Annotated in this window: 94 protein-coding genes, 1 other RNA gene and 3 pseudogenes; 69 read left to right on the forward strand and 29 right to left on the reverse strand. The window is 63.0% G+C overall.

From position 1 onward, the window contains the following. From NKH90_RS18505 to NKH90_RS18525, 5 genes and pseudogenes are all read right to left on the reverse strand, one after another. Window positions 1–266, reverse strand: a pseudogene (locus NKH90_RS18505) (molybdate ABC transporter permease subunit); the annotation flags it as partial. An 18-nt stretch (window positions 267–284) separates the two neighbouring features. Continuing rightward, on the reverse strand, window positions 285–1,313 hold the full coding sequence (locus NKH90_RS18510) for a sulfate ABC transporter substrate-binding protein (protein ID WP_352473515.1): 1,029 nt from the start codon (window positions 1,311–1,313) through the stop codon (window positions 285–287). 218 nt (window positions 1,314–1,531) lie between these two features. Further along, window positions 1,532–2,218: a M15 family metallopeptidase gene (locus NKH90_RS18515; RefSeq protein ID WP_352820316.1), complete on the reverse strand. Its 687-nt coding sequence runs from the start codon at window positions 2,216–2,218 to the stop codon at window positions 1,532–1,534. 54 nt (window positions 2,219–2,272) lie between these two features. Beyond that, window positions 2,273–4,363 (reverse strand): penicillin-binding protein 1C, encoded by a 2,091-nt coding sequence (pbpC, locus tag NKH90_RS18520; RefSeq protein ID WP_352473518.1) that lies wholly within the window; start codon window positions 4,361–4,363, stop codon window positions 2,273–2,275. A gap of 201 nt (window positions 4,364–4,564) precedes the next feature. Next, on the reverse strand, window positions 4,565–10,045 hold the full coding sequence (locus NKH90_RS18525) for an alpha-2-macroglobulin family protein (protein ID WP_352820317.1): 5,481 nt from the start codon (window positions 10,043–10,045) through the stop codon (window positions 4,565–4,567). Between the two features lie 273 nt (window positions 10,046–10,318). Between NKH90_RS18525 and NKH90_RS18530 the strand changes: the two genes are divergently transcribed. The 6 genes from NKH90_RS18530 to NKH90_RS18555 all read left to right on the forward strand — a co-directional run bounded on the left by NKH90_RS18530 (window position 10,319) and on the right by NKH90_RS18555 (window position 25,123). After that, window positions 10,319–12,244 carry an autotransporter assembly complex protein TamA gene (locus NKH90_RS18530; RefSeq protein WP_352820318.1) on the forward strand — a complete coding sequence of 642 codons (1,926 nt, stop codon included), beginning with the start codon at window positions 10,319–10,321 and terminating at the stop codon, window positions 12,242–12,244. Then, a complete protein-coding gene (locus tag NKH90_RS18535) occupies window positions 12,244–18,297 on the forward strand; it encodes a translocation/assembly module TamB domain-containing protein (protein ID WP_352820320.1) in 6,054 nt (2,017 codons plus the stop codon). The genes NKH90_RS18530 and NKH90_RS18535 overlap by 1 nt, the downstream gene beginning before the upstream one ends. Before the next feature lie 260 nt (window positions 18,298–18,557). Further along, window positions 18,558–20,210 carry an ABC transporter substrate-binding protein gene (locus NKH90_RS18540; RefSeq protein ID WP_352473524.1) on the forward strand — a complete coding sequence of 551 codons (1,653 nt, stop codon included), beginning with the start codon at window positions 18,558–18,560 and terminating at the stop codon, window positions 20,208–20,210. Window positions 20,211–20,431: 221 nt separating this feature from the next. After that, window positions 20,432–21,466, forward strand: a complete 1,035-nt coding sequence (locus NKH90_RS18545) for an ABC transporter permease (protein ID WP_352453204.1) — start codon at window positions 20,432–20,434, stop codon at window positions 21,464–21,466. Between the two features lie 12 nt (window positions 21,467–21,478). Beyond that, on the forward strand, window positions 21,479–22,636 hold the full coding sequence (locus NKH90_RS18550; RefSeq protein ID WP_352503177.1) for an ABC transporter permease: 1,158 nt from the start codon (window positions 21,479–21,481) through the stop codon (window positions 22,634–22,636). Window positions 22,637–22,714: 78 nt separating this feature from the next. After that, entirely contained in the window at window positions 22,715–25,123 is a 2,409-nt protein-coding gene (locus NKH90_RS18555) for a dipeptide ABC transporter ATP-binding protein (RefSeq protein WP_352820323.1), read from the forward strand. A gap of 14 nt (window positions 25,124–25,137) precedes the next feature. Here NKH90_RS18555 and NKH90_RS18560 read toward each other — a convergent pair whose 3' ends face one another. Beyond that, window positions 25,138–25,728, reverse strand: coding sequence for a transglycosylase SLT domain-containing protein (locus tag NKH90_RS18560; RefSeq protein ID WP_352820325.1), 591 nt, complete (start codon window positions 25,726–25,728; stop codon window positions 25,138–25,140). A 218-nt stretch (window positions 25,729–25,946) separates the two neighbouring features. On the opposite strand from NKH90_RS18560, the gene NKH90_RS18565 reads away from it, so the two are divergent. The 3 genes from NKH90_RS18565 to NKH90_RS18575 all read left to right on the forward strand — a co-directional run bounded on the left by NKH90_RS18565 (window position 25,947) and on the right by NKH90_RS18575 (window position 30,968). Next, window positions 25,947–27,485, forward strand: a complete 1,539-nt coding sequence (locus NKH90_RS18565; RefSeq protein WP_352503179.1) for a trimethylamine methyltransferase family protein — start codon at window positions 25,947–25,949, stop codon at window positions 27,483–27,485. A gap of 83 nt (window positions 27,486–27,568) precedes the next feature. After that, window positions 27,569–30,010: a GcvT family protein gene (locus NKH90_RS18570; RefSeq protein ID WP_352820327.1), complete on the forward strand. Its 2,442-nt coding sequence runs from the start codon at window positions 27,569–27,571 to the stop codon at window positions 30,008–30,010. Between the two features lie 151 nt (window positions 30,011–30,161). Further along, window positions 30,162–30,968 (forward strand): class I SAM-dependent methyltransferase, encoded by an 807-nt coding sequence (locus tag NKH90_RS18575; RefSeq protein WP_352473532.1) that lies wholly within the window; start codon window positions 30,162–30,164, stop codon window positions 30,966–30,968. Window positions 30,969–30,988: 20 nt separating this feature from the next. Here NKH90_RS18575 and NKH90_RS18580 read toward each other — a convergent pair whose 3' ends face one another. After that, complete coding sequence (locus NKH90_RS18580; RefSeq protein WP_352473533.1) at window positions 30,989–31,381, reverse strand: DoxX family protein; 393 nt, start codon at window positions 31,379–31,381, stop codon at window positions 30,989–30,991. A gap of 155 nt (window positions 31,382–31,536) precedes the next feature. After that, window positions 31,537–32,313, reverse strand: a complete 777-nt coding sequence (locus tag NKH90_RS18585; RefSeq protein WP_352453197.1) for a VOC family protein — start codon at window positions 32,311–32,313, stop codon at window positions 31,537–31,539. Between the two features lie 173 nt (window positions 32,314–32,486). Here NKH90_RS18585 and NKH90_RS18590 point away from each other — a divergent pair. The 6 genes and pseudogenes from NKH90_RS18590 to NKH90_RS18615 all read left to right on the forward strand — a co-directional run. Beyond that, window positions 32,487–32,609 (forward strand): annotated as a pseudogene (locus tag NKH90_RS18590) (gamma-glutamylcyclotransferase); the annotation flags it as partial. A gap of 215 nt (window positions 32,610–32,824) precedes the next feature. Further along, complete coding sequence (locus NKH90_RS18595) at window positions 32,825–34,189, forward strand: NAD(P)-dependent oxidoreductase (protein WP_352820330.1); 1,365 nt, start codon at window positions 32,825–32,827, stop codon at window positions 34,187–34,189. 2 nt (window positions 34,190–34,191) lie between these two features. After that, window positions 34,192–35,505, forward strand: coding sequence for an NAD-dependent dihydropyrimidine dehydrogenase subunit PreA (preA, locus tag NKH90_RS18600; protein WP_352542429.1), 1,314 nt, complete (start codon window positions 34,192–34,194; stop codon window positions 35,503–35,505). 100 nt (window positions 35,506–35,605) lie between these two features. Next, window positions 35,606–36,124: an RrF2 family transcriptional regulator gene (locus NKH90_RS18605; RefSeq protein WP_352820332.1), complete on the forward strand. Its 519-nt coding sequence runs from the start codon at window positions 35,606–35,608 to the stop codon at window positions 36,122–36,124. 13 nt (window positions 36,125–36,137) lie between these two features. After that, on the forward strand, window positions 36,138–36,596 hold the full coding sequence (locus tag NKH90_RS18610) for a carboxymuconolactone decarboxylase family protein (protein ID WP_352683537.1): 459 nt from the start codon (window positions 36,138–36,140) through the stop codon (window positions 36,594–36,596). A 61-nt stretch (window positions 36,597–36,657) separates the two neighbouring features. Beyond that, window positions 36,658–37,035, forward strand: a complete 378-nt coding sequence (locus tag NKH90_RS18615) for a DoxX family protein (protein ID WP_352683535.1) — start codon at window positions 36,658–36,660, stop codon at window positions 37,033–37,035. A gap of 30 nt (window positions 37,036–37,065) precedes the next feature. Here the strand turns inward: NKH90_RS18615 and NKH90_RS18620 are convergent, their stop codons facing one another. Next, on the reverse strand, window positions 37,066–37,788 hold the full coding sequence (locus NKH90_RS18620; protein ID WP_352820335.1) for an SDR family oxidoreductase: 723 nt from the start codon (window positions 37,786–37,788) through the stop codon (window positions 37,066–37,068). Next, a complete protein-coding gene (locus tag NKH90_RS18625) occupies window positions 37,785–38,636 on the reverse strand; it encodes an SDR family NAD(P)-dependent oxidoreductase (protein WP_352820336.1) in 852 nt (283 codons plus the stop codon). The genes NKH90_RS18620 and NKH90_RS18625 overlap by 4 nt, the downstream gene beginning before the upstream one ends. 152 nt (window positions 38,637–38,788) lie before the next feature. Here NKH90_RS18625 and NKH90_RS18630 point away from each other — a divergent pair, with 152 nt between their 5' ends. Next, a complete protein-coding gene (locus NKH90_RS18630) occupies window positions 38,789–39,604 on the forward strand; it encodes a helix-turn-helix transcriptional regulator (RefSeq protein WP_352820382.1) in 816 nt (271 codons plus the stop codon). Window positions 39,605–39,705: 101 nt separating this feature from the next. Here the strand turns inward: NKH90_RS18630 and NKH90_RS18635 are convergent, their stop codons facing one another. Continuing rightward, window positions 39,706–40,347, reverse strand: a complete 642-nt coding sequence (locus NKH90_RS18635) for a TetR family transcriptional regulator C-terminal domain-containing protein (protein ID WP_352491100.1) — start codon at window positions 40,345–40,347, stop codon at window positions 39,706–39,708. Between the two features lie 243 nt (window positions 40,348–40,590). On the opposite strand from NKH90_RS18635, the gene aptA reads away from it, so the two are divergent. The 6 genes from aptA to NKH90_RS18665 all read left to right on the forward strand — a co-directional run bounded on the left by aptA (window position 40,591) and on the right by NKH90_RS18665 (window position 46,338). Next, window positions 40,591–41,919: an omega-aminotransferase AptA gene (gene aptA, locus NKH90_RS18640; RefSeq protein WP_352820337.1), complete on the forward strand. Its 1,329-nt coding sequence runs from the start codon at window positions 40,591–40,593 to the stop codon at window positions 41,917–41,919. Window positions 41,920–42,058: 139 nt separating this feature from the next. After that, the gene (locus NKH90_RS18645) at window positions 42,059–42,478 is read left to right on the forward strand and encodes an endonuclease domain-containing protein (protein WP_352503192.1); all 420 of its coding nucleotides are present in this window, start codon (window positions 42,059–42,061) and stop codon (window positions 42,476–42,478) included. A 3-nt stretch (window positions 42,479–42,481) separates the two neighbouring features. Next, window positions 42,482–43,732, forward strand: coding sequence for a Zn-dependent hydrolase (locus tag NKH90_RS18650; protein WP_352820338.1), 1,251 nt, complete (start codon window positions 42,482–42,484; stop codon window positions 43,730–43,732). A 316-nt stretch (window positions 43,733–44,048) separates the two neighbouring features. Continuing rightward, window positions 44,049–44,429 carry an endonuclease domain-containing protein gene (locus NKH90_RS18655; RefSeq protein WP_352820339.1) on the forward strand — a complete coding sequence of 127 codons (381 nt, stop codon included), beginning with the start codon at window positions 44,049–44,051 and terminating at the stop codon, window positions 44,427–44,429. Window positions 44,430–44,515: 86 nt separating this feature from the next. Continuing rightward, the gene (gene hydA / locus NKH90_RS18660) at window positions 44,516–45,967 is read left to right on the forward strand and encodes a dihydropyrimidinase (protein ID WP_352453398.1); all 1,452 of its coding nucleotides are present in this window, start codon (window positions 44,516–44,518) and stop codon (window positions 45,965–45,967) included. Between the two features lie 29 nt (window positions 45,968–45,996). Then, complete coding sequence (locus NKH90_RS18665; RefSeq protein ID WP_352820340.1) at window positions 45,997–46,338, forward strand: hypothetical protein; 342 nt, start codon at window positions 45,997–45,999, stop codon at window positions 46,336–46,338. Window positions 46,339–46,373: 35 nt separating this feature from the next. Here the strand turns inward: NKH90_RS18665 and NKH90_RS18670 are convergent. Then, window positions 46,374–46,777, reverse strand: a pseudogene (locus NKH90_RS18670) (cupin domain-containing protein). A 160-nt stretch (window positions 46,778–46,937) separates the two neighbouring features. Here NKH90_RS18670 and NKH90_RS18675 point away from each other — a divergent pair. The 5 genes from NKH90_RS18675 (at window position 46,938) to NKH90_RS18695 (ending at window position 51,792) form a co-directional block, all read left to right on the forward strand. After that, entirely contained in the window at window positions 46,938–47,729 is a 792-nt protein-coding gene (locus NKH90_RS18675) for an ABC transporter ATP-binding protein (RefSeq protein WP_352453396.1), read from the forward strand. A gap of 448 nt (window positions 47,730–48,177) precedes the next feature. After that, entirely contained in the window at window positions 48,178–49,056 is an 879-nt protein-coding gene (locus tag NKH90_RS18680; RefSeq protein WP_352501094.1) for an ABC transporter permease, read from the forward strand. Beyond that, complete coding sequence (locus NKH90_RS18685) at window positions 49,053–50,189, forward strand: ABC transporter permease (protein WP_352820341.1); 1,137 nt, start codon at window positions 49,053–49,055, stop codon at window positions 50,187–50,189. The genes NKH90_RS18680 and NKH90_RS18685 overlap by 4 nt, the downstream gene beginning before the upstream one ends. 40 nt (window positions 50,190–50,229) lie before the next feature. Next, window positions 50,230–51,201 carry an ABC transporter substrate-binding protein gene (locus tag NKH90_RS18690; RefSeq protein ID WP_352471510.1) on the forward strand — a complete coding sequence of 324 codons (972 nt, stop codon included), beginning with the start codon at window positions 50,230–50,232 and terminating at the stop codon, window positions 51,199–51,201. Between the two features lie 147 nt (window positions 51,202–51,348). Then, a complete protein-coding gene (locus NKH90_RS18695) occupies window positions 51,349–51,792 on the forward strand; it encodes a CHRD domain-containing protein (RefSeq protein WP_352471512.1) in 444 nt (147 codons plus the stop codon). Window positions 51,793–51,832: 40 nt separating this feature from the next. Here NKH90_RS18695 and NKH90_RS18700 read toward each other — a convergent pair whose 3' ends face one another. The 3 genes from NKH90_RS18700 to NKH90_RS18710 form a co-directional block, all read right to left on the reverse strand. Then, complete coding sequence (locus NKH90_RS18700) at window positions 51,833–53,482, reverse strand: thiamine pyrophosphate-binding protein (RefSeq protein ID WP_352820342.1); 1,650 nt, start codon at window positions 53,480–53,482, stop codon at window positions 51,833–51,835. Next, a complete protein-coding gene (locus NKH90_RS18705) occupies window positions 53,479–54,654 on the reverse strand; it encodes a CaiB/BaiF CoA transferase family protein (protein WP_352820344.1) in 1,176 nt (391 codons plus the stop codon). The genes NKH90_RS18700 and NKH90_RS18705 overlap by 4 nt, the downstream gene beginning before the upstream one ends. A gap of 78 nt (window positions 54,655–54,732) precedes the next feature. After that, on the reverse strand, window positions 54,733–55,668 hold the full coding sequence (locus NKH90_RS18710; RefSeq protein ID WP_352820346.1) for an alpha/beta fold hydrolase: 936 nt from the start codon (window positions 55,666–55,668) through the stop codon (window positions 54,733–54,735). 265 nt (window positions 55,669–55,933) lie between these two features. Between NKH90_RS18710 and NKH90_RS18715 the strand changes: the two genes are divergently transcribed. The 4 genes from NKH90_RS18715 to NKH90_RS18730 all read left to right on the forward strand — a co-directional run bounded on the left by NKH90_RS18715 (window position 55,934) and on the right by NKH90_RS18730 (window position 58,987). Further along, window positions 55,934–56,719 carry an alpha/beta fold hydrolase gene (locus tag NKH90_RS18715; protein WP_352820347.1) on the forward strand — a complete coding sequence of 262 codons (786 nt, stop codon included), beginning with the start codon at window positions 55,934–55,936 and terminating at the stop codon, window positions 56,717–56,719. Next, on the forward strand, window positions 56,716–57,165 hold the full coding sequence (locus NKH90_RS18720; protein WP_352681842.1) for a MarR family winged helix-turn-helix transcriptional regulator: 450 nt from the start codon (window positions 56,716–56,718) through the stop codon (window positions 57,163–57,165). The genes NKH90_RS18715 and NKH90_RS18720 overlap by 4 nt, the downstream gene beginning before the upstream one ends. Before the next feature lie 120 nt (window positions 57,166–57,285). Further along, on the forward strand, window positions 57,286–58,299 hold the full coding sequence (locus NKH90_RS18725) for a ribonuclease T2 family protein (RefSeq protein ID WP_352820349.1): 1,014 nt from the start codon (window positions 57,286–57,288) through the stop codon (window positions 58,297–58,299). Between the two features lie 73 nt (window positions 58,300–58,372). Further along, on the forward strand, window positions 58,373–58,987 hold the full coding sequence (locus NKH90_RS18730) for a hypothetical protein (RefSeq protein WP_352820350.1): 615 nt from the start codon (window positions 58,373–58,375) through the stop codon (window positions 58,985–58,987). Window positions 58,988–59,014: 27 nt separating this feature from the next. Here NKH90_RS18730 and NKH90_RS18735 read toward each other — a convergent pair whose 3' ends face one another. Beyond that, the gene (locus NKH90_RS18735; protein ID WP_352820352.1) at window positions 59,015–60,310 is read right to left on the reverse strand and encodes a GGDEF domain-containing protein; all 1,296 of its coding nucleotides are present in this window, start codon (window positions 60,308–60,310) and stop codon (window positions 59,015–59,017) included. A gap of 242 nt (window positions 60,311–60,552) precedes the next feature. Between NKH90_RS18735 and ettA the strand changes: the two genes are divergently transcribed. From ettA to NKH90_RS18760, 5 genes are all read left to right on the forward strand, one after another. After that, entirely contained in the window at window positions 60,553–62,202 is a 1,650-nt protein-coding gene (gene ettA, locus NKH90_RS18740; RefSeq protein WP_352767711.1) for an energy-dependent translational throttle protein EttA, read from the forward strand. A 58-nt stretch (window positions 62,203–62,260) separates the two neighbouring features. Continuing rightward, on the forward strand, window positions 62,261–62,494 hold the full coding sequence (gene relB, locus NKH90_RS18745; protein ID WP_352471524.1) for a type II toxin-antitoxin system RelB family antitoxin: 234 nt from the start codon (window positions 62,261–62,263) through the stop codon (window positions 62,492–62,494). 261 nt (window positions 62,495–62,755) lie between these two features. After that, entirely contained in the window at window positions 62,756–63,547 is a 792-nt protein-coding gene (tam, locus tag NKH90_RS18750) for a trans-aconitate 2-methyltransferase (RefSeq protein ID WP_352767713.1), read from the forward strand. A gap of 107 nt (window positions 63,548–63,654) precedes the next feature. Then, window positions 63,655–63,993 carry a hypothetical protein gene (locus tag NKH90_RS18755; protein ID WP_352767715.1) on the forward strand — a complete coding sequence of 113 codons (339 nt, stop codon included), beginning with the start codon at window positions 63,655–63,657 and terminating at the stop codon, window positions 63,991–63,993. Window positions 63,994–64,114: 121 nt separating this feature from the next. Next, complete coding sequence (locus tag NKH90_RS18760; protein ID WP_352492730.1) at window positions 64,115–65,236, forward strand: beta-ketoacyl-ACP synthase III; 1,122 nt, start codon at window positions 64,115–64,117, stop codon at window positions 65,234–65,236. A gap of 84 nt (window positions 65,237–65,320) precedes the next feature. On the opposite strand, the gene NKH90_RS18765 is transcribed toward NKH90_RS18760, so the two are convergent. Then, entirely contained in the window at window positions 65,321–65,887 is a 567-nt protein-coding gene (locus NKH90_RS18765; RefSeq protein WP_352471529.1) for a methyltransferase family protein, read from the reverse strand. Between the two features lie 207 nt (window positions 65,888–66,094). Between NKH90_RS18765 and NKH90_RS18770 the strand changes: the two genes are divergently transcribed. Further along, window positions 66,095–66,712: an MOSC domain-containing protein gene (locus NKH90_RS18770; protein WP_352820355.1), complete on the forward strand. Its 618-nt coding sequence runs from the start codon at window positions 66,095–66,097 to the stop codon at window positions 66,710–66,712. A gap of 291 nt (window positions 66,713–67,003) precedes the next feature. Here the strand turns inward: NKH90_RS18770 and NKH90_RS18775 are convergent, their stop codons facing one another. Together NKH90_RS18775 and tsaA are read right to left on the reverse strand one after the other, a co-directional pair. Then, window positions 67,004–67,315, reverse strand: a complete 312-nt coding sequence (locus NKH90_RS18775; RefSeq protein ID WP_352456194.1) for a DUF2293 domain-containing protein — start codon at window positions 67,313–67,315, stop codon at window positions 67,004–67,006. After that, window positions 67,315–67,833 carry a tRNA (N6-threonylcarbamoyladenosine(37)-N6)-methyltransferase TrmO gene (tsaA, locus tag NKH90_RS18780; RefSeq protein ID WP_352501079.1) on the reverse strand — a complete coding sequence of 173 codons (519 nt, stop codon included), beginning with the start codon at window positions 67,831–67,833 and terminating at the stop codon, window positions 67,315–67,317. Before tsaA ends, NKH90_RS18775 begins: the two co-directional genes overlap by 1 nt. Before the next feature lie 142 nt (window positions 67,834–67,975). Here tsaA and NKH90_RS18785 point away from each other — a divergent pair, with 142 nt between their 5' ends. The 4 genes from NKH90_RS18785 to NKH90_RS18800 all read left to right on the forward strand — a co-directional run bounded on the left by NKH90_RS18785 (window position 67,976) and on the right by NKH90_RS18800 (window position 71,649). Continuing rightward, on the forward strand, window positions 67,976–68,998 hold the full coding sequence (locus tag NKH90_RS18785; protein WP_352501078.1) for an ArsR/SmtB family transcription factor: 1,023 nt from the start codon (window positions 67,976–67,978) through the stop codon (window positions 68,996–68,998). Next, a complete protein-coding gene (gene metF / locus NKH90_RS18790) occupies window positions 68,998–69,915 on the forward strand; it encodes a methylenetetrahydrofolate reductase [NAD(P)H] (protein WP_023676795.1) in 918 nt (305 codons plus the stop codon). Before NKH90_RS18785 ends, metF begins: the two co-directional genes overlap by 1 nt. 606 nt (window positions 69,916–70,521) lie before the next feature. After that, a complete protein-coding gene (locus NKH90_RS18795) occupies window positions 70,522–70,959 on the forward strand; it encodes an antitoxin Xre/MbcA/ParS toxin-binding domain-containing protein (protein ID WP_352501077.1) in 438 nt (145 codons plus the stop codon). After that, window positions 70,960–71,649 carry an RES family NAD+ phosphorylase gene (locus NKH90_RS18800; protein WP_352471536.1) on the forward strand — a complete coding sequence of 230 codons (690 nt, stop codon included), beginning with the start codon at window positions 70,960–70,962 and terminating at the stop codon, window positions 71,647–71,649. Window positions 71,650–71,685: 36 nt separating this feature from the next. Here NKH90_RS18800 and NKH90_RS18805 read toward each other — a convergent pair whose 3' ends face one another. Then, window positions 71,686–72,603: a DMT family transporter gene (locus NKH90_RS18805; protein ID WP_352820357.1), complete on the reverse strand. Its 918-nt coding sequence runs from the start codon at window positions 72,601–72,603 to the stop codon at window positions 71,686–71,688. 227 nt (window positions 72,604–72,830) lie between these two features. On the opposite strand from NKH90_RS18805, the gene NKH90_RS18810 reads away from it, so the two are divergent. Next, the gene (locus NKH90_RS18810; RefSeq protein WP_352820359.1) at window positions 72,831–74,051 is read left to right on the forward strand and encodes an alanine racemase; all 1,221 of its coding nucleotides are present in this window, start codon (window positions 72,831–72,833) and stop codon (window positions 74,049–74,051) included. Between the two features lie 121 nt (window positions 74,052–74,172). On the opposite strand, the gene NKH90_RS18815 is transcribed toward NKH90_RS18810, so the two are convergent. After that, on the reverse strand, window positions 74,173–75,345 hold the full coding sequence (locus tag NKH90_RS18815) for a lytic murein transglycosylase (RefSeq protein WP_352501074.1): 1,173 nt from the start codon (window positions 75,343–75,345) through the stop codon (window positions 74,173–74,175). 80 nt (window positions 75,346–75,425) lie between these two features. Beyond that, on the reverse strand, window positions 75,426–76,223 hold the full coding sequence (locus NKH90_RS18820; RefSeq protein ID WP_502893719.1) for a glycoside hydrolase family 25 protein: 798 nt from the start codon (window positions 76,221–76,223) through the stop codon (window positions 75,426–75,428). Between the two features lie 405 nt (window positions 76,224–76,628). Here NKH90_RS18820 and NKH90_RS18825 point away from each other — a divergent pair, with 405 nt between their 5' ends. Then, window positions 76,629–78,008: a serine hydrolase domain-containing protein gene (locus NKH90_RS18825; protein ID WP_352820361.1), complete on the forward strand. Its 1,380-nt coding sequence runs from the start codon at window positions 76,629–76,631 to the stop codon at window positions 78,006–78,008. Window positions 78,009–78,032: 24 nt separating this feature from the next. On the opposite strand, the gene NKH90_RS18830 is transcribed toward NKH90_RS18825, so the two are convergent. From NKH90_RS18830 to NKH90_RS18855, 6 genes are all read right to left on the reverse strand, one after another. Further along, window positions 78,033–78,341: a HigA family addiction module antitoxin gene (locus NKH90_RS18830; RefSeq protein ID WP_352820363.1), complete on the reverse strand. Its 309-nt coding sequence runs from the start codon at window positions 78,339–78,341 to the stop codon at window positions 78,033–78,035. Window positions 78,342–78,353: 12 nt separating this feature from the next. Beyond that, on the reverse strand, window positions 78,354–78,650 hold the full coding sequence (locus NKH90_RS18835; RefSeq protein ID WP_352820365.1) for a type II toxin-antitoxin system RelE/ParE family toxin: 297 nt from the start codon (window positions 78,648–78,650) through the stop codon (window positions 78,354–78,356). 135 nt (window positions 78,651–78,785) lie between these two features. Continuing rightward, complete coding sequence (locus NKH90_RS18840; RefSeq protein WP_352820366.1) at window positions 78,786–79,451, reverse strand: class I SAM-dependent methyltransferase; 666 nt, start codon at window positions 79,449–79,451, stop codon at window positions 78,786–78,788. Then, window positions 79,448–80,695, reverse strand: a complete 1,248-nt coding sequence (locus NKH90_RS18845; RefSeq protein ID WP_352820367.1) for a BtaA family protein — start codon at window positions 80,693–80,695, stop codon at window positions 79,448–79,450. Before NKH90_RS18845 ends, NKH90_RS18840 begins: the two co-directional genes overlap by 4 nt. A 261-nt stretch (window positions 80,696–80,956) precedes the next feature. Further along, window positions 80,957–81,325, reverse strand: coding sequence for a hypothetical protein (locus tag NKH90_RS18850; protein WP_352820368.1), 369 nt, complete (start codon window positions 81,323–81,325; stop codon window positions 80,957–80,959). 368 nt (window positions 81,326–81,693) lie between these two features. Continuing rightward, a complete protein-coding gene (locus NKH90_RS18855) occupies window positions 81,694–85,647 on the reverse strand; it encodes a hydantoinase B/oxoprolinase family protein (protein WP_352820369.1) in 3,954 nt (1,317 codons plus the stop codon). 181 nt (window positions 85,648–85,828) lie between these two features. Here NKH90_RS18855 and NKH90_RS18860 point away from each other — a divergent pair, with 181 nt between their 5' ends. The 7 genes from NKH90_RS18860 to NKH90_RS18890 all read left to right on the forward strand — a co-directional run bounded on the left by NKH90_RS18860 (window position 85,829) and on the right by NKH90_RS18890 (window position 89,837). Continuing rightward, window positions 85,829–86,035 carry a hypothetical protein gene (locus tag NKH90_RS18860; RefSeq protein WP_023676780.1) on the forward strand — a complete coding sequence of 69 codons (207 nt, stop codon included), beginning with the start codon at window positions 85,829–85,831 and terminating at the stop codon, window positions 86,033–86,035. A gap of 197 nt (window positions 86,036–86,232) precedes the next feature. Further along, on the forward strand, window positions 86,233–86,952 hold the full coding sequence (locus NKH90_RS18865) for a TerB family tellurite resistance protein (RefSeq protein ID WP_352471547.1): 720 nt from the start codon (window positions 86,233–86,235) through the stop codon (window positions 86,950–86,952). Next, complete coding sequence (locus NKH90_RS18870; protein WP_352471548.1) at window positions 86,949–87,716, forward strand: N-acetylmuramoyl-L-alanine amidase; 768 nt, start codon at window positions 86,949–86,951, stop codon at window positions 87,714–87,716. Before NKH90_RS18865 ends, NKH90_RS18870 begins: the two co-directional genes overlap by 4 nt. A gap of 185 nt (window positions 87,717–87,901) precedes the next feature. Then, window positions 87,902–88,651 carry a lytic transglycosylase domain-containing protein gene (locus NKH90_RS18875; RefSeq protein ID WP_352471549.1) on the forward strand — a complete coding sequence of 250 codons (750 nt, stop codon included), beginning with the start codon at window positions 87,902–87,904 and terminating at the stop codon, window positions 88,649–88,651. Between the two features lie 59 nt (window positions 88,652–88,710). Then, window positions 88,711–89,109, forward strand: an RNA gene (rnpB, locus tag NKH90_RS18880) — RNase P RNA component class A. 153 nt (window positions 89,110–89,262) lie between these two features. After that, on the forward strand, window positions 89,263–89,547 hold the full coding sequence (locus NKH90_RS18885; RefSeq protein ID WP_352501068.1) for a type II toxin-antitoxin system ParD family antitoxin: 285 nt from the start codon (window positions 89,263–89,265) through the stop codon (window positions 89,545–89,547). Beyond that, window positions 89,544–89,837 (forward strand): type II toxin-antitoxin system RelE/ParE family toxin, encoded by a 294-nt coding sequence (locus tag NKH90_RS18890; protein WP_352501067.1) that lies wholly within the window; start codon window positions 89,544–89,546, stop codon window positions 89,835–89,837. The genes NKH90_RS18885 and NKH90_RS18890 overlap by 4 nt, the downstream gene beginning before the upstream one ends. Before the next feature lie 8 nt (window positions 89,838–89,845). On the opposite strand, the gene NKH90_RS18895 is transcribed toward NKH90_RS18890, so the two are convergent. Beyond that, window positions 89,846–90,961: a cystathionine gamma-lyase gene (locus NKH90_RS18895; protein ID WP_352501066.1), complete on the reverse strand. Its 1,116-nt coding sequence runs from the start codon at window positions 90,959–90,961 to the stop codon at window positions 89,846–89,848. 405 nt (window positions 90,962–91,366) lie between these two features. On the opposite strand from NKH90_RS18895, the gene mraZ reads away from it, so the two are divergent. The 19 genes from mraZ to recN all read left to right on the forward strand — a co-directional run bounded on the left by mraZ (window position 91,367) and on the right by recN (window position 114,273). Then, complete coding sequence (gene mraZ / locus NKH90_RS18900) at window positions 91,367–91,825, forward strand: division/cell wall cluster transcriptional repressor MraZ (protein WP_254818997.1); 459 nt, start codon at window positions 91,367–91,369, stop codon at window positions 91,823–91,825. After that, entirely contained in the window at window positions 91,822–92,853 is a 1,032-nt protein-coding gene (gene rsmH / locus NKH90_RS18905; protein WP_352767741.1) for a 16S rRNA (cytosine(1402)-N(4))-methyltransferase RsmH, read from the forward strand. The genes mraZ and rsmH overlap by 4 nt, the downstream gene beginning before the upstream one ends. 4 nt (window positions 92,854–92,857) lie before the next feature. Continuing rightward, window positions 92,858–93,235, forward strand: coding sequence for a cell division protein FtsL (gene ftsL, locus NKH90_RS18910; RefSeq protein ID WP_352501064.1), 378 nt, complete (start codon window positions 92,858–92,860; stop codon window positions 93,233–93,235). 14 nt (window positions 93,236–93,249) lie between these two features. Next, window positions 93,250–94,977, forward strand: a complete 1,728-nt coding sequence (locus tag NKH90_RS18915) for a peptidoglycan D,D-transpeptidase FtsI family protein (protein WP_352471555.1) — start codon at window positions 93,250–93,252, stop codon at window positions 94,975–94,977. A gap of 54 nt (window positions 94,978–95,031) precedes the next feature. Then, window positions 95,032–96,486 (forward strand): UDP-N-acetylmuramoyl-L-alanyl-D-glutamate--2,6-diaminopimelate ligase, encoded by a 1,455-nt coding sequence (locus NKH90_RS18920; protein WP_352820370.1) that lies wholly within the window; start codon window positions 95,032–95,034, stop codon window positions 96,484–96,486. Further along, complete coding sequence (locus NKH90_RS18925) at window positions 96,483–97,916, forward strand: UDP-N-acetylmuramoylalanyl-D-glutamyl-2,6-diaminopimelate--D-alanyl-D-alanine ligase (protein ID WP_352471557.1); 1,434 nt, start codon at window positions 96,483–96,485, stop codon at window positions 97,914–97,916. Before NKH90_RS18920 ends, NKH90_RS18925 begins: the two co-directional genes overlap by 4 nt. Before the next feature lie 24 nt (window positions 97,917–97,940). Beyond that, a complete protein-coding gene (gene mraY / locus NKH90_RS18930; RefSeq protein WP_023676767.1) occupies window positions 97,941–99,023 on the forward strand; it encodes a phospho-N-acetylmuramoyl-pentapeptide-transferase in 1,083 nt (360 codons plus the stop codon). A gap of 8 nt (window positions 99,024–99,031) precedes the next feature. Further along, entirely contained in the window at window positions 99,032–100,432 is a 1,401-nt protein-coding gene (gene murD / locus NKH90_RS18935; RefSeq protein ID WP_352820371.1) for a UDP-N-acetylmuramoyl-L-alanine--D-glutamate ligase, read from the forward strand. Next, entirely contained in the window at window positions 100,432–101,583 is a 1,152-nt protein-coding gene (gene ftsW / locus NKH90_RS18940) for a putative lipid II flippase FtsW (RefSeq protein ID WP_352456168.1), read from the forward strand. Before murD ends, ftsW begins: the two co-directional genes overlap by 1 nt. 1 nt (window position 101,584) lies before the next feature. Further along, window positions 101,585–102,712 (forward strand): undecaprenyldiphospho-muramoylpentapeptide beta-N-acetylglucosaminyltransferase, encoded by a 1,128-nt coding sequence (gene murG / locus NKH90_RS18945; protein WP_352453155.1) that lies wholly within the window; start codon window positions 101,585–101,587, stop codon window positions 102,710–102,712. Then, on the forward strand, window positions 102,709–104,115 hold the full coding sequence (gene murC / locus NKH90_RS18950) for a UDP-N-acetylmuramate--L-alanine ligase (RefSeq protein WP_352820372.1): 1,407 nt from the start codon (window positions 102,709–102,711) through the stop codon (window positions 104,113–104,115). The genes murG and murC overlap by 4 nt, the downstream gene beginning before the upstream one ends. Beyond that, window positions 104,112–105,077: a UDP-N-acetylmuramate dehydrogenase gene (murB, locus tag NKH90_RS18955; protein WP_031211769.1), complete on the forward strand. Its 966-nt coding sequence runs from the start codon at window positions 104,112–104,114 to the stop codon at window positions 105,075–105,077. Before murC ends, murB begins: the two co-directional genes overlap by 4 nt. A 313-nt stretch (window positions 105,078–105,390) precedes the next feature. Then, window positions 105,391–106,317 (forward strand): D-alanine--D-alanine ligase, encoded by a 927-nt coding sequence (locus tag NKH90_RS18960; RefSeq protein WP_352471563.1) that lies wholly within the window; start codon window positions 105,391–105,393, stop codon window positions 106,315–106,317. After that, window positions 106,305–107,246, forward strand: a complete 942-nt coding sequence (locus NKH90_RS18965) for a cell division protein FtsQ/DivIB (RefSeq protein WP_352820374.1) — start codon at window positions 106,305–106,307, stop codon at window positions 107,244–107,246. The genes NKH90_RS18960 and NKH90_RS18965 overlap by 13 nt, the downstream gene beginning before the upstream one ends. Continuing rightward, entirely contained in the window at window positions 107,243–108,550 is a 1,308-nt protein-coding gene (gene ftsA, locus NKH90_RS18970) for a cell division protein FtsA (protein ID WP_352820376.1), read from the forward strand. Before NKH90_RS18965 ends, ftsA begins: the two co-directional genes overlap by 4 nt. Window positions 108,551–108,618: 68 nt before the next feature. Next, on the forward strand, window positions 108,619–110,289 hold the full coding sequence (gene ftsZ / locus NKH90_RS18975) for a cell division protein FtsZ (RefSeq protein WP_254818983.1): 1,671 nt from the start codon (window positions 108,619–108,621) through the stop codon (window positions 110,287–110,289). Window positions 110,290–110,564: 275 nt separating this feature from the next. Then, the gene (gene lpxC, locus NKH90_RS18980; RefSeq protein WP_352501058.1) at window positions 110,565–111,512 is read left to right on the forward strand and encodes a UDP-3-O-acyl-N-acetylglucosamine deacetylase; all 948 of its coding nucleotides are present in this window, start codon (window positions 110,565–110,567) and stop codon (window positions 111,510–111,512) included. A gap of 204 nt (window positions 111,513–111,716) precedes the next feature. Next, window positions 111,717–112,586, forward strand: a complete 870-nt coding sequence (locus tag NKH90_RS18985) for an outer membrane protein assembly factor BamD (protein WP_352820378.1) — start codon at window positions 111,717–111,719, stop codon at window positions 112,584–112,586. Between the two features lie 13 nt (window positions 112,587–112,599). Continuing rightward, complete coding sequence (gene recN, locus NKH90_RS18990; RefSeq protein WP_352820380.1) at window positions 112,600–114,273, forward strand: DNA repair protein RecN; 1,674 nt, start codon at window positions 112,600–112,602, stop codon at window positions 114,271–114,273. Window positions 114,274–114,572 lie beyond the last annotated feature (299 nt).

Genomic DNA, 114,572 nt, shown 5'->3' on the forward strand with positions numbered 1-114,572 from the left:
ACGATCGTGCCGAAGACGACGTTGACGGCGGCGGCAATGAAGGCGGTGCCGAAGCTGATTTCAAGCGCGTTGATGGTGCGGCGGTCGGTGACGATCGCCCAGAAGTCGGTCCAGCCGAGCGCCGCCGAGCGCCAGATCAGCCCGGACAGGGGAATGAGGATGATGAGGGTGAGGTAGGCAAGCGAGAAGCCGAGCGTCAATCCGAAACCCGGAATGACGCTCGGCTGCCTGAATCGCCACCCCGCCTTGGCGGGTGCTGTGGTCATGTCGTCCTGATCTAAATGCTACTGGGCCGGCTTGTAGATCTGGTCGAATATACCACCATCGCCGAAATGATAAGGCTGTGCTTTCTTCCAGCCGCCAAAAAGCGGGTCGTCGATGGTGACCAGCTTGATCTCAGGCAGCTTGGCCAAGTCCTCCGCCGGCACCAGTTCGGGCTTCGAAGGGCGATAATGGTTTTTGGCGATGAGCGTCTGGCCTTCCTTGGAATAGAGGTAGCTCAGATAGGCTTCGGCAACTTTGCGCGTGCCTTTGGCGTCGACATTGGCGTCGACCACGGCTACCGGCGGCTCGGCCAGGATCGAGGTCGGCGGGTAGACGATATCGAAATTGTCGGCGCCGAACTCGTCGAGCGCCAGATAGGCCTCGTTTTCCCAGGCGAGCAGCACGTCGCCCAGCCCCTTTTGCGCGAAGGTCACGGTGGCGCCGCGCGCACCGGTGTCGAGAACCGGGACATGCGCATAGAGATTGCCGACGAATTCCTTGGTCTTGGCCTCGTCGCCGCCATCCTTGGCGCTGGCATAGGCCCAGGCGGCAAGATAGTTCCAGCGCGCGCCGCCGGAGGTTTTCGGATTGGGCGTGATCACCTGGACATCGTCCTTGACCAGATCGCCCCAATCATGAATGCCCTTGGGGTTTCCCTTGCGGACGAGGAAGATGATCGTCGAGGTGTAGGGCGCCGAATTGTTTTCGAATTTCGTCCGCCAGTCGGGATTGATCTTCTTCGTTTTCGAGACAATGGCGTTGATGTCGCCTTCGAGCGCCAGCGTCACCACGTCGGCGTCGAGCCCGTCGATCACGGCGCGCGCCTGGGCGCCGGATCCGCCATGCGACTGCTGGACGGTGACGGTCTCGCCTGTCTCGGCCTTCCAGTGGGCGACAAAGGCCTCATCGAATTGCTTGTAGAGCTCACGCGTCGGATCATAGGACACGTTGAGAATGGTGGTGTCGGCAAACGCGAAACCGAGCGTGCCGAACTGGACAGATGTGGCGACCAGTGCGCCGAGCAGTTTCCTGAAATGAGGTTTGGTCATTTCCGCCTCCGTTGAACTCGCGCCAATCTACCGAATTGATAGAATTTAGATGCATTCAATGTTGCCTTTTTTGGCCTATTGAAGCAATTTTTCGCCCAGTTTCGGCGATGCGAGAAACTATTTTCCCCGCATGGACCATGATTGCGATCCCGACGCGATTATCTAGAGACGGCTAGCTCTTCGGCAATGGCTGCGTCGCGCCCGAAGGTTGCGGCCGGCTATTCGGCGGTAACGGGAAAGTTGAAGCGCTCTTTTGGAAACGGCTCGTTCTCCAGCGTGAAGTGCCACCATTCGCGGGCGTAATTCTTGAAGCCGCGGGCACGCATCGCCTCGACAAGTCTTTTGCGGTTAGCCGCCGCTTCACTGGCTATCGGTCGGTGAGCCGTTTCGCTCGCTGGATCGAAACAGTCGAAACCCGTGCCGAAATCGAGCGTGTCGGCATCGGTCGCGCCACAGGCCGGTTTCGGAGCGCTCTTGCGGTCGGCTCGCGCGATCGCGACATCGACCGTCGATCCGCGCGAATGGGTGGACAGTTCGCCGATATAGCCCTTGGCGATGAGATCCTTGCGCTTGACCTTTGGGTACCATTGCGCGTCCGGTGGCCCACTCGTTTTTGTCCAGTCACCCATGTCGGAGACAGCCCGCGCAGGGCGATAGCAGTCGAACACGACCAGCGTCAGTCCTTCGGCGGCAATCGCTTTCTGCACTGCCGAAAGCGCTTGCGCCGCTTGCCTGGTGAGGATGCATACCGGCGCATCGTAGCCGCTTACCTTGCGATGCAGGAAATTCTCGAGGCCGGCATAGCGGATATCCTGCCGGATATTGGGATCGATGTCGGCTAGCCGAACAAAGCCGGCGGGGAGGGTGTCAGCAAAGGCCGAGGAAATACCGGCGCCCGAAAGCAAGACGTAAAACCCAATCCCCTGAATCGCCTGCCGGAAGTTATTCAAGGGAAACTTTCACTCGACGAAAACCTTCACACTGGCCGCGCGTCCCGCCGCGTCGATCACGGTCAGGGTCGAATAGCCGGCGCCGTCCGGCTGCCAGGTCGCGGTGCGCCGCCGGTCGATGCCGACCAGCGGCTTGCCGTTGGCCAGCCAGCGGAATGGTGCGCGGCCGCCTTGCAGCTTGAGCACCAGCGGCGAGGCGTCGGCCGAGGAAGTGCCGAGATCGACGCGAGCGCCGTCGGGCGGAAAGATGATGGTTGGCGCAGGTTCGGTCGGCGTCGCCTGCACCAGCCCATCGGTGCCGGCGCCGAAGCGCGTCAGCGTCACCGGCAGCTCCTCGCGTTTCGGACGCCGGACGCCGGACGGCTGGCTCGGCAGTGGTACGGCGGCCAGGCCGGAACGGACAAAACCTTCGAACAGGATGGGCGCAGCCGAGACATAGCCGGACAGGCCGGGCACCGCACCGGCGTCGGGGCGGCCGACCCAGACGCCGAGCACGTAGCGGCCGTCGAAGCCGACCGACCAGGCGTCGCGATAGCCGTAGGAGGTGCCGGTCTTGTAGGCGATGCCGCGTTGGGCGGCACCCTGGGGAGGCTTGACGCCTGACAGGATGTCGGTGATCTGCCAGGTCGCCTGCCCGTCGAGGATGGTGGTGGTCGAGCGTTCGGCATTCGCCGGCTCGGTGCCGTCATGCAGCGTGTGTGCCTTGCCGCCATTGGCAAGACCGGCATAGAGTTGGACCAGGTCGCGCAGGGTCACCCCGACGCCGCCGAGGCCGATCGCCAGGCCGGGCGCTTCGTTGACGGGCAGGATAGGGGTCACATCGGCCTGGCGAAAGCGTGCCATCAGCCGGGCCGGGCCGACCGCGTCGAGCACGCGGATCGCCGGCACGTTGAGCGACAATTGCAGCGCCTGCCTGATGCTGACATCGCCTTGATAGCCCATGTCGAAGTTCTTCGGCCGATACCCGGAGAAATCGGCTGGGCTGTCCTCGATCAGCATCTCCTGCGCCACCAAGCCTTGTTCGAAGGCGAGGCCGTAGATGAACGGCTTCAGCGTCGAGCCAGGCGAGCGAACGACCTTGGTCATGTCGATCCAGCCCGAACGGCTGGCATCGAAGAAATCGGCAGAGCCGACCTCACCAAGAATATCGCCGGTACGGGCATCGGCCAGTACCATGGCCACCGAGAGGCGAGGGCCGAGCCTGGCGGCCGCATCCTTGGCCACCTGCTCCAGCCCTTCCTGGACACTCTTGCGGATCGTCAGTTGCAGCTTCTGGCCGGGAATGGCCTTGGACAGCATCGTATAGGCCGCATGGGCAGCGAGCGCCGGCAAGGTCCGCCGCAGCCCCGACACATCGTCGAGCGCGGCACGCGCGGCCTCACGTTCGCCGAGCAGGCCTGCCGAGACCATGCGGGTCAGCACGCGGTCGCGGGCAGCATGGGCGACGTCGAGGTTGCGGTCAGGGCGCCGCTTTTCCGGCAATTGCGGCAAAGCGACGAGCAGGGCCGCCTCCGAGACCGTCAGCCGTTTCGGCTCCTTGCCGAAATAGGCAAGCGAAGCGGCGCGCACACCTTCGAGATTGCCGCCATAGGGCGCCAGCGTCAGATAGCGTTCGAGGATCTCGCGCTTGGAAAGCCGCCGTTCGATCTGGAGGGCGCGCAGCATCTGCTTGATCTTCGAGCCGAGGCTGCGGCTGTCGCGCGGTTCGATCAGCCGGGCGAGTTGCATCGGCAGCGTCGAACCACCGGAGACGATATGGCCGCTGGCCGCGAACTGGCCGGCGGCACGCGCCAGTGCCAGCACGTCGACGCCTTGATGATCCCAGAAACGCTTGTCCTCATAGGTGACCAGCATGTCGACGAACTGCTTGTCGACCTGGTCCAGGCTGGTAGCGAGCCGCCAGTAGCCATCCGGCGTAGCGAAGGCGCGCAGCAGCTGGCCGTCTCGGTCCTGCACCTCGGTCGAGACCGTCAAAGCAGCCGGCAGCGGCGGCGGAAATGCGCGGTCGAGCTGCCAGAGGCCGAAGGCGGTGATTGCCGCGAGACCGGCCAAGGAAATGCCCGTGATGGCCGCTCGGCGCAGGAATTTTCTGGAGAGCATGGCGCCGCCCCTCATCCGCCTGCCGGCACCTTCTCCCCGTTTAGTGACGGGGAGAAGGGGGCTGTCGCGACCCTTGGCGCCTTTTCTGCGACGTTAAAGTTCGGCGAAAACTTCGGCGCATGGCTCTTTCTCCCCGTCTCTATACGGGGAGAAATGCCCGGCAGGGCAATGAGGGGCAGCGCCACCGCCATATTCCTATCCTTACGGCGCCTTGACCTCCATCATGCCGGTGGCGGTGCGGGCCGAATATTGCGGCCGGTACATGTCCTCGATCGTTGCCGCCGGGTGGGCATAGGTGCCCGGCGTCACCGCGCGCACGACGTAGGCGAGCGTGATGTTGCGGTCGCCGTCGCCGTCGTTGGGATTGAAAGCCGCGACGAAACGGTCGTCGCGGAATTCGAGATGAGCGGCATCGGTCTGCGCCAGCCAGGAGAAGTTCGTCAATTGGGCGCTGGAGACCAGGCCCGGATTGTCGATCTCGAAGCCGGCCGGCAACAGGTCGGTGATCAGCAGTCGCGAAGGCCAGGTGTTCTGCTCGTAAACCTTGAGCACGACGACATAGCGTTCGTTCTGCTTGACCTCCGTCACGTTGGCCTCTGTGCCGTCTAGCTTGTAGTAGGTACGGCTGATGGTAAAGCCGTTGCCGCCGGCCGGCAGAGGCTGGATCGGCGAGGCCACGGTGGTGACGACCGCCTGCAGCGGATTTCTGCCGGTGTTGACGATGGTCAGCGGACTGTCGGCCAGGTCGCCACCGGCGATCTGGTCCGCATAGCCGCCGGCATGCGGTGCGCCGTTGACGGTCAGTGCGATCGAATCATTGCCGGCCTTCAGCGCGCGGGCCGCAAGCAGCATCCAGGACTCGTCCTGTGTGCTGGTCCACCTGGCGTCGGCGCGTTCCCTGGTCACTAGTTGGATCAGCGCCGGCACGATGGTCGGCACCGGCTTGCTTTCCGCGGCAAGCGCCAGGATCGCCGCGCCGTCGCGCAGCGGCGAGCCATAGTCGGACCGGTAATAGTCATATTCGGGCGTCGACTTGGCCAGTTGCAGCGCGGCCTGGAAGGTTGCCTCCGAGCGCTGGGTGTCACCGTAGAGCGCGAGAGACGCCGCCAATTGGGCGACGGCCATCGGGCTGGTAAAGGCTTCGAGCTGGGTGTCGGCATAATAACGCAGATCGCCGACCGAGGCCTTCTTGTTGCGGGCAAGCACATAGAGCGCATAGGCGATCTCGCTGCCGCGATCCTGGACGTCCTGATCGTAGCCGATCGCGTTCTGCAGATTGCTCAGCGCCTGGTTCATCGCCAAAGCCGGCACGTCGTATTTCTGCTCGCGCGCCCGGGTCAGGAAATCGGTGACATAGGCGTCGAGCCACAGATCGCCGGAACCCGGACCCCACAGGCCGAAGCTGCCGGCCGATGCCTGGTAGCTCAGCACCTTGTAGATAGCGTCCTGGACGCGGCCATGCAGATCGGGGTCGCTGGCCATGCCGATGCCGGAAGCCATCTCGTTGACGTAGAGAAGCGGCATGGCGCGGCTGGTGGTCTGTTCGGCGCAACCATAGGGATAGCGGTCGAGCGTCATCAGCAGCGACGGTACATCGAAGGCAGCCGCCTGCGAAACGCCGACGCTGACCGAAGCGCCATCGAGCAGGCTTGCCGCCAGCAGTTCCTTGTCGACGCGCAGCACGCCGCCATTGCCCTTGAGGTCGACGACCATGCGGGTGGTCACCGGCAGTTGCGCTGGGCGCACCGGCACATAGAGCGTCTGCTCGACAGCGGTGCCGTCGGCATGCGCAAGCTTGATGGTGATCGAGGCGTTGCCCGCGGTCCGCGCAATCAACGGCACGGTCAGCGTCTGCCGCTTGCCTTTGGCCAGCGTCAGCTTTTCAGGCAAGGCGGCACTGCCGGTAGACAGGTCGCCCGTCGTGTCGATGGTCAGCTTGTAGTCGCCAGCAGGGCCGTCGGTGTCGGCGACATCGAGCCGCATGACGGCGGAATCGCCGGGCGCCAGGAATCGCGGCAGGCCGGCGGTGATCACCACCGGATCGCGAACGATGACGTCGGACTGGGCATGGCCGACTGCTTCCTTTGTCCAGGCGACGGCCATGACGCGCACGGTGCCGTTGAACTGCGGTATGTCGAAGTCGATCCGCGCCTTGCCGTCGGAGTCGAGCTGGACCGGGCCGGAGAAGAAGGCGACCAGCTTTTCGGTCGGCGGACTGCCTTGCGATTGCATGTTGGCGCCGTCGCCGCCGGTGCGCAGCTTACCGGTTGTGCCCAGCGAGCCGTCGATCAGCCGGCCATAGATGTCGCGAACGTCGAGACCGAGCATGCGCTGGCCAAAGAACCAGTTCTCCGGATCCGGTACCTTGTAGTTGGTCAGGTTGAGGATGCCGACGTCGACGGCCGCGACCATGACATAGGCGTTGGTGCCGGGCTGCACGCCTGCTACGGCCACCGGGATCGACAGCTGCTGGCGCGGCATGGTCTTGTCCGGCGGCGCCAAGCTGACGGCAAGCTTCCGCGAGCCGGGATCGAGCTTCAGCCATTTGACGCCGATGGCGCGCGCCGGCATACGCGTCTCTTGCGCATCGCCCGGCCTGAACAGCGTTGCCGTGACGTAGGCGCCGGCACCCCAGTCGTCGCCGACCGGGATGTCGACGGTGCTGCCGCCGGCCGGCACGCTGGCGGTGACGGTCTTCAGGAGCTTGTCGGTGCCGATGGTGACGAGCAGCTCGCCGGCAAAGTGCGGCGACACTTTGAGCTTGGCCACTTCACCCGCCGCATAGGTATCCTTGTCGAGGGCGATCTCTAGGCCGTCGGGCGTTTCGGTGGTGGTGGAACTGACATACCAGCCGGCGTCGAACTCGTAGCTGGTGGCCGGGCCTTCCGGATCCGCTGTCTCGATCTCGAGCCGGTAGCGGCCCCAGTCGACCGGCAGCGACACCGTCGCCTCGCCATCGGCGCTCAGGTCGACCTGGCCGTTGGCCACCGCCTTGGTGAAGGTGACCGGCTCATAGTTCCAGGAGTTGCTCGAGCGGTACCACTGGTAGCTGCGCTCGACCTTGACCAGCGACCACTGCGCGCCCTTCACCGCCTCACGCTTGCCGTCTGGGTCGACAGCGATCAGGCTGAACTTGGCCGTGCCGCCTTGCGGCACCTCGTCGTCGTCGAAATCCGGGCGGATGCCGATCATGTGGCCCTGCGGGCGGATGCCGATATTCAGCGAGCGCTCGACGGCACGGCCGCCGGTTTCACGCATCCTGACAGTGACCTTTGCATCGACCAGCTTGGTGGTGGATGGCAATTGATCGACGGAGACCGGGAAAGTCGCCTTGCCGTCCTCGCCGACCACCGGCAGGCCGGTGAAGGGCGTCACCGTCGGTTCAGCCGACTGTTCGTCGGCCAGACCGAAGGAATAGCCTTTGAAGCGGTCCCAATCGCGGGCGGTCGACAGCGTCAATTCGCCTTCGAGCGCGAGGCCCGCGGCCGGCGCGCCGTAGAGAAAGCGGCCGTCGACGGTAATGTTGGCGGTCTCGCCCTGGGCGATCTCCTGCTTGTCGGAGGACAGGTCGAACTCGATGCGGTCCGGCACGAAGTCCTCGACCAGGAACATCTGGCTGGCGACCGCCGCCTGCTTGGGATCGGTATGGATCGCCACCGTCCAGGTGCCGCGCATGGCGTTGGGTTCCAGCGGCAGGTCGACAGCGTGACCGCCGGCCGATGCGCCGTCGCTGACGATGCGGCGGTCCTCGACGCCGTCGGGCCGCGAGAAGATGAAGGTCAGCGGCAGGTTCTCGACCGCCTTGGCGGCACTGTCGCGGGCAAGGGCCGCGACATGGACATCTTCGCCGGCGCGGTAGATGCCGCGCTCGGTCCAGGCATAGACGTCGAGCGCGCCAGGTGCCGGCCGTCCGGCGACGCCACGGTCGGACAGGTCGAAGCCGGCGCGGCCCATATCGAGGAAGACGAAATCGTCGTCGCCCTGTTTGGCCATCAGCACGGCCGGCGCCATGCCGCTGTCGCCGCGCGTCAGGCCGGGATTGAACATCGCCCGCCCTTCCGCGTCGGTGGTCGCGGTGCCGAGGATTTCATTGTTCCTGGCCAGCAGCGTCAGCTCGGCGCCGGCGATCGGCTTGGCGGTTGCGAGCGAACGGGCAAAGACGTTCAGCCCATCCTGTCCGGTATAGGTCGACAGGCCGATATCGGAGACGACGAACCATTGCGTGGCGTGCGAATCATAGTCGTCGCTGCGATCGTTGACGGCTTGTGCGGTCAGCACATAGACGCCGGGCTTGCGCTTCGGCAAAGCCTCGTCGATTGGGAAGGAGGTGGTGACTTCCTTGTTGAGGTCGTTGGCGATGTCGAGCTGGCCTTGCCAGACCGGCTCGCCCATCTGTTCGGAGATGTTCGAAATGTCGTAGCCGTCAAGCTGGCGCAGGAACTGATATCCCGACAGAAGCTGGGCCAGCGAGCGGTCGCCGATGCGGAAGAGCTTCATTTGGGCGGCATTCATGTTGACGGTGACGACCGGTATACCGCGGCGTGCGCCGGCGGGCAGCACGAAGCTATCGCCGGTGAAGCGGGCCGAAGGCGCGCGGTCCTGCACGTAGATCGACAGAACCACCGGTGCCGCGGTGACCTCGCCAATGGCGGCCGGCAAGCCGGCGCGGAAGGTCACGTCATAATGTTGGCCGTGCTCGAGTCCTTCGACGCAGATCTGCTTGTCCTTGGCTTCGACGCCCTTGGGAGCGGCGTTGTCGACAGTAACGAACTGCGAGTAGTCGACGCCGGTCTTGACCAGTTCCTCGGAGAACTGCGCGCAGATGCGTGGCGCGCTGGTGTCGGCATCGACGGTATGATCGATGACGCGGAAGCCCTTGCGGGCCTTGAGATCCTGATAGGCGGCCCTGACTGCCGGCGAATTGACGAGAGCGAGGCTCGCCTCGTAGGCCTGCAGAGCCGGCCTGTAGAGATCGCGGCGATCAAGGCCGTCCCCGAGCAGCGCCAGCACGTCGGCGCGCGTCTTGGTGGTGCGCAGCAATTTGTAGGCGTTGAAGGCGGCGGAAGTGGCGTTCGCCGGCAGGGTCGACGGCTCCGAGCTGTTGGCGGTCGGATGGACGGCAAGCGTTTCGCGCGCCAGCTCGAGCCAGAGCTGGCCATCATAAGGCAACACCGAAACCGCCGCTTCGTATTTGTGCATGGCCGAGCGATGGTCGCCCGTCAGCGCCGACTGTTCGGCGGCGGCCCTCAGCGCGGTCAGCCCTTCTGTCGGCTTGGTGTAGGTCGGGCCAGTGAGCTTGTTGCGGTATTGCTGGGCCTGGTCGGCCATCCAGTTGGGGAAGAAGGCGAGTTCGGGTGGCGCGCCGATGTCGGGATCGCCATCGATGTTGACGACCTTGCCGGCGACGGCGCCACCGAAGGGTTTCAACGAATTGTAATCGGATTTAAGGAAGCACCATTTGGCCTTGAGGTTGTAGGTGAAGGCGCGGCAGGCCGGGTCGCCGAGGCAGGTGGTCTTGCACTGGTCGAGGCTGACATTCTGGTCGGATCTGAGATCGAAACCGAAATAGTCGGAATTGTCCGATGTCACCACCCGCCGGGCTTCGGCCGCTTGCGCGACACCGCTCCAGGCAAAAAAGAGAAGGAAAAGAATCGATAGACCACGAGCCGCGCGCATTGCCATAAACCCCTCCAGACAAGTGCTTACGTCCAGAAATCTTCAAGCTTCAGTCGCGCTTGTCAACATCGGGACGCGGCAGGATCCGCCTGCCAACCGTTTGCTTTCCGGCCGGTGACCGGTAGTAGCTCCATAGGACAGGGGATCACGCTTTCTTGCGGCGACGCAGAAGGTGTGAGTTCCAAGCCCTGTCTATTTCAGCAATTGGATTGTGGCCCCTTTACGAGTGCTTCAGAACTTCATTCCAATTTTAGGTTTGCGAGCTAGGCTAGGAGCGTAATGCCGGCGTATGAAAGGCAGATGTCGGGAGGAACCGCGCCACGGCGCGCGCTTTCGCGCGCCCTGCTTTTCGCATTGTTGTGCTCTACGGCACTTGTTGCCGAAACCGGAAGTGCGGCAGCCTTCGAGATTTTCGGCATCAAGCTGTGGGGATCCAAAGACGAAGATGCCGATATCGTCGACCCGCTGCGCTATGCGGTGACGATCGAGGCGCCGGACGCCGACAAGGATCTCGCCGAGAAGCTCGAAAACGCCTCGGCGCTGAAGGCCGACGAGGAACATCCGGTATCCGGTTCTCTCGGCCTACTGGCCAAGGCGCGCAGTGACCGTGAGCAACTTGTTGCCGCACTCTACACTGACGCCCGCTACGAGGGTGTCGTCACCATCACTATTCAGGGCAAGCCGCTCGACGATCTGCCGCCCGATGCCGAGTTTTCGGGTCCGCAGCCGATACCGGTGGTGATACGCATAGCAGCCGGGCCGAAATTCACGCTTGGCAACATCAGACTGGAAGGCGATGCGGCGGGGCTGGCAAGTGCCGATTTCGGTCTGATCGCCGGCGGTGACGCCAGTTCGGGCGCCGTGCTCAAGGCCGAGGCGGCGATCGTGCGGGCACTCAAGCAAGAAGGCAGGCCGCTGGCCAAGGTGACGGGCCGCGAGATCGTCGCCGAGCACGCCGGTTCGACGCTCGACGTGACGCTTGCCGTCGCGGCCGGCCCGGTCGCCGGCTATGGCGACACCACTGTCGAGGGCACGGAAAAGGTCGACCGCGACTTCACCGAATATATGACCGGCCTTAAGCGCGGTCGCCAATATTCGCCCGATGAGATCGACGATGCGCGCGACCGGCTGCTCGGGCTCGAGGTCTTCAACAGCGTGACGGTGAAGGAAGCCGACGCACTCGACGCCGAGGGCAACATCCCGATCGGTGTCCAGGTAAGCGAACGCAAGCCGCGCTATTTCGGCATTGGCGGCAGCTTCTCAAACACCGAAGGGCTGGGCCTCGAAGGCTATTGGGGGCATCGCAATCTGTTTGGCCGCGCCGAAAAGCTGCGCATCGACGGCAAGATCAGCGGCATCGGCAGCAACGACTTGACCCAGCTCAATTACAATGCCGGCGTCATGTTCGAAAAGCCGGGCGTGGTCGGGCCGGCGTCGAAATTCATTGCCAGCGTCAATACCGTGCTGGAACACCCCGACGCCTACGACCATTTCTCGGTCAAGGGCAGCACCGGCCTATCCTACGAATTGGACAAGAAGCAGACGGTTTCCGCGCAAGTCGCGCTGGATTATTCGAGGATCCACGACGCTTTCGGCAAGCACACCTATCTGATCGCCAGCATTCCACTGCAATATGTCTACGACAATCGCGACAGCAAGCTCAATCCGACCCGGGGCTTCAGGGTGCTGGCCTATGGTGAGCCGAGCTACGACATTTTGAGCGGGGCTGCGTTTGTCAAGCTGAAGGGCGAGGGGTCGGCCTACCAGTCACTCGATTCGGCCTCGAAATTCGTTTTCGCCGAACGTGTCGCCATCGGCTCCATCATCGGCGCCAGTCTTCAAGATGTTCCGGCAGATCGACGCTTCTACTCAGGCGGCGGCGGTTCGGTGCGCGGCTATGCCTATCAAGGCATCGGCCCGAAGGACAGCAATGGAGAACCGATCGGCGGGCTTTCCTTCTTTGAGACCTCGGTCGAGATGCGCATCGCCGTCACCGACAAGATCGGCGTCGTGCCGTTCGTCGATGCCGGCACGGTGTCGACCAGGCAGGTCCCCGATTTTTCGGACATGAAGGTCGGCGCGGGTGTAGGCTTGCGCTATCTGACGGCGTTCGGGCCGCTGCGCGTCGACGCGGCGGTGCCGCTCAACCGCGGCCCCGACGATCCTCATTTCGGCATTTATGCCGGCATCGGCCAGGCATTCTGATGGCAATATTCAGGCGCATCCTCCGTATCCTTTTTTACACGCTGCTCATCGTCGTGGCAGCGGCGGTGGGGGCGCTCGTCGTGCTGACCAAAACCGAGCGCGGCCGCGAAAAGCTTGCCGGCATCATCTCGACCATGGCCTCGACCGGCGACCGCAAGGTGACTGTCGTCGGCATCGACGGTATCTGGTCGGGCGCGCTGAGGGTCGATCATGTCGTTCTGGAGGATCGCGAAGGCGCCTGGATGGTGGCGCGCAACGTGGCCGTCGACTGGTCGCCGCTGGCACTCCTGTCGAAGAGCTTCAGCGCCGATCGCATTGGGGCCGAGCGTATCGAGTTGGCAAGGCTGCCGGCGGCCAATACACAGCCGAGCCAAAGCGGAGCGACGACGCTGCCGGTTTCCATCGACGTCAGGCAACTCGACCTTCCCGAAATCGCGCTCGGGCAGGCTCTGGCCGGCAGCGGTGTCGCCGAACTTGCAGCCAAGGGAGCGCTCAAGGCGGACGCCTCTCCATTGGCGATCGAGACCAACCTCAACATCGTTCGCCACGACGGCAAGCAAGGCACGGTCGACGCCAAAGCCCATTTCGCGCCGGCCGACAACAAGCTCGACCTCGACCTTAAGGCATCCGAGCCGGCCGGCGGCATCATCGCCAACCTGCTCAACCTGCCGGGCGCGCCGCCGGTCAACATTGTCGTTTCCGGCACCGGACCGCTCGCCAACTGGAATGGCATCGGGACCTTCGTTGTCGACGGCCGGATCGTCACCCAGCTTACCGGTCGCCATCAGCTCACCGACAAGGGTCATTATGTCGAGGCCAACGGCGATGGCGAATTCGAGCGCTTCCTGCCCGAAACCCTGAAACCGCTGTTTGCCGGCAAGACCACCTTCGACCTCGCCGGCACGGCGACCGCGGCCGGCGGCGTCGATGTCGAGCGCGCCAATATCGACAGCGGCGCCTTGCACGCGACCGCCGCCGGCATTGTCGATCCGAACGGCGCCAGCGACCTTTCGGTGAAGCTCGCCGCAAAGGGGCCGCCGATCGTGCTCAGCCTCGGCAGCGAGGCGCAACCGATAACCGTGGCAATCAAGGATGCCACGGCCCGCGCTTTCGGCGATGGCAAGGCGCCGATGATGGATATCGGCGCGTCGCTGGTCTCGGTGGTGGCGGGCGGCACGCGGGTGGACGACCTGATCGGGCAAGTGCATTCCGATGGTTTCGACATCCAGAACCGTAGCGGGCCGGTCACCATCAAGCTGACGGCGGCCGGCCTGAACACCGACGTCGCGACTTTGGCGCCGCTGATAACGGGCAGGGTCAGCGCCGGTCTCGCCGGCTCCGTCAGCAAGGAACAGATTGTCGTCGATAAAGGCACGCTACGCAGCGACGCGCTCAATGCGTCCGTAACAGCCACAGTGGCGCTTGCCGATCTGTCGATGACGCTCAAGATGAATGCCGACGCGGCTTCGACGGCGCTGCCGCCGCAAATCAGCTCGGTTCTCGGTGAGCGCGTGCAGTTTTCCGCAACCGCGACACGCGACCCGGACGGTGCGTTCGCCGCCAACGCATTGCAACTCACCTCCGGTACGCTTAGCGCCAGCGGCACCGCCAGTGTGCAAGGCACCGATATCCGAGCCGATATCAAGGGTACGCTGGGCGACGTGTCGGTGCTGTCGCCGCTGGTCGGCGCCAACGTCGGCGGCGCCGTCGGTTTCGGGCTTACCGCAAGCGGCGCGCGCAGCGCACCGGATTTCTCGGTTTCGGCCAACAGCGACAGCCTGACGGCGTCCGGCCATACGGTGAAGCAGATCAGGCTGAGCGCGAGCGGCAAGGCCGATATCGCCAGTCCCGCCGCCGATGTCTCGCTGACCGGCTCGGTCGACGACCAGCCGCTCGACCTCAAGGCATCGCTGGTCACAACCGACGGCAAGCGCTCCATCAATGGACTTGCCGTCTCGTTAGCCGACAACAAGGTCTCCGGCGACCTCGGGCTCGACGACAACCTGCTGCCGCTCGGCACGTTGACCCTCGATGCCGCCGATATTGCTCCGCTGGCCGCACTCACAGGCCAGTCGGTAGCGGGCGACGTGCGCGGCACCATCCGCTTTGCGAACGACAACGGAGCGCCGACGGTCGCGATCGATGCGACGAGCACCGTGATTTCGCGCGGCGAACTGGCGGCGAAGACAATCGCCGTCAACGCGCTGGTCGCCAATTATCTCAAAGCACCGGCAATCGCCGGCAAGATCAAGGCCGACACGATCACCTCCGGACCCACGGTGATCATCGGCATCGATGTCGACCTGAAGCGCGATGGCGACTGGACCGGCTTTAGCGGCGGCGCCACGGTCGCCGGCATTCCGGCCAGCGCGTCCGGGCGGGTCAGGGTTGCGAACGGCACCACCAGCATCGAGCTTGCCTCGGGCGAGGCGGCCATCCGCGGCATCAAGGCAGTTGTCGCGCAGCCATCAGCGCTGACAATCGCCAATGGCAGGGTGAGCATAGAGAAATTGGCGCTCGGTGTCGGTGGTGGTTCGGTTGCCGTGTCGGGTACGGCTGGCCAGACGCTCGATCTCACTGCCACCTTGTCGGCGGTGCCGGCAGCGCTTGCCAATGATTTTTCACCGGGTCTCGATGCCGTGGGCGCGCTCAGCGGCACCGCGCAGGTCACCGGATCGTCGGCTGCCCCAGATATTCGCTTCACCGCCCGGCTCAGCGGCGCCGAAACCAGCCAGACCCGGCAGGCTGGGCTCGGGCCGCTGGATCTCGATGCGGCAGGCCGTTTCTCGTCGGCCAGCGGCCTGGCCATCGAGCAGGCGACGCTTGCCGGCGAGAAAATCTCCGGCAAGGCAGCCGGCACCCTCAATCCGAACGGTGCCAGCGATTTTTCGCTCGACCTGGCCTCTACCGGTCCGAGCCTGCCGTTGTCGCTTGGCAGCAAGGAGAGCCCGATCAAGCTCGAGCTGCAGGCGATATCGCTAACGGCGGCCGGGCAGGGCGCCCAGCCGAAGCTCGACATTTCCGCGACGCTGCCATCGGCCGCCACCAATCTAGCTATGATCGAGGGCATCACGCTTGCGCTGCACTCCGATCGCTTTGACGTGAAAGCCCGGAGCGGGCCGATCTCCGGCACCGTGATTGCCGAAAAAATCGGCCTCGACAATCCGTCTATCGCGCCGCTGATCGCCGGCAAGGTCACCGCCAAACTCGCCGGCAGCCTTGCCGCCGATGCCATCGTCATCGATAGCGGCACGGTGACCAGCGACGCGTTGAACAGCGGCTTCAACGGGCGGGTCTCGCTGGCCGACGGCGCCATCGACCTCAATGTCAAGGCGGACGCCGCCTCGGCGGCACTGCCGGGGGCGGTACGTGGCGTGCTCGCCGAGCGAACGCAATTCAGTGCCGCGCTGAAGCGGGACGCCAATGGCAATGTCACCGCCAATACTGTCAGGCTGTCGTCCGGTTCGCTGACGGCAGACGGCCAGGCGAGCCTTGCCGACAACAACAAGCTCAGCGCCGACGTCAAAGGCGCGCTAGGCGACGTCTCGCTGCTATCCAAGGACGCCAAAGGCGCCATCTCTTTCGCGCTGAATGCGCAAGGCGCCAGCACCGCGCCGGATCTGTCGCTGAGTGTCAACAGCGACAGGCTTTCGGTCGCGGCGCGCGAGATCACCGGTCTGAAGCTCACTGCCACCGGCAAGGCTGATGCCGCCAACCCGGCTGCGAATGTGCGACTCACCGGAAATGTCGGCGGCCAACCGCTGCAGGGCAGCGCCGTGCTGGCGACATCGGACGGCAAACGCGCCATCAACGGGCTTTTGCTGTCGCTCGGCAAGAACCGTATCTCCGGCGACCTGGCGCTCGACGATGCCTTCGTTCCGGCCGGCACCGTGGCGCTCGACCTGCCCGATATCGGTCCGCTTGCGGCCCTGGCACTGGAAAAGGCCGATGGCGATGTGCGCGGCACGATCGCCTTCTCCAAGGCGGGTACCGTGCCGCAAGTCGCCGTCAAGGCGACGACGGCCTCGATCTCGCGCGGCGATGTCTCGGCCAAGGCCGTGAGCATCGATGCGCTGATCGCCAACTATCTGGCGGCACCGGTGATCTCGGGCAAAATCCGTGCCGACAGCGTAACTTCCGGCGGAACGGCTATTCGGGGCGTCAACGTCGATCTCAAGCGCGACGGCGAATGGACCGGCTTTTCCGGTGGCGCCACCGTCAAGGATATTCCGCTGAGGGCGGCCGGCCGGGTCAAGGCGGTCAAGGGCACGACGACGGTCGAACTTGCCTCCGGCGAGGCGACCATCCGCGGCATCAAGGCGGCCATCGCCCAGGCCTCGACCATCAACATCGCCAATGGAGTGACCAGCCTCGACAGGCTGGTGCTCAACCTCGGCGGCGGCACGGCGACGGTCACGGGCAAGGCTGGGCAGGCGTTCGACCTCAACGCGACGCTGGCCCGCGTCCCGATCTCGATAGCCAACAGTTTTTCGCCGGGCCTCGATGCCGCCGGTTCCATCTCGGGCACGGTGAAGGTGACGGGCGCGCCGGCCAATCCGGCCGTTGCCTTCAAGATCGACGCCGCAGGCGTTCAGACGTCGCAGACCCGTGGTGCAGGTTTCGGCGGCATGGGCGTTTCATCCTCAGGTACGTATTCGGGCAACAGACTGACCTTCGACGCCAACATGAGCGATGCCGCCGGCCTCGGCCTCAAGGGCGGCGGCACGATGACGACATCAGGCGCGCCCACCCTTGATCTCAACTTTTCCGGCAAGGTGCCGTTCGCCTTCCTCACCAGGACACTCGCCGCGCAAGGCCTGTCCCTGAGCGGCACGGCCGACGTCGATGTGCAGGTGCGCGGCCCGGCGACGTCGCCGGTGATCTCAGGCACGGTCCACACGTCAGGCGCCCGCCTGCTCGACGCGCGCTCGGGGCTTGCGATCAACGATATCACTGCCGATGTCGCCATCGGTGGCGGCGTGGCCAGGATCAATCGCCTGACCGGCACGCTGTCGACGCGCGGCAGCCTTTCGGCCAGCGGCACCGTCGGCATCGATCCGGCTAAGGGTTTTCCGGCCGATCTGTCGATCAAGCTCGTCGACGGCCGCTATACCGACGGCAAGGTGGTCACCGCCAATCTCGGCGGCGACCTGACCGTCAAGGGACCGCTCACCTCCGCGCCGGTAATTTCCGGTACCGTCAACCTGGCCAAGACCGTCATCACCGTACCCGAAAAGCTGCCCGGCTCGCTGGCCGAGCTCAACGTCAAGCACAAGAATGCCCCGGCAGCCGTGCGTGCGCAGGACAAGGCGTTGCGCCCGGCCGCTGCAAGCAGCGGCGGTGGAGGTAGCGGCCTCAACCTCGACGTCACGGTCAACGCGCCGAGCCAGATCTTCATCCAGGGCAGGGGCGTCGACGCCGAGCTCGGCGGTTCGCTGCGGCTGACCGGTCCGGCATCGTCACCCCAGGCGGTCGGCACCTTCACCTTGCGGCGCGGGCGGCTGACGATCCTTGCCAAGCGGCTGACCTTCACCGAAGGCTCCGTCGGCTTTTCCGGCTCTCTGGTGCCCTACCTCAATCTTACGGCGCAATCGAAGACGACCAGCGCCACCGTGACCATCGTGGTGTCGGGCGAGGCGAACAACCCGAAATTCACCTTCTCCTCGGTACCCGCGTTGCCGGAGGACGAGGTGCTGGCGCAGCTGATCTTCGGCCGTTCGATGTCGAACCTGTCGCCGCTGCAGATCGCGCAGCTTGCCGAGGCTGCCGGACAACTAGCCGGCGTCGGCGGCTCGACCTCCCTGCTGCAGAACCTGCGCAGTGCGATTGGCGTCGACGATCTCGACGTGATCACCGACGAACAGGGCGGCACCGCCGTCTCGGCGGGCAAGTATCTCAACGACCGCACCTATGTGACGATCCAGAAGGGCGACAGGCCGGGCTCGGGCAAGGCAACCGTCGATCTCGACGTTGGACGCGGCGTCAAGCTGCGTGGCGAGGCAACCGACGCCGGCGAAGCAAAAGGCGGTGTTTTCTACGAACGGGAATATTGAAACCGGCCGTTCGCGCAGAACAACTGGTTGCCTGAGAACGAGTGGCGCAGCGGCGAATGTCCCAGTTTAATTGCCTGTGGGGATTTCGGACGAAATCCCTGGCGCAGTAGCAAATTTGCGCCAAGACTGTCGTTATCGCGCGAACCGCCCTGCTTTCAAAGTTGCACATTCCTTGGCATGTTCCCAATCCCTGCCGTCTTTGACATCATGGCGAGGATGCGGAATGTTAAAAGGCAGAAAGCCAACAATGGGAGTAAGTCATGACGATCTACAAGAGTAACGGCGACCGCGTTCCCGATCACATCCTGGCCATGGCCGAAGACGCCAAGGCAGGCAAGATGGATCGTCGCGAATTTCTAGCTCTCGCCAGCGTCTTCGGCGCGTCGACGGCGATGGCCTATGGCATGCTTGGCCTTGCAGACCCGACGCCGGCCAAGGCGGAAGAGGTCCAGGGCAAGAAAGGCGGCGTATTGAAGGTCGCGCAATGGATCAAGGATCCGAAGGATCCGCGCAAGGCCGACTGGTCGGAAATCGCCAATGCCGAGCGCCAGGCGCTCGAGCCGCTGGTCAAATACACCACCGAATACACGTTCCGCCCCTATCTGCTGGAGAGCTGGGACGTGAATGACGACGCTACCGAATACACGCTGCATGTGCGCAAGGGCGTCACCTGGAACAACGGCGATCCGTTCTCCGCAGACGACGTCATCTTCAACCTCAAGCGTTGGGCCGACAAGAAAGCCGAAGGCAATTCCATGCCCGGTCGCCTCGGTTCGCTGGTCAAGGATGACAAGCTGGATGAGAGCGCGGTTACCAAGGTCGACGATCACACGGTCAAGCTGACGCTCAGCAAGCCGGATATCGCCCTCATTCCCAACGTGTGCGACTATCCCGGCCTTATCGTCCACAAGACCTTCGACGAGAAGGGCGGCGACTTCAAGTCCTGCCCGATCGGAACCGGCCCGTTCGAGTTGGTCTCCTACGATGTCGGCCAGAAAGTGGTCTACAAGCGCCGCGAAGACAACAAATGGTGGGATGGTGACGTCTTCCTCGACGGCATCGAGTTCATCGACTACGGCACCGATCCGGCGGCGATGGTCAGCGCTTTCGAGGCAGGCGAGGTGCACACCAACTTCGAGACGTCGGCCGACTATGTGTCGATCCTCGACGGCATGGATTTGGTGAAGTCGGAGATCGTCACCGCCTCGACGATCGTCTGCCGTACCAATGTGACCAACAAGCCTTACGGCGACCAGAAGGTTCGCAACGCCCTGCAGCTCGCGGTCGACAACAATGTCGTCCTCCAGCTCGGCTACGGCAATGCCGGCACGGTTGCCGAAAACCACCATGTCGCTCCGATCCATCCGGAATACTATGAATTGCCGAAGATTGCTCGCGACCCGGCCAAGGCAAAGGCGCTGATGGCCGAAGCCGGCCAGGCCGATTTCGAGCACGAACTGATCACGGTCGACGAAGACTGGCACAAGAACACAGGCGATGCGATCGCCGCGCAGATGCGCGACGCCGGCATCAAGGTCAAGCGTACGGTGCTGCCGGGTTCGACCTTCTGGAACGACTGGACGAAGTATCCGCTGTCGATGACCAACTGGAACATGCGGCCGCTCGGCGTCCAGGTTCTGGCGATCGGCTATCGCACAGGTGAGGCCTGGAACGAGACGGCCTGGTCGAATCCGGAGTGGGATGCCAAGCTCAACGCTGCGCTGGCAGTTGCCGACGCCGCCAAGCGCAAGGAAATGATGAAGGATATCGAGCAGATCCTGCAGGATTCCGGCATTATCATCCAGCCTTATTGGCGCAAGCTCTACAGCCATTCGGTCAAGGCGGTGCAGAACTACAAGATGCACCCGACCTTCGAGCGCGACTACGGCAAGGTCTGGCTCGACCAAGCCTGACCGGACGATCCGGAAAGGGGCGTCTCGCCCCTTTCCCTCGCTCTTTGCATGGTCCTTGGACCGGAAGTCGGCGCAGCAAAAAGTTGCGGACTCTTCGGCCTGGGTCTGCAATAAAAAGGGTATTGCATCTGGGACTGGTCTGAAGGCTTGTTCTGCCGCTGGCGGCAGCGCACGGCTTGCAAACCGGTTCCACCCCCCAACCCGACCGGCAGGGGACCGCCATGCTTTCTTTCGTTATCAGGCGTCTCGGCACCATGGCAGTGACGATGCTGTGCCTGACGATGATCGTCTTCTTCCTGGTCAATCTCGGGCCTAATCTGAAGAAGCTCGCGATCAGCCAGACCGAAATGCACACATCCGCCGAGCAGCTTGAGGCTTGGCTGGTCAACCATGGCTATCGGCAGAATTTCTTTATCCGCTACGGTCAATGGCTGGGCATCATGCCCAAGCAGCCGGTGACCGACCCGGCGACCGGCAAGCCCGCACAGCGTTTCTCCTTCTGCAACGATCCGGTCGTGCCGACATTCTCCGGCATCCTGCAAGGCGATTTCGGTTGCTCGACCAAGTTCAAGACGACGGTCGCTTCGAAACTCTTTCCGGCGCTCAGCGCCACCGGCATCCTGATGCTCTGCGTGCTGGCCGTAATGGTGCCGATCTCGCTTTTGATCGGTATTCTCGCCGGTATGCGCGAGGGTTCACGCACCGACCGCACATTGTCGGTGGCTTCGATCGCCTCGACGGCGACGCCCGAATATGTTTCGGGCGTCATCTTCACCGTGATCTTTGCCTCCTGGCTCGGCGTGCTGAACGGTTCGGCGGCCTCGGCCAGCCAGGGCATCACCTTCTATAATTTCACCTTGCCGGTGATGACGCTGGCGATCTACGGCATCGGCTACATCGCTCGCATGACCCGCGCCTCGATGGTCGAGGTGATGACCCAGCAATATATCCGAACCGCCCGGCTGAAGGGCCTCTCCTTCGGCAGCGTGGTGATAAAGCACGCTCTGCGCAACGCCCTGATCGCGCCATTCACGGTCATCATGCTGCAGTTCCCCTGGCTGCTCACCGGCGTCGTCATCGTCGAGGTGATGTTCCGCTACCAGGGGTTCGGCTACACCCTGGTCGAGGCCGCCGGCAACAACGACATCGATCTTCTGCTCGGCTGCTCGCTGGTCTCGGTGTTTATCGTCCTGATCACACAGCTCATCTCCGATGTCGGCTACGCGTTCCTCAATCCGCGCATCAGAGTTCAATAGGAGACCGGGCGGATGCAGGTCGAATATCTCAGCGCCTTCAACGTCGTACTCGGCGTGCTTGCCCGCTTCTGGCCGGTCTGGATCGCTCTCGCCCTGGTGATGGGGGCGAGCTTCGGCTACAAGAAGAAGCTAGGCCTTTACGGCCAGCTTTTCGACAGCGGCGTCGGCATCGTCGGCGTCGGCATCTGCCTGTTCTGGCTGTTTACGGCGATCTTCGCGTCGACCATCTCGCCCTTCGATCCGCTCGCCCAAGTGCCGATCATGAAGGACGCGCTGCCGGGCGCAATCGAGCCGGGGTCGAAACTTGTATACTATTTCGGCGGCGACAAGCTCGCCCGCGACGTGTTCTCCCGCATGGTCTATGGCAGCCAGATCGTGCTGATCATCGCGCCGGCGGCGACCGGTTTTGCGCTGATGGTCGGCATTACGCTCGGCCTGCCGGCCGGCTATTATGGCGGCAAGATCGATACGGTGCTGTCCTTCCTCGCCAACCTTGTGCTGGCCTTCCCGGTGATCCTCCTGTTCTACCTGCTGGTGACGCCGGGCATCATGGACACGCCGATCCCCTACGCGATGGCAGGGCTGTTCTTCCTGTTTCCGATCATCTTCTTCAGTGTGCTGTTCTGGACGCGCTACAAGAACCGCCCCGACCGCCTCTATATCCTGCTTGGCCTGACGTTGGTACTTGGCGGCTGGATCTATGCGGGCCTTGTCTTCGATGCCGATCCGTTCAAGATCATCCACATCGATCCCAACCAGCTCAACATCTTCGTGGCGGTGGTGTTCGCCTCCAGCCCCGGCGTGTTCCGCATCGTGCGCGGCCTGGTCATGGACATCAAAACGCGCGACTATGTTGCGGCGGCACAAACGCGCGGTGAATCGCCCTGGTACATCATGCTGTGGGAGATATTGCCCAATGCGCGCGGGCCGCTTATCGTCGACGCCTGCCTGCGCATCGGCTACACCACGATCCTGCTCGGTACGCTCGGCTATTTCGGGCTGGGACTGGCGCCGGAAAGCCCGGACTGGGGCACGGCGATCAAGGATGCAAGCCGGCTGCTGCGCTCCTTCATCCACCCGGCGCTGCCGCCGACGATCGCATTGATGTCGTTCGTGCTCGGCCTCAACCTCCTGGCGGATTCGCTGCGCGAACAGTCTATGAAGGATTGATGCCGGCAAAGATTGACGCCGGGAAGATCGATGCCGGTTCGGCCCGACATGCCTGAAGAACAAGGATTGGAGCGACCCATGAATGAGGCAGTTCGAAATCCCGCCAAGCCGACGAATGGCCCGATCATCGAGATCGAGAACCTGTCGATCTCCTTCTTCACCCGCAAGGGCGAGATCCCGGCGGTCATGGATTTTTCCTGCACGGTCATGCCCGGCGAGGCGATGGGTATTGTCGGCGAATCCGGCTGCGGCAAGTCGACCGTGTCGCTCGGCATCATGCGCGACCTCTCCAACATCGGAAAGATCGTCGGCGGAAAGATCAAATTCCAGGGCAAGGACATGGGAGAATTGTCCGACGAGGAACTGCGCGCCATCCGCGGCAACAAGATCGCGATGATCTACCAGGAACCGATGGCCAGCCTGAACCCGGCGATGAAGGTCGGCCAGCAGCTGATGGAAGTGCCACTGATCCACGACAAGGTGTCGAAGGACGAAGCTTACAAACGCGCCTTGGAAATGGTGCGCGCGGTGAAGCTGCCGGATCCCGAGCGCATGATGCGTTCCTACCCGCACCAGCTTTCCGGCGGTCAGCAGCAGCGCATCGTCATTGCCATGGCGCTGCTGTCGAAGCCGGCGCTGCTTCTGCTCGACGAGCCGACGACAGCGCTCGACGTGACGGTGGAGGCCGGCATCGTCGACCTGGTCAAGGGGCTGGGCGAGAAGTTCGGCACCTCGATGATCTTCGTGTCGCACAACCTCGGCCTGATCCTGGAGACCTGCGACCGCATCACGGTGATGTATTCGGGCGAAGCGGTGGAGACCGGCAAGATCAAGGACGTCTTCGACCGGATGCGCCATCCCTACACGCAAGGCCTGTTCCGCTCGATCCCGTTGCCGGGCGCCGACAAGAATTCGCGGCCGCTGATATCCATCCCGGGGCAGTTGCCGCTACCGCACGAGCGGCCGAAGGGCTGCAATTTCGGCCCGCGCTGCCACCATTTCGTCGAGGGCGTCTGCAACGCCGCCGAAATTCCGATGATCGCGGTCGAAGGCCATGACGGGCATTTCTCGCGCTGTGTGCGCTTCAACGAGATCGACTGGGAGGCGCTGCCACCCGGCGCCAAGAAGGTCAACGAGCGGGTGGTGCCCGGTGCGCCGGTGCTCCAGATCGAAGACCTCCGGAAGTACTACAAGGTCGGCGGCAGCGAAGTGTTCGGCTCGAGCGAGGGCCGTGTCGTCAAGGCCAACGAGACGATCTCGTTCATGGCGCGCGAATCCGAGACCGTCGCGATCGTCGGCGAATCGGGCTGCGGAAAATCGACCCTGGCCAAGGTGCTGCTCGGCCTCGAAACGGCAAGCTCCGGCCGCGTCAAGCTCGGCAATAAGGAGATCCAGTCGACCGGGATCGAGAAGCGCAGCGTCGACACGGTGTCGTCGATCCAGATGGTGTTCCAAAATCCGTTCGACACGCTCAATCCCAGCCATTCGGTCGGTTCGCAGATCATCCGTACGCTGGAAAAGTTCAACGTCGGCGACACGGTGGCCGACCGCCGCAAGCGAATGCTGGAATTGCTCGACCTGGTGAAGCTGCCGAGGGCGTTCGAGTCGCGCAAGCCGCGCCAGCTTTCAGGCGGCCAGAAACAGCGCATCGGCGTTGCGCGTGCCTTTGCCGGCGACGCCAAGGTGGTGGTGGCCGACGAGCCGGTCTCGGCACTGGATGTGTCGGTCCAGGCCGCGGTGACCGAGCTCTTGATGGACATCCAGCGCAAGAACAAGACGACGATGCTGTTCATCAGCCACGATCTGTCGGTGGTGCGCTACATCGCCGACCGCGTCGTCGTCATGTATCTCGGCTATATCGTTGAGCAAGGCACGACCGACCAGATATTCGCGCCGCCCTATCACCCCTATACCGAGGCATTGCTGTCGGCGATCCCGATCGCCGACACAAGCGTCGTCAAGAAGCACATCGTGCTGGAGGGCGACATCCCTTCGGCGATGAACCCGCCGTCCGGCTGTCCGTTCCAGACGCGCTGCGGCTACAAGAAACTGGTGCCGGACAACCTTTGCGAAACCACGGTGCCGCCAGTCAAAAATCTCGGCGACGGCCATATGAGCTTGTGCTGGCTGTCCGACGACGTGCTGGCGAAAATGGAGCCGGTGATCAAATTCGACAAGGAGCACGCCGCGAATGAGGGCGTGCCGGATGATGCAAACCACGGTGTTGGCCCGGGCTTTGCCGGAGATCCGCCCAAGCGCCCGCATGGAAAGACTGGCAGCGTTGAAGCCGATGCCGAGGGTCAGGCAGTGGAAAATGCCGAAGCGGTCGCCAAAGCCCGCCGTCACGAGGTTCGCGACGAGGTTTCAGAGACCGGCACCTCAAGCTCTGCCGACAGCCAGGTGGCGCCAATCATGCCGCCGACTGTCGGCGACGGCCGACAGGCCGAGGACGTGACGCGCAAGCCGCGCAAACCCAAGGGCGGCTGAGAGCCGTTAATAGGCTAGGGCGCGCATTGCCGTAGCTGCGCGGCGTAGTCCTGCGCCATCTGTTCGGTGGCATGCGCATAGCGCTGCACGTCGGCATCGCCGCGACTGCCGCGCTTATAGGCATTCCAGCCGAGATAGTAGGCGAGATACAGATTGTAGGTGTCGTTGCGGGCGACGCCGAGCGCGTCGGCGGTTTTCGAATGGTACCAGCCGACGAAATCGACGGCATCGGCAAACCTGGTGCGGCGCGCCGCCCAGCTGCCGGTCTCGTTCTGGTATTGCGCCCAGGTGCCGTCGAGCGCCTGCGAGAAGCCGGTGGCGCTGGAGATATGTCTCCAGGGAATGAAGCCCAGCAGCTTGGTGCGCGGCGGCCTTGCGTTGCTCTTGAAGCCGGATTCCTTGCGCACCGTCGCCATCAGCACGGGAACCGGCACACCGTATTTCTGCTCGGTGCGTTGTGCCGCCGCCTGCCAATTGTCGAACCAGCCGTCATTCTGGTCGAAAACGGCGCAGACATCGTTGATGTGGTTCGGCGGCGTCGCGCAGGCCGAAAGCGTCAGCGGCACGGCAATCGCTACAATTTTACTAAAACTCGACCTACGCATTGGAAGAGCATTAGGCCGAAAACATAAAAGGAATCTTGCGGCGTTTCTTAACGGCTGGTCAGCCGCTTTAGCAGGCGCTGAGGAAATATGAACATTCCGACGTTTGTTGTCGCTTTTACCGATGTGAAATTCCCGGAATGGCGCCTTGGCTAAAATCACGCCCGCAAGTGGCGGATTCTTGACAGCTCGATCCTCGTGCCGGCGCTTTGATGCGCCGCATGAGCGAACCAAGACGCAAGCGCGGCGCCGAGCGAACCAGCAACAGGGGACCGACCGCCATCCCGCAACTGCCGCTCAGGCGGGTGACAAACCCTTATCCGCCGATGGCGATGCTCTCGGCCGATCAGATCGAGGCGATCCACCAGGCGTCGATGCATATCCTGGAGAATTTCGGCATCGAGGTGATGAGCCCGCGGGCGCTGTCGCTGTTCGAGAAGGCCGGGGCCAAGGTCGATCATGCCACGATGAACGTCCGCATCGATCGCGGCATGATCGAGGAAGCGCTGAAGACGACGCAGTCCAGTTATACGCTGACGCCGCGCAATCCCGCCCATGCCGTCCACCTCGGCGGCAATACCATCAACTTCACGCTCGTCGCCGGGCCGCCGAATGTGCACGACATGGAGCGCGGCCGCCGTGCCGGCAATTTGCGCGATTATTCCGATCTCGTCCGGCTGGCGCAGCATTTCAACTGCATCCACATGCTAGGCAACCAGGTCTGCGCGCCGGTAGAATTGCCGGCGAATTCCCGTCATCTCGACACCTATTTCGCCAATCTGACACTGACCGACAAAAGCTTTCACGTCTCGGCCATCGGCCGCGGCAGGGCGCTCGACGGCATCGAAATGATGGCAATCGCGCGCGGACTGACGCTTGACGAGATGCGCCATGATCCCGGCGTCACCACGATCATTTCGGTCAATTCGCCGCGCCGCTTCGACGAGATGATGGCCGAGGGGCTGATGACGATGGCCGAGTTCGGCCAGTCGGTGGCGGTAACGCCATTCACGCTGATGGGAGCGATGAGCCCGGTGACGCTTGCCGGCGCGCTCGCCCAGCAGAATGCCGAGGCGCTGTTCGGCGTGGTGCTGACGCAGCTCGTCCGCCCCGGCGCGCCGGTGATGTATGGCGCCTTCACCTCCAATGTCGATATGAAATCGGGAGCGCCGGCGTTCGGCACGCCTGAAAACACCAAGGCGAATATCGCGTCCGGACAGTTGGCGCGGCGTTACAACCTGCCTTATCGCACAACGCCGGGCTCGGCTTCCAATGCCGCCGACGCGCAAGGCGCCTATGAGACGCTGATGGCGCTGTGGGGCGCGGTGCTCGGCCATGGCAACCTCGTCTACCATGCCGCCGGCTGGCAAGAGGGCGGACTGACAGCGTCGTTCGAAAAGTTCATCATCGACGTCGAGATGATCCAGCACATGATGGAGTTTTTGCGCCCGATCGAGGTCAACGAGGCCGAGCTTGCCGTCGAGGCTCTGGGTGCGGTTCCGACCGGCGGCCACTTCTTCGGCGAGCCGCACACGCTGGAGCGCTACGCCACGGCCTTCTACCAGCCGATGCTGTCCAACTGGCAGAATTTCGAGGCTTGGCAGGAAGCTGGTGGGCTAGACGCCACGGCGCGAGCGACGAGGCTGTGGAAGAAGGCGCTGGAGGACTATGTCGAGCCGGTGATGGAAATCTCCAGACGCGAGGCGCTTGAGGCGTACGTGGCCAAGCGCAAGGAAGCGATCGGGGCGGGCGAGCCTTAAGCGCCGCTCGTCTTGTTCGGCTTCATTCTCTTCTCCTCCAGAATCATGAAACCCATCCAACTCTTTGAAACGACGAGAATCCCATGAAATCGCATGCAAAGGTCGTTGTTATCGGCGGTGGCGTTGTCGGGTGCTCCGTGCTGTTCCATCTGGCCCGGCACGGCTGGACAGACATCGTGCTTCTGGAGCGCGATGAATTGACCTCCGGCTCGACCTGGCATGCCGCCGGCGGCATGCACACGATCAATGGCGATCCCAATGTCGCCAAGCTGCAGAAATACACAATCTCGCTCTACAAGGAGATCGAGGAACTGTCCGGCCAGACGACCGGCGTGCATTTGACTGGCGGCGTCTTGCTGGCAGCGACGGAGGCGCGGCTCGACTGGCTGCGCGGCGTCGTCGCCAAGGGCCGCTATCTCGGCATCGAACTCGAGGAGATATCGCCTGATGAGGCGGCCGAGCTGATGCCGTTGCTCGATCCCAAGCAGTTCGTCGGTGCCGTGCGCAACAAGGAGGACGGTCATCTCGACCCGTCCGGCGTTACCCACGCCTACGCCAAGGCGGCGAGGAAGCTTGGTGCCGAGGTCGAGCGTTTCACCAAGGTCGAGGAGATTGTGCGGCGCGCCGACGGGTTGTGGCGCGTCATCACCAACAAGGGCGAGGTTGTGGCCGAACATGTCGTCAATGCCGGTGGCCTGTGGGCGCGTGAGGTCGGCCGCATGGTCGGGCTGGAGCTGCCGGTGCTGGCGATGGAGCACATGTACCTGATCACCGAGGACATGCCGGAGGTCGCCGCCTGGAACCAGAAGACCGGCACGGAGATCATCCATGCGGTCGACTTCGACGGCGAGCTCTATCTGCGCCAGGAACGCGGCGGCATGCTGATGGGCACTTATGAAAAGGCCAACAAGCCATGGTCCGAATTCCAGACGCCATGGAATTTCGGCCACGAACTGCTGGAGCCCGATATCGACCGCATCGCACCGTCGCTGGAGGTTGGCTTCCGGCATTTCCCGGCGTTCCAGAACACCGGCATCAAGCAGATCATCAACGGACCCTTCACCTTCGCGCCGGACGGCAATCCGCTGGTCGGGCCGGTGCGCGGCCTGCCGGGGTTCTGGGTAGCCTGTGGTGTCATGGCGGGGTTCTCGCAGGGCGGCGGCGTCGGCCTGGCGCTGTCGAACTGGATGATCGAGGGCGATCCCGGCGCCGACATCTGGGCGATGGATGTGTCACGCTACGGTGACTGGGCCACGATGGCCTATACCAACGCCAAGGTGCGCGAGAATTATTCGCGGCGGTTTTCGATCCGCTTCCCGAACGAGGAACTGCCGGCTGGGCGACCGCTCAAGACGACGCCGGTCTATGATCTGTTGTCGGCCGAGGGCGCGCAATGGGGCGTCGCCTATGGGCTGGAAGTGCCGCTGTGGTATGCGCCCGAAGGGGTCAAGGACGAATTCTCCTGGCGCCGCTCGAGCGACTTCGAGCATGTCGCGAAAGAAGTGGAGACGGTTCGGCAACGCGTTGGTCTGTTGGAAATCTCGTCATTCGCCAAATACAGAGTCACCGGTGAGGACGCAGCAACCTGGCTCGACAGTATGCTCGCGTGCAAATTGCCAAGGCCCGGCCGCATGACGCTGGCGCCGATGCTGAAGGAAGACGGCAGGTTGATCGGCGATTTCACGCTGGCCAATCTCGGCGGTCCAAATTCTGCAAGCAAGGATTGGTTCCTGGCCGGCAGCGGTGTCGCCGAGCAGTACCACATGCGCTGGTTCGAAGCGCATCTGCCGAAGGACGGCTCTGTTAGCATCGAGGCGCTGGGAGCAAAACTCACCGGCCTGTCGATCGCCGGGCCGAGCGCGCGGAACCTTCTTGAAAAGGTCACACGATCTGACGTGTCGAATACGGCCTTTCCGTTCATGGCCATCAGCAGGATGGATATCGGCATGGCACCGTGCCTGGTCGGGCGCGTCAGCTACACCGGCGACCTCGGCTACGAAATCTGGGTGGCGCCGGAATATCAGCGTGCCGCCTATCAGGCGCTGATGGCGGCGGGCGAGGAATTCGGCATCGGCCTGTTCGGCTCGCGCGCGCTCAATGCGCTGCGGCTCGAGAAGAATTACGGCTCATGGGCGCGCGAATACCGGCCGATCTATGGGCCGCTGGAGGCCGGCCTCGACCGCTTCGTCGCCTATGGCAAAGAGGCCGATTTCATCGGCAAGCAGGCAGCGCTGGCAGAGCGCAAGCAAGGCGGCAGACTGCGGCTGCGGGCCTTTGTCGTCGATGCTGCCGATGCCGACGTCATCGGCGACGAGCCAATCTGGTATGGCGGTGCCGTGCGCGGCTGGATCACGTCGGGTGGCTACGCGCATCATTCAAAAAAGTCCGTCGCCATCGGTTACGTGCCGAAAGAGATCGCCGATGAGGCCAACGGTTTCGAGATCGAGCTATTGGGCAAGCGTTACGCCGCACGTATGCAGCAGACACCGCTGTTTGACGCCAATTTCGAGCGGATGCGCGGTTGAGGAACCGAGTGGCATGGCGAAGTCGCCGTGCCGGTGGCACGATGAAAGGGGGAGGACGATTTCGCGATAGTGAAAATTCTTTCGCGCGGTGACCTTTGGTTTTATTGTCGAGCTGCGGCGGAAGGCTGGGCAATTGCTTCGGAGGTCCACCATGCCCGATGTGTATGCGCAGATCACAACCGCTGATCCGGCTGTTGTCGCGGTTCTTATCAACGCGATGGAGTTGCGGGCCGCAGACCCGCGCCAGAAGGCAATCCGCCACTCGTTTTTCTCGTCGATCGATTTTCCGGAAAGGGCACGCGTCCTCGAAGGCGGCTGCGGCTCGGGACCGATCAGTCGCGAGCTTGCGCGCTGGCCGGGGGTGAACGAGGTTGTTGGGCTCGATCCGTCGCCGATATTTCTGGCGAAGGCGCGCGAGCTTGCCGCGGATATCCCCAACCTGAACTTCGTCGAAGGGGATGCCAGGTCGCTGCCGCACGAGGACAACTCGTTCGATGTGGTCATCTTCCATACCTGCCTGACCCATGTGCCCGGTCCCGAAAAGGCCCTGACGGAATCGTTGCGCGTGCTTCGCCCAGGCGGCTGCCTGGCGATCTTCGACGGCGATTACGCGACGACGACGGTTGCCATCGGCGATCATGATCCGCTGCAGGATTGCGTGGATGCCGCAATGGCGGCGCTGGTGAATGACCGCTGGCTGACGCGCCGGCTGCCGCTGCTGGCGAAATCGGCGGGCTTTGTCGTCGAAAAATTCGACAGCTACGGCTACGCCCAAATTGCCGCGCCCGACTACATGCTGACTCTGGTCGATCGCGGCGCCGATATTCTGGCCGGCTGGAAGCGACTCGACAAGGCGCTTGGCGACGGGCTGAAGCACGAGGCGCGCCGGCGTGTCGAAGCCGGAGAGTTCTTCGGGTTCATCGCCTTCGCGGGCCTGATTGCGCGCAAGTCGGCCTGAGCGCGCGCTGATCCGCCCGGCTACGATGTTTTGCGGTTGTCCAGTGCCAGGGCGCCGGGGCCGGCGAATACCAGATAGAAGAAGATGAAGCAGAAGGAGATCGCGGCATCGCCGCCATTGTTGACCGGGAAGAAGCTCTGCGGCATGTGCGCCATGAAATAGGCGATCGCCATCTCGCCGCTGAGAAGGAATGCCACCGGCCTGGTGAAAAGCCCCAATACCAGCAGGATGCCGCCTCCGAATTCCAGGATGGCCGCGGTCAGCGATAGCGCGCTCAGGGCGCCGGCATGGTCGCCGACGGGGAAATTGAACAGTTTCTGGGTGCCGTGCTCAATGAACTGCAGCGCCGTCATGATGCGCAAGGCGGCAAGGGCGAACGGTTGATATCCGGCGAGGCCTTCGAAAAGCTTCATCTACGACTCCATTTTCACCTAGCCCGGCCATAGGTCATCGCCAAAGGCCGGACCATTCACATAGTCCGGCCTTCATTCAACTGTCGGTGAGTGAGTCGTGAGGCGTGCTGCAGCCTTGGGGCCGCACGATGGCGGCCCCCAATTGGCGCGGCCTGTTACCGCGTCGGTGCCATTAGCGCGAAATGGGCGCCTTGCGGATCCGTGCACTGTACGATCCAGCTGCCGCCGGGGACCTCCATCGGACCCATCAGGATCTTGCCGCCATTGTCGGTGACGCGCTTGGCTGCCGCGTCGATGCCGGGCACGTTGAAATAGAACTGCCAGACCGGCGCCGGGATCTGCTCGGGCTTGTTCATCATGCCGCCAACGGGCTCGCCGCCGAAGGCGAAAAGCTGGTAGACGCCCATCGGACCCATATCCATGGCGTCGCCCTTCTCCCAGCCGAACTGGCTGGAATAGAAATCGAACGCCGCCTTCCAGTCTGACGTGTAGAGCTCATGCCAGCCGATGTTGCCGGGGGTCGCCAACGGTAGCGGCGGCTGGTCGGGGCCGCTGGGCTGCAGGAAGTTGAACATCGCGCCTTGCGGGTCTGCAACGACGGCGAAGCGGCCGACGCCAGGAATGTCGTCGGGCTCGCGGTGAACCGCGCCACCAGCCTTCTTGAGGGAGGCCGTTGCGGCATCGATGTCCCTGGTGAGGATATAACCGACCCAGGCCGGCGGCATGCCCATCTTGCGCGCGTCATCGGGCAGCGTCATCATCCCGCCGACGCCGCGCTCGCCGACATTCATGACGATATAGCGCGGCATGCCCTGGGCCCCTTCGAAAGGCTGCCCCCTCCAGCCCACCACGGAGGTGTAAAACGCCTCGGCGGCGTCGAGATCGGTGGTCATCAGCTCGTACCAGAAGAAGGGCATGGGGGACTGTGGCATTGTCGTGCTCCTTGCGGTTTGTACATCGATCATGCGCGATCCATTCTAGGACGATCTTCACGACGAAAATCCGACAGCCAACCAAAAAAGATGACGGCAAATTGGAAATGTTACCGGGTTGCGCGCCCTGCGGTTTTCGACTTTGCTCGCAGTCAACGAGGGGTTGTTGATCCATGCGCCGGATGTCGCTCACTTCCGAACTTGTCGCGCTGTGCCATCGGGAGGAGGCCGATCCCGGCCCCGATGGCAGCTGGACGCAGCTGACGGACGAAGACTTCAGGGCCCTTTGCCTTCGGTGATCAAAACCAACGCTAAGCTTACCAGGCTGACCACTCAGTCCAGCAACGGCAGTGCCGCTATGGCCAAGCTTCCCTGTCGGCGGCTTTGGTAACATGAGTACACTTGTCATGTTTATTCGTGGCTTTTCAGCAGTTTGCGCCGAAAATTGACCAATTGATAAAAAAACAAAACGTGCTAGCCTTCCCCAAAACAAGAACATGGGGAACTGACGATGCCAGAAGGCCAGTTCAAGCAAGGCATTGCCGGCGGGCGGCTCTCGCCGGACCAATATGCCGACAATTTCGCCGACCTGCACCCGCCACTCGATCATCACGAGGCGCTGGTCGAGTCCGACCGCTGCTATTTCTGCTATGATGCGCCGTGCATGAATGCGTGTCCGACCTCGATCGACATCCCGCTGTTCATCCGCCAGATTTCGACGGGCAATCCGATCGGCTCAGCCAAGACCATTTTTGACCAGAACATTTTGGGCGGCATGTGCGCCCGCGTCTGCCCGACCGAGACGCTATGCGAAGAAGTCTGCGTGCGCGAGGTGGCCGAAGGCAAGCCGGTGCAGATTGGTCGCCTTCAGCGCTACGCCACCGATGTCGCCATGGCCGAAAACAAGCAGTTCTACAACCGCTCCGAACCGACCGGCAAGACGGTCGCTGTGGTCGGCGCCGGACCGGCCGGGCTTGCGGCCGCGCATCGGCTCTCCCGCTACGGCCACGACGTGACCATCCTGGAAGCCCGCCCGAAGGCCGGCGGCCTCAATGAATACGGTATCGCCGCCTATAAGAGCGTCGACAATTTCGCCCAGGCTGAAGTCGACTATGTCACGTCGATCGGCGGCATCGACATCCAGAACGGCAAGGCGCTCGGCCGTGATTACCAGCTGTCGGACCTGACCAGGAATTACGATGCGGTGTTCCTCGGCATGGGGCTTGCCGGCGTCAATGCCTTGCGAGCGGATGGCGAGGAGGCGCAAGGCGTCAGCAATGCCGTCGAGTTCATTGCCGAGCTTCGTCAGGCCAGTGATCTGGCCAGCCTGCCGGTCGGCCGGCGTGTTGTCGTCATCGGCGGCGGCATGACGGCGATCGACGCGGCGGTGCAATCGAAGCTGCTCGGAGCCGAAGAGGTGACGATCTGCTATCGGCGCGGCCCGGAGCACATGAATGCCTCCGAATTCGAGCAGGATCTGGCTGCCGCCAACGGCGTCATCATCCGGCACTGGTTGCAGCCGAAGCGGGTCATTGCCGATGCCGGCAAGGTGTCGGCGATCGAGCTCGAATACACCGCGATGGACAGCGACAGGCTCGTCGGCACCGGCGAGCGGCTGACGCTCGTCGCCGATCAGGTGTTCAAGGCGATCGGCCAGAGCTTTGTCCCGGCTGCGCTCAACGGCAGCGGTGCGGAGGTCGCGCTGGAAGCCGGCCGCATCAAGGTCGATGCGGAAGGGCGCACCTCGCTGGCCAATGTCTGGGCTGGCGGCGACTGCATTTTCGGCGGCGACGACCTGACTGTTTCAGCCGTCGCGCAAGGCCGCGATGCGGCGGAGAGCATTCATCGGGCACTGACCTCGAACGGGAGGGCATGAGCATGGCAGACATCCGCAACAATTTCGTCGGCATCAAGTCGCCGAACCCGTTCTGGCTGGCTTCGGCGCCGCCGACCGACAAGGCCTATAATGTCATTCGCGCCTTCAAGGCGGGCTGGGGCGGCGTGGTATGGAAGACGCTCGGCGAAGAGGGCCCGCCGGTGGTCAACGTCAACGGTCCGCGCTATGGCGCGATCTGGGGCGCCGACCGTCGTCTGCTCGGCCTCAACAACATCGAGCTGATCACCGACCGCGACCTGCAGGTCAATCTGCGCGAGATCAAGCAGGTCAAGATGGACTGGCCCGACCGGGCGATCGTCGTCTCGCTGATGGTGCCTTGCGAGGAGCATGCCTGGAAGGCGATCCTGCCGGTAGTCGAGGAGACCGGCGCTGACGGCATCGAACTCAATTTCGGCTGCCCGCATGGCATGTCGGAACGCGGCATGGGTGCGGCGGTCGGCCAGGTGCCGGAATACATCGAAATGGTGGTGCGCTGGTGCAAGGCCAACACCCGCATGCCTGTCATCACCAAGCTGACGCCCAACATCACCGACATACGCAAGCCGGCACGAGCTGCCCTTGCCGGCGGCACCGACGCGGTGTCGCTGATCAACACCATCAATTCGATCACCGGCGTCAATCTCGACAATTTCGCACCGGAGCCGACGATTGACGGCAAGGGTTCGCATGGCGGCTATTGCGGCCCGGCGGTGAAGCCGATCGCCATGAACATGGTGGCCGAGATCGCGCGCGACCCGGAAACGAAGGGCCTGCCGATCTCCGGTATCGGCGGCATCACCACCTGGCGCGACGCCGCCGAGTTCATGGCGCTTGGCGCCGGCAATGTGCAGGTGTGCACGGCGGCGATGACCTATGGCTTCAAGATCGTGCAGGAGATGATCGCCGGCCTGGAAAACTGGATGGACGAGAAGGGCCATGCCTCGCTCGACGACATCATTGGCCGCGCCACTCCCAACGTCACCGACTGGCAGTATCTCAACCTCAACTACGTCGCAAAGGCGCATATCGACCAGGAGGCCTGCATCAAATGCGGCCGCTGCCACATCGCCTGCGAGGACACCTCGCACCAGGCCATCACCAGCATGGTCGACGGCGTCAGGCATTTCGAGGTGATCGAGGCCGAATGCGTCGGCTGCAATCTCTGCGTCAATGTCTGCCCGGTCGAGAACTGCATCACCATGGAGCCACTGGCGGTTGGCGCGATCGATGAGCGCACTGGTAGGCCAGTGTCGCCGATCTATGCCAACTGGACGACGCATCCGAACAATCCGATGGCCAAGGTGGCGGCGGAATAGCATTGCGAAAAAAAGCGGCGTTCATGGCGCCGCTTTTTGACTTTCCTATTGCGGATAAAAGTTATCCACGATAATCTATATCCATGAACAGGAGAGCGAAATGAAGCTGGGCGAAGGCGTCGAAGCGGCCATCCACTGCGCCGCGATGCTCGCCGGCATTGATGGCGCCGCGACCTTGCCAGGTGCTGCCATGGCCGAAGCGTTCGGGCTGTCGCCGAGCTATCTGCTTAAGCATCTCAACGCGCTGACTGCGTCCGGCATTCTGGAATCAGTGCCGGGGCCGTCCGGCGGCTACCGGCTGGCGCGGCCGGCGGAACGCATAACGCTGCTCGATATCGTGCTGGCCGTCGAGGGGCGTGAACCGGCGTTCCGCTGCGCCGAAATCCGCCAGCGCGGCCCAGCGAAGCTCGATGCCTCGGTCTATGTCAAACCCTGCGGCATCAACGTAGCCATGCTGAAGGCCGAGCGTGCCTATCGCGCCGCGCTCGCCGACGCCCGGCTGTCCGACATCGTTGCAGAATACACGGCCGATGCCGATCCCCGTTCGGTCGCCGCGAACTGCGCCTTCGTCGAGCGCCATCGGCGGCCGCAGAAATCAAGTTCAACCAAGCAAGCATGAAAGGCTATAGACGATGAAACAGAGGCTGCAATTTTTCGGCGCGGCGCCGGAGATCATGAAGGCGGTGTCGGCGCTTAACAAGGCAGTCGACGAATGCGGGCTCGAAAAAAGCCTGTTGCATCTGATCAAGCTCAGGGCGTCGCAGATCAACGGCTGCTCGTATTGCGTCGAGATGCATAGCCGCGAAGCGCGCCGCGACGGCGAAAGCGAGCAGCGGCTCTATCTCGTCTCCGCCTGGAAGGAATCGCCGCTGTTTTCACAGCGCGAACGCGCGGCCTTGGCCTGGACCGACGCGCTGACCAGGATTGCCGACAACGGTGTGTCGGACGAACTCTATGCAAGGACGCTCGAATATTTCTCGGAACAGGAGCTGGTCAAGCTCTCGGTTGCGCTCGGCATGATCAACACCTGGAACCGGCTTTGCGTTCCGTTTCATGCAATCCATCCGATGCCAGCAGTCTTGGCCGCTTGAGCATGGACCAGGCGCGCGGCCTTCCGCCGCGCGCCTCTTTTCTGCCCGAGGACCCGACAGGATGTTTTCAAACTTTGATAGTGAGATCCTATTCGGCGCCCGCCTGCTGCTTGGCGGCGCCTTTGTCTTTGCCGGCCTGCGCAACATTCAGAACGCGGCGTTGGTGAGCCAATTGATGACGACGCGCGGCGTGCCGCGGGCACGGCTGGTGCTGTGGCTGGGGATCGTCCTGCAGATCATTGCCGGAGCACGGGTGATCGCGGGCATCTGGACCGCTCCGGCGGCGGCATGCCTGATCCTGTTCCTGATCGTCGCCACGCCGATGTTCCATAACTTCTGGGATCATCAGGGCCCGGAGCGCGCGTCCCGCATCAATGGCTTTGTCGGCAACGTCGCGCTGGCCGGAGGATTTCTGGCGCTGATCGCGCAGTCGCTTTGACAACGACTGATGCCTCTTGGAGGCAGCCGCTCACGCCGCATACCGCAAGCCGCCGTCGCAGGTCAGGATCTGGCCGGTGACGAAGCTGTTCGAGACCAGGAACGCAATTGCCTCGGCGACGTCCTCGGCGCGGCCGATGCGGCCGACCGGCGTCTTGCCGGCATACGCGGCAAACACTGCATGGCGCTGTTCATCGGGCAAAAAGTCCCACCAGGGCGTGTCGATGACGCCTGGCGCCACGACATTGACGCGCAACGGCTTGAGCTCCATCGCCAGGATCGGCACCACGGTCAGCAGCATGCCGTTGACGGCGGCGATGCCGGCGACGCCCGGCGCCGACAATTGTGCCGACACCGCCGAGATGAAAGTCACCGAGCCGCTCTTGTTCAGCGTCGGCAAAGCGGCCTGCAGGCAGGAGAGCTGTGGCCGGACCTTCTCGTCGACGCCGCCGCCGATGTCGGTCAGGTCAAGTGTTTCGAACGGACCGAGCCCCTTGCCGCCGCTGGCGGCCAGCACCAGGTGATCGAAAGGGCCGAGATCGTTGAAGAACCGGCGAACCTCGTCCGGCTTCGCGGCATCGAAGGCAGCTTTTTCGACCGCGCCGCCAAGGCTTTGCCATGCATTGTCGAGCCTTTCCCGGTTGCGCCCGGTGATCGTCACCTTTATGCCCGGGCCAAGCAGCTTTTTCGCGGTGGCGAGGCCGATGCCGGAGGAGCCGCCGACGATCACGGCGTGCTGCGTTTTCTCGGTCATGAATTTTCTTTCTTCGATGTTGCGGAAACGGGTGCGAGCCCGACAAGGCCGAGACTCAATTCGCGCAACTGCTGCCTCGCCTTCACGTCATAGGCTTGCGCATCGGCACGGGATTCTCTCTGGCCGTCGAAATAGAGGCCGCTTCGCCCTTCGAGTGCCGGCGACGTGGCGAGGTTGATGATGGCTTCGGCGCCGGTTTCGACCGAGCTCCACGGCGTGATGCCCGCCTGCCGCACCATCGTGGTGTTCATGTAGCTTGCCGGATGCAGGCTGTTGACGGTCACATTGGTGCCGTGCAGCTGCTCCGCCAGGTCGATGGTGAACATGATCTGCGCCAGCTTGCTCTGGCAGTAGGCACGGACGCCGTCATAGGAGCGGGTCAGCATGACGTCGTCGAAGTCGATCGCCTGCTGGCCGGCCGAGGCGACATTGACGATGCGCGACGGCGCGCTGGACTTGAGCAGCGGCAGCAGCTCCATGGTGAGCAGGAAGCCGGCGAGATAATTGACGGCAAAGCGCAACTCGTAGCCGTCGGCGCTAACCTGTCGTTTGGAGTTGGGGCCGGCTGTGCCGACGCCGGCATTGTTGATAAGGATATCGAGCCGCTTGGTCCTTGCGCGCACCGCCTCGGCGAGGCGGCGGACTTCCGCCAGGGAGGAGAGGTCGGCGACCAGCAGCTCGGCCTTGCCGCCGGCGGCTTCGATTTCGGCCACGGTCGCCTTGCCCCTAGTCGCGTCGCGGCCATGCACCAGGATACGGGCACCGCCGGCGCCGAGCCTTTGCGCGACGACGCGGCCGACGCCGTCGGTCGATCCTGTGATGAGGATTGTCTTGTCTTTCAGTTCCATGTTCAGAGCCTCCATGTCATCGCTCTGAACGGAAAGATGGGGCACCGGCCACTTGCCAAACAGTTCAAACTTTATCCTGGTATCGATACTGCTATAATAGCACCGATGGATTCACCGACACACTCCGCCGCCGCCGCGAGCTTGGCGCCTTTCTGCGCTCGCGGCGCGAAAGGCTGACGCCTTCGGCCACCGGCATTTCGACCGGCCTGCGCCGGCGCACGCCCGGGCTGCGGCGCGAGGAGGTGGCGATGATCGCCGGCGTCGGCACGACCTGGTACACCTGGCTGGAGCAGGGCCGCGACGTTCGGCCGTCGGTGGAGGTGCTGACGGCGCTCAGCCGGGCGCTGCGCCTGGACACGGCCGAGCAACGGCATCTGTTCATTCTTGCCGGCCGCCCGCAGCCGGAGCGTCGCGTCGACGCGCCGGAAAAAGTCGATAGCCCGTTGCTGCACATGCTGCAGAGCCTGGTCCTGCAGCCGGCCTATGTCCTTGGGCGGCGCTGGGACGTGCTGGCCTGGAATTCTGCTGCGGCAGCCGTGTTCGGCGACTATGGCCTGCTGGAGGGCGATGCCCGCAACATCGTCCATATGGTTTTCACCAGCCCGCAGCATCGGCGCCTGCTCGTTGATTGGGAGGAACTGGCACGTGCCGTGCTGGCGTCATTCCGGGCAGAAAGCGCCAGATATGTCGGCGATCCGGATTTCGAGCGGCTGATCGCGCTGATGACGCGCTCGAGCCCGGAGTTTCGCGCCTGGTGGCCGCTACGCGACGTGGCCCGTAACCTATCGGGTGTAAAGCATGTCAGGCATCCGATAGCGGGTGCCATGGCGTTCGAGCATATGAGCCTGTCGATCGACGACGGCTCCGACATGAAACTGATCGTCTACACGCCGCTCGCCGAGCAGAACTCGATCGCCAAGCTGCAGAAGCTGCTCGATGCGCGGCCGGCCGAGCGGCGCAGCGCGTGAACCCAGCTTCGTCATCCTAGGGTCTGCGCTGCGTCGCTCCGCTCCTTGCTGCGCCCCAGGATGACGAAGCAATGGGGGAGGTTTGCGACAGCCGAGCTGCCTCAGCCCTTCGGCTTCAGCCCGTCGATGAACAGTTGCTCGAGAAACCTTGCGGCATCCTCGAAGCGGCCGTCGCCGCCGCGGTCGGGGCCGAGCACGGCGCGGACCTGGACGTCGAAATCGGCATAATGCTGGGTCGTCGCCCAGATCGAGAAGATCAGGTGCCAGGGGTCGGTGCGGGCAATCTTGCCGGCGCGCATCCAGCCCTTGATGACGTTGGCTTTCTCGTCGACCAGCGTCTTCAACTCGCCTTCCAGCATCGGCATGATGCGCGGCGCGCCCTGCAGGATCTCGTTGGCGAACAGGCGGCTCTCGCGCGGGAAATCGCGCGCCATTTCGAGCTTGCGCCTGATGTAGCTGCGCAGTTCGGTCAAGGGGTCGCCGATATCGTCGAGTTCGCGCAGCGGCGCCAGCCAGGTGTCGAGAAGCCGCTGCATCAGCGTCTTGTGGATGTCCTCCTTGCGGCGGAAATAATAGAGCAGGTTCGGCTTCGACATGCCGGCGGCTTCAGCGATCTGGTCGATGGTCGAGCCGCGAAAACCGTTGGTCGAGAAGACTTCGAGCGCCGCCTCGAGGATGAGCTCGCGCTTTTCCAGCTGGATGCGGGTGCGGCGAGGAGCGGAGCTTTCGACCGCCCCCGTCACCCCGAAAAACTTTCGCCGCGAGGAGTGTCTGGACCAATTCTCTGGACCAGTTTTTCCTCGCCCTGTGGAGCGCACTTCGAAAGCCGCATTTCCGCTAGTAATCCCTTGACCGCTGATAAGGCGGTGCTAACGTTTGTCCAACCGGTCAAAAATTTGCGTAGCACGAAAACGTCGCGAAGACCAAGCGTTGGTAAGACCAAGCGTTAGCCGCACCGAAACAGGTTACAAGGGGAAGTCTTGGTCATGTCCAACCGGCTGAAAGTCACGCCGAACGATCTCAGCGCATTCTGGATGCCGTTCACGGCAAACCGGCAGTTCAAGCAGGCGCCGCGCATGATGGTGTCGGCCAAGGACATGCATTACACGACCAGCGACGGGCGCAAGGTTCTCGACGGCACTGCCGGCCTGTGGTGCGTCAATGCCGGCCACTGCCGCCCGAAGATCACCGAGGCGATCCAGAGCCAGGCGGCCGAGCTCGACTATGCGCCGGCGTTCCAGATGGGCCATCCGATCGTGTTCGAGCTGGCGAACCGGCTGGTCGACATCGCGCCGAAGGGCATGGACCATGTGTTCTTCACGAATTCCGGCTCGGAATCGGTCGAGACCGCGCTGAAGATGGCGATCGCCTATCACCGCGTAAAAGGCGAGGGCTCGCGTACCCGCCTGATCGGCCGCGAACGCGGCTATCACGGCGTCAATTTCGGCGGCATCTCCGTCGGCGGCATTGTCACCAACCGCAAGATGTTCGGCACGCTGCTCGGCGGCGTCGATCACATGCCACACACGCATCTGCCGGAAAAGAACTCCTTCACCAGGGGCGTGCCCGAGCATGGCGCGGAACTGGCCAACGAGCTGGAGCGCATCGTCGCGCTGCACGACGCCTCGACCATTGCCGCCGTCATCGTCGAGCCGGTGGCCGGTTCCACCGGCGTCATCCTGCCGCCGAAGGGCTATCTCGAGAGGCTGCGCGAGATCTGCACCAAGCACGGCATCTTGCTGATCTTCGACGAAGTCATCACCGGTTTCGGCCGTCTCGGCACGCCGTTTGCGGCCGACTATTTCGGTGTCACGCCGGATATCATGACCACGGCGAAGGGCGTCTCCAACGGCGTCATTCCGATGGGCGCGGTGTTCGTGAAAAAGGAAATCCACGACGCCTTCATGACCGGACCCGAGCACATGATCGAGTTCTTCCACGGCTACACCTATTCGGGCAATCCGATCGCCTGCGCGGCGGCGTTGGGCACGCTCGACACCTACAGGGAAGAGGGGCTGCTGACCCGCGGCGAGGAACTGGCGCCGTACTGGGAGGACGCGCTGCACTCGCTGAAAGGCGAGCCGAACGTCATCGATATCAGAAACATCGGCCTGATCGGCGCGATCGAGCTGGCGCCGATCGCCGGCCAGCCGACGAAGCGGGCCTTCTCGGCTTTCGTCAAGGCGTTCGAGCGCGGTGCATTGATCCGCACCACCGGCGACATCATCGCGCTGTCGCCACCGCTGATCATCACCAAGGGCCAGATCAACGAATTGATCGACCACGTGCGCGAAGTGCTGAGGGCGGTGGATTGAGGAACGCGCTGCAGCTTTCCCTTCCCCTTGAGGGGAGGGTGGCCGCGAAGCGGCCGGGTGGGGTCGGCGCGGCAGCGCGCCAGCCTGACCTTCGGCCGCATAGGTGCCTGTGATGCCCCGGACCCGCGTGAGCTTCGAAATGCGCCAGAAGGCGCGCGCGCTTCGAGTTCATGCGACCAAAGGCGAATCGCTGCTTTGGTATGAACTGCGCGAATTGAAATCGGCCGGGATGAAATTCCGCCGCCAGTGTCCGATCGGGCCTTATATCGTCGACTTTGCTTGCCTTGCGGTAAAGCTGGTCGTTGAAATCGATGGTGATCTGCACGAACAGGAGAAGGGCAAACGGCACGACGCCGTCCGTGATGCCTATCTGCGATCGCTCGGGTTCGATATCTTTCGCGTCGATGAGCCCGATGTCATAAACAGCGCTTGGCATGTCGCACAGGTGGTCAAGGAGAAGGTCGCGCGCATGTCAGCCGACCCCACCCGACCGCTTCGCGGCCACCCTCCCCTCGAGGGGGAGGGGGACGCTGGCGTGCCACAACCGATGAGGTTTTAGAATATGGCCGCCCCCGGCGAGAATCTGCGGATCAATTCAGACCGTTTGTGGGATTCGATAATGGAGATGGCGAAGATCGGCCCCGGCATTGCCGGCGGCAATAATCGCCAGACTGTTACTGACGAGGACGGCGAAGGGCGGCATCTGTTCAAGCGCTGGTGCGATGAGGCGGGGCTCGAAATGGGCGTCGACGAGATGGGTACGATGTTTGCCCGTCGCGAAGGCACCGACCCCAGCCTGCCGCCGGTCTATGTCGGCAGCCATCTCGACACCCAGCCGACCGGCGGCAAGTATGACGGCGTGCTCGGCGTGCTCGGCGGCCTGGAGGTCGTGCGCTCGCTCAACGATCTCGGTATCAAGACCAAGCACCCGATCGTCGTCACCAACTGGACCAACGAGGAAGGCGCCCGCTTTGCGCCGGCGATGATGGCGTCCGGGGTGTTCGCCGGCGTGCTCGACCAGGCCGACGTCTATTCACATGTCGACAAGGACGGCAAGAAATTCGGCGAGGAGCTCGAACGGATCGGCTGGAAGGGCACCGAGAAAGTCGGTGAGCGCAAGATCCACGCCTTCTTCGAATTGCATATCGAGCAGGGCCCGATCCTCGAGGACGAGGGCATCGACATCGGTGTCGTCACCCATGGGCAAGGTTTGAAATGGCTGCAGGTGACGCTGACCGGCAAGGAGGCGCACACCGGCTCGACGCCGATGCCGAAGCGGCGCAATGCCGGGCTCGGCATGGCGCGGGTGATCGAACTGGTGCACGAGATCGCCATGGACTACCAACCCGACGCCGTCGGCGCGGTCGGCCATATGGAGGTCTATCCGAACTCGCGCAACATCATTGCCGGGCGCACCGTCTTCACCATCGACATCCGCTCGCCGGAAAAGGAGGTGCTGGACGCCATGGACGGCCGCATCCGCGAAGGCATCGACACGATCTGCGACGCGCTCGACATCAAATATCAAATCGAGCAGGTCGGCCATTTCGACCCGGTCACTTTCGACGCGGGCTGCGTCAAGGCTGTGCGGGATGCGGCGGAGCGCCTGGGATATACGCATCGCAACATCGTCTCGGGCGCCGGCCATGACGCCTGCTGGATCAACCGCGTTGCACCCACCGCAATGGTGATGTGCCCCTGTGTCGACGGGCTCAGCCACAACGAGGCCGAGGAAATCACCAAGGAATGGGCAGTGGCCGGCGCCGACGTGCTGTTCCATGCGGTGGTGGACACGGCGGGGATTGTGGGGTGAGATGTTGGCGCCGTACCCCCACCCCTAACCCCTCCCCACAAGGGGGAGGGAGACTTCCGTTGGCACTGACCTCGGCAAATTGCCTGCCTTTCGGCGCCAAAAGGGGAAGTAAGGGCATGCGGCAGCGTTCCCTCCCCCTTGTGGGGAGGGTTAGGGTGGGGGTCCATCTTCGTAAGAATCCAAATGCGATTGCCCTGCCACAAGGGGGAGGGGGACTAGCAATGCCGACGTCTTTTTCTATGGCGAAAGCTTTGATGGGTTCAGCTGTGACAGCGCGGCACCAAGCCTCCCTCCCCCTTGTGGGGAGGAATTGAGGGTGGGGGTACTCGTCTTGGCACCGACCGCGATCGATCCAGCCGCCATCAAACGTGCAAGAATGTTGCGCCGGAACATGACAGAGGGCGAGCGTAAGCGCTGGTCCGAGCTGAAGGAGTTCCGTCGCCTCTACGGGTTACATGCAAGGAAGCAGGCGCCGATTGGGCCTTATATTGCGGACTTCGTTCTGCACGAGAAGAACCTCGTCATCGAGGTGGATGGAGAGCATCACTTTATGCCGGAGCAAATGGAGAAGGACCGCATACGTGATGCATGGTTTGGCCGACAGGGCTATCGTGTGCTCAGGTTTTCGACTGGAGACTTGGCAAATTTCTTCGATGGTTGCGTCGAGGAGATATTGCGGGAAGTTGGAGTCATGTAGAGGCCGTTCAGGGTTCCTCGACGCTGAACCGACCTGATCAAGCAAGGCGCTCACAAGAAGCGCGAAGAGAATAAGGGAACAAGAAAATGTCCAAAGTCATCAAGAATGGCACCATCGTCACCGCCGACCGGACGTGGAAGGCCGATGTGCTGTTCAAGCACGGCAAGATCATCGGCATCGGGCCGGATCTGCATGGCGACCATGAGTTCGACGCCAGCGGCTGCTATGTGATGCCGGGCGGCATCGACCCGCATACCCATCTCGAAATGCCGTTCATGGGCACCTATTCGGCCGATGACTTTGAATCCGGCACCCGCGCGGCCCTTGCCGGCGGGACGACGATGGTCGTCGATTTCTGCCTGCCGGCGCCGCAGCAATCGCTGCTCGAGGCCCTGCAGATGTGGGACAACAAGACTTCGAAGGCGTCCTGCGACTATTCCTTCCACATGGCGATCACCTGGTGGGGCAAGCAGGTGTTCGACGAGATGGCCACCGTCGCCGACAGGGGCATTACCTCGTTCAAGCATTTCATGGCCTACAAGGGCGCGCTGATGGTCGATGACGACGAGCTCTATTCGTCGTTCCAGCGCTGTGCCGATCTTGGCGCGCTGCCGCTGGTCCATGCCGAGAATGGCGACGTGGTGGCGGCGCTGTCGCAGAAGCTGCTGGCGGCGGGCAACAGCGGCCCGGAGGGACACGCCTATTCGCGCCCGCCTGAAGTCGAAGGCGAGGCGACCAACCGCGCCATCATGATCGCCGACATGGCCGGTGTGCCGCTCTATGTCGTGCATGTCTCCTGCGAGCAGGCGCACGAAGCCATCCGCCGGGCGCGCCAGAAAGGCATGCGGGTATTCGGCGAGCCGCTGATCCAGCACCTGACGCTGGACGAGAGCGAATATTTCAACAAGGACTGGGACCATGCGGCGCGCCGGGTGATGAGCCCGCCCTTCCGCAACAAACTGCACCAGGATTCGCTGTGGGCCGGCCTGCAGGCCGGGTCGCTGCAAGTGGTGGCGACCGACCATTGTGCCTTCACCACCAAACAGAAGCGCAACGGCGTCGGCGACTTCACCAAGATCCCGAACGGCACGGGCGGGCTCGAGGATCGTTTGCCGGTGCTGTGGACGACCGGCGTCAAGACCGGCCGGCTGACGATGAACGAGTTCGTCGCGGTGACCTCGACCAACATCGCCAAGATCCTCAACATGTACCCGAAGAAGGGCGCCATCGTCGAAGGGGCGGACGCCGACATCCTCGTATGGGACCCGAAGCGCAAGAAGAAGATCACGGCCAAGAAGCAGCAGTCGGTGATCGACTACAATGTCTTCGAAGGTTTTGAGGTAACCGGCCTGCCGCGCTTCGTCTTCTCGCGCGGCGAACTGTCGATCGAGGAAAACGAGGTCAAGGCGAAGCCCGGCCATGGCGAGTTCGTCGCTCGCGAGCCGAACGCGGCGGTCAACCGGGCGCTGTCGACGTGGAAGGAGATTTCCGCGCCGCGCAAGGTGGAACGGACGGGCATCCCGGCGACGGGCGTTTGAGCTTGGCGAGCCACGGAGCGATTATCTCGATGGCCGCGGTGATCCTTGCCGCCGGGCCGGCGGCGGCTGACGTCCTTGCCGGCTCCTTTGGCAATGAGGTCGGTTGCGCTGGTGTACGGCTCGGTTATCAGGACAGCGACGATTATGTCGTGCTGACCGCCGACGGCGTCGAAACCTATGGCAGCGGCTGCCAGTTCGCACAGCGATTGACGACGGCGCCTGGCACCCTGTTGTTGAGCTCCAGCTGTTTCGCCGAGGGCGAGGAGGGCACGACGACGGATGTCGTCAAGGTCATCAACAGAGGAGGGGACGGTTTCTTCGTGACCATTCCCGGCCTTGAGGAGATAGGGCCGCTGAAATCATGTTCGTGACGGTGCCGATGACGACCGCTGCCTCGATGCCGGCGTCAGGCGACCAACCCGTCCAGTTCCGGCAGCAGGACGACGCTTTCCTGTTCGTTGGGATCGGTGCGGCAATGACCGCCGAGGCGGGGCCGTCGCTCAGATTGGCCGGCAGATGCGGCACGCCGGGGGGAATATAGAAAAGATCGCCGGCCTTGACCACGATATGCTGTTCGAGCCGGTCGCCATACCAGGTATGGACTTCGCCGGAGAGCACATAGATCGCGGTTTCATGGTTTTCGTGCATATGCGCCTTGGCGCGGGCACCCGGCGGCATGGTCAGCAGATGCATGCAGATGCCGGACGAGCCGACTGTTTCGGCGGCGATACCGCCGAAATAACTCAGGCCCTGCTTGCCTTCATAAGAGCTTTCAGGGCGGATAAGATGGCAAGTCGGTTTGGGCGACATCGGGCAACTCCGGGCGTCTATCTGATGGGACAAGGGCGTGTAAAACTGGGGCGCGTAAAACTGGGGCGAGTAGGACTGGGCGAGTGGAAAGCAACATCGGGGTAAAATCAATGGGATTCCGGCCGGCGCCGCAGTGGCCGGAAGCGACAGGCTACGGCCGATGACGGGAGTATCGCCAGCCGTTGTTTCGGCAAGCAAGCTTGGCCTGACCTTCCAGACCAATGATGGTCCGGTGCAGGCGCTGTCGAATGTCGACCTGACGATCGGCAAGGGGGAATTCGTGTCCTTCATCGGGCCCTCCGGCTGCGGCAAGACGACCTTGCTGCGCGTCATCGCCGATCTGGAGAAGCCGACATCGGGAGCCATCTCCGTCAACGGCATGACGCCCGAGCAGGCGCGCCAGAGCCGCGCCTATGGCTATGTCTTCCAGGCGGCCGCACTTTATCCGTGGCGCACGATCGAGCGCAATGTGGCACTGCCGCTGGAGATCATGGGCCTGTCCAGGGCGGAGCAGGCGGCGCGCATCAAGCGCACCCTCGACCTTGTCAACCTCAGCGGCTTCGAGAAGAAATACCCCTGGCAGCTTTCGGGGGGCATGCAGCAGCGCGCCTCGATCGCGCGGGCGCTCGCCTTCGACGCCGATCTTTTGTTGATGGACGAGCCGTTCGGCGCGCTGGACGAGATCGTGCGCGATCACCTCAACGAACAGCTGCTGGAGCTTTGGGAGCGCACCAACAAGACTATCTGCTTCGTCACCCATTCGATCCCTGAGGCGGTCTATCTGTCGACGCGCATCGTCGTCATGTCGCCGCGCCCGGGGCGTGTCAGCGACGTCATAGAATCGACGCTGCCGAAAAAGCGACCGCTCGATATCCGCGAGACGCCGGAGTTCCTGGCCATCGCGGCACGCGTGCGCGACGGGCTGAGGGCAGGGCACAGCTATGATGATTGAGGGCGCGCGCGACGGGCTTGCGCGTTCGACGCAGGAGGTGCATCGCCCTCGCGAGGGACGCGCTAACCGTGCTTTCGTCATCCTAGGGCGGAGCCGCCGCGAAGCGGCGTGCGCAGACCCTAGGATCCATGCCGTGATGTCGGGCGAAACGCGCAAGCGGTCGAGAATAAGCGTTACGCAGAGCGGTGCGGAGGGAGCCATTTTCAGCACCGTTGCGGAGCGGGAAGATAATGGCATGGATCCTAGGGTCTGCGCCGCGTCGCTTCGCTCCTTGCTTCGCCCTAGGATGACGAAAGCGTGGTGGGGCGCTCCCGATACGCACGCCGCTTCGCGGCGGTTCCGCCCTAGGATGACAAAAGCGCGGTCACCCTCACCCGGCCTCCGCTTCGCTCCAGTCACCCTCTCCCCGTTGGGGAGAGGAGGGCGCTTACCCGGCGAGGCCTGCTAGATGGACTCGTTTCGCGACAAGATCGTTCCGGTGACCTCGATCCTCCTGGGCGTTGTCGTCGTCTGGTACGTCATGGCCGTCATCCTCAACACGCCGTTCCAGCGCGATCTCGACCGCCGCGCCAATCAGACACCGGGTATTGTGGAATTCATCGGCAAGACGCTGGCGCAGCCGAAGCCGACGCTGCCGGCGCCGCATCAGGTGGCGGTGAATTTTTTCGAAAACACCTTTCTGCGCAGCATCACCTCGAACCGCAGCCTTGTCTACAATGCCTGGGTGACGCTGTCGTCGACGCTGCTCGGCTTTGCTTTCGGCACGGCGCTCGGCATCGTCATCGCCGTCGGCATCGTGCATGTGGCGACGCTCGACCGCAGTCTGATGCCGTGGATCATCGCCTCGCAGACCATTCCGATCCTGGCGGTGGCGCCGATGATCATCGTCGTGCTGGCGGCGATCGGCATCACCGGGCTTATCCCGAAGGCGCTGATCTCGACCTATCTGTCGTTCTTTCCGGTGGCAGTCGGCATGGTGAAGGGACTGCGCTCGCCCGAGCTTACCCATCTCGACCTGATGCACACCTATAATGCCAGTGCCTCGCAGACCTTCTGGAAATTGCGGGTGCCGGCTTCGGTGCCGTTCCTGTTTACCTCGATGAAGGTGGCGGTGGCCGCCAGCCTGGTCGGCGCCATCGTCGGCGAGTTGCCGACCGGCGCTGTCGCCGGCATCGGCGCCAAATTGCTCGCCGGCGCCTACTACAGCCAGACCATCGACATCTGGTCGGCTCTGGTTGCCGGGTCGGTGGTCGCGGCGCTGCTGGTGATGGTCGTCGGCATCGCCGGGCGCCTTGTCGACCGCGCCATGGGCGGGAGGCCGGCATGAGCGCCATCCTGAGCCTTTCCTCAATCACGCCTCGATCCTGGCAGGGGTATGCAGCGCTTGTCCTGCTTGCCGGCGCGCTGCTTCTTTGGCCGCTCGTCAGCGCTACGCCCGGTTACGGCATGGCAACTGCGGTTTTGATTTTCATTTTGCTGCTCGTGGCAATCGAGGCCGACAACTTTCCACCGATGATCGGGGTGGTGTTGCTGTTCCTTGGCGCGCATGGCGCAGCGTGGATGCTGCTCGCCGGCATAACCGGCAATGAGGGCAGCGCTCGCGCATCCTTCTATCTGCTGCTCGTCGCGGCGTGGTTTTTGGCCTGGCGCTGCGTAACGGTCTTGTCGTCGTTTCGCCCGACGTCGCGCTGGGCGTCAACCGCCCTGCGCCTGATCATTCCGGCCATCTTCGGCGCCTGGATCCTGATCATCTGGGAGGCGGTGACGCGTGGTGCCGGCATTCCCTTCATCCTGTTGCCGCCGCCAAGCGCCATCGGTGCACGCATCGTCGGCTCGCTGCCGGTGCTGGGGGCCGATGTCAGGCAGACCATCTTCAAGGCTGTTATCTTCGGCTATGTGGTGGGGAGCAGCGCCGGCTTCCTCGTTGCCATCGCCGCCGACCGCGAGCCGTTCCTGCGGCGCGGGCTCTTGCCGATCGGCAATATGGTGTCGGCGCTGCCGATCATCGGCGTCGCGCCGATCATGGTCATGTGGTTCGGCTTCGACTGGCAGTCGAAGGCAGCGGTGGTCATCATCATGACCTTCTTCCCGATGCTGGTGAACACCGTCGCCGGGCTTGCCGCCTCCGGCCATATGGAGCGCGACCTGATGCGCACCTATGCCTCGAGCTACTGGCAGACGCTGTTCAAGCTGCGGCTGCCGGCGGCGGCACCCTTCATCTTCAATGCGTTGAAGATCAATTCGACGCTGGCGCTGATCGGCGCCATCGTCGCCGAGTTCTTCGGCACGCCGGTGGTCGGCATGGGATTTCGCATTTCGACGGAAGTCGGGCGGATGAACATCGACATGGTGTGGGCGGAAATCGCAGTTGCAGCACTTGCGGGTTCGGTCTTTTATGGCGTGGTCGCTCTTTTCGAGAGAGCAGTCACGTTTTGGCATCCCTCTGTCCGTGGTGGATAGGGGCGGTGGGTTTAGGGCGCTAACTTCAGAGGGTAAAAACATGAAAAGACTTGTTGTTTCGATGCTGGCCGGCGCGATGTCGCTTGCCGCGTTCCAGGCGATGGCCGCGGACAAGGTGACGCTGCAGCTGAAATGGGTCACCCAGGCACAGTTCGCCGGCTATTATGTCGCCAAGGCCAAGGGCTTCTATGAAGCCGAGGGCCTCGACGTCGACATCAAGCCCGGCGGCCCGGACATTGCGCCCGAGCAGGTCATCGCCGGCGGCGGCGCCGACGTCATCGTCGACTGGATGGGCGGCGCGCTGGCTGCGCGCGAGAAGGGCGTGCCGCTGGTCAACATCGCCCAGCCGTTCAAGAAGGCCGGCATGGAGCTGGTCTGCCCGAAGGACGGTCCGGTCAAGACGGAAGCCGACTTCAAGGGCCACACGCTCGGCGTCTGGTTCTTCGGCAACGAGTATCCGTTCTATGCCTGGATGAACAAGCTTGGCCTCAAGACCGATGGCGGGCCGGACGGCGTCACCGTGCTCAAGCAGAGCTTTGACGTGCAGCCGCTAATCCAGAAGCAGGCGGATTGCATTTCGGTCATGACCTATAACGAGTACTGGCAGCTCATCGACGCCGGCTACAAGCCGGAAGAGCTGACCGTCTTCAACTATTCCGCCATGGGCAACGATCTGCTCGAAGACGGGCTCTATGCCCTGGAGGACAAGCTCAAGGATCCGGCCTTCGAGGACAAGATGGTGCGTTTCGTGCGCGCTTCGATGAAGGGTTGGAAATACGCCGTCGACCATTCCGACGAAGCGGCCGGCATCGTCATGGACAATGGCGGCCAGGACGAGAATCACCAGAAGCGCATGATGGGCGAAGTCGCCAAGCTGATCGACAATGCCGATGGCAAGCTCGATCCGGCGACGTACGAGCGCACCGCCAAGGCGCTGCTCGACCAGAAGATCATCAGCAAGGAGCCTACCGGCGCCTACACGACGGCGATCACCGACAAGGCCATCAAATAGGGCTGTCAAACTGGCTTGTAGCGGAAAAGGGGCGGGCGACCGCCCCTTTTTAGTGGGAGGTAAAATAAACGTTACCGGCGGAAACATCCGCTCGCAAAATCGTTGTGCCGGTGCATCCGCCTCAAGGGTGTCACAACGGAGGTTTCCATGCGCATCCAGTCCTTCACGCCGATGCTTTCGGCGCTGGCCATTTCTGCAGCCATCTTCTCTGCTTCACCGGCCTTGGCCGAAACCATGAAGATGACGGCGACGCTCGATGGTGCTCAGCAGAACCCGCCCGTCACCACGAAGGGCAAGGGCACCGCCACGCTCAGGTTCAACACCGCCACCAAGAAACTCAGCTGGACCGTGAGATATTCCGGCCTCAGCGGGCCGGCGAAGGCCGCACACATTCACGGCCCGGCGGCAAAGGGTCAAAACGCCGATCCGGTGGTGCCGTTCGAAGGCAAGCTGAAGAGCCCGATCAAGGGTTCGGCGACATTGACCGATGCCCAGGCCACCGATCTTGAGGCTGGCAAATATTACGTTAACATCCACACCGCGGCCCACGCGGACGGCGAGATCCGCGGCCAGATCGAGAAGGCCAAATAGGCAGATCACGACGACAAAACAGGGCAATCATCCTGTTTTGTCAGGCCTTGTCGCGAATCTGGGTCATAGTGCGGGTCGGCGTGATGGCTTCAGGGTCGAGCCTGATCTCTACGATTGACGGCTTGCCGCTGGCCCGCGCTCGCTCGAAGGCCGCCGCGAAGTCGGCGGTCTTTTCCACCGTCTCGCCATGGCCGCCATAGGCACGGGCCAAAGCAGCAAAGTCGGGATTCTTCAAGTCCGTGGCGACGACACGGCCGGGATATTCGCGCTCCTGATGCATGCGGATGGTGCCGTAGATGCCATTGTTGACGACGATGACGATGATCGGCAGCCCGTATTGCACGGCGGTGGCGAATTCCTGGCCGTTCATCAGGAAACAGCCGTCGCCGGCGAAGGCGATCACGTCGCGGTCGGGGAAAAGCTGCTTGGCGGCGACCGCCGCCGGCGTGCCGTAGCCCATCGAGCCGGATGTGGGTGCTGCCTGCGTGCCGAAACGCCGGAAGCGATGGTAGCGATGCACCCAGGTGGCGTAGTTGCCGGCGCCGTTGGTGAGGATGGCGTCGTCCGGCAGCATCGTTTCGAGATAATTCATGATCGGCCCCATCTGGACGGCGCCGGGGCCGCTCTCCGGAGGCGTCGACCAGTCAAGATAGGCGGCGTGCAGCTTCGCTGCCTCAGCCGCCCACACCGGCGTTGCGGCCGGCTTGCGTCTGGCAAAGGCTTCGACGAAAGCGGCAGGCGAGGCATTGATCGCCAGCGCCGGCCGGTAGACGCGGCCGAGTTCGCCGGCGTCGGCATGGATATGGACCAGCGTCTGGTCGGGATAGGGGCTCTTCAGCAGCGTGTAGTCGGATGACGGCATCTCGCCCATGCGGCCGCCGATCAGCAGCACAAGGTCGGCCTGCTTGATGGCGGTTGCTACCTTGAGATTGATGCCGATGCCGACATCGCCGGCATAGTTCGGGTGGAGATGGTCGAACAGCATCTGGCGGCGGAAGGAGCAGCCGACCGGCAATGACCAGGCTTCGGCTATCGTCCGCATCCGTGCAACGGCCTGCGCGTCCCAGCGCGTACCGCCGAGGATGACGAAGGGCCGCTTTGCCTTGTTGAGCAACACTTCCAGTGTGTCGAGCTCGACTTCGCCAGGCCGCGTCTCGACAGGGGTATAATGCCGGGCGTCCGGTGCCTCGGCGAGGCTGGTCAGCATGTCCTCGGGCAGCGAGATGACGACCGGGCCCGGGCGACCGGACGTCGCCACCGCAAAGGCGCGTGTGACGAATTCGGGTATGCGTGCGGCGTCGTCGATCTCGACCACCCATTTGGCAATATCGCCGAAGAACCTGACGTAGTCGACCTCCTGGAAGGCCTCGCGCCCTTTGGCGTGGCTGGCGACCTGGCCGATGAACAGGATGAGAGGGATTGAATCCTGCATCGCGATGTGGATGCCGGCCGAGGCATTGGTGGCGCCTGGGCCGCGGGTGACGAAGCAGATGCCGGGCCTGCCGGTCAGGCGGCCATGGCAGTCGGCCATCATTGCGGCACCGCCCTCCTGGCGGCAGACGATTGTGCGGATCGGTGAATCATGCAGCGCGTCGAGCACCGCCAGATAGGATTCGCCAGGTACGCAATAGATACGGTCCGTTCCGTTGGCTTCGAGCGCATCGACGATGAGTTGTCCGCCGGTCTTCATTTTCCTGACCTCTCCAGTTCGGCAAGGATTTCTTGGGTGTGTTCGCCGAGACGCGGTGACGGACGTTCATAGACCAGCGGCGTGCCGGACATGACCATCGGCGCCCGCACCGAGGGCAAGAGATTGCCATGGCCGTCATCGAGGTCGAGCCGCATGCCGCGCGCTACGGTCTGCGGGTCGGCAAACATCTGGCCGATGTTGTTGATTGGGCTGGCCGGCACTCCGGCAGTCTCAAGTCTGGCCAGCAACGGGTCGCGATCGAAGGCTTTCAGCGCCTCGATCATATGCTCGCGCAGCTTTGCCCGGTTGGCGACGCGGGCGGGATTGGTGGCGAAGTCAGGGTTCGACGCCAGCTCGTCGAGGCCGACGGCAGCGCAGAACTTTGCGAACTGGCCGTCATTGCCGACCGCCAGGATGATGTGGCCATTTTTCACCGGCACCACTTCGTAGGGCGCGATGTTCATATGCGCATTGCCCATCTGCACCGGCGACTGTCCGGAGACGAGATAGTTGAGGTTCTGGTTGCCGAGCGTCGAGATCTGGGTGTCGTAGAGCGCCATGTCGATATGCTGGCCTTCGCCGGTCTTCTCGGCATGGCGAAGCGCCGCCTGGATGGCGATGACCGAATAAAGCCCGGTGAAAACATCCGATATAGCGACGCCCGCCTTTTGCGGTTCGCGGCCGGCTTCGCCGGTGATCGACATCATGCCGGCCATGCCCTGGATGATGAAATCATAGCCGGCACGCGGCGCATACGGTCCCGACTGGCCAAAACCGGTGATCGAGCAATAGATCAGCCGCGAGTTGATTTTCCTCAGGCTGTCATAGTCGAGGCCGTATTTCTTCAGTCCGCCGACTTTGAAGTTTTCGATCAGCACATCCGACGTCGTGACCAGCCGGCGCACCGTCTCGGCACCCTCGGGCGTCGAGAAGTCGATGGCGATGGAGCGCTTGCCGCGGTTGCAGGAATGGTAATAAGCGGCCGAAAGGTTCTCGCCGTCATGGCCGATGACGAACGGCGGTCCCCATTTGCGGGTGTCGTCGCCGCCGTCCGGGCTCTCGACCTTGATCACGTCGGCGCCGAGGTCGGCAAGCAGCTGTCCGGCCCATGGCCCGGCGAGGATGCGTGCGAGTTCGATGACGCGGATGCCTTTGAGCGGAGGCTCAGTCATGGATCACCGTGGTTGATCGAAAGCGCAGCCTCTATCAATCCCGCGCGCCGCTGTCACGGCCCTTGCAATGGGCCAGTATCACTGTGCCCCCAGCACGCGGTCGGCCCAGGCGGCAAAATCCTCCATGATGATGTCTCGGTTGACCTCGTTCAGGCTTTCGTGGCGGGTTTTGGCGTAAACCTTTGAAACGAGATTCGAAAAACCCATCATGTGCATCCGGCCGGCAAGATGGCTGACCGCCTTGCCGCCGTCCGAGGCCGGATCTTGCTCGCCTCCGACCAGATTGACGAACAGGTCGCGCCGCACGCCGGAAAAATTGCGGTCGCTGCCGCAATGCAGCGTCATCATGACGATGTCCTGCCACATCGATACCGATGCGTCCCAGCCGCAAAGCGGGTCGGCGATGTATTTCTCGACTTCAACGGCATCGCGCGACAGCCAGTCGAACGGCGTCCGGTGATTGGGCACCGCCTTGCCCCAGGCCCGGAACGTCAGCCGGGGCAGCAGGCGCGACGGCACGTCTGAGCCAAGCCGGAACTTTTCCCAACCAAGCATGGCCAGCGCGATTTGGCCGAGCAGTCCGGCCGAGAAATTGCCGTTCCAGATCGCGGCGGCATGGATGCGCGCCGAGTGGCGGAGGACAAAATTCAGCGCGACCGACGCGCCCAAGGAGTGGCCGAAGACGATGACCGGCAGACCCGGCTGTTCCCTGGCGATGAGATCATGGACGGCGGCGACATCGGCGATGACCTTGGCACCGCCATCCGCATCGGCAAACCTGCCAGGTGGCGCGTCGGGCGCCTTGGTGGCGCCATGGCCACGGTGGTCGTGCGCGTAGACCTGGTAGCCGCGCTCGCCAAGGAAATCGGCGAAACGGGCATAGCGCGCCGCGTGCTCGGCCAACCCGTGATTGACCTGGACAATGGCGCGCGGTTGGCCGATGGCGTGTTTCACATAAAGGTTGAGCTCGGCGCCGGTCGGCGATGCCAGCATCCTCTGCTTGTCAAATGGCATGTCTCGCTCCCGTCGGCGACTGTTGGGCGACGCAGCGATCGACGTCAAGGGACGCAGGGTACCCACTCGACGGCGTTGACAGCATGCTGTCAATGTGATTACATGACAGCATACTGTCAAATGGTCAGCGGCAGATTGGGGGTATGACTATGAAAACCACCGGGCCATTTCGCGGCATGCAATCTTGCTGGCGGGCTTCGCCTTCACGACGGCCACCCTGTTGTCAGGGATTGCTGCGTTCAGTCAGGAAACCAGGGAGATGACCATGATGACGTCCACTGTTCCAGGCCCGCAAGGCCAGCTTGCCACTTATAGGATCAACGCCGGCAATGGCCTGCCGATCATGTTCCTGCATGGGGATTGCAGCCGCGCTTCCCACTGGGACCGGGTGATGCAGCTCTCCGTCGAAGGCCGCGAGGCGGTAGCCTTCGATTTTCGCGGTCATGGTGCCTCCGCGCCGGCGCAGGACGGTGACTATGGTTATGACGGTCGTGCAATAGATGTCGGTGCCGTGGCCGACGCGTTTGGCATGAAGCGGTTTCTCATTGTCGCGCACAGCGGCGGCGGTGGCGTGGCGCTCGCTTATGCCGCCAGCCATGCCGACCGGGTCGCCGGTGTCTTGCTCGTCGACCCGGCGACCGATCCTCGTGCGCTGCCGCAGGCGATTCGTGACGGCTTTGTCCGCGATCTGGCCGGTCCGCAAGGCCGTGATGTCCTGAACGCCTATTACACGTCGATTGCCGGCCCTAACGCGGTTGTTCGCCAGCGTGTTCTGGCCGATGCGGCAGTGGTCGATCCGGCGGCGAGGGCAGGTGTCGGCAAGGCACTGGCCGAATGGAACCCGGAGCCGGCACTCGATGCGTATCGCGGGCCTATGTTCGTATTGGCTACCGAGGCCAGTGACACTCCAGCTGCGCTCTACGGGCTGCGCACGGACATTCCGCGCCAGATCGTGGCGGGCAGCGGCCATTGGGTGATGCTTGACAAGCCCGAGGTCGTAGCCGAAGCCGTTAATAATTTCGTCGCGACCATCGAGGCCGGCCAGAAATGACGACTAGGACCGAAGCGGCAAATGTGCTCACCGAACTGGTGCTTGCCGTGTTCAGGATGAACGGCAGTTTTCTGGATGCGGCCGACCGGCTGGCCGCTCCAACCGGGCTGACGGCAGCGCGCTGGCAGGTTTTGGGTGCAGTTTTGAAGGAGCCGAAATCTGTGGCCGACATCGCCCGCGACATGGGTCTCGCCCGTCAGAGTGTACAGCGGCTTGCCGACATACTGGCTGCGGAGGGGCTTGCCGCCTACGCCGACAACCCGGCGCATCGTCGCGCCAAGCTGTTGTCGATAACCGATGCCGGCCGGGCAGCGGTCAAGAATATCGGCACACGCCAGCATGTTTGGGCGAACCGCGTTTCGGAGGGTATGGACGCCGACGTGCTGAAAGCCTCGCTTGATCTGCTGCGCACCCTGACGGAACGGGTGGAGGCGGGCGGATCCTGATCGACCACGCGCGAGCCGTCTCAATGCGCTGGCGATTGTTTTTACGGCCGGCGAAAGAAATCGTAATTCTGACATGTCGCAAGTTTCTAGCTTGCGGCGTGAATCACGAGGAGTGCCGGAATGCGGATTTGGGCGATATGGGGGGCAGTGTTTGTTGCGTTTGCTGGCGCAAGCGCGGCGCGGGCCGATGTGAAGATGACCGGCTCTTTCGTCGCCGATGCCGCCTGTCCGGCAACGCAGGCGATCAAGAGCGGCAAGAATCCCGGCAATGTCTCGACCGCGGCTGGTCAGAGTTATGATCTGCTGGCCGGCAACAAGGACGCGCCCACGCACTACCTCATTCGCGTGCCGGGCGCCGATCCGGAGCGCCGCTGGGTCAAGATCAGCTGCGGTCACGTTTCGGGCGGCAGCGCGTCGACGATGCCGGCTGCACCGGCGCCTGCCGAGCCGAACAAGCCATCGGCGTCCGGAAAGCCGGAATATGTCTTCGCGCTGAGCTGGCAGCCGGCTTTTTGTGAGACCAAATCCGGCAAAACCGAATGCCGTGCGCAGACCGCCGCCGGGTTCGAAGCGACCCACTTCACCTTGCATGGGTTGTGGCCGCAGCCGAACGGAAATTTCTATTGCCAGGTCGCGGCAAGCGACAAGGCGAAGGACGATCCGGCACACTGGCGGGATTTGCCGCCGGTCACCCTTGACCCGAAAACGCGAGCGGAACTCGACCAGGTGATGCCGGGCACCGCGTCCGCCCTCGAAAGGCATGAGTGGATCAAGCACGGCACCTGCTACGGCAAGAGCCAGCAGGAGTATTTCGCCGACGCCTTGAACCTGATGCGCGCGATGAATGCGTCGCCGGTGCGCGATCTCTTCATCAAGAACATCGGCAAGCAACTGACATCCGATCAGATCCGCAGCACCTTCGACAGTGCCTTCGGCAAAGGCGCGGGCGACCGGGTCCGCGTGTCCTGCGTGGTCGATCCTTCGAACGGCAGGCGGCTGATCGGCGAACTGACGCTCGGCCTGACCGGCCCGATCGCTTCGAACGCTTCGCTCGGTGCCCTGCTGCTTGCCTCGGCACCGACAGCCAAGGCCGGCTGCCCGAAGGGCGCGGTCGATGCCGTCGGGTTCCAGTAAACAGGCCGTACGCGACTGTCGCTTTGCACCGGGGATGGTATGATCCCGGGCGCATCATTCATAGGGGGTGGCGATGAGTGGTATGACGAGCGGCGCGCTGGCGCGGCTGGCGTTCTGGGCCAAGGGCATGACGGCGATCCGCGACGGCCATATGGAGTGGCCGGGCTTTTCCTACACCGAAGTGGAGTGGGCTCGCATGACCACGCTCGCCAAACCCGTCGGCGGCGGCACCTACCAATTGTTTACGCTGGTCAACGCGGCGATCTTCATCGCCATCGCCGCGCTCGGGATGTTCTGTGTCTTCCTGCCGCTGGCGGCGCTGCTGTTCCCGGTACCGGCCGAAACCAGTGCGCTCAAGTTTTCGCTGCTCCTGGCGGCATGCGCCTTCCTGATCATCGGCATCGGCCTGCCGATTTCGCTGCGTCTTTCGACCACGCTCGTGGCGCCGAAGGCAATGCGGGCCGCGCTTGTCGCCGTGCCCGGCGACCAGGCGCTTGCGGCAAAAGTGTCATGGCAGATCAATCGGATCACGCTCGTGCTCTGCGGCCTGCTGGTACCGGGCATTCTTCTGTTCATCGCCTACGATATCGAAGCCGGCCCGATTATTACCGCGTTGAAATGGCTGGCGATCGCGCTGATGGCGGTTTCGGTTGCGATCGGCGGATGGCAGCGGCGCAAACAATCCTGATTGAGCCAATCGCAGGCCTGGGCAGCGTTACGCGCCGGCGCTGCGCTCCGGCCTGGTCCATGTGTTGCGGGCGTCTGCTTCGTTGCCGCCCGGTTCCCCGACAACGCGATCGCGTCCCGTGGATTTGGCCTTGTAGAGACGCTGGTCGGCCAGCGCAAAGAGATCGGCAAGGCAACGGGTCGTCTCGCTGACCGTCGAGATGCCGGCGCTGACGGTAATGTCGAACCGGCTGGTGCTCGCGGACGTCTTGACCGCTTGCCTGACGGTTTCACCCAGCAGCCTGGCGAGCGGCTGCGGACGCCAGCCGAGGATGGCGAATTCCTCACCGCCGATCCTGAACAATTGATCTTCGGTCCCGACAAGTTCGCCAAGCAAAATCGCCAGGGCTTTCAGCACCTTGTCTCCCTCGGCGTGGCCGAAGCGGTCGTTGATCGATTTGAAGTGGTCGACATCGATGATCAGCAGGCTGAGCGGCCTGGCGGTCCGCAGGCTGGCGGCGACGGCGGCCTCGCCATCGCTGTCGAAGCGCCCCCTGTGCAGGAGGCCGGTGAGGCCGTCGCGACCAACATGCTCGACCAGCGCCTCATAGCGCTCGCGATAGGTCAGCGTGTCGAAAATGTCGGAAAGCCCGCGCGGCGCCGGCACCTGCCGCGCCTCGAACCACCTGATATAGGCGACCAGCATGGTGCTGTAGACCAGGGCCGCTGCCATCTTGGCGAACCAGCCGCCGAAGAACACCGCGACCGGCGCACCGGTGACGAAATGCAGCGCCGTGAAAAAGCCTGCCTGGTCGAAGGTGAGCACGCAGGCGACGGAGACCAGGATGCGGGTGAAAAGCGCCTTGCGCAGATATTTGCCGAGCTTTTCATAGAGCAGAATGATCAGGATGGCGTCGACGAACAGCAGCGTCGTGCCCCACACCATCAGCCAGCCCATCTCGTCGATGAAGCCGATGTCGGGAAGCTTGCCGTCGGGCAGCGGTGCGATGTCGTGCAGGCGCAGGATCAGCACGAGCCCGATCATCAGGGCATTGCCGAGCAGCAGGCCGTAAATCGGCTGCCGGACAGTTGCCGCGTCCTCCTTGATGTAGAGCAGGAGCAGCATGACCAGCTTGCCGGAAAACAGCACGGCCGAACCCGGCGATACCATGCCGAACGGCAGCGCGACGTAGAAGACGCTGGCGAGATAGGTTTCCAGGAAATGCATGACGCCAAGGGCGCAAACAAAGACGCCGAGGCCGATGCGGCCCCTGAACCGGAAAAGCGTGACCATGATGCCGAAGTAGAGAACCGCTTCGGCAAAAAGCAGGAAACTGTTCAACACGGCCCGATCTCTCTCCCCGAAATCGCGGCTGCCAGCGATTTCCCATCCAACCATTGTTTGACGCGGAATGGTTAACCGGAGCTTTCGCCTGGGCGCCGGCACGAAATGAAGCGGCTAAGCATTTGTGGGTGCGACCAAATCCGCTTGGGGCCAAAACTGTTTGCCGTTCGCGGCCGCATCGCTTACATAGCCCCCAACTTCCATTCAATCCGACATCAGTCGACTTTTCAGGGAAAGCGCGCGTGGCACGCCAGTTCATCTATCACATGGCCGGCCTCAACAAGGCCTACGGCACCAAGAAGGTGCTCGAGAACATTCATCTGTCCTTCTACCCGGACGCCAAGATCGGCATCCTCGGCCCCAACGGCGCCGGCAAGTCGACGATCCTCAAGATCATGGCCGGCATCGACAAGGAGTGGAGCGGCGAGGCCTGGCTGGCCGAGGGTGCTACCGTCGGTTACCTGGCGCAGGAGCCGGCGCTCGATCCGAACAAGAACGTGTTCGAAAACGTCATGGAAGGCGTCGCCGCCAAGACCGCCATCATCGAGCGCTACAACGAATTGATGATGAACTATTCCGACGAGACGGCGGACGAGTCGGCCAAGCTGCAGGACGAGATGGACCGGCTCAACCTGTGGGATCTCGAACAGCAGGTCGAGATGGCGATGGAGGCACTCGGCTGCCCGCCCAAGGAGGCCGATGTCACCAAGCTGTCGGGCGGCGAACGCCGTCGCGTCGCGCTCTGTCAGTTGCTGCTGCGCCAGCCCGACCTTCTGCTGCTCGACGAGCCGACCAACCATCTCGACGCCGAGACGACGGCGTGGCTGGAAAAGCATCTGCGGGCCTATCCGGGCGCGGTGATGATCATCACCCACGATCGCTACTTCCTCGACAATGTCACCGGCTGGATTCTCGAGCTCGATCGCGGCCGCGGTATCCCGTACGAAGGCAACTACACCAAATACCTCGAAGCCAAGGCCAAGCGGCTCAAGCAGGAAGGCCGCGAGGACGATGCGCGCCAGCGGGCGATCGGCCGCGAGCGCGAGTGGATCCAGTCCAGCCCGAAAGCCCGGCAGACCAAGTCGAAAGCCCGTATCCAGGCCTTCCAGGATCTGCTGGATGCAGCCGACAAGCGGCGTCCGAGCGATACCCAGATCGTCATTCCGCATGGCGAGCGGCTCGGCAATGTGGTGATCGAGGTCGAGGGCCTGTCGAAGGGCTTTGGCGACACGCTTTTGATCGACGATCTCGAATTCAAGCTGCCGCCGGGCGGCATCGTCGGCGTCATCGGCCCGAACGGCGCCGGCAAGACGACGCTGTTCCGCATGATCACCGGCCAGGAAAAGCCGGATGCCGGCACCATCCGCATCGGCGAGACGGTCAAGCTCGGTTATGTCGACCAGAGCCGCGACGCGCTCGACCCGACCAAGACGGTCTGGGAAGAGATCTCGGGCGGCGCCGAAGTGGTCAAGCTCGGCAAGTTCGAAGCCAACACCCGCGCCTACTGCGCGTCGTTCAACTTTCGTGGCGGCGACCAGCAGCAGAAGGTCGGCAACCTGTCCGGCGGCCAGCGCAACCGCGTGCATCTGGCCAAGATGCTGAAGACCGGCGGCAATGTGCTGCTGCTCGACGAACCGACCAACGATCTCGATACCGAAACGCTGGCGGCACTCGAAGACGCGCTCGAGAGCTTCGCCGGCTGCGCCGTCATCATCTCGCACGACCGCATGTTCCTCGATCGCCTGGCGACGCACATCCTCGCCTTCGAAGGCGACAGCCATGTCGAATGGTTCGAAGGCAATTTCGAGGATTACGAGCAGGACAAGATCCGCCGCCTTGGGCCTGAGGCGGTCAATCCGCACAGGATGACGTATAAGCGGCTGACGCGGTAACAACGGATTGGTTGCAAGCGCCCCAGGCTGCTCGTAGAATTGCCGGAAGGAGATAAACATGCTTAATGTCGAGCTTCCTACCGCGCTGGAAAAACGCCTCGAGATCGTCGCAAGGAAAACTGGCCGGACAAAACATGACGTAGTCGTTGAGGCCATTGTCGAGCAAATTCAGGATCTGGAAGACGGACTAATCGCCCTCGAGCGCCTTAACGATGGTGAAGGTGAATGGCTTTCTCTGGCCGAAGCTAAGGAACGACTGGGATTGGACGCAAGCGACCGCAGTGACGGTTGATCGTGTGGACAATTCGTGTCGAGAAGCGTGCACTGAAGGATATCTCCAGATTGCAAAGGTCCGATCAGCGTCGGATTGTGGACTTCCTGGAAAACAGGCGCGCCTGGCGCGATAATCCACGCGAACTTGGCGAAGCGCTAACAGGACCACTGGCAGGTCTCTGGAATATCGTGTGGGCTCATTCCGAATTCTGACAAGGATCGATGATAGCGCTGTCGCGATTTGGGTGGTTCAAGTAGGCGACCGTCGCGAGGTCTATCGATGAATACAGTCGCGAAGGTGAGACCCGACTGGTCCGCCGCCCTCTACCTGAAATTCGAGGACGAGCGCACCCGGCCGGCGCGCGATCTCGTTGCGCAGGTGCCGGTGCCGGAACCGCGCCGGGTGGTCGACATTGGCTGCGGGCCGGGCAATTCGACCGAATTGCTGGTCGAGCGCTGGCCGCGGGCGCAGATCAGCGGCTTCGATACCTCGCCCGACATGATCGAGAAGGCGAAGGCGCGCCTGCCCGGTGTCAGCTTTGCCTTGGCGGATGCGGCGGCGTGGCAGCCGAACGAACCGGTCGACGTGATCTTTGCCAATGCGGTGTTTCAATGGCTGCCGGAGCATCCGGCCGTCTTCCAGCGGTTGATGGGATTTTTGGCGCCCGGCGGCGCGCTTGCCGTGCAGATGCCGGACAATATGGCCGAACCTTCGCACCGGCTGATGCGGGAGACCGCGGCCGAGATGCCGTTTGCCGAAAAGCTCGAGCGCGCGGCCCGCGCGCCGCTGCCGCCGGTCGCGTTCTATTACGACCTTTTGTCGCCATTCTCGGATCGGCTCGATATCTGGCACACGATCTACAACCATCCGCTGGCCGATGCCGAGGCGATCGTCGAGTGGGTGAAATCGACGGGGCTGAAGCCGTTCCTCGATCCTCTCGACGAAAACGAGCGGCAGCTTTTCCTGAAGCGCTACACGGCCCGGATCAGCGAAGCCTATCCGAAAACGGCAAGCGGCAAGGTGTTGCTGCGCTTTCCCCGTCTCTTCATCGTGGCGCGGCGTTCCGCTTAGAAACTCTTAGCTACACCCAAAAACAGTGCATGGCGGATGCTTGACCGGCTTTCGCCGTCATGCGCATCTCGCTGGGGCACGGCCCTTCATGGGCCATGGGGGGGTGGATGATGACACTGAAAAAGCTCGTTTTCGGCGGCAGCATTTGTGCGGCCGCTGTGCTCGCCTTGTCTCTATCGGCGGAGGCCAAGCGAGCGCGCTGCTTCACCAGCGACGACGGCTATTTCTCGTGCAGCTATCGGGCGCTGGACGATGCCGGCAGCTTTCGCATCTCGGCGCCGGGTTATCCGACCTACGTCCTGGAAATCGACGGACCGGGTTTTGCCTATGGCTATGTCAATCTCGGCCGCCGCAACGTGCCGCTGCCCGGGCAATTCGTGCGCAGCCGCGATGACGGTGCCTGCTGGAACAACCCGCAGACCAATACCAAGCTCTGCGCCTGGTAAAGACCCGTCCCAGGGACTTGATTTAAGCCGGCATAAACTGGCTAGGTGCAAAAGAGGTTGCGCCGAGCTTTTTGCGGCGTCGACATGAAGCCGCAACGCCTGCGCACGGGACGAACTGGAAATGCATCGCGTCATCATCAGCGGCATCGGCGTTGAAATCCCCGAAGCTTCGATCACCAACGAGGAGCTCGTCGCCAGCTTCAACGCCTGGGTGGACATGGAGAACGTCCGCCGCGAGGTGTCGGGCGAGCCGCTAGTACAGAAATCGGACAGTGCCTTCATCGTCCATGCCTCGGGCGTCCAGACCCGCCATGTCATCGAACGGGAAGGCATTCTCGATCCGACCCGCATGGCGCCGCGTTTCGCGGCGCGGCCCGACGATGCGCTGTCGCTGGAGGCCGAGTTCGGCATCGCTTCGGCCCGCAAGGCGCTCGATCATGCCGGGCTGAAGCCTGGCGACATCGACCTGGTGATCTGCTCGGCCTCGCACCATCAGCGGCCCTATCCGGCGATCGCCATCGAAATGCAGCAGGCGCTGGGGACGAAAGGCGCCGGCTTCGATATGGGGCTTGGCTGCTCTTCGGCAGCGGCGGCGTTGCACATCGCCGTCAATCTGGTGCGGGCAGGGGCGCATAAACGCGTGCTGGTGACGACGCCGGAGATCATCACCGGGCATCTCAATTTTCGCGACCGGCAGACGCATTTCATCTTCGGCGACGCTTCCGTGTCGATGATCGTCGAAGGGCTCGCCCAGGGCGAGAAGCGGCCGGGCCGCTTCGAGGTGCTGGATACGCGCGCCTGGACGCAGATGTCGAACAGCATCCGCACCAATCTCGGTTACTATACCCGCGCCACCCAGGACGATCCGTACATGATCGATCTGGAAGGCAATCTGATCAAGCAGATCGGCAACAAGGTGTTCAAGGAAGTCACCGTTGCCGGCCACAAATTCATCGTCGAGTTCCTGGCCGAGCACGGGCTGACGCCGCAAGCGATCCGGCGCTTCTGGCTGCATCAGGCCAATGCGCGGATGAACGCCATGATCCTGAAACTGTCGTTCGGCCATGACGTCGACCACGACCGCGCGCCGATGGTGCTGGAGCGCCTCGGCAACACCGCCGCCGCCGGCGCCATCATCGCCCTGTCGGAGAACCATGCCGACATGAAGGCCGGCGACTACGGCCTGCTCTGCGCCTTCGGCGCCGGCTACTCGATCGGCGGCGCGCTGTTGCGCATGCTTTAGATTTTTGTTTTACGCATGTCGTTGTCCCAAAACCGCTGCACACCCTCGGTTCAAGCCCGAGGGCATGCTTTTGGGCGACATGCATTAGCCCGGCGCGAACGGCACCAGCATCGGAACGCGCCTGGCATAGTCGTCGTAAGCGCTACCCAGTTCGCCGCGCAGAAAACGCTCCTCCAGCCTTGCCTTCATGACGATGCCGACGGTGATGAGGATGGCGCCGGCAACGCCCCAGACAGTGCCTTTCGCCGCCATGGTGGCGAGGATCGCCAGAAGCAGGCCGGTATAGATCGGGTGGCGCACCAGCCGGTAAGGGCCGGTGTCGACGACGCGATGCGCGGCCTTGGCGGTGACCGTGGCCGACCACAGGCGGCCAAGATGCAGCCGCGCCCACCAGGCAAATGCCAGACCGGCGGCAATCAGCGCGACGCAGATCCACGCTTCGGCAAGGTTCGGCGTCCAAAGCCTCAGCGGGCCGGCATAACCGTGCGCCGGGATGAAGAGCAGGATCGTGCCGAGCACCATGACGGCGCGGGATGGAAGCTCCACCCCGAAGCCGGCGCGTTTTTCGGCCCGGTCGGCCCAGAAGGCGGCCGCGGCCCATGAAACCACCCAGAGCAGCCAGAGCTGTGCGATTGCCGATGCGGGATGCATGATGAACCTCCGCGGGCTTGACCTGATCGATATTATCAACCGATGCAGCGCGGCAGCAATGCGGCACGCTTTTGCATGAGGCTGGTTCAACCATGACGCTGGTGGTGCCGACCCGTATCAGCCGTCTTGATTGGAGCATCAACGCTTTCGACTGGACCCTATGAATCGACTTCGGCTAACTGCATCCGGCAGCTAGGAATGAAACCAATGCCGGATATGTTTCCCGAAGCCGAAACTCCGGTCGAGATCGTCCCGTCGCGAAAACTCGCCGCCAGGGTGGCGGCGCTCTATCTCGCATCATTCGATCGTTTTGACACACGAGCGGTGGATACGCTGCAACTCGGTTTCGACGGCATCGACGGCGATTTCCATGCCGGCACGACGCGGCGCTCCGGCGGGCGGGAACCCTGGTATCGGCGCGGCACTGAGATGCGCAACGAACGGCAATTGTCGATCGTGGCTGCGGACGAACTGGCAATCGTCGCCGAACGGATGGGCATCGCCGAGATCAAGCCGGAATGGATCGGCGCCAATCTCCTGATCGATGGCCTGCCGCGCCTCTCCATGCTGCCGTCCGGCACGCTGCTGTTCTTCAAAGGCGGCGCGACCGTCAAGGTCGACGCGCAGAACGGGCCTTGCCGGATCGCGGGCAGGTCGGTCGCCGAGAATGCCGGTATGGCCGACCATGAGGCCGGCGCGCTGCTGTTCCCGAAGGCGGCGAAGCGGTTGCGCGGGCTCGTCGCCTGGGTCGAGAAGCCCGGCACGATCGCGGCCGGCGAGGAGATTTCGGTGCGCGTGCCCGAGCAGTGGATTTACCGGCCCTAGTCCAGAACGCGACCTCTAGTCACGGCGTATTTTGTTCTTGCTTTGTGCCGGCAGCTATGCTACTAATTCCTGTATGGTGCCAATTGGGCTCCAACGACCCGCCCGCGAGGCGGGTTTTTTATTTCAGGCTTTGAAAGTTCCGATGTTGCCGACCTGAGGTCGGCGGGACAGCGCCCCCCTCTGTCCTGCCGGACATCTCCCCCACGAGGGGGGAGATTGGCCGTCACCTTTCGATTTCGCCAATCACAACGGTGAAGCGCCGTAGAACTCGACGCGTGTGCCTGCCATTCTCTACGCCTCATCCTCATCGTCGAGCAGACGGGTGGCGCGCCAGCGGGTGAGCACATTGTTGGTCTGTTCGATGACGAAGAAGCGCGCGGAATCGCGGTCATAGCCTTCGGCCAGCAGCTTTTCGTAGTCGGTGTGGGCGTGGCGAATATGCGCTATCGTCGCCAGCCACACGGCAATGCTCGGCGGCAAGGTCTTCATGTGCACGGCGCCGGCATCGGCACGGATCTTTTCCATGTCGGCATAGGGCGCCAGCGGCAGCAGCGCTGTCAGTGCCTTGGCGATGGCGCGGCGGCGGCCGGTCGGCGCGCTCATCACTCCACCGGCCCTGGCTCGTCCCGCCCGGCGATGGTCGCATCGGCAAAGGCATCGGTCGAGGCGAAATAGGGCTTGATGTCGATGACCGGCGTGCCGTCGAGCACGTCGATGGCGTCGAGATCGATGCGGCCGGTGTCGATGTCGAGGGCAACCAGCTTGGCGACATGCAGTCCGACAGGATTCGGCCGGGCAGGGGAGCGCAGTGAAAAGACGCCTTTCGGCCCTGTGGCATGGCGGGGTTTCTGGACAATCAGTTGCCGCGGCGCATGGTGCAGCCAGGACAGGACGATCACGTGGCTGGCGCGTTCCAGCCCAAGCAGGCCATCCCGATAAAGCGGGTCGATGACCAAGTGCGCCGGCTGTTCCGTCTCCCGCGCGGCCTTCATGTTTTTGGGGCAAGTCTCCCGCGTGATCCAAGGCGAAGCGATGCGGCCGATGAAGACGACATGGCCATCCGGCGGCATCGTTGCCGGGTCGGTTTCCAGGAGCTTTTCGCCGCTGCGCGTTTCGAACATGGTTCTCGCCCCGATCATGCGTCCGTTTTTGCGCGATCCGCCACGCATGCGTCATTTTCTTGTCCGGAAGCGACATAGCGCTTGCAAGCCTATCCAAACCGACATAAACATATGTTTATATCTTTTCAAAGAGAATGCTCGCATGCATGTCGCTCTCGACACGATGGTAGATACATTGAAGGCGGCGGCGGAATCCAGCCGGCTGCGCATATTGGCGCTGCTGTCGCGCGGCGATCTGACCGTGTCCGATCTCACCGAAATCCTCGGCCAGTCGCAGCCGCGCGTCTCGCGCCATTTGAAATTGCTGCTGGAGGCCGGGCTGATCGGCCGCTACCAGGAGGGCTCGTGGGCGTTCTTCCGGCTATCGGATTCCGATGCGTCGCGCGATTTCGTGCTTAGGCTGGTCTCCGGCATCCGCGGCGCCGATCCGCAGGTCGAGCGTGATCTCGAACGGCTGGCCGCAGTCAAGCGCAAGCGGCAGGACCGGGCCGCCGAATATTTCTCGGTAAACGCCGCAAGCTGGGACCATATCCGCTCGCTGCATGTGCCGGATCGCGCCGTCGAAGCAGCCCTCATCAAGCTCGTCGGCAAGCGGCCGTTCCAGTCGATGCTCGATCTCGGCACCGGCACCGGACGGCTGCTCGAGATCTTTTCGCCGCTCTATCGGCGCGGTGTCGGCATCGACATGTCGCGCGAGATGCTGACGGTGGCGCGCGCCAATCTCGACAAGGCCGGCGTTTCGAATGCGCAGGTGCGCCAGGGCGACATTTTCGCGCCGCCGGTCGAACGCGACGCCTTCGATCTCGTTACCATCCATCAGGTGCTGCACTATCTCGACGATCCCGCCCGCGCCATCCGCGAGGCAGCGCGTCTGCTACGCCCGGCCGGCCGGCTGGTGATCGTCGATTTCGCGCCGCACACGCTGGAGTTTTTACGCGACGAGCACGCGCATATGCGTCTCGGCTTTTCCGACCGGCAGATTGGCGACTGGTTTTCCGAGGCCGGCCTCGACCTCGAGGACAGCCAGGAATTCGAGCCGCGCGGCGGCAACGAGGCCAAGCTCACCGTCAAACTCTGGCTCGGCCGCGATCGGCGCATGCTGATTGCCGAGCCTTCCAACGACAGACAACCGGCCAATGCGTATCCGATAGGGGAAACCGCCTGATGAACCAGTTCCGCTTCTCCCGCCGCCCCGACATCGGCGACAAGGTCAGGGTTTCGTTCGAGTTCTTTCCGCCGAAAAACGATGAGATGGAAGCAAGGCTGTGGGACACGGTCACCCGGCTTGAGCCGCTTAAGCCGAAATTCGTCTCGGTCACCTATGGCGCCGGTGGTTCGACCCGCGAGCGGACGGCCCGCACCGTCAAGCGCATCCTCAATGAAACGACGCTGACGCCGGCGGCGCACATGACTTGCGTCGATGCGGCGCGTCACGAGGTCGATGCGGTGATCCGGGAGTTCGCCGATATGGGCGTCAAGCGTTTCGTCGCCCTGCGCGGCGATCCGGCCGAGGGCGTCGGCGCGGCCTACCGGCCGCATCCGGAAGGCTATGCCAATGGCGCCGAACTGGTTGATGCGCTGAAGGGCGCCGGCGATTTCGACATATCGGTCTCGGCCTATCCGGAAAAGCATCCGGAAAGCCCGGATTTCGCCACCGACTTCGATATGCTGAAGCGCAAGGCCGACAACGGAGCGACGCGGGCGATCACCCAGTTCTTCTTCGACAACGATCTCTATGAGCGCTATGTCGAGCGGGCACGGCGGGCCGGCATCTACATACCGATCGTGCCGGGCATATTGCCGGTGCACAATTTCACCCAGGTCGCCAACTTCTCGGCGCGGTGCGGCGCCTTGGTGCCGGCATGGCTGGCCGAGCGTTTCGATGGGCTGCAGAACGATCCGCAAACGCATGCGCTGGTGGCATCTGCCGTGGCCGCCGAGCAGGTGCTGGACCTTGTCGAGCGCGGCGTCGGCGATTTCCACTTCTACACGATGAACCGAGCCGATCTGGTCTTCGCCATCTGCCACATGATCGGCATCAGGTCGCACGAAGTCGAGGCGGCGGGATCAGCCGCGGCGTAAGGCGGCAAGCTCCTTTTTGAAATGTCAAAGATCGGGGGAATGCAAAAGGCCGGGCAAAATGCCCGGCCTTTTCAAATGGTTTGGAGTATTCGGTGCTGGTCTTCCCCCGCTCAGCGGCCTTATGGAAGGACGCCCATAATGAGGGCGCCGATGAATGCAAACGCAGCACAAATCATCAATGCGTTGATCGGCCTCGTCAGTCCCATGTCATAGCCTCCTCTTAAAGAGCTATGGCGAGAGTCTAGGGTCATTTGTGCCACAGGCAAGCGGAAACTTTGCTGCAATGCGACGAGATTGTGGAATTTGCGACCTGCCGTTTGCCGTTAGGCATTGAAACTCTTTGTCAAAAGCCGGCTCGGGACCTGTGAATAATTTGTGGCAAAGCCGTGGCAGCAGCGAGAATGGCAGCGCTACCGCGGCGGAAAATCGGAATCGATTTTCGGACCGACTGAAGATTCGACGCATCCTTTGCGCATCCAACCGGATGCTGCACGCTATACGCACGCTATACGAATGCGGTGGGCAACCGGCAGCGTTGTGAGATAGCCAGGACTTGAATTTTCTGCCAATTGGCAGTATATTTTCTGCCAAGTGATGGAGGCCGGAATGAGTGTCGGTTATGCGGTTCGCGATCCTGCAAATCAGGCTTTGCCGGCAAATCTGGCGGATGCCTCGGCACGGGCGCGGCTCACGCCAGCGGCTGTTGCCGGCATCGTCAGGCTCGCAGACATCTGGCATCTGACCAGCACCGAGATCTGTACCTTGATCGGCGACGTGTCGGAGAGAACCTGGTTCCGCATGAAGAAAGGCGAGTGGGAGGGCGTTCTCTCCCAGGATTCGCTGACACGCATCAGCGCCCTGATCGGCATCTTCAAGGGACTGCGGCTTCTGTTCTCCGAAGCGCTTGCCGATGAATGGGTGCGGTTGCCGAACAAAGGGCCGCTTTATGGTGGCCGGCGCCCCCTGGACGTGATGATCGAGGGCGGCATTCCGAAGCTGCTGCAGGTTCGCCAACACATCGACGCTTTGCGCGGTGGACTTTGAATGCAGATCCCGCCGCGCGCTGACATTTCCCAGCGCGACACGATCCGGCTCATTTCGACAGGCAGGCTCAAGGAACCGGTCCTGATGCCGTTGGCCAGGAATCATGGAGATTTGGAGGACCTTGCGGAGCTCGAAGGGGCCACCAGCGGCCGTCTTCAGGCGCAGCAAGGGGGATTGCCCGACCTCGATCCGCGCGAACTGGTTTTCGGGAGGCCGGGCTACACCTTCATCAATGCGGCTTTCGCTTACACCCGTCCGGGCGGCAATCGTTTCAACGATGATGCCAGGGGCGTCTGGTACTGTGGGTTCGATGCGGAAACCGCGCTCGGCGAGGTCTCTTTTCATCTGACGCGCGAGCTTGCCGCAATCGAACGGTTTGAAAACGTCACCGACTACGCGGAGCTCGTTGCCGACTTCATAGGCTCGTTTCACGATCTGCGCGGTGCTGAGTTCAGCAAGGACCCGGTGCTCGATCCGGATACCGCCTTAGCCTATCCTGCCGGTCAGGCGCTGGCGAAGCAACTCCGCAAGCAAGACGCCGCGACCGGTCTTGTGTATCCTTCCGTGAGACATGTCGGCGGGACCTGCCTTGCCGCCTTCCTTCCCGATCTCGTTCAGAATCTCAGGCAAGGCGGTATCTGGCGTCTGGAATGGCAGGGTTCATCTGTTCCCGCGATCACGCCCATATAGCGCACGATCGGGAGCGACAACTTCGCTGCGCCATCTCTAACGCCGCCCGAACAGGCGACCGTCGATGGTGACGAGGCCGAGGGCGATCAGCGCCATGCCGCCGAGTTCGAACAGTTCGAGCCGCTCGCCCAGGAACAGGAAACCGAGCAGGATGGCACTGGCCGGCACGATCAGCGTGACCAGCGAGGCGTTGGTGGCGCCGGCCGAGGCGACGAGATTGAAATAGAGGATGTAGGCGAAGGCCGTCGACAGCAGCGCCAGTGCCAGCACCGCCGCCCAGACCGGCGGCGAGGCCGAAAACAGATTGGCGGCATCATAGGTGAACAGAACGACCGGGATCATAATGATGGTCGAGCAGGTCAATTGGCCGGTGGCAATGACCGGTGACGGCACACCCTTGAAGCGGCGGGCGATCATCAGCGCAACCGCATAGGATAGCGATGCTCCGATGAGCGCGAATTTCGCCCAGACCGGACCGCCGAGCCCGGCGACGAGGCCGGGGCCGATCATCACCGCCGTTCCCGCGATACCGAGGGCGATGCCGGCAAGCTTGTTCCACGACAGCTTTTCGTCGCTGGTCAGGGCGTTGGCGAGGATCAGCGTCCAGAACGGCGTCGTCGAATTGAGCACCGAGGCGACACCGGCGCCAAGCTCGGTCTGGCCGGCAAAGATCAGCGAGAAAGGGATGACGTTGTTGGCGAGCGCCAGCAGGAAGAACAGGCCGGCATGCGGCAAGGCGAGACGAAACGACGGGCCACGGACCGCAAGATAGAGCTGCAACGCGATCGCCGCTATGGTGACGCGAAACAGCACCAGCACCAGCGGCGGAAGTTCCGACACTGCGATGCGGGCAAAGAAGAACGAGCCGCCCCAGATGGCGCCGAGCAGCAGAAGCTGCGCCCAGTCCTTGAGCACCATCGGACCGCGCATCGTGGTGGTGGCAGCTATCGCCATTGGTCGTCCTCCCAGACGAGATGCCTTGCTCTCTTCAGGCATCTGTTCACGCTCTACCCGATCCGGCCGCAAGGGCCACCCGAAACCTGAGCGATGGCCTAGCTCGCTCATAACCGGCGTGCAGCACCGGCGTAGCGCCGCGAAGCCAGGGCGGCGAGACATAGAATTGTTTTCATTAGCCGCTAGCTTGGATTAATTGTGCGCAGCCTCAGTCAAGGGATTCGTCCATGCAGCGATTCGAAAATGCCCGCGAGGCAGCGCTGGCGCTTCGCCCGGACGATCCGATCTATTGCTTCCGCCCGCAGGTGCTGAAGGCGGACGCCAAACAGTTCATGGGCATGTTTCCCGGCAAGACCGCCTATGCGGTCAAGACCAATGGCGAGCAGATCGTGCTCAACGCCCTGGTCGAGGCCGGCGTCGGTGCCTTCGATGTGGCCTCGCCCGGCGAATTCGCCGCCGTGCGCGCCGTCTCGCCGGACGCCGAGATGCTCTACATGCACCCGGTCAAGGCGCAGTCGGACATCAGGCTGGCGCTGGAAAAATACGCCATCCGCGTCATTTCGCTCGACCATGAGGACGAGATCACCAAGCTGACCAGGGTGGTGCGAGCGCTCGACATCGATCCGGGCGCCATCACCGTGTTCGTGCGCATCCAGACGAAAGGCTCGGCGGCCTACGAACTGTCGAAGAAGTTTGGCGCCGGACCGGCCAATGCGGTCGAACTGGCCGAACGGCTGAACCGGACGGGCTACAAGGTCGGGCTGTGCTTTCACGTCGGCAGCCAGATCGAGGATCCCGACACCTATGAGCGGGCGCTGGCCTCCGCCGACTGGGTGCGCAACCGCGTCGGCTTCGACGTTGCCGGGCTCGATGTCGGCGGCGGGTTTCCCGCCGAATACGGTCATGATCCGAACAGCCGCAAGCCGGAAATGCCGTCGCTCGGCCAGATCATGTCGCGGCTGTCGGGCGACCTCCAGGAGTACCAGTTCGACCAGATGCCGCTGGTGGCCGAGCCCGGCCGGGTGATCGTGGCGCGCTGCCTGTCGCTGATCGTGCGCGTGCTGCTGCGCAAGGGCAAAAGGCTCTACATCAATGACGGCATCTGGGCATCGCTGTCGGATTCATGGACCGGCAAGATCACGCTGCCGGCGCGCTTCATCCCCGATCCGGCGATCCGCTCGCGCAATGGCGAGGACAAGACCATCGTGCCGTTCAAGGTCTGTGGCGCGACCTGCGATTCCGTCGACATATTGTCGCGGCCGTTCTGGCTGCCCGAAACAGTCGATACCGGCGACTGGATCGAGATCGGCCATATCGGGGCCTATTCGCTGTCGCTCAGAACACGGTTCAACGGCTTCTATCCCGACACCTTCGTCGAAGTGGCGACGCCGTTCGACGAAGGCGATGCACCGCAGGGGTTCGCCAGCCTGGAGACGATGGCGGATTAGTTAATGGTGGAATGGTGAATAGTGAATAGTGAATAGTGAATAGTGAATAGTGAATGGTGGTAGCTCTGGTGCTCAATGCGGCTCCGGTGCTATTCTTTTCACCATTCACCATTCACCTCCTTCACAGCCTGGCCAGCAGCTCCGGAGTCGGCCAGCCGTCGACCGGCAGGCCCAGACGCATCTGCTCCTTACGGATGGCTTCGCGGGTGTTGGTGCCCAGGATGCCGTCGACGGTGCCCACGTCATAGCCTTTCGCTTCGAGCTTGGTCTGTAGCGCCTTCATCTGGTCGGCGTCGAGGCCGGGTTCGGGGTTGCGCGGATCGAATCGCGGCGCGCCCCCCAGTCGGGCGGCAAGATTTGCCGCGGTCAGGGCATAGGTGAAGGACTGGTTCCACTCGAGATAGACGTCGAAATTGTCGTAGGTCAGGAAGGCTGGCCCCTTGCGACCCATGGGCAGCGCCAGGCCGGCCTTCAGGCCGTTGTCGAGAAGCGGCGTACCGTCGGGCCTGGTAACGCCCCACTGGCTCCATTGCGTCAACGGCAGCTTGTTGGTGCGTCCCGTCTGCTCCCACGGCAAATCGTCAGGCACACGGACTTCCTCGATCCAGGGCTGGTCGCGCTTCCAGCCGCGCGACTGGATCTTGCTGGCCGTGCTCATGATCACGTCCGGCGCGCTGCCGCGCAGGTCGACCAGGCCGTCGCCGTCGCCGTCGACGCCGTGGCCGAGATAGTCGGAAGGCAACATCTGCGTCTGGCCGATCTCGCCGGCCCAGGCACCGGTCACGTCGGCCGGCACCACGCCGCGATCGATCAACATCAGCAGCGGCACGATCTGCGGCCGGAACAGCTGCGGACGGCGGCAGTCATGCGAGAGGCTCACCAGCGCGTTCAGCGTATGAAAATCGCCCTGCACGGCGCCAAAATCGGTCTCCAGGGCCCAGAAGGCGGCGATGACCGGCGCCTGCACGCCGTATTCGCGATCGGCGCGGACAAAGACCTCGGCATATTTTTGCAGATTGGCCGCACCTTGCTTCAGCCGATGCGACGAGATCATGCGGTTCGAGAATTCGATGAAGGTCTGGGTGAAGACGCCCTGGGCGCGGTCGCGTGCCAACGCCTTCTCATCGAGGGTGGCGTTTTCCAGCGCATCAAGGCCGGCAGCGCCGACGCCGGCCGCCCTGGCCTCCGCCGCCACGCCGTGCTTCCATGACTCGAAATCCCCGCCGCATTGCTGTGCCGCTGCCGGCACGGCGGTCAGGAGCAGCGCCGCGAGAAGTCCAAAGCGCAATCGCATCGCTATCCTTCCAAGAAGATTACCGGCGGTTGCAGGCATTCGTCGTTGGCTGTGTCGAAAAGCAGGCGGCAGGCCTGGTGTCAACGGGTGTTCTGCCGCAACCACTTCTTCCACGCGGCTTCGGAGCCGTTGAAGACGCTGATGTCGGCGTTTCCGGCCATGCCCGGCACGACACCCGTTCCGGTATACTGCCAGAAGGTGAAGGGATGGCTGCCGTATTTCTGGCGCGGGTGCCCGGCGACGGAGCGCAGCCAGTAGGGGTAATTGCGGAAGCCCGATAAACCGTTATCTTCGAAGAAATCGACAGACGTGTAGATGATTGGCTTCTTGCCGTAGTATTTTTCGACGATTTCGAGGAACGTGCTCATCTCGCTGCGTACCGTGGCGGGATCGGGCCGCAGCTTGCAGGTCGGCGATTTCGGGTTCCATTCCATGTCGAGAACCGGCGGCATCGCCGAGCTGTCTTTGGGCACGTTCTGGATGAACCAGCGCGCCTGGGTAGCGGCCGGCGTGCAAAAGTAGAAAAAATGATAGGCGGCACGGGGGATGCCCGACGCCCTGGTGCGGCTCCAATGCTCGTTGAAAGCTTCATCGAAACGGTCTCCGCCTTCGGTTGCCTTGATAAAGGCGAAGGAGATGCCGCTGGCCCTGGCCGCCGGCCAGTCGATCGATGTCTGGTATTTGGAGACGTCGGTGCCGTGGACGGCATAGCTCCACGGTGCGCCGCTGTCCCATTCATGCGGGTCGGAATCGGCAAAACGCGGCGCGCGTACCGCAACCATCGAGGCGCTGGACGACGATAGCGATGGCGTCAGATCCTCGACCGTCGAGCAGGCACCAAGCAGCATCAGCGTGATGAGAACCGCGAAACGGCGCATCGCTACTTCCCGAGCCGGTTTCAGCCGGCCGCTGATGGGTCTTTCCGCGGGTGGCCCCTCGACCGGGCGCAGCGTGTCTGAAACCGACTTACGCGGCGCACCTGGATCTTCGTTTCATGCATTCCCAAACCGTTACGCAGTTTTGGGACGCATGCATTCAAGCCCCGCCGGACGGTCACCCCACAGGATCGCCCGGTCTGTCCCAAGCGCGTCGCTTCGACGCGCTTGGCTCTTTTGTCTATGCATGTCGTTGTCCCACAACCGCTGCGCACTTCTGGGCGACATGCACCTGTGATCGCCGATCATGGTTGATATTCGGTTGACGGCGCTCGACAAGAGCCGCGATTTTGCCGAACAATGGCGGCAAATCGATGACATAGATCGCGCTCAGGGGAATTCGAAAAAATGCAGATCCTCCTGAAGTTCGTCAAATGGCTGCTCGGCCTGGCTGCGCTGGCCGCCGCGATACTCGCCGGCTGGCTGTATTTCGCGCCGCCGGAACTGATCCGCGTCGGTTCCGGCTATGCCGCCAAGATCGTCTGCTCGAACGTCTTCATCGCCGGGCGAGACGCCGACGACGTGCTCGCCGTCGATGTGCAGGCGCCGGGTCATCCGCTGCTGAAGCTGATGAGAGTGTCGGTGGACAAGGAGAAGGGAACGGTTTCGGCGGGCCTGTTCGGCGCGCTCGGCAAAAGTGTCGCGGTTGCGCGCGACGGGCTCGGCTGCGCCTCGGTTCCCGACGGCGATATTGCCGCCGCCAAGGCTGCCGCCGGAGCTGCACCGACGCCGGCGCCGCTGCCCGATCTGGTCTGGCCGGAGGGCGACAAGGCCGATGCCTCGCAGGATCCCGAGGTCGCGAAAGTCCTCGACGATCCAGCCATGAATGGCGCCGGGATGCGGGCGGTCGTGGTGGTCAAGAACGGCCGCATCGTCGCTGAGCGTTATGGCGACGGCTTTTCCGAAAAGACGCCGCTATTGGGCTGGTCAATGACCAAGACGGTGAATGCGGCGATCGTCGGCACGCTGGTGAAGGAGGGCAAGCTGGCGATGACCAACCAGGGCCTGTTCGGTCCCTGGAAGGGAGATGGCCGCGCCGTGATCAGCCTCGCCGACATGATGGCGATGTCGAGCGGGCTGGAATTCAACGAGGATTATGGCGACGTCGCCGACGTAACGCGCATGCTCTATCTCGAACCGGACATGGCCGGCTTTGCCGGATCCAAGCCGCTGACCGGCGAGATCGGCAAGGTGTTTTCCTATTCGAGCGGCACGGCGGTGATGCTGTCCCGATTGTGGCAGGACGCAATCGGCGACAAGGACAAGGCACTGGCGTGGCCGAGGACCGCGCTGTTCGATCCGCTCGGTATGCACAGCGCTGTGCTTGAGGCCGACGAGCACGGCACCTTCGTCGGCTCGTCCTATCTCTATGCCACGGCACGCGACTGGGCGCGCTTCGGCCAGTTCCTGCTGCAGGGCGGCGTCTGGAACGGCAAGGAGATCCTGCCCGCCGGCTTCGTCGACTGGATGCGGGAACCGGCAACTGCCTCGAAAGTCTACGGCAAGGGGCAATTATGGATAGAAGGACCGGGCGACGAAGAAAACCCCGGCGCCGGCGTTGCCGCAGGTCTGCCGAAGGACACCTATTGGATGGAGGGACATGACGGGCAGACGGTCGCCATCATCCCCTCCGAGCAGCTGGTTGTGGTGCGGCTCGGGCTGACGCCGGCCAGGCTCGGCTATCGGCCGCAGGTGATGGTGGCGGCGCTGGTCAAGGCGCTGCACTGAGGAATGCGGCGGTCGCAGTCTTGTCTATGCGGCTGTCGTCAAAGGCTTGGCGCGATCAACACGCGCCCGCTCGTCGGGTGAATTCATAACCGTCCAAAGATCGTTACGGCGCTGGACGTTCAACCAGAAATCCGGGCTGTTGCCAAACACCCGCGCCAGAATGAGCGCGGTGGCCGCCGTCACGTTGCGGCGGCCGTTGCACAATTCGTTCACATGCTTGCGCTGGACGCTCATAGCTTCGGCCAAAGCCGCCTGTGTCAGGCCGAGTGGTTGCATGAATTCTTCCGTAAGAATTTCGCCAACCGTTGCTGGCTTGCGTGCGGTCATCAACATGTCTCACCTCATTTATATATAACTGTGGTCGTCGAGATAGATGTCCGACGCCTCGCCCCGGCCCCCGTCCCAGCGGAAGACGAGCCGCCATTGTTTGTTGACACGGATCGAATGGAAGCCTTCGAGATTGCCGCGCAACTTCTCGAAATGGTTGCTGGGCGGCACACGCAAATCCTGATCGATCGCCGCGTCGTCAATCATCTGGAGGTTGCGGAACAAACGGCTTTCGAGATCGGACGGAATATTGCGGGAGTGAGTGTCGTCCACGAAGAAAGCCCGCAGCCATCCATCTCTAAATCCGATGATCATCCCATGCTTCCGGCGAGGAGATAATGTACCACTCCTTGGGTCACATGGCAATGTGTGATTTAGCCAATTAACTGATTTCAGCCACGGCCCCCATTTAGGATTGGAGCCCCAAAACCTTCCACGCCAAAATTGATATTAGATGGCGATCTTGATCACGGCGAGCCAGCTGTAGCCGCGATAAAGTGTTCTGAATCGAAGGCTTGCACCAACTCTCGCAGATTCCGATTCCAGGACGTCGCGCAGGGCTTCACGCGGCTGGACATGGAATTTTCTCAACCAGCCGCGCAGCAGCGTGCGGAACCAGCCGGGCAGGGCCTCCTGCTGGCCGAAATCGACGACGTGCAGCGAGCCGCCCGGTGACAGGGCAGCAAGAGCCGCGGATACCGTCTTTTCCCAGCCGGGAATCATCGACAGCGAATACGAGACAAAAATGCGGTCGAAACTTTTGACGCCGAACAGCGCTTTCGCGTCGAAATTCGTGGCATCGCCGCGCGCCAGCGTGACGCGGCCGGAGAGGCCTGCGCGCGCGAGGGCGGTAGTGGCCGTCTCCAGCATCTCGGCCGAAATATCGAGGCCGAAGAAGCGCGCGCCGGGATAGCGGCGGGCGGCGAGGATGATGTTGCGGCCGGTGCCGCAGCCGAGCTCGAGCACGGTGCCGCCGGCCGGCACATCCAGTCCGGCGATAAGCCGGTCGCGGCCGAGCAGATAGTATTTGCGGGTCAGGTCGTAGATATGACGCTGCCAGCGGTAGACGCCGTCCATCAGCTCGGCATGGCTGGCCGGCAAGTCGGTCGTGCTCATGCGGACCGCTTCACATAGAGATGGAAGCCGCCATAGATGGCCGAGCGGTCGCGCGCCGAAAACTCGCGCGAGGCGTCGTTCTCGTAGCGCCACTGATCGAGCAGCGAATTCGAGACGCGGCCGGGCAGCAGGCTGGGTTCCGCTGCGGTGCGGAAGATGACGCGGGCGCCGGTTGAGGCGGTTCGGGTGATCTCGGCCCACAACCCGTTGAGCTGGTGGTCGGTCATCCAGTCCTGTGCATCGAGCAGCACGAAGCGATCCACCGAGCCGGCATCCTTGCCGGCAAGGAACTCGATCAGATTGGCGTGGTGGATGGCAACGCGATCGACATTGTTGCGGATCGTCTTGTAGTTGCGCTTTTCGAGATAGGCGGGCAGGGCGGCCTCGCCCGGATCAGGGTAGCGGCGGGCGAAAGCCTGCCAGGCGAAATAATTGGTCTTCAGCGGAAAATCGCAGGCGAGCTTTTCCAGTCGTGCCTTCAGCACGCTGGCCATGGTGCCGTCACCCGAGGTGATCAGCGAATCGTACTGGGCCGGCGGAATGCCGAGGCCGAACAGCGAGGCTTTTCGTGAGGTCGCCCATTTCAGCAGCGGTTTTTTGAAGACCGGCGCCAGCTCTTCGTCGAAGAAGCGGCGCTGATCGGCGATGCTCTTGGCGTCCATGATGCCGGCCGGGTCGACGCCGAAGAATTTTGCGGTGCGGTGGCCCACGGCGATGAACAGGCCAAGCAGGCCGGTCTGGTAGAAATTGCGGTCGAAGACAGCGATGCGGCGACGGCCGCGCCAGTTGCGGCGCTCCCAATAATGGCGGCTGACCGGGTCGAGATGCGGTGCGATGAAGCGATCGTAGGCCTGTGAATTGTGCCCGGTCTCAGCCGCGCCGAAGAAACGGAACAGGTCGCCCTGCGACGGCAGGTGACGGACGGCTTCGAGCTTCATGCGGTTCAGCGCGATATGGGCAGCGTTGAGGTCGACGGCATCGATCCTTTCCGGCGAGCGGGTGAGATAGGCAAGGATGTTACAGCCGCCGGAGGCAATGGTGACGATGCGGTGGCCCGTCCCGAGCTGCATCGCGTCCATGTCGATTTCGGGGTCTTCCCAGATCTGCGGATAGACGAGGCCGGAGAACAGGAAGGCGAACAGGCGCTCGGAGATGCCGGCTTTCGACAGCGGGCGGTTCTGGTAGACGGCCTTGCCGACTTCCTTGCCGCGGCGAAAAACCAGGTCCCCAGAAATGTCCGTCATGGCAAGGCGATTCCCCGTTTGCGTTGCCGCAAGCGGGTAGCGCAGGGTGATGACAGGCCGGTGACAGCCTGTTGACGCCGGCTCAAGCATTGCTGTGGCGCGCAAAATTAGGTGGTGCCTTGGCACAACCTTACTTGGCAGCGAATTTGGCTGGAAAATCGAGGGCCAGTCGAATCGTAGTTCATGAATCTACGATCAATCCGTAGAGGCAGGCGAGCATCCCCAAATGTCGGTTCCGGTGTCGCAGTTTTCATGAGTTTGTCAGCGGTTGAAACCAAGATAGCCAAATGTATTTGTACAGAAAGTGAGCATCAACCAAAGAGGGCTTGTGCAGAATATGCACCACAGCACGATCACCGTTCGAAACACTTGATCATGAGGGAATGTGAACGGATCGATCTTGGGATGACCTAAGAGTTTTGATAAGGGCGGCACATAATTACCTGTAGCGGCAGCATGCATCGTCTTAGAAAAATGTTTCCATCTTAGAAAAACGAAGCAAGCCCAAAATGCAGGAAAAAGCGTCAGTGCGAATATCATCTTTAGCGGTATGGGTTGCCCGCCGTGAATGATCCATCCAGGGCAACTACTTCGCGCTGGATCGACCAGCGAAAAGATGAAGGCCTCCACAACAACTCCCAAAAAACAGACTATAGCTCCCCACTTAGCAACCCTTCGACAGAAATCTGGATCATAGTTCGGGAGGCGCGTATACTCATCCATATGGGTGCTAAGTCCTCATCGGTCCTGGAAGTCTTTGGTATAGAATGGCGAAGCTGCTCTTCGCCCTTGAGGGTTTGATCCGCCCGCCGACATCGAAATTGCGCCCGCAACCCTTTTTGGCCCACGGTCGGTTTGGTCCCGCCGGATCGCTCTCAGCCCCCTGCTTTCCATAGGCCCCCTGCTTTCCATAGCTTGCGCAATCGTGCCCGCCGTTTTCCCACCTTGCCCTGCCTAGGCGGCCGATATCATCTTATCTTGCGCCTTACACTTGCGCGTTACGACTTGCCAAATCCACCTGGGGTCGGCGTCGTCACGATGACCGCCTCGCCAGCGTCGAGGATGGTCTGATCGCAGGCTTTCAGCGTCTCGATCGCGCCGGTCTTGCGGCGGACCTTGGTCGAACCGGCCTCGCCATCGCCGCCTCCGTCCAGTCCCCGCGGCGGGCGGTTGCGATGCGAGGACAGGATCGCGCATTCCATTTTTTCGAGGAAGCGGATGGTGCGCCGGGTGCCGTCGCCGGCATTCCATTTGCCTTCGCCGCCGGAGCCTTCGCGGATATGAAAATCCTCCAGCAATACCGGGAAACGCAGTTCCAGCACTTCCGGATCGGTCAGGCGCGAATTGGTCATATGGGTGTGGACGCCGGAGGTGCCGGCAAAACCGCGGCCGTCGTTCATCCGGCCGGCCGGCGAGCCCGAGCAGATCGTCTCGTAATACTGATACTGCTTGTTGCCGAAGGTGAGATTGTTCATCGTGCCCTGCGCATTGGCCATCGCGCCCATGGCGCCGAATAGCGCGTTGGTGACGTGTTGCGAGGTCTCGACATTACCGGCGACGACTGCCGCGGGATAGGCGGGTTTCAGCATCGAGCCGTCGGGAATGATGATGTTGATCGGCCGCAGACATCCGGCATTCATCGGGATGTTGTCTTCGACCATGACGCGGAAGGCATAAAGCACAGCGGCTCGGGCGACCGGCTCTGGCGCATTGAAATTGTTCTTCATCACCGGCGACGTTCCGGTGAAGTCGACGGTCGCTTCGCGCTTCCGCCGGTCGACCGATATCTTCACCTTGATCATTTGGCCGGTGTCGGTCGGGTATTCGTATTCGGAACTGTCGGGCAGCCGCTCCAGAACGCGGCGCACGCTTTCGGCGGCATTGTCCTGGACATGGCCCATATAGGCTTCGACCACATCGAGGCCGAAATGGGCGACCATCTTGCGCAGCTCGGCGACGCCCTTTTCGTTCGCGGCGATCTGCGCCTTGAGGTCGGCGATGTTCTGGTGCGGATTGCGCGCCGGGTAGGGGTGGTCGGTGAGCAGCGTCTCCAGGTCCTTCTCGCGGAACCGGCCGCGATCGACGACGCGGAAATTGTCAAACAGCACGCCTTCCTCGTCGACGGTTGTGGCAAGCGGCGTCATCGAGCCGGGCGCGGTGCCGCCGATGTCGGCATGATGGCCACGCGAGGCGACGTAGAAGAGGATCTTCGGCGATTGGCCGATCTCCCCCCTTGTAGGGGAGGTGGCGGCGAAGCCGCCGGAGGGGGTCGTTGCGGCAGTGCTCGACGCACTTGTGGTGCCTTCTGCGAGGACCCCACCCGGCCGCTTCGCGGCCACCCTCCCCTCAAGGGGGAGGGAAAACACCGGCGTCACCACTGTGATATCAGGCAGATGGGTGCCGCCATTGTAAGGTGCGTTCAGCGCAAAGACGTCGCCGGGATGGATGTCGCCGGAGTTCAACCGGATGATGGTTTCCACCGAGCGGTCCATCGAGCCGAGATGCACCGGCATATGCGGCGCGTTGGCGACCAGCGCGCCATTCCGGTCGAAGACGGCACAGGAGAAGTCGAGGCGCTCCTTGATATTGACCGAATAGGCGGTGTTCTGCAGCGTCACGCCCATCTGCTCGGCGATCGACATGAACAGGTTGTTGAAGACCTCCAGCATCACCGGATCGGCTTCGGTGCCGAGTGCGGCGTGTCGGCGCTTCTTCTCGACGCGCCGCATCAACACGTGATCCTTGGCGGTGATCTCGGCCTGCCAGCCCGGCTCGACGACAATGGTCTGGTTTGGCTCGATGATCAAAGCTGGGCCGGCGATCTTGTTACCAGGCTTCAGCGTTTCGCGAGGGAAAATGCCGGCGTCGCGCCAGACGCCGTCGACAAAGATTTTCCGGTTCCCGGAAGGACTTGCGGCCATGTCTTCAACAACTGAATCGCTTTCGTCGCGGCCGGTGCCGCCGGTATCGGTACCTTCGACGCCGATCGACTCAACGATCATCGGCTTGTCGTCGTAGACGAAACCGAACTGTGCCTTGTGCGCCGATTCGAAGTCCGCCTTGGCCTGCGCAATCGAGCCGTGCCCGAAGTTCACAGGCAGCGCGGTATCGGTGCCGTCGTAGCGGATCTGCAGCACCGGTCTCGAGACGACCGCGTCTTCGCTGATGCCTTGCGCGGCGAGTTCGTCGATGACGGCTTTGCGCAGCGTTGCGATGAGTTCATCGATCGCTGGCCCGGAATTGTCCGCCAGCGGCTTCAGCAGCGCCTGCTGGCGTGACGCAAATACAGAGGATAGGCCGATGCCGTATGCCGAGAGCAGGCCTGAGAAGGGATGGATCAGCACCGCCTCCATGCCGAGCGCATCGGCGACCAGGCAAGCGTGCTGGCCGCCGGCGCCGCCGAAGCAGTTCAGGAGGTATTCGGTGACATCGTAGCCGCGCTGCACCGAAATCTTCTTGATGGCGTTGGCCATGTTTTCGACGGCGATGGTGATGAACCCTTCGGCGACGGTTTCCGGGGAGCGGCCGTCGCCGATCTCGGCGGCAAGGGCCGCGAATTTTTCGCGAACCGTCTGGACGTCGAGCGGTTCGTCCTGGCCCGGTCCAAAAATAGCCGGGAAGAACTCGGGCTGCAGCTTGCCCAGCATGACATTGGCGTCAGTGACGGCCAACGGGCCGCCGCGCCTATAGGCGGCCGGGCCGGGATTGGCGCCGGCCGAATCCGGCCCGGCGCGAAAGCGGCCGGCCTCGTAATGCAGGATCGAGCCGCCGCCTGCAGCGACGGTGTGGATGCGCATCATCGGCGCGCGGATGCGCACGCCGGCGACCTCGGTGTCGAAGGCGCGCTCGTAGTCGCCATCGTAATGGGCGACATCGGTGGAGGTGCCGCCCATGTCGAAGCCTATGACCTTGCCGAAACCGGCGAGTTTTGCCGTCTCGACCATGCCGACGACGCCGCCGGCCGGGCCGGACAGCAGCGCATCCTTGCCCTGGAACATGTCGGCGGCGGTGAGGCCGCCCGACGACATCATGAACATGAGGCGAGGGCTTTCCCTCCCCCTTGAGGGGAGGGTGGCGGCGAAGCCGCCGGGTGGGGTCGGCTCGACTGGGTTCGACCTACTCTCCCCCCTTGAGGGGGAGATGGCCGCAAAGCGGCCAGAGGGGGTCCTGTCAGAAGGCACCACAGGGGCGTCGAGCACTGCCGCAACGACCCCCTCTGTCGGCTCCGCCGACATCTCCCCCTCAAGGGGGGAGAGGACGCCCAGTTCCTTTGCCACTCTTTGCACATACCTAGCCAGGATCGGCGACAGGTAGGCGTCGACCACGGTGGTGTCGCCGCGGCCGACCAGCTTGATCAGCGGCGAGACCTCGTGACTGACCGAGACCTGCGAAAATCCGAGTTTTCTGCAGACCTTCGCAACTGCCTTTTCGTGATCGGAATGTTTCCAGGCATGCATGAAGACGATCGCGACCGCATCGATGCCGTCCGCCTTGGCTTGCTCAATAGCCGGGCGTACCGAAGCAATGTCGAGCAGGCGCTCGACACTGCCGTCGGCGCGAACCCTTTCGTCGATCTCGACGACGCGCTCATAGAGCTGTTCGGGAAGGATGATCTGCTTGGCAAAGATATCTGGCCTGGCCTGATAGGCAATCCTCAGCGCATCGCGGAAGCCTTTGGTGATGAGCAGCAGCACACGGTCGCCCTTGCGCTCGAGAAGCGCATTGGTGGCAACCGTGGTGCCCATCTTGACATCGCCGATCAGAGCGGAGGGGATTGGAGCGCCGGGTTGGACGCCGAGCAAATCGCGAATGCCCTGGATGGCAGCGTCGGCATAGGCTTCGGGATTCTCGGACAGCAGCTTGCGCGGGTGCAGCGCGCCTTGCGGGGCACGGCCGATGACATCGGTGAAGGTGCCGCCGCGGTCGATCCAGAAATCCCATTTTGCAGTCACAGCGGCGCTCCCGGGATTTTTCCCTGTTCGATCTGTTAGCTCGCGAGGCCCTGACCGGCAATCGTCAAGTGATTGGAATATGTTACAGGCAGAAATGCAACGTTACGAAACTCATGCGCAGCTTACGCATTGTGTCCTCGACCGCCGCCGGTAACGGAGGCGTGATTAGAGGAGAGATATCATGAAGAAACTCATTCTTGCGTCGGTGTCGGCGCTTGCGTTGCTTGGCCTTGCCGCCTGCAGCAACAGCGGCACCGACAACACCACGACGCAGAGCACCAACCCGCCGGCATCCGACCAGACGATGAAGCCGGCTGCTCCTGACGCCAACAAGCCTGCCGAGCCGGCTCCGGCTCCGGCACCTGCGCCGGCTGCTCCGGCTCAGTAGTCAATGTGACAGCCAAGGAAAGGCTGGCCTCACAGGCCGGCCTTTCTGCTGCTTACGATACCAGCGCCTGGCGGCCGAGTGCGACGACGTGAGCGCTGGCGCCAGCCGCCTCAGGCATTGCGCCAAATCGATTGGGCCAGCCCCTGCGGCACTGTCTTGGCTTGATAGCGATGGGTGGTTGGTCCTATGAAGCCCCCATGTCGATTTGGGACCGCCTTGGCGACTTCGTCACACGCGTTTCATCTTCAGCGTCGTCAGGCGTCGCCGAAGTGGTCGAGGCCGTGCGCACGGTTTTCTCCGGCGATGCCGATCTGCGCCGGCGTGTCGCCTTCTCGGTGGCGATGATCGCCCTGTCGGCCAAGATGGCCAAGGCAGACGGCATCGTCACGCAAGACGAGGTGCGCGCCTTCCAGGAAATATTCGAGGTGCCGAAGGAACAGAGGCGCAATGTGGCGCGGCTCTACGATTTGGCCAAACGCGACATTGCCGGTTTCGAGACCTATGCCGAGCGGATGGCGCAGCTTTGCGGTTCGGGCCATTCGAACTGTCTGATGCTCGAGGATATACTCGACGGGCTGTTCCACATCGCCAAGGCCGACGGGCTGGTGCATGAGCGCGAGGGCGAATTCCTGCATCGCATCGCCGAGATATTCCGCATCGATGAGGCGCATTACCAGAGCATCCTGGCCCGGCATGTCGATCTGGGTGCCGCCGATCCCTATGTTGTGCTCGGCATCGAGCGCGGGAAGCCGTTCGAGGAGGTCCGCAGGCGCTACCGCAAGCTGGTCTCCGACAATCATCCGGACCGGCTGATCGCACGCGGCCTGCCGCAGGAATTCATCAAGATCGCGACGACCAGGCTGGCGGCGATCAACGCGGCCTATGAAATGATCGAGCGAGGCCTGCGGCACGCATGAGCGGCTTTCCGCCCGATGAGCCGAGCGCCGAGGTCAGGGTATCGCCGAATTTCGGACCACGGCGCGGGACGCTCGGACCCGATATGATCGTGCTGCACTACACCGGCATGGCTACCGGCGCCGGTGCCGAGGCATGGTTGTGCGATCCGGCAAGCGAGGTCTCGTCGCACTACCTGGTCCATGAGGACGGCCGCATTGTTCAGATGGTAAGGGAAAGCGACCGCGCCTGGCATGCCGGCAAGAGCTCGTGGTTCGGACAGAGCGACATCAACTCCTGTTCGATCGGCATCGAGATCGTCAATCCGGGGCATACGCTCGGCTATCGCAACTTTGCAAAACCGCAGATCGGTGCGGTGATCGGCCTGTGCGCCGGCATCATCGAGCGCCATTCCATTCCGGCGCAGCGGGTGCTTGCCCATTCCGACGTGGCACCGGGGCGCAAGGTCGATCCAGGGGAGAAATTTCCATGGAAGGCCTTGTTTGCCGTCGGTATCGGCCATGTTGTGCCGGCAGCACCGATCCGGCGCGGCGCCGTGCTGAAGCCAGGCGATACCGGCGCCGAGGTAGAGGCGCTGCAGTCGATGCTGGCGCTCTATGGTTATGGCGTCGAGATCACCGGCGCCTTCGATCGGCAGACCGAAATCGTGGTAGAGGCATTTCAGCGGCATTTCCGGCAGCGCCTGGTCGATGGCATGGCTGATGGATCGACGATCCGCACGCTGGAAAGGCTGCTCGCTTCCGTAAGGATAGCCTCTCTCAAATAATCTTTTGCCAGCTTAAAAATTACAATCTGTTACTCAAAGTGACTTGCGTCGCCTTCTTTGGCGCCAATTCCGTCGTCAAAGGCGATCCGTACAGATTGTCGGACGTCTATCCCCCCAAATGTTCCGATGTTGATTGAGGGTATCTGCGCGAAGTTCTTTGTGCAGATCAAACAGAACAGGATCACATGCAGAAATTGACCGTTTTAACGGCAGCCATTGCTGCCGGCGTAATGACTTTTGCCTTCAGTGCGGCAAACAGCGCACCGCTGAGCCAGCGGGCCGATCAGGGCTTCAGTGCCGCAGCCGGCAAAACCGCCGTGCCGAAAGCCACCCGTGGTGCAAAAGTAGAGAAGACCGCCACCGCAAAAGTGGAACAAGCAACCGCGGTAAGGACGAAAAAGCCGGCCCCTGCGAAAAAGCCAACCGCTGCAAGAAAGACAATCTCAAAACACTATGTGAAGCGTAACCGCAAAAGCATCGACCACATGGCAACGGCGTCAGTCGCTCCGAAGAGCAGGCCAGCGCCTCAGGCGGTGGTAGTCGGCGCCAGCGGACAGTATTCGGCGATCATTGCGCGTTATGCCGCCAGCTATGGCGTCCCGGTGTCGCTCGCCAACGCCGTCATCAAGATCGAAAGCAACTACCAACCGAACCAGGTCGGCAGCGCCGGCGAGATCGGCCTGATGCAGATCAAGCCGGCGACGGCGCGGATGATGGGCTATAGCGGTTCGGTTCAGGGCCTCTATGATCCAGATACCAACATCAAATACGGCATGAAGTACCTCGCCATGGCGCGGGATCTCGGCGGCGGCACGACCTGCGGCACGATCCTGAAATACAATGCCGGCCATGCCGCCACACGGATGAACCCGGTGTCCGCAGCCTATTGCGGCAAGGTCAAGGTCCAGCTGGCTGCACTTGGAGCGCCCGCCTGACAAGCGACAACTTGCTTTTTCGTTTGCGTTTTCGGGCCTGAACCCCTTTATACGCCTTGCCAGCTGGCCGGGCGGCCGCACCCGCGAAGCCGAAAGGCTGCGGGTGAGGAAAGTCCGGGCTCCATGGAGACACGGTGCCGGTTAATGGCCGGCGGGGGCGACCCCAGGGAAAGTGCCACAGAAAGCAAACCGCCACGATCCAATCGTGGCAAGGGTGAAAGGGTGGGGTAAGAGCCCACCGCGCGACTGGCAACAGGAGCGGCACGGTAAACCCCACCGGGAGCAAGACCGAATAGGGGCGGTGCGAGGGGAAACCCTCGAGGGCTGTTTCCGGCTCACCGTCCGGGTAGGTTGCGTGAGGCGTATGGCAACATGCGCCCAAGATGAATGGCCGCCACGTTCTCGCCGTGTAAGCGGCGAGGGCCATACAGAACCCGGCTTACAGGCCAGCTGGCAGTTTTCCCCGATAAAAGGAAATCTCCTGATATCAGCAGGTTGCGTCTTCGGGCGCAGCCGTTGGTTCAGTTTTCGACCCGCAATTAAGCGCGACATTCCTTGAAAATGGTGCGATTAAATCGTACCATTTGGATGACGGTATTCAGGAGCGCGTCATGGGACAGGTCGATAAACGCAGCATCACGCTGTCGCCGGAATTGGCGGCGGTGGTCGACGACGTGGTCGCCGCCGGCGAATATGCCTCGGCGAGCGAGGTGATCCGCGACGCGCTGCGGCAATGGAAGGACCGGCGCGACCTGCTCGGCTACACGGTCGAGGAATTGCGCAAGCTGGTGCAGGAAGGGATCGACAGCGGGCCGGGGCTGGACGGGCCGCCAATCATGGAACGGCTGCGCGCCAAATATCTGAAAATGGCCGGAACCAAAGGCCTTGAGGAGTGAAATACCGCCTGCTTCCTCAGGCATTGATCGACCTCGAAGCCATCGGCGACTACATTGCCGAACAGAATCCAAATGCGGCGGTTCGGCTCGTGGATCTCTTGCAAAGGCGGTGGGATTTGCTGACCCTGCACCCCTTCTCAGGTGCGCCGCGCGAAGACATCGCAACCGGAATCCGTCACCTGATCGTCGGCGAATACCTCACCCTGTACCGCGTCAGTGAAGAGGCGATCGAAATCGTTCGCGTGCTGCACGGCCGGCGCAAGATTGATGCCGACGATCTGAATTCGTGATTGCCGATTCAGCCACCGATTGCGTCTAGCGACGCCTCGATCGCCTGCCAAAGCTCTTCCACCGGCTCGCAGCCGACCGACAGGCGAACGAAGCCGGGCGGAACGGCATCTCCCCTTTTTGATCGCCGTTCCGCCGAAGTGTGCACGCCGCCGAACGATGTCGCAGCCTGCATCAAGGCGCAATTGTTGATGAAATCCTCGGCCTTGTCCTCCGAGGCGAGCACGAAGGAGATGAGAAAGCCGAAGCGCTCCATCTGGGCGCGGGCAAGATTGTGCGATGGATCGCTCTCCAGTCCCGGAAAGCGCAAGCCGCTGATCGCGCGATGGTTTTTCAGTCGTCGCGCTATCATTTCGGCGGAAGCGCACATGCGGTCGAAGCGCACGTCCAGCGTTTCGAGGCCGCGATGCACCAGCCATGCCTCGAACGGCCCGGGGATGGCGCCCGACGTCTCGCGCCAGTCGGTCACCCTCGAGATAATGTCCGCGTCGCGGCTGGCGACATGGCCGAACAGCACATCGGAATGGCCGTTTGGTGCCTTGGTGTCGGCGGCAATGACGATATCTGCGCCGAGATCGAGCGGGCGCTGGCCGAAAGGCGTCATCGTCGTGTTGTCGACCACAAGCCCCGCACCCGCTTTGTGCACGGCTTCGGCGACGGCTGCGATGTCGCATATATCCAGTCCCGGGTTGGCGGGCGTTTCGACGAAGGCAAGCCGGTATCCGTCGAAGCCGCCGTCGAGGAAGCTCGACGTCGGCCGGACATCATAAGCGACGCCGAAGGACTTCAGGAAGCGCTCTGCCAGCGCTCTCGTCGTGTGATAGCCGTCGGACGGCAGCAGGATACGGTCGCCGGCTTTGAGCAGGCCGAAAAATACTGCCGAGATGGCAGCCATCCCCGAGGGAAAGGCGACGCATGGGGCGTCTTCCAGATGCGCCAGCATGTGCTCGACCGCATCCCAGGTTGGATTGCTGAAGCGGCCATATTGATCATAGCCGGTGGCGTCGCCGGGCGCATGAAAGATGGCGGCCATGGTCAGGGGCAAGGGGATCGGGTCGCCCTTGGCCAGCCCGCCGCGGCGCAGATGGGGAAGTGCCGCGGCGCGTGACTTGGCTGTTTCGGACATGGTTTCAACCTCGTTACTGACCGGAAAAGGACATGCCGAGGCTATGCGCGGCAGCGATCCGCAGCAAGCCGGCTCCGGTTGGGCCACACGGCTCTAAACGCTTCGTTAGGCTTAATAGACGATAAAGACGGGAGTGCCGTCAAAGCTGCTCTCCCCAGTCGTGGCAGGCGCGTTTTGAAGACTGTTCCCGTTGACGCCCATAACACCCCATGATATCCCATTCCGATACTCAAGCCTTCGTTTCGTGTCAGGGTGAAGCGTACGCCAATCGGGCAGCCGCGGCGGCTGCGCGTTTGCCTGCGTTCGCCCGTTATAACGAAGTGGGTTTTGGACGCCGACCGGGCTGGGGCGGCGCGGACAGGAAGATGCAGAGGGGTGCGGCGGCGCAAGCGGCCGTAACGCGTAATGGACCGGTTTCTGTCGAACGCGGTGAACAGGATCGATGCGAAGGGACGGGTGTCCGTGCCGGCGCATTTCCGTGCCGTTGTGCAGAAACGCGGCTATTCGGAACTTTATGCGCTACGCTGCCTGGATCGCCCGGCGATGGATGTCGGTGGGCTCGACCTGCTCGATCGCTACGAGCAGCGTATCGCCCAGGAAGACCCGTTCCTGCAGACGGCGGACGACATGTCGTTCTTCTGCCATGGCGATGGAACGTTTCTGAAGCTCGACCAGGACGGCCGTATCACGATGAGCGATTTCATTCGCGAGCATACCGGCATTTCAGCGGAAGTGGCCTTCGTTGGCCGCGGCAATTTCTTTCAGATCTGGGAGCCGGGACGGCTCAGCGCCTATGGGACGGAAGCACGCGCCCGGCTTTTGCAACTTCGGCAGGGGACGAAGCCCGGGGAGCGGCCGGAATGATGGCGGGCGACGGCGATGAAGTTCATGCCGCTGGCGGACCAGCCCGTCACATTCCGGTCCTCCTTGCCGAAGTTCTGGAGGCGCTGGCGCCGACAAAAGGCGAGGTGATCGTCGACGGCACGTTCGGTGCCGGCGGCTACACGAAGGCCATTCTGGCAAGCGGAGCCTCGGTCGTCGCCATCGACCGCGATCCGGATGCGATCGCGGCGGGGCGGGCCCTTGAACAGCAGTCCGGCGGCAAGCTCAGGCTTGTCCAGGCACCGTTCTCGACGCTCGACGAACAGGTTGAAAGTGCCGATGGCGTCGTGCTCGACATCGGCATCTCCTCCATGCAGATCGACCAGCCGGAGCGCGGCTTTTCGTTCCGGGCCGATGGGCCGCTCGACATGCGCATGGCGCAGGCGGGCCTGAGCGCCGCCGACGTCGTCAACACCTTCAAGGTGGGCGATCTTGCCCGCATCTTCGGTTTTCTCGGCGAGGAACGCCATGCCGGGCGCATCGCCCGCATGATCGAGAGCCGTCGCGAAAAACGCCGCTTCGAGCGCACGCTCGATCTTGCCGATGCCATCGAGACGCATATCGGTCGCGCGCCAAAGGACAAGATCCATCCGGCCACCCGCGTTTTCCAGGCGCTGCGCATCTTCGTCAATGACGAACTCGGTGAACTGGCCAAGGCACTGTTTGCCGCAGAGCGCGTGCTGAAACCGGGCGGGCGGCTTGTCGTGGTGACCTTCCATTCCCTGGAGGACCGCATCGTCAAGCGCTTCATCGCCGACAGAGCCGATTCAGCGACCGGATCGCGGCACCTGCCCGAGGCGCAGGCGCGCACCGCCACCTTCACCAAGAAGGGCGGCGGCGTAACGCCTGGCGATGCCGAGATAACGGCAAATCCGCGGGCGCGCTCGGCAAGGCTGCGCGCTGCGATCCGTACAGAGGCGCCGGCGCGCGCCGGCGATTTTTCGATTTTCGGCCTGCCAAAACTGCCTGGCCCAAAGCTTCCCGGCGCCGATCGACCGGGAGAGAGGTGAGCACGTGTTTCGTACCAGCGACATAGTCCTGATCGCCGTGATGGTTTCGGCGGCCGCCCTGACCTACAAGACCAAGCGCGAGGCCGAGGAGCAACTGGCGGCAGTGCACAAGATCCAGGCGCAGATCCGTTATGAGGAGGACACGATCGACCTGCTCAAGGCGGACTGGAGCCTGCTTACCCAGCCGTCGCGCCTGCAGAAGCTTACCGAAATCTACAAATCGCAACTCGGACTCGAGCCGGTCAATGCGCGGCAGATCGTCGGGCTGGACGATCTGCCGGCGAAACCCGTCAATATCGAGGACCTTTCATCGCAGCGGCTGGGCGGCATGGCCGATATCGGCGGCAAGGATCCCGTGGTGACCGGAGGCGTCGTCCAATGATCACCGGATTTCCAATGGCTGCCAGATTTCCAAAGATTGGCAGGCTGCTGAAGCGCGGTTCGAAGCCCGGTGCAGGCGGATCAATCGTGGTCGAAGGTGCCCGCAAGGCGACCGGTGGCAAGGGCAGGACCCGCATCGTCATGACGATGGCAGTGTTCTTCGGCATCTATTCGACCATTGCCGGGCGGCTGGTCTATCTGGGTTTCCAGAATCCCGACCTGTCGGGCGGCCCGCAGAGCCGGGTGACGGCATCGCGACCCGACATCGTCGACCGTAACGGCGAAGTGCTGGCGACCGACATCAAGACCGCGTCGCTGTTTGCCGAACCGCGCCGCATCGTCGATGCCGACGAGGCGATCGAAAAGCTGTCGACGGTGCTTCCCGAGATCGACTACGAGCAGACATACAACAAGCTGAAGAGCGGCGCCGGGTTCGTCTGGCTGCAGCGTCAACTGACGCCGAAGCAGCAGGCCGACATCATGCAACTCGGCATCCCCGGATTCGGCTTTCGCACCGAAAAGCGCCGGTTCTATCCGGCCGGCGAAACCTCGTCCTACATTGTCGGCCTCACCAACATCGACAATCAGGGCATCTCCGGCATGGAGAAATACATCGACGAACAAGGCTTGAGCGACCTTCAGGCGTCGGGTCTGGCGGTGGCCAAGGATTTGAAGCCGGTGCAGCTCTCGATCGACCTGCGCGTCCAGCATATCGTGCGCGATGAGGTCGCCACCGGCATGGAAAAGTACCACGCGATCGCGGCGGGCGCCGTCGTGCTCAACGTCAAGACCGGCGAGGTGCTGGCGATGGCGTCGGTTCCGGATTTCGATCCGAACAACCCCTATAACGCGCAGGACAAGGACAGGCTCAACCGTATGTCGGCTGGCCTCTATGAAATGGGGTCGACCTTCAAGAGCTTCACCACCGCTATGGCGCTCGATTCCGGCAAGATAACGCTGCAAAGCCGTTTCGACGCGTCGCGCCCGATCAGGATCGGCCATCAAACCATCCATGATTTCCATGGCAAGGGCCGGGTACTGTCGGTGCCGGAAGTGTTCATCTACTCCTCCAATATCGGCTCTGCCAAGGAAGCCGAAGCGGTTGGCATCGACGGACACCGCGAATTCCTGCATCGCCTGGGAATCCTCGAGAAGATGCAGACCGAACTGCCCGAAGTCGCTCGGCCGACCGAGCCCAAGGTCTGGAAGCAGGTCAATTCGATCACCATCGCCTTCGGCCACGGTGTATCGACGACGCCGCTGCAGACAGCGGTCGGCTGCGCCGCGCTGATGAATGGCGGCTATCTGATGGACCCGACCTTCCTGCCGCGCACGCAGGAGCAGGCGATGGCGGTGGCCAAGAAAGTGGTCAGCGACAAGACGGTCGAGGGCATGCGCTATCTCTATGCACTCAATGCCGAAAAGGGATCCGGCCGCAATGCACGGGTGCCAGGATACCGGGTGGGCGGCAAGACCGGAACGGCGGAGAAGGTTGTCAACGGCCGTTACTCGAAGGAAAAGAATTTCAACGCCTTCGTTGCGGCTTTTCCGATGGACGATCCGCAATACATAGTGCTTACGATCGCCGACGAACCGAAGCCGGAAAAGCCCGGCATGGGTGGTACGGCCGCCTCGAACGCGGGCATCATGGCTGCAAACATCATCCGACGTGCGGCTTCCATGCTTGGCGTGAAGCCAGATTTCAGCCATGAAAATGGTGCAACGCTGGTTTCCTATCAGTGATTCTTGGGGCGCGCCGGCAACTGCGCGCTATTTTGTTGCGATGAACGGGGTTCGATGAAGCTGAAAAATCTAGCCGGTATCCTGCCTGTCGAGGGGACAGCTTCCTTCGACATGGAGGTTACAGGGATTTCGTCGGATTCCCGCCAGGTAACACGGGGCGTCGTCTTTTTCGCGCTCACCGGCTCCAAGGCGGATGGCGCAGCCTACGCAGCCGATGCCGCAAGCTGCGGCGCTGCAGCGATCGTGGTCGGCAAAGGCAGTGCGGTCGCCGGGCTGCCAGTCCCGGTTCTTGTCGTAGACGATCCGCGCCTTGCACTGGCGCTGAGTGCTGCACGTTTTTTCGGCATGCAACCGCAAACCATGGTCGCGGTGACCGGAACCAGCGGCAAGACCTCGGTCGCCGCATTCACCCGGCAGATATGGGAGCAGGCGGGTTTTGCCGCCGCCTCGATCGGCACGACCGGCGTGGTGGCGCCGGGCCGCAACGAATATGGCTCGCTGACCACGCCGGATCCGGTGGCACTGCACAGGCTGCTCAAGGAGCTGGCGGAGGCCGGCGTCACCCACGCCTCGATGGAAGCGTCCAGCCATGGCCTCGACCAGCGCCGGCTCGACGGCGTCAAGCTCGCGGCCGGCGGCTTCACCAATCTCGGCCGCGACCATATGGACTATCATCCGACGGTCGAGGAGTATCATCGCGCCAAATTGCGTCTGTTCGACGCGCTGCTGCCGAAGGGCGCGCCGGCGGTCATCTTTGCCGACGACCCGTGGTCGGAGCCGACGATCAAGGCGGCGCGGGCAGCGGGACTGAACGTGCTGACGGTCGGCCGCCACGGCGATTTCCTGCGGCTGAAGCGGGTCGAGCACGAGCGCCACCGCCAGCGCGCCGAGGTCGAAGCGGACGGCGTTCTCCACGAAGTCGACTTGCCGCTGGCCGGCGACTTCCAGATTGCAAATGCGCTGGTGTCGGCCGGACTCGCCATTTCGACTGGAACATCTGTTGCCAAAGCGTTGATGGCGCTGGAGAAATTGAAGGGCGCGCCGGGACGGCTCGACCTTGTCGGGACGGCCGCCAACGGCGCGCCGGTCTATGTCGACTACGCGCACAAGCCGGATGCGCTGGAAAACGTGCTGGCTTCGGTGCGCCCCTTTACCACCGGCCGCGTCATCGTCGTATTCGGTTGCGGCGGCGACCGGGACCGAGGCAAGCGGCCGATCATGGGCGAGATCGCCACAAGACTGGCCGACGTGGTCATCGTCACCGACGACAATCCCCGCTCGGAAGTACCCGAGACGATCCGCGCCGCGATCCTGGAAGCCGCACCTGGCGCCATCGAGATCGGCGACCGGCGCAAGGCCATCCACGAGGCGGTCGGGATGCTTCACGCTGGCGACACGCTGATCGTGGCCGGCAAGGGCCATGAGGAAGGCCAGACCATCGGCACCGAGACGCTGCATTTTTCCGATCATGAGGAAGTTCGCTCGGCGCTGCGGGAGCAAGCGGCGTGAGCTATCTGTGGACCTCCGAGGCGCTGGTTGCCGCCATGGATGGCCGGCCGCTCGGTCCGATGCCTGAAGCCATCGCCGGCATTTCCATCGACAGCCGCAGCCTGCAGCCGGGAGACGCTTTCTTCGCCATCAAGGGCGAGGCCATGGACGGCCATGATTTCGTCACCGCCGCTATCAAGGCGGGCGCCGGCGTGCTGGTCGTCGCCGAGGGCAAGCTGCCGTCGCTGGGGCGGCTGACGGCACCGATGATCGTCGTGGAGGACGTGCTTGTCGCTCTGGAAAAGCTCGGCGTTGCGGCGCGCGCACGCTCAAAGGCCAGGGTCATTGCCGTGACCGGATCGGCGGGCAAGACCACCACCAAGGAAGCGCTACGCCACGCTCTCTCCGCGGTCGGTACGGTGCATGCATCGGCCCAGTCGTTCAACAATCACTGGGGCGTGCCGCTGACGCTGGCGCGCATGCCGCAGGATTGCGACTATGCCGTCTTCGAGATCGGCATGAACCATCCCGACGAGATCCGGCCGCTGGTCAAGATGGTCCGGCCGCATGTCGCCATCGTCACGTTGATCGCGGCCGCTCACCTCGGCTTCTTCCGCAACCTGGACGAGATCGCCAAGGCCAAGGCAGAGGTTTTCGAGGGATTGGAGCCCGGTGGCGCCGCCCTTCTCAACCGCGACGATGCGCGCTGGAAGCTGCTGGAGAAGATGGCCAAAGAGGCCGGCGTCGAGCATGTCTACGGGTTCGGCGAGAATGCCCGGGCGACCTTCAAACTGATCAAATGCGAGCTCAATGCCGATCACTCGGTCATCACCGCCAAGATTGGCGGGCACGAGATTGTCGCCAGGATCGGCGCGCCGGGCCGCCATATGGTGCAGAACGTGCTCGCGGTGCTTGGTGCCGCGCATCTGGTCGGTGCCGACGTTAACAGGGTTGCGCAGGCGCTGGCCGATCTTTCGCCCGAACGCGGACGCGGCAAGCGCTATGTGTTGCGTCACCCCAACGGGCCGATCACACTGATCGACGAGAGCTACAACGCCAATCCGGCGTCGATGAGCGCTGCAATGGCACTGCTCAACACGACGCCGGTGTCGGGCGAGGGCAGGCGCATTGCCGTGCTCGGCGATATGCTCGAGCTCGGCAGCCATTCGGCGAAATTGCATGCCGCGCTTGCCGGTCTGATCGTCGGCACCGACACGCGCACGGTCTTTCTCGGCGGCCCGGAAATGCGGGCGCTGGCCGACGTTTTGCCCGACGAGATCAAGACGGAATACCGCGCCGGTGCGGAAGATCTGAAACCGGTTCTTCTATCGGAATTGAAGCCCGGCGACGTGGTCATGATCAAATCGTCGAAGGGCATAGGCTTTTCAAAGCTGGTCGAGGCGTTGCTCGGCAAGTTTCCGGCGGAAGCCACAACCAGCAGACAGACCTAGGATCGGTCCGGGGGACGCAAGCGCATGCTAACACTGCTCGTCGAATTTGCGGACAAGATCTCGGTCTTCAACGTCTTCCGCTACATAACATTCCGCACCGGCGGAGCGCTGATCACAGCGGCGCTGATCGTGTTCATCTTCGGACCGACCATCATCAATTCGCTGCGGCTGCGGCAAGGCAAGGGCCAGCCGATCCGTGCCGACGGGCCGCAGACGCATTTCAAGAAGGCGGGAACGCCGACAATGGGCGGACTGATGATCCTGTCCGGCATCGTCGGTTCGTCGCTGCTGTGGGCGAACCTGTCGAGCATCTACGTCTGGGTGGTCCTGCTGGTGACGCTGGGATTCGGCTCGATCGGCTTTTACGACGATTATCTCAAAGTAACCAAGCAATCGCATCTCGGCTTTTCCGGCAAGGCGCGGCTGGGGCTCGAATTCGTTATCGCCGGCATCGCCGCCTGGGTGATCATGCATAACGGCCAGGCGCCGTTCTCGTCATCGCTGACATTCCCTTTCGCCAAGGAGTTTCTCGTCAATCTCGGCTGGTTCTTCATCCCGTTCTCGTGCTTCGTCATCGTCGGCGCCGGCAATGCGGTGAACCTGACCGACGGTCTCGACGGGCTGGCGATCGTGCCGATCATGATCGCGGCCGCATCCTTCGGCGTCATCGCCTATCTCTCTGGCAACGCGGTGTTCGCCGAATATCTGCAGATCCATTTCGTGCCCGGCACCGGCGAACTTGCGGTGGTCCTTGGAGCGGTGATCGGCGCCGGTCTCGGCTTCCTCTGGTTCAATGCGCCGCCGGCGGCGATCTTCATGGGCGACACCGGCTCGCTGGCGCTGGGTGGGCTGATCGGCACGGTCGCGGTGGCGACCAAGCACGAGATCGTGCTGGTCATCGTCGGCGGTCTGTTCGTCGTCGAGATATTCTCGGTCATCATCCAGGTCGGCTACTTCAAGATGACCGGCAAGCGCGTCTTCCTGATGGCGCCGATCCACCATCATTTCGAAAAGCTCGGCTGGACCGAAAGCCAGGTGGTGATCCGCTTCTGGATCATCGCCGTCATCCTGGCGCTGGTCGGCCTGTCGACCCTGAAGCTCAGATAGGAGGCCGCTTGATCCCCGCCGCATCCTTTTCAGGCAAGCGCGTTTCGCTCTTCGGGCTCGGTGGCTCGGGGATTGCCACGGCGCGCGCGCTGATCGAGGGCGGCGCGGATGTGCTGGCCTGGGACGACAATCCCGACAGCGTCGCCAAGGCCGGCGCGGTCGGCATCACGACAGCGGACCTGCGCGGTGCGGACTGGGCGAGGTTTTCCGCCTTCGTGCTGTCGCCCGGCGTGCCGCTGACGCATCCCAAGCCACACTGGACCGTCGAGTTGGCGCGGGGCTCAGGCGTGGAGATCATCGGCGACATCGAGCTTTTCTGCCGCGAGCGGATGCTGCTGGCACCGGCAGCACCTTTCATTGCCATTACCGGCACCAACGGCAAGTCGACGACCACGGCACTGACGGCGCACATCCTAAAATCGGCTGGGCGCGACACGCAGATGGGCGGGAATATCGGCCGCGCAGTGATGACGCTCGATCCGCCGCAGCCTGAACGGCATTATGTGGTTGAGTGCTCTTCCTACCAGATCGATCTTGCCCCTTCGATCAACCCGACGGCCGGTGTGCTGCTCAACCTGACGCCGGACCATCTCGACCGCCATGGCACGATGCAACACTACGCCTCGATCAAGGAGCGGCTGGTGGCCGGCAGCGAGACGGCAATCATCGGTGTCGACGATTCCTGGTGCGCCCAGATCGCCGATCGGCTGGAGCGGGCCGGCCGGCAGGTCATCCGCATCTCCAAGCGGCTGCCGCTGACCGACGGCTATTTCGCTGACGGCACCAACTTAATGGAAGCCGTGCACGGCCGCTACAGCCGTGTCGCCTTCCTCGAAGGCATCGGCTCGTTGCGCGGCCAGCACAATGCGCAGAACGCGCTGGCCGCCGCCGCCGCCTGCCTCACGGTCGGGCTCGAGCTCGGCGAGATCCAATCCGGACTGGAGAGTTTCCCTGGGCTGGCGCACCGCATGGAGCAGGTCGGCCGCAAAGGGCATGTGCTGTTCGTCAACGATTCCAAGGCGACCAATGCCGATGCCGCTGCACCGGCGCTGTCGAGCTTTGCGCGTATCTACTGGATTGCCGGCGGCCTGCCGAAAGAGGGCGGCATCGAGCCATTACGCGGCCTCTTCCCGCGCATCGCCAAGGCCTATCTGATCGGCGAAGCCGCACCGGCCTTTTCGGCGACGCTGGGCGAAGCGGTGCGCTACGAGATATCAGGCACGTTGGCGGCGGCAGTCGAACACGCCGCCCGCGATGCGGCCAGGGATAGTAGCGGCGAGGCAGTGGTGCTGCTGTCGCCGGCATGCGCCAGTTTCGACCAGTTCAAGAATTTCGAAGTCCGCGGCGAGGCGTTCAGGCAAGCCGCAACCGCCATTGATGGCGTGAAGCCCATCGGAGGGACACGATAATGCAAAGCCGTCTCGACAAAAGCCCTGTGGCGACCTGGTGGTGGACGATCGATCGGTGGTTCCTGGCGGCGTTCCTGTCGCTGATGGGGCTCGGCATCGTTTTGTCTTTCGCCGCAAGCCCGGCGGTGGCCGAGCGCATCGGGCTAGACAGTTTCCACTTCGCGACGCGCCAGATTATCTTCACCATTCCGGCACTTGGGGTGATGCTGGCCGTCTCGTTCCTTGAATCCAGGCAGATCCGGCGCATGGCGCTGGTCATGCTGTGCATCATGCTGTTTTTGATGGTGGCCGTGCTCTATATCGGCGTCGAGGTGAAGGGCGCGCGGCGTTGGGTGTCGCTTGCCGGCCTCTCGATCCAGCCGTCCGAGTTCCTGAAACCGGCCTTCGTCATCATCTGCGCCTGGCTGTTCGCCGAGCACAAGCGCCAGCCGGACATTCCGGGCAATTTGTTCGCCATGTTGCTGCTTGCGCTGGTCATCTCGCTGCTGGTGGCGCAGCCTGACCTTGGGCAGACCATGCTGGTGCTCGGCACCTGGGGGGTGATGTTCTTCATGGCCGGGTTGCCGTGGCTGTGGATCGTCGCGCTGGGTGCTGCCGGCGTCGGCGGCGTGTTCGCTGCCTATGCGGTGTTCCCGCACGTTGCCGGCCGCATCGACCGCTTCATGACCGGCGAGGGCGACACGTTCCAGGTCGACATGGGCCGCGAGGCGCTGATCAATGGCGGCTGGTTCGGCGTCGGGCCGGGCGAGGGTACTGTCAAGCGGGTCATCCCCGACAGCCACGCCGACTTCGTCTTCTCCGTCGCCGGCGAGGAATTCGGGCTGATCATGTGTTTCTTCATCATGTCCATCTTCGGTTTCATCGTGCTGCGCGGTCTCAACACGGCGCTCAGGGAGCAGGACGATTTCACCCGCTACGCGGTTGGCGGCCTGGTCACGGTCTTCGGCCTGCAGTCGGTCATCAACATGGCCGTCAATCTGCAGCTGATGCCGGCCAAGGGCATGACGCTGCCGTTCATCTCCTACGGCGGCTCCTCGCAGATCGCGATCGCCATCTCGATGGGCATGGTGCTGGCGCTGACGCGCAAGCGCCCGGAAAAGCGCAAGCAGCTGGGCTTCATGCCGTCGCCGCGTGCGATGCCGGCGGAGTGAGATGGCGAAGGGGGTCATCCTTCTGGCGGCAGGCGGAACCGGCGGACATCTGTTCCCGGCCGAGGCGCTGGCGCACGAACTGACCGGGCGCGGCTGGGCGGTGCACCTGGCGACGGACGAACGCGCCGAGCGCTTTGCCGGGCAGTTCCCGGCGGCCGCCATCCATCCGATCCAGTCGGCGACGATGGGGTCGAAAAATCCTTTTGCCGTGCTCGCCGCATTTTGGAAAATCTGGCGCGGGGTGCGGCAGGCATCGGCCGTCATCGCCAGCGTCAAGCCCGCCATCGTGGTCGGCTTCGGCGGCTATCCGACGCTGCCGCCGCTCTATGCCGCGACCCGGCGCAAGGTGCCGACGCTGATCCACGAGCAGAACGCTGTGATGGGCCGTGCCAACCGGGCGCTCGCCGGCCGCGTCGACGCTATTGCCGGTGGTTTCCTACCGGAAGACACAAGTGCTACAGGCGTCAAGACGGTGACCACCGGCAATCCGGTCAGGCCGCAAGTGCTGGAAGCGGCGAAGACGCCTTATGCCGCATCGGCCGGTGAAGAGCCGTTCCGATTTCTGGTGTTTGGCGGCAGCCAAGGCGCGCAGTTCTTTTCCGATGCGGTGCCGGCGGCGATCGCCCGGCTTTCCGATGCACAGCGCAGGCGGCTGGCGATCACCCAGCAGGCGCGCGCCGACGATGTGGCGCGGGTGAAAGCGGCCTATGCCACGCTTGACATCGAGGCCGAGGTGTCGCCCTTCTTCACCGACATGGCGGCGCGGCTGGCGGCGGCGCATCTGGTGATGTCGCGCTCCGGCGCATCGACCGTATCGGAAATCGCGGTGATCGGCCGGCCGGCGCTGCTGGTGCCTTATCCGCACGCGCTCGACCACGACCAGGCGGCGAATGCGGCGGCCCTTGCGGCAGCGGGCGGCGCCGAGGTGCATCCGCAATCCACGCTTTCGGCGGAGCGGATCGCCGTGCTTGTCGGCGGGCTGATGGATGATCCAGGCAAGGCGGCGACAATGGCCGCGGCGGCGAAATCGTCCGGAAAACCGGATGCCGCGCGGTTGCTCGCCGATCTGACAGAGGCTATTGCGTCCAGGAAATCCGTTTCGGAATTCAGGAAGGAGACGCACGCATGAAGATGCCACAGACGATCGGCCTCGTGCATTTCATCGGCATTGGCGGCATCGGCATGAGCGGCATCGCCGAGGTGCTGCACAATCTCGGCTACAAGGTGCAGGGATCCGATCAGGCCGACAGCGCCAATGTGCAGCGGCTGCGCGACAAAGGCATCGAATGCTTCGTCGGCCATCAGGCCGAAAACCTCGGCGAGGCCGAAGTGGTCGTCGTCTCCACCGCAATCAAGAAATCCAATCCGGAGCTGAAGGCGGCGAGAGAGAAGTTGCTGCCGATCGTGCGGCGCGCCGAAATGCTGGCAGAGCTGATGCGTTTCCGCCAAGCGGTGGCGATCGGCGGCACGCATGGCAAGACGACGACGACTTCGATGGTGGCGACGCTACTCGAAGCCGGCGGGCTCGACCCGACGGTAATCAATGGCGGCATCATCAATGCCTATGGCACCAATGCCCGCATGGGAGACGGCGAATGGATGGTGGTCGAGGCCGACGAGAGCGACGGCACCTTCCTCAAGCTGCCGGCCGAGATTGCCGTCGTCACCAATATCGACCCCGAGCACCTCGACCATTACGGCTCCTTCGACAAAGTGCGCGAAGCGTTTCGTCAGTTCGTCGAGAATGTGCCGTTCTACGGCTTTGGTGTGATGTGCACCGACCATCCCGAGGTGCAGGCGCTGGTCGCCCGCATCGAGGACCGGCGCGTCATCACCTATGGCGAAAATGCGCAGGCCGACGTGCGCTTCACCAATCACCGCATGGACGGCCCGACCTCGGAATTCGACGTGGTGATCCGCGACCGCAAGACGCACGGCCAGATAACGATATCAGGCCTGCGGCTGCCTATGCCCGGGCGCCACAATGTTTCCAATGCGACGGCGGCGATTGCCGTCGCGCATGAGCTCGGCCTTTCGGCTGAGGCAATCAAGAAGGGCCTGTCGTCCTTCGCCGGCGTCAAGCGGCGTTTCACCCATACCGGTTCGTGGAACGGTGTCGATGTGTTCGACGATTACGGTCATCATCCGGTCGAGATCACGGCGGTACTGAAGGCTGCGCGCAGCGCCACCAAGGGCCGCATCATCGCCGTTACCCAACCGCATCGCTTCACCCGGCTGCGCGATCTGTTCGACGAGTTTTCCGTCTGCTTCAACGATGCCGATACGGTAATGGTGGCGCCCGTCTATGCGGCCGGCGAGGAGCCGATCGACGGCGTTACGTCCGACGCACTGGTGTCGCGCATCCGCTCCGGCGGCCATCGCGACGCACGCTACATCGAAGGTCCGGCGGCGATTGCGCCGATTGTGCGCGAGGTGGCGAAGCCGGGCGATTTCGTCGTCTTCCTCGGCGCCGGCAACATCACGCAATGGGCCTATGCGCTGCCCAGGGAACTCGGCGGGACCATCTCATGATGCGCGGCCAGGCGTTGATCGAGAAGCTTGGCGACCGGCTTGCCGGACTGCGCGGCCGCATCACGCCCAATGCCGAGATGGACAAGATCACCTGGTTTCGAGCCGGCGGGCTGGCGGACGCATTGTTCCAGCCGGCCGACGAGGACGATCTTGCCACGTTCCTGAAGGCGGTGCCGGAGGAAATTCCGCTGACCATCGTCGGCGTCGGCTCGAACCTGCTTGTCCGTGACGGCGGCATTGCGGGCTTTGTCATCCGGCTTTCTGCCAAAGGCTTTGGCGAGACCGAAGTGATTGCGCCGACCACGATCAAGGCGGGCGCCGCGACACCCGACAAGCGCCTTGCGGCCGTTGCCTACGAGGCCGGCATCGGCGGCTTTCATTTCTACCACGGCATTCCCGGCGCCATTGGCGGAGCGCTGAGGATGAACGCCGGCGCCAATGGCGTCGAGACGCGCGAGCGTGTGGTCGAGGTGCGGGCGCTCGACCGCAAGGGCAATGTTCATACGCTGAGCAACGCCGACATGGGCTATGCCTATCGCCATTCAGCGGCGCCGTCCGGGCTGATCTTCACATCGGCGCTGCTCGAAGGCATTCCCGAGGACAAGGCGGCGATCAAGGCCGCGATGGATGCTGTCCAGAACCATCGCGAGACCGTGCAGCCGATCCGCGAAAAGACCGGTGGCTCTACCTTCAAGAATCCTGAGGGCACCTCGGCCTGGAAGGAGATCGACAAGGCCGGCTGCCGCGGCCTGATGGTCGGCGGGGCGCAGATGTCGCCGATGCATTGCAACTTCATGATCAACACCGGGACCGCCACGGGCTACGAGCTTGAATATCTCGGTGAGACGGTGCGTGCGCGCGTGCTCGAAAGATCGGGCATCCGGCTGCAGTGGGAGATCAAGCGCATCGGTAATTTTCGGCCGGGCCATGCCGTCCAGGAATTTCTCGGACAGTTGCTTTAGGCAAGCTGACCGCCGTTGCCTTTCGGACTCATGAATTCACATTTTGCTGCCGTTTTTGCGGAAAGTGAATCCATCGGAATCGTAAGCACTTGCCAGCGAATCAACTCTCTGATTCTCTGCCCTGAAGCGTTTCCTGATTTGAGTCGTTTCGACGCGTTACTCGCGTTTCCGTCTGGGGGGCAACCTGCCGGGAGACTCGGACTCAATGTTGCGGAAACACGGGAGCGAAGTTGCTCGGCGCATTTGAGCGCGCGCGATGCTTTTCGGGGCATGCGCGATGGTGCAGGCCTGCTGTGAGAGGAAATGACGGGGAATGACAAGCAAGCATGTGGCCGTCCTTCTGGGGGGATTCTCGTCCGAGCGGCCCGTGTCCCTGTCGTCGGGTAAGGCCTGCGCCGATGCGCTCGAGGGAGAGGGCTACCAGGTCACCCGCGTCGACGTCTCGCGCGATATCGGCTCGGTGCTCAGCGCGCTCAAGCCTGACGTCGTCTTCAATGCGCTGCACGGCCCCTTCGGCGAGGACGGCACCATCCAGGGTATCCTCGAGTACCTCGCCATTCCGTACACCCATTCCGGCGTGCTTGCCTCGGCGCTCGCGATGAACAAGGAACAGGCCAAGAAGGTCGCCAAGGCGGGAGGCATTCCGGTGGCGGAATCGAAGGTGGCCAATCGCTTCGCCATCCAGAACAAGCACCCGATGAAGCCGCCCTACGTCGTCAAGCCGGTCAACGAAGGGTCGAGCTTCGGTGTCGTCATCGTCCATGAAGGCCAGTCGCATCCGCCGCAGATCATCGGCTCGTCCGAGTGGAGATATGGCGATACGGTGATGGTCGAGCGTTATGTTCACGGGCGGGAATTGACCTGCGCGGTGATGGGCGATGTGGCGCTCGGTGTCTGCGAGATCATCCCGACCGGCCATTCCTTCTACGACTATGATTCAAAATACGTCGCGGGAGGATCAAAACACGAATGCCCGGCAAAACTTTCACCGAATATTTACCAAAAAATACAGACACTGACGCTCAAGGCTCACCAAGCTATCGGCTGCCGGGGCGTTTCCCGGTCGGACTTCCGTTATGACGATCGTCACTCCGAAAACGGCGAAATTGTCTGGCTCGAGGTCAACACCCAGCCGGGCATGACGCCGACGTCTTTGGTGCCGGAAATCGCCGCGCAAGCGGGACACTCGTTCGGCGATTTGTTGAGTTGGATGGTGGAGGACGCTTCGTGTCTGCGTTGAAGTGGGGACAGGGCAAGGGGAAGGGCGCGGCCGGGCCGGCGCTGTTCGGCATGCCGTTGTCATTCTACCATTTCGTGCTGCCGCGCCTGCTCCGCCGGCCGGTGCGCGTGCTGGCGCGCCTCGGCGAAGGCGACTTCGAAACGCCGCCCTATTGCGCTGCCATGCTGTCGGCGGCACTGCTTGTTTCGAGCAGTGCCTATGGCGCCTATCTCGGCGGATATTCCGACGCCATCGTCCAGAGTGTCACCGCCCGCACCGGCTTTGCCGTCGACCAGGTCAAGGTCGTCGGCAACCGCGAAACGTCCGAGATCGATATTCTCGACAGGCTGGAACTCGACGGCTGGACCTCGCTGATCGGCTTCGATGCCGAAGCCGCGCGCGAACGCATCACCACGCTGCCCTGGGTCGAAGCGGCCGCAGTGCGCAAGGTCTACCCGCATACGCTGGAAGTGCGCGTCGAGGAGCGCGAGCCGTTCGCGTTGTGGCAGCAAGGCAGCGCGCTTTCGGTCATCGAGAAATCCGGCACCGTCATTGCGCCGTTCTCCGGCGGCAAGCAGATATTGCTGCCGCTGATTATCGGCACCGGCGCACCGGCCAAAGCGCCGGATTTCCTGGCCAAGATCAAGAATTATCCGGAGCTCGCCGCGCGGATCAAGGGCTATATCCGCATCGGCGAACGGCGCTGGGATCTCAAGCTTGAAAACGGCATCACGATCAAGCTTCCCGAAGACGGTGAGGACCAGGCGATTGCCGACCTGGTCAGGATGGATCACGAGAACGGGCTTTTGACGCGCGACATCGCCGCCGTCGACATGCGCCTTTCCGATCGTCTGGTCGTCCAGTTGACGCCGGAAGCGGCGACACAGCGCCAAGCCGCGCTCGACGAAAAGCCCAAGATGCTGAAGCGCAAGCCGGAGACGAAGATATGAGCTGGCTTGGCGGCAATAGCGATGCCTCGTCGCGCCGGTCCGGCATCCTGACGGTGCTGGATGTCGGGTCCAGCAAGGTCTGCTGCGTGGTGGCCAAACTCAAGCCGCGCGAGGATGGCAAGCTGCTGCGCGGACGCTCGCATCGCGTCCAGGTGATCGGCATCGGCCACCAGAAATCGCAAGGCGTGAAATCCGGCGTCGTCATCGATCTCGACCGTGCCGAGCACGCCATCCGTCTTGCCGTCGACGCCGCCGAACGCATGGCGGGACTGACGGTCGATTCGCTGATCGTCAACATGACTGCCGGCCGGCTGAAGAGCGAGGCTTTTTCGGCCACCATCAATCTCGGCGGCCATGAGGCCGACGAGGCCGACATCAAGCGCGTGCTTGCCGCCGGCGCCAAGCAGGCGTTGCGGGCCGAGCGCGAGGTGATCCATTCGCTTCCCGTAGCCTTTTCGCTGGATGCCGAGCGCGGTGTGCGCGATCCGCGCGGCATGGTTGGCGACCAGCTTGGCGTCGACATGCACGTGCTGACAGGCGACGCAGCGCCCTTGCGTAATCTGGAGCTCTGCATCAACCGCTCGCATCTGTCGGTTGAACGCATGGTGGCGACGCCCTATGCCAGTGGGCTTGCTGCGCTCGTCGACGACGAGCTCGAAATGGGCGCGGCCTGCATCGACATGGGCGGCGGCACGACGACGATCTCGGTGTTTTCGGAAGGCAAGTTCGTCCATGGCGATGCCATCGCGATCGGCGGCAACCACGTCACGCTGGATATGGCCAAGGGCCTGTCGACCTCGCTCGATGCCGCCGAAAGGCTGAAAGTGATGCATGGCTCGGCGCTGCCTGGCAGTGCCGACGACCGCGACCTGATTTCCATCCATCCGATCGGCGAGGACGGCGAGGTGCCGTTGCAGATCCCGCGCTCGGTGATGACGCGCATCATCCGCGCCCGCATCGACGAGACGCTGGAATTGTTGCGCGACCGGCTGAACAAATCCGGCTACGGCAACGCCGTCGGCAAGCGCGTGGTGCTGACCGGCGGTGCCAGCCAGCTTGCCGGCCTGCCAGAAGCTGCACGCCGCATTCTCGGCCGCAATGTGCGCATCGGACGCCCGCTTGGCGTGGCAGGCTTGCCCGAGGCGGCCAAGGGGCCGGCTTTCTCGACCCCGGTCGGACTTCTGATCTATCCACAGATGGCGAGCTTCGAGAGCCGGCCGGCGAAGGGAATTTCCGGTCTTCGGATGACCGGAACAGGCGGAAAACTGCATCGAATGAGTCAGTGGTTGAGAGACAGTTTTTAATTTTGACGGGGACAGCCCCATAGGCGGCCGCGGCGGCGAAGCGGCGGGAAAGGCAAAGGACGAAGACAATGACCATCAATCTGCAGAAGCCGGACATCACCGAGCTCAAGCCGCGCATCACCGTGTTCGGTGTCGGCGGCGGCGGCGGCAATGCCGTCAACAACATGATCACCGCCGGCTTGCGCGGCGTCGAGTTCGTGGTGGCCAACACCGACGCGCAGGCACTGACGATGTCGAAGGCCGAGCGGCTGATCCAGCTCGGCGCGCATGTCACCGAAGGTCTCGGCGCCGGATCGCAGCCTGAAGTCGGGCGCGCGGCGGCGGAGGAATGCATCGACGAGATCATCGATCATCTCTCCAACACGCATATGTGCTTCGTCACTGCCGGCATGGGCGGCGGCACCGGCACCGGGGCGGCTCCCGTCGTTGCCCGCGCTGCCCGCGAAAAGGGTATCCTCACCGTCGGCGTCGTCACCAAGCCGTTCCACTTCGAAGGCCAGCGCCGCATGAAGACGGCCGACATGGGTATCGAGGAACTGCAGAAATGCGTCGATACCCTGATCGTCATTCCCAACCAGAACCTGTTCCGGCTGGCCAATGACAAGACCACCTTCGCCGATGCCTTCGCGATGGCCGACCAGGTGCTCTATTCGGGCGTTGCCTGCATTACCGACCTGATGGTCAAGGAAGGCCTGATCAATCTCGACTTCGCCGACGTCCGCTCGGTCATGCGCGAAATGGGCAAGGCGATGATGGGAACCGGCGAGGCTTCGGGCGAGGGCCGCGCAATGGCCGCGGCGGAAGCCGCCATCGCCAACCCGCTGCTCGACGAGACCTCGATGAAGGGCGCCAAGGGCCTGCTGATCTCGATCACCGGCGGCCGTGACCTGACCCTGTTCGAAGTCGATGAGGCTGCAACCCGCATTCGCGAAGAGGTCGACCAGGACGCCAACATCATTCTGGGCGCCACCTTCGACGAGGAACTCGAAGGCGTCATCCGCGTGTCGGTGGTCGCCACCGGCATCGACAAATCGGCGGCCGAAATCGCTGCCGCGCCGATCGCCATCCGCGCGGCTCCGCCGAAGCCGGTCAGCCGCCCGGCGGCCCAGGTCACGGAAATGCGCCCGGCGCCTGTCCAGCAACCAATCTATGAACCACGTGCTGCCGACCCGGTCGCCGAGGCCATTCAGCTCGCCGAAGCGAATGCGGCAGCGATGGCGCAGGCCCGCCCGGCACCGGTCGCCCATGCGGAAGACTTCCGTCCGCAGAGCAAGATCTTCCAGGCGCCTCCGGCTCAGCCGCAGCCGATGATGCAGCCAGCGGTTCAGCAAGCGATGCAGCCCGCTCCGCATCGTGAAATGCCGCAGCCGGTTGCCGCGGCACCCCAGCGCATGCCGCGGGTCGAGGATTTCCCGCCGCAGGTGAAGGCCGAAGTGGAGGCCAAGGCGCGCCCGGCCGACCACGAAAACAGCGGCCCGATGGGCTTGCTCAAGCGCCTGACCAACGGCTTGACCCGCCGCGAAGAGGAGCCTGCAAGGCTGCAGCCGGCGCAGCCGCGCGAACCGAAACTGCGCCAGGCGCCGGCGGAAGTGCGCCGCCTTGCCAGCCAGGATCCGCAGCTTTACGCGCCGCGCCGCGGCCAGCTGGACGAGCAGGGCCGACTGACGCCGCAGAGCCGGGCTGTCCAGGAAGACGATCAGTTGGAGATTCCCGCCTTCCTGCGCCGACAGGCCAATTGATCTGTTAACGGTTCGTAACAGTTATTAACAGGCGAGCAGGAAACTGTTCGCCTGTTAACCTTAAAGTGATTGTAAAACAAGGACTTATGGGGCAATCCCGCGCTGGACCGCAGTTACAAAGAGTAAGAAACCGTGATTTGGAGTCTCCCCGCGGGACCATTATCTTCGCCACCGACCAAAGTCGGTTTGCTGGGAGTCTCGGGGAAGTGGCCCTGCCTGCCGATCAATCAAGAGCCGCGCCCTCAGGGCAGAAGCGGACCTAGGCAGCATGGGCTATGGGGATTGTTTTGCACGACTATCAGACGACACTTAAATCGCGTGCGACGCTGACCGGCATCGGCGTTCACAGTGGCAATCCGGTCACCGTCCATTTCCTGCCGGCGGACGCCGATACGGGTGTCGTCTTCCAGCTTTCGAATGCAAGCGGAAGCCACGAATTTCGCGCGCTCGTTTCCGAGGTCGGTGCCACCGACCTCTGCACCATGCTCGGCGATCCGCAGGGCGAGCACATTGCCACGGTCGAGCATCTGATGGCGACGCTTTTCGGGCTTGGGATCGACAATCTCGTCATCGAAATCGACGGCCATGAGGTGCCTATCCTCGACGGTAGCGCAGTGATGTTCATCGAGGCCATTGACCAGGCAGGCGTCGAAACGCTGCCGGTCAAGCGTCGCTACATCAGGGTGGTCAAGCCGGTTCGCATCGAGAACGGCGCCTGCTGGGCGGAGTTCCGGCCCTATGACGGCACGCGCTTCGAGATCGAGATCGATTTCGAAAGCCCGGCGATCGGGCGCCAGCTTTTTGCATCCGACATGAACGCCGAAATTTTCCGGCGTGACGTCGCGCGGGCCCGCACTTTCGGTTTCATGAAGGACGTCGAGCGGCTGTGGGCGGCCGGCTATGCGCTCGGCTCCTCGTTGGAAAACTCCCTGGTGATCGGCGACGACAACCGCGTGATCAATATGGGAGGCCTGCGCTATCCCAACGAGTTCGCGCGCCACAAGACGATGGATGCGATGGGCGACCTGGCGCTCGCCGGTGCCCGGTTCATCGGCTGCTTCCGCTCCTATCGTGGCGGCCACAGGCTGAACGCAGCTGCGCTGCGCCGTCTCTTGTCCGACCGTTCGGCTTTCGAGATCGTTGAGACGACGCGCCGCGAGCGCGGGCGTACCGCGGAGATGAGCGCCGTCAACGCACCCCTCTATGCGCCCTGGATGATCTGATTCTTAAGGTCTTGCGGCTCCCGTTGCGGTCAAGCTGTGTTGCATGGATGCATCACCGGCCTGCCAAATTACACAGCTTTCCAGGTAGCGCCAAAGCGCCACAAAAATGTGCGATTGGCCGGGGATAGCGTTGCCGGGCAAGGCAATTATGGTTTATGGCTGCTGCCGTCGACTGAAATGACGCCGAAAGGGCGGAATCCAAACATGTTTTTCAAGCGAGTTGGTCAATCGAAGGCGCCGCGGCGGGCTGTTTTCCTGGCGCTTTCGGTGGTCGTTCCATCGCTGTTTCTGTCGGCCTGCATGTCGTCCGAGAAGGACGTCGATCTGTCGACCTATGTCGATCAGACCGAGCCGGCCGACGTGCTCTACAATCAGGGTCTCGCCAATCTGAATGCCGGGCGACTGCAGGAGGCAAGCCGCAAGTTCGATGCCGTCGACCGCCAGCATCCATATTCCGAATTCGCCCGCAAATCGATGGTGATGGGTGCCTTTGCCGACTACCGTCAGGGCAATTACGATGAGGCGATCGGTTCGGCCAAGCGCTACCTGACCCTCTACCCGTCGACCGACGATGCGGCCTATGCCCAATATATTATCGGGCTGAGCTACTACCGCCAGATCAAGGACGTCACCCAGGACCAGAAGGAAGCGCGTCTTGCCGCGCAGACGATGCAGGATCTGGTAACGCGCTGGCCGACTTCCGAATATGTTGATGATGCCAAGGAGAAGATCCGCTTCGCCAACGATCAGCTCGCCGGCAAGGAGATGCAGATCGGCCGCTACTATCTCGAGCGCCGCGAATATATCGCGGCCGTTAAACGGTTCCGCAACGTCGTGGAGAACTATTCCAACACACGTCATGTCGAGGAAGCGCTGGCGCGTCTGACCGAGAGCTACTATGCGATGGGGCTGACGTCGGAAGCCCAGACCGCTGCGGCCGTGCTCGGCACCAACTATCCCGACAGCCAGTGGTACAAGGACTCCTACAAGCTCCTGCAGAGTGGTGGGCTCGAGCCGCGCGAGAATGCCGGATCGTGGATCTCCAAGGCCGGGAAGCTGATCACCGGCGCCTGAGCGGCGCGTCACCATGCTCTCCAGACTGTCGATCCGCGATATCGTTCTGATCGAGAAGCTGGACATCGACTTCTCGTCCGGCCTTTCGGTCCTTACCGGCGAAACCGGCGCCGGAAAATCCATCCTGCTCGACGCCTTGTCGCTGGCGCTTGGCGCCCGCGGCGACGCTTCGCTGGTGCGGCATGGCGCGGCACAAGGCCAGATCATCGCCGTGTTCGACGTGCCGCGCAACCACGCGGCTCGCATGTTGCTTGCCGAGAATGCCATCGAGGACGACGGCGAAATCATCCTGCGCCGCGTCCAGACGGCTGACGGCCGCACGCGCGTGTTCGTCAACGACCAGCCGTCCAGCGTGACGCTGATGCGCGACATCGGCCGTGCGCTGGTCGAGATCCACGGCCAGCATGACGAGCGCGCTTTGGTCGATCCCGGCGCCCATCGCGAGTTGCTCGACAGTTTCGGCGGCCATCTCGGCGCTGCTCGGGCAACCGGCGAGGCGTGGCGGCATTGGCGTACCTGCGAGCAGGAATTTTCACGGCACCGGGCCAAAGTCGAAGCAGCTGCCCGTGAGGCCGATTATCTGCGTGCAGCGGTCGCCGAATTGACCAGGCTCGATCCGCAACCTGGCGAAGAGACCGAGCTGGCCGAATTGCGCGCCTTGATGATGCGTGCCGAAAAGATCGCCTCGGAAATCCACGATGCGCAGGATGTGCTCTCGGGTCCGTCCTCGCCCTTGCCGCAGCTGGCCAGCCTGCTCAGGCGGCTGCAGCGCAAGGTCACCGAAGCGCCCGGGCTGCTCGAGGATGTCGTCAAGTCGCTCGACGAGGCGATGCTGTCGCTCGACGCGGCGCAGTCGGGCGTCGAAGCAGCACTTCGCGCCACCGAATATGATCCGCAGCGGCTGGAGAAGGCTGAGGAGCGGCTGTTTTCGCTGCGTGCCGCCTCGCGCAAGCACAGCGTCGCCGTCGATGACCTGGCGCAATTGCGTGACACCATGGCTGCCGACCTTGCCGATCTCGACGCCGGCGAAGAGCGCCTGCAGGCGCTGGAGAAACAGGCTGCGGCGGCGCGCCAGGCCTATGACATTGCAGCGGCCCAGCTGTCGTCGCTTCGCCATGCGGCGGCTGTCGGGCTGAGCAAGGCGGTGATGGCCGAACTGCCGGCGCTGAAGCTCGAACGCGCCGAGTTCATCGTCGAGATCGCAAGCGATGCCGAGAGCCGCATGGAAGAAGGCATCGACCAGGTCGAGTTCTGGGTGCGGACCAATCCCGGCACCAGGCCCGGCCCTATGATGAAGGTCGCTTCCGGCGGCGAGCTTTCGCGCTTCCTGCTGGCGTTGAAGGTCGCGCTGGCTGATCGCGGGTCGGCGCCGACCTTGGTCTTCGACGAAATTGACACCGGCGTCGGCGGCGCGGTTGCCGACGCCATCGGCCAGCGGCTGGCGCGGCTGGCAAAACGCGTGCAGGTGCTTTCGGTTACGCATGCACCGCAAGTGGCGGCGCGCGCGGCGACGCATTTCCTGATCTCCAAATCGGGCGGTGCCGACAGGGTCTCGACCGGCATCGCCGAGATGGACCGGGCGGCACGGCAGGAAGAGATCGCACGCATGCTCGCCGGCGCCACCATCACCGACGAGGCGCGTGCGGCGGCCGAGCGGCTGCTGCGGGAGAACACCGCGGCAGCGTAGAGCTGTTCATCGTTTCACCGAAACGCCGAACCGCTCTACCTCTTTGTTTCTGCGCAGTTCCGGACGGAAAACCGTTTCACACTTTTCCTGGAATTGCTTGTCTTATGACTTTCGCTGCCGAATGGGTCAGAAAGGAACGCTGAGAGAGGGTAGCCGCCCTCCCTCAGCGGCGAGGGTCGGATCGGTGGAATTGCTGACCGTTTGACGGGTCGAGCTAGAGCCTTTCACGTTTTGATGGAAGCGTAGCCGGCGTTTGCGAAGTAGTTGTTGCATTCGGTTGCCTCGATCGTTTCAACGAG

The sequence above is a fragment of the Mesorhizobium sp. M0898 genome, assembly GCF_040319695.1.
Classification (GTDB): domain Bacteria; phylum Pseudomonadota; class Alphaproteobacteria; order Rhizobiales; family Rhizobiaceae; genus Mesorhizobium.

Excerpts from the sequence above, each read along its gene's own strand:
- aptA (WP_352820337.1), top strand. The coding sequence starts at position 40,591 with ATGTCCAACCGGCTGAAAGTCACGCCGAACGATCTCAGCGCATTCTGG.
- NKH90_RS18765 (WP_352471529.1), bottom strand. The coding sequence starts at position 65,887 with ATGCATCCCGCATCGGCAATCGCACAGCTCTGGCTGCTCTGGGTGGTT.
- NKH90_RS18775 (WP_352456194.1), bottom strand. The coding sequence starts at position 67,315 with ATGAGCGCGCCGACCGGCCGCCGCCGCGCCATCGCCAAGGCACTGACA.
- NKH90_RS18675 (WP_352453396.1), top strand. The coding sequence starts at position 46,938 with ATGACGGGAGTATCGCCAGCCGTTGTTTCGGCAAGCAAGCTTGGCCTG.
- relB (WP_352471524.1), top strand. The coding sequence starts at position 62,261 with ATGCTTAATGTCGAGCTTCCTACCGCGCTGGAAAAACGCCTCGAGATC.
- NKH90_RS18845 (WP_352820367.1), bottom strand. The coding sequence starts at position 80,695 with ATGACGGACATTTCTGGGGACCTGGTTTTTCGCCGCGGCAAGGAAGTC.
- NKH90_RS18585 (WP_352453197.1), bottom strand. The coding sequence starts at position 32,313 with ATGCCACAGTCCCCCATGCCCTTCTTCTGGTACGAGCTGATGACCACC.
- NKH90_RS18920 (WP_352820370.1), top strand. The coding sequence starts at position 95,032 with ATGAAGCTGAAAAATCTAGCCGGTATCCTGCCTGTCGAGGGGACAGCT.
- NKH90_RS18795 (WP_352501077.1), top strand. The coding sequence starts at position 70,522 with ATGAGTGTCGGTTATGCGGTTCGCGATCCTGCAAATCAGGCTTTGCCG.
- NKH90_RS18885 (WP_352501068.1), top strand. The coding sequence starts at position 89,263 with ATGGGACAGGTCGATAAACGCAGCATCACGCTGTCGCCGGAATTGGCG.
- NKH90_RS18690 (WP_352471510.1), top strand. The coding sequence starts at position 50,230 with ATGAAAAGACTTGTTGTTTCGATGCTGGCCGGCGCGATGTCGCTTGCC.
- murG (WP_352453155.1), top strand. The coding sequence starts at position 101,585 with ATGGCGAAGGGGGTCATCCTTCTGGCGGCAGGCGGAACCGGCGGACAT.
- NKH90_RS18605 (WP_352820332.1), top strand. The coding sequence starts at position 35,606 with ATGAAGCTGGGCGAAGGCGTCGAAGCGGCCATCCACTGCGCCGCGATG.
- tam (WP_352767713.1), top strand. The coding sequence starts at position 62,756 with ATGAATACAGTCGCGAAGGTGAGACCCGACTGGTCCGCCGCCCTCTAC.
- NKH90_RS18770 (WP_352820355.1), top strand. The coding sequence starts at position 66,095 with ATGCCGGATATGTTTCCCGAAGCCGAAACTCCGGTCGAGATCGTCCCG.
- ftsW (WP_352456168.1), top strand. The coding sequence starts at position 100,432 with ATGCAAAGCCGTCTCGACAAAAGCCCTGTGGCGACCTGGTGGTGGACG.
- NKH90_RS18665 (WP_352820340.1), top strand. The coding sequence starts at position 45,997 with ATGGCCGCGGTGATCCTTGCCGCCGGGCCGGCGGCGGCTGACGTCCTT.
- NKH90_RS18835 (WP_352820365.1), bottom strand. The coding sequence starts at position 78,650 with ATGATCATCGGATTTAGAGATGGATGGCTGCGGGCTTTCTTCGTGGAC.
- preA (WP_352542429.1), top strand. The coding sequence starts at position 34,192 with ATGGCAGACATCCGCAACAATTTCGTCGGCATCAAGTCGCCGAACCCG.
- pbpC (WP_352473518.1), bottom strand. The coding sequence starts at position 4,363 with ATGCTCTCCAGAAAATTCCTGCGCCGAGCGGCCATCACGGGCATTTCC.
- hydA (WP_352453398.1), top strand. The coding sequence starts at position 44,516 with ATGTCCAAAGTCATCAAGAATGGCACCATCGTCACCGCCGACCGGACG.
- NKH90_RS18625 (WP_352820336.1), bottom strand. The coding sequence starts at position 38,636 with ATGGAACTGAAAGACAAGACAATCCTCATCACAGGATCGACCGACGGC.
- NKH90_RS18705 (WP_352820344.1), bottom strand. The coding sequence starts at position 54,654 with ATGACTGAGCCTCCGCTCAAAGGCATCCGCGTCATCGAACTCGCACGC.
- NKH90_RS18720 (WP_352681842.1), top strand. The coding sequence starts at position 56,716 with ATGACGACTAGGACCGAAGCGGCAAATGTGCTCACCGAACTGGTGCTT.
- lpxC (WP_352501058.1), top strand. The coding sequence starts at position 110,565 with ATGGGGATTGTTTTGCACGACTATCAGACGACACTTAAATCGCGTGCG.
- mraZ (WP_254818997.1), top strand. The coding sequence starts at position 91,367 with ATGGACCGGTTTCTGTCGAACGCGGTGAACAGGATCGATGCGAAGGGA.
- NKH90_RS18865 (WP_352471547.1), top strand. The coding sequence starts at position 86,233 with ATGTCGATTTGGGACCGCCTTGGCGACTTCGTCACACGCGTTTCATCT.
- NKH90_RS18725 (WP_352820349.1), top strand. The coding sequence starts at position 57,286 with ATGCGGATTTGGGCGATATGGGGGGCAGTGTTTGTTGCGTTTGCTGGC.
- NKH90_RS18685 (WP_352820341.1), top strand. The coding sequence starts at position 49,053 with ATGAGCGCCATCCTGAGCCTTTCCTCAATCACGCCTCGATCCTGGCAG.
- metF (WP_023676795.1), top strand. The coding sequence starts at position 68,998 with ATGAACCAGTTCCGCTTCTCCCGCCGCCCCGACATCGGCGACAAGGTC.
- NKH90_RS18870 (WP_352471548.1), top strand. The coding sequence starts at position 86,949 with ATGAGCGGCTTTCCGCCCGATGAGCCGAGCGCCGAGGTCAGGGTATCG.
- NKH90_RS18715 (WP_352820347.1), top strand. The coding sequence starts at position 55,934 with ATGATGACGTCCACTGTTCCAGGCCCGCAAGGCCAGCTTGCCACTTAT.
- NKH90_RS18895 (WP_352501066.1), bottom strand. The coding sequence starts at position 90,961 with ATGTCCGAAACAGCCAAGTCACGCGCCGCGGCACTTCCCCATCTGCGC.
- NKH90_RS18545 (WP_352453204.1), top strand. The coding sequence starts at position 20,432 with ATGCTTTCTTTCGTTATCAGGCGTCTCGGCACCATGGCAGTGACGATG.
- NKH90_RS18710 (WP_352820346.1), bottom strand. The coding sequence starts at position 55,668 with ATGCCATTTGACAAGCAGAGGATGCTGGCATCGCCGACCGGCGCCGAG.
- mraY (WP_023676767.1), top strand. The coding sequence starts at position 97,941 with ATGCTAACACTGCTCGTCGAATTTGCGGACAAGATCTCGGTCTTCAAC.
- NKH90_RS18820 (WP_502893719.1), bottom strand. The coding sequence starts at position 76,223 with ATGCGCCGTTTCGCGGTTCTCATCACGCTGATGCTGCTTGGTGCCTGC.
- NKH90_RS18540 (WP_352473524.1), top strand. The coding sequence starts at position 18,558 with ATGACGATCTACAAGAGTAACGGCGACCGCGTTCCCGATCACATCCTG.
- NKH90_RS18575 (WP_352473532.1), top strand. The coding sequence starts at position 30,162 with ATGCCCGATGTGTATGCGCAGATCACAACCGCTGATCCGGCTGTTGTC.
- NKH90_RS18535 (WP_352820320.1), top strand. The coding sequence starts at position 12,244 with ATGGCAATATTCAGGCGCATCCTCCGTATCCTTTTTTACACGCTGCTC.
- NKH90_RS18555 (WP_352820323.1), top strand. The coding sequence starts at position 22,715 with ATGAATGAGGCAGTTCGAAATCCCGCCAAGCCGACGAATGGCCCGATC.
- NKH90_RS18550 (WP_352503177.1), top strand. The coding sequence starts at position 21,479 with ATGCAGGTCGAATATCTCAGCGCCTTCAACGTCGTACTCGGCGTGCTT.
- NKH90_RS18985 (WP_352820378.1), top strand. The coding sequence starts at position 111,717 with ATGTTTTTCAAGCGAGTTGGTCAATCGAAGGCGCCGCGGCGGGCTGTT.
- murC (WP_352820372.1), top strand. The coding sequence starts at position 102,709 with ATGAAGATGCCACAGACGATCGGCCTCGTGCATTTCATCGGCATTGGC.
- NKH90_RS18525 (WP_352820317.1), bottom strand. The coding sequence starts at position 10,045 with ATGGCAATGCGCGCGGCTCGTGGTCTATCGATTCTTTTCCTTCTCTTT.
- NKH90_RS18580 (WP_352473533.1), bottom strand. The coding sequence starts at position 31,381 with ATGAAGCTTTTCGAAGGCCTCGCCGGATATCAACCGTTCGCCCTTGCC.
- NKH90_RS18645 (WP_352503192.1), top strand. The coding sequence starts at position 42,059 with ATGCGCCAGAAGGCGCGCGCGCTTCGAGTTCATGCGACCAAAGGCGAA.
- NKH90_RS18730 (WP_352820350.1), top strand. The coding sequence starts at position 58,373 with ATGAGTGGTATGACGAGCGGCGCGCTGGCGCGGCTGGCGTTCTGGGCC.
- NKH90_RS18915 (WP_352471555.1), top strand. The coding sequence starts at position 93,250 with ATGGCTGCCAGATTTCCAAAGATTGGCAGGCTGCTGAAGCGCGGTTCG.
- NKH90_RS18805 (WP_352820357.1), bottom strand. The coding sequence starts at position 72,603 with ATGGCGATAGCTGCCACCACCACGATGCGCGGTCCGATGGTGCTCAAG.
- NKH90_RS18760 (WP_352492730.1), top strand. The coding sequence starts at position 64,115 with ATGCATCGCGTCATCATCAGCGGCATCGGCGTTGAAATCCCCGAAGCT.
- NKH90_RS18650 (WP_352820338.1), top strand. The coding sequence starts at position 42,482 with ATGGCCGCCCCCGGCGAGAATCTGCGGATCAATTCAGACCGTTTGTGG.
- NKH90_RS18680 (WP_352501094.1), top strand. The coding sequence starts at position 48,178 with ATGGACTCGTTTCGCGACAAGATCGTTCCGGTGACCTCGATCCTCCTG.
- ftsA (WP_352820376.1), top strand. The coding sequence starts at position 107,243 with ATGAGCTGGCTTGGCGGCAATAGCGATGCCTCGTCGCGCCGGTCCGGC.
- NKH90_RS18560 (WP_352820325.1), bottom strand. The coding sequence starts at position 25,728 with ATGCGTAGGTCGAGTTTTAGTAAAATTGTAGCGATTGCCGTGCCGCTG.
- NKH90_RS18960 (WP_352471563.1), top strand. The coding sequence starts at position 105,391 with ATGACAAGCAAGCATGTGGCCGTCCTTCTGGGGGGATTCTCGTCCGAG.
- NKH90_RS18755 (WP_352767715.1), top strand. The coding sequence starts at position 63,655 with ATGATGACACTGAAAAAGCTCGTTTTCGGCGGCAGCATTTGTGCGGCC.
- ftsZ (WP_254818983.1), top strand. The coding sequence starts at position 108,619 with ATGACCATCAATCTGCAGAAGCCGGACATCACCGAGCTCAAGCCGCGC.
- NKH90_RS18570 (WP_352820327.1), top strand. The coding sequence starts at position 27,569 with ATGAAATCGCATGCAAAGGTCGTTGTTATCGGCGGTGGCGTTGTCGGG.
- NKH90_RS18620 (WP_352820335.1), bottom strand. The coding sequence starts at position 37,788 with ATGACCGAGAAAACGCAGCACGCCGTGATCGTCGGCGGCTCCTCCGGC.
- NKH90_RS18800 (WP_352471536.1), top strand. The coding sequence starts at position 70,960 with ATGCAGATCCCGCCGCGCGCTGACATTTCCCAGCGCGACACGATCCGG.
- murB (WP_031211769.1), top strand. The coding sequence starts at position 104,112 with ATGATGCGCGGCCAGGCGTTGATCGAGAAGCTTGGCGACCGGCTTGCC.
- NKH90_RS18810 (WP_352820359.1), top strand. The coding sequence starts at position 72,831 with ATGCAGCGATTCGAAAATGCCCGCGAGGCAGCGCTGGCGCTTCGCCCG.
- NKH90_RS18825 (WP_352820361.1), top strand. The coding sequence starts at position 76,629 with ATGCAGATCCTCCTGAAGTTCGTCAAATGGCTGCTCGGCCTGGCTGCG.
- NKH90_RS18565 (WP_352503179.1), top strand. The coding sequence starts at position 25,947 with ATGAGCGAACCAAGACGCAAGCGCGGCGCCGAGCGAACCAGCAACAGG.
- NKH90_RS18830 (WP_352820363.1), bottom strand. The coding sequence starts at position 78,341 with ATGTTGATGACCGCACGCAAGCCAGCAACGGTTGGCGAAATTCTTACG.
- NKH90_RS18785 (WP_352501078.1), top strand. The coding sequence starts at position 67,976 with ATGCATGTCGCTCTCGACACGATGGTAGATACATTGAAGGCGGCGGCG.
- tsaA (WP_352501079.1), bottom strand. The coding sequence starts at position 67,833 with ATGTTCGAAACGCGCAGCGGCGAAAAGCTCCTGGAAACCGACCCGGCA.
- NKH90_RS18695 (WP_352471512.1), top strand. The coding sequence starts at position 51,349 with ATGCGCATCCAGTCCTTCACGCCGATGCTTTCGGCGCTGGCCATTTCT.
- NKH90_RS18815 (WP_352501074.1), bottom strand. The coding sequence starts at position 75,345 with ATGCGATTGCGCTTTGGACTTCTCGCGGCGCTGCTCCTGACCGCCGTG.
- NKH90_RS18860 (WP_023676780.1), top strand. The coding sequence starts at position 85,829 with ATGAAGAAACTCATTCTTGCGTCGGTGTCGGCGCTTGCGTTGCTTGGC.
- NKH90_RS18530 (WP_352820318.1), top strand. The coding sequence starts at position 10,319 with ATGCCGGCGTATGAAAGGCAGATGTCGGGAGGAACCGCGCCACGGCGC.
- NKH90_RS18615 (WP_352683535.1), top strand. The coding sequence starts at position 36,658 with ATGTTTTCAAACTTTGATAGTGAGATCCTATTCGGCGCCCGCCTGCTG.
- NKH90_RS18610 (WP_352683537.1), top strand. The coding sequence starts at position 36,138 with ATGAAACAGAGGCTGCAATTTTTCGGCGCGGCGCCGGAGATCATGAAG.
- rsmH (WP_352767741.1), top strand. The coding sequence starts at position 91,822 with ATGATGGCGGGCGACGGCGATGAAGTTCATGCCGCTGGCGGACCAGCC.
- NKH90_RS18510 (WP_352473515.1), bottom strand. The coding sequence starts at position 1,313 with ATGACCAAACCTCATTTCAGGAAACTGCTCGGCGCACTGGTCGCCACA.
- NKH90_RS18700 (WP_352820342.1), bottom strand. The coding sequence starts at position 53,482 with ATGAAGACCGGCGGACAACTCATCGTCGATGCGCTCGAAGCCAACGGA.
- NKH90_RS18595 (WP_352820330.1), top strand. The coding sequence starts at position 32,825 with ATGCCAGAAGGCCAGTTCAAGCAAGGCATTGCCGGCGGGCGGCTCTCG.
- NKH90_RS18840 (WP_352820366.1), bottom strand. The coding sequence starts at position 79,451 with ATGAGCACGACCGACTTGCCGGCCAGCCATGCCGAGCTGATGGACGGC.
- recN (WP_352820380.1), top strand. The coding sequence starts at position 112,600 with ATGCTCTCCAGACTGTCGATCCGCGATATCGTTCTGATCGAGAAGCTG.
- NKH90_RS18875 (WP_352471549.1), top strand. The coding sequence starts at position 87,902 with ATGCAGAAATTGACCGTTTTAACGGCAGCCATTGCTGCCGGCGTAATG.